General features: G+C 59.1%; 71 protein-coding genes and 3 pseudogenes (2 of these 74 cut by a window edge). 29 read left to right on the top strand and 45 right to left on the bottom strand.

Features of this window, described 5'->3' with window-relative positions; genetic code table 11:
- A protein-coding gene (locus G1C97_RS07195) for an ABC-2 transporter permease (protein ID WP_169241192.1) crosses the window boundary here: on the top strand, positions 1–1,428 show its 3' portion. Its footprint begins 6 nt before the window's first position; only the last 1,428 of its 1,434 coding nucleotides appear in the window; its start codon lies off the left edge, out of view; the stop codon is at positions 1,426–1,428.
- Between the two features lie 14 nt (positions 1,429–1,442).
- Positions 1,443–3,188: a hypothetical protein gene (locus G1C97_RS07190; RefSeq protein WP_169241191.1), complete on the top strand. Its 1,746-nt coding sequence runs from the start codon at positions 1,443–1,445 to the stop codon at positions 3,186–3,188.
- 224 nt (positions 3,189–3,412) lie between these two features.
- Here G1C97_RS07190 and G1C97_RS07185 read toward each other — a convergent pair whose 3' ends face one another.
- The 4 genes from G1C97_RS07185 to argS all read right to left on the bottom strand — a co-directional run bounded on the left by G1C97_RS07185 (position 3,413) and on the right by argS (position 9,955).
- Entirely contained in the window at positions 3,413–4,504 is a 1,092-nt protein-coding gene (locus G1C97_RS07185; protein ID WP_169241190.1) for a homoserine kinase, read from the bottom strand.
- Between the two features lie 106 nt (positions 4,505–4,610).
- Positions 4,611–5,927: a homoserine dehydrogenase gene (locus G1C97_RS07180; protein WP_100497153.1), complete on the bottom strand. Its 1,317-nt coding sequence runs from the start codon at positions 5,925–5,927 to the stop codon at positions 4,611–4,613.
- A 402-nt stretch (positions 5,928–6,329) separates the two neighbouring features.
- Positions 6,330–7,934 (bottom strand): diaminopimelate decarboxylase family protein, encoded by a 1,605-nt coding sequence (locus G1C97_RS07175; protein WP_100497154.1) that lies wholly within the window; start codon positions 7,932–7,934, stop codon positions 6,330–6,332.
- Positions 7,935–8,116: 182 nt separating this feature from the next.
- Positions 8,117–9,955 (bottom strand): arginine--tRNA ligase, encoded by a 1,839-nt coding sequence (gene argS, locus G1C97_RS07170; protein WP_100497155.1) that lies wholly within the window; start codon positions 9,953–9,955, stop codon positions 8,117–8,119.
- Between the two features lie 187 nt (positions 9,956–10,142).
- Here argS and G1C97_RS07165 point away from each other — a divergent pair, with 187 nt between their 5' ends.
- Both G1C97_RS07165 and G1C97_RS07160 read left to right on the top strand, forming a co-directional pair.
- Positions 10,143–10,814, top strand: a complete 672-nt coding sequence (locus G1C97_RS07165; RefSeq protein WP_100497156.1) for a TetR/AcrR family transcriptional regulator — start codon at positions 10,143–10,145, stop codon at positions 10,812–10,814.
- A 166-nt stretch (positions 10,815–10,980) separates the two neighbouring features.
- Positions 10,981–12,303: an MFS transporter gene (locus G1C97_RS07160; protein ID WP_335341350.1), complete on the top strand. Its 1,323-nt coding sequence runs from the start codon at positions 10,981–10,983 to the stop codon at positions 12,301–12,303.
- A 48-nt stretch (positions 12,304–12,351) separates the two neighbouring features.
- Here the strand turns inward: G1C97_RS07160 and murA are convergent, their stop codons facing one another.
- Complete coding sequence (gene murA, locus G1C97_RS07155; RefSeq protein WP_169241188.1) at positions 12,352–13,677, bottom strand: UDP-N-acetylglucosamine 1-carboxyvinyltransferase; 1,326 nt, start codon at positions 13,675–13,677, stop codon at positions 12,352–12,354.
- 319 nt (positions 13,678–13,996) lie between these two features.
- Between murA and G1C97_RS07150 the strand changes: the two genes are divergently transcribed.
- Positions 13,997–15,349 carry an NAD(P)/FAD-dependent oxidoreductase gene (locus tag G1C97_RS07150; protein ID WP_169241187.1) on the top strand — a complete coding sequence of 451 codons (1,353 nt, stop codon included), beginning with the start codon at positions 13,997–13,999 and terminating at the stop codon, positions 15,347–15,349.
- A 361-nt stretch (positions 15,350–15,710) separates the two neighbouring features.
- Here G1C97_RS07150 and G1C97_RS07145 read toward each other — a convergent pair whose 3' ends face one another.
- Both G1C97_RS07145 and G1C97_RS07140 read right to left on the bottom strand, forming a co-directional pair.
- Complete coding sequence (locus tag G1C97_RS07145; protein ID WP_169241186.1) at positions 15,711–16,844, bottom strand: beta/alpha barrel domain-containing protein; 1,134 nt, start codon at positions 16,842–16,844, stop codon at positions 15,711–15,713.
- Positions 16,845–16,941: 97 nt separating this feature from the next.
- A complete protein-coding gene (locus tag G1C97_RS07140) occupies positions 16,942–18,255 on the bottom strand; it encodes a CPBP family intramembrane glutamic endopeptidase (RefSeq protein WP_335341347.1) in 1,314 nt (437 codons plus the stop codon).
- Between the two features lie 288 nt (positions 18,256–18,543).
- Here G1C97_RS07140 and G1C97_RS07135 point away from each other — a divergent pair, with 288 nt between their 5' ends.
- A complete protein-coding gene (locus tag G1C97_RS07135) occupies positions 18,544–19,269 on the top strand; it encodes a LuxR C-terminal-related transcriptional regulator (protein WP_169241185.1) in 726 nt (241 codons plus the stop codon).
- Positions 19,270–19,625: 356 nt separating this feature from the next.
- On the opposite strand, the gene G1C97_RS07130 is transcribed toward G1C97_RS07135, so the two are convergent.
- Positions 19,626–21,143 (bottom strand): hypothetical protein, encoded by a 1,518-nt coding sequence (locus tag G1C97_RS07130; RefSeq protein WP_169241184.1) that lies wholly within the window; start codon positions 21,141–21,143, stop codon positions 19,626–19,628.
- Positions 21,143–21,889 carry a DUF805 domain-containing protein gene (locus G1C97_RS07125; protein WP_169241183.1) on the bottom strand — a complete coding sequence of 249 codons (747 nt, stop codon included), beginning with the start codon at positions 21,887–21,889 and terminating at the stop codon, positions 21,143–21,145. The genes G1C97_RS07130 and G1C97_RS07125 overlap by 1 nt, the downstream gene beginning before the upstream one ends.
- Before the next feature lie 160 nt (positions 21,890–22,049).
- Between G1C97_RS07125 and G1C97_RS07120 the strand changes: the two genes are divergently transcribed.
- Together G1C97_RS07120 and G1C97_RS07115 are read left to right on the top strand one after the other, a co-directional pair.
- Entirely contained in the window at positions 22,050–22,601 is a 552-nt protein-coding gene (locus G1C97_RS07120; protein ID WP_169241182.1) for a PH domain-containing protein, read from the top strand.
- A complete protein-coding gene (locus G1C97_RS07115) occupies positions 22,601–24,454 on the top strand; it encodes a PH domain-containing protein (RefSeq protein ID WP_169241181.1) in 1,854 nt (617 codons plus the stop codon). Before G1C97_RS07120 ends, G1C97_RS07115 begins: the two co-directional genes overlap by 1 nt.
- A gap of 121 nt (positions 24,455–24,575) precedes the next feature.
- Here the strand turns inward: G1C97_RS07115 and G1C97_RS07110 are convergent, their stop codons facing one another.
- The 3 genes from G1C97_RS07110 to leuC form a co-directional block, all read right to left on the bottom strand.
- The gene (locus G1C97_RS07110) at positions 24,576–27,701 is read right to left on the bottom strand and encodes an Ig-like domain-containing protein (protein ID WP_169241180.1); all 3,126 of its coding nucleotides are present in this window, start codon (positions 27,699–27,701) and stop codon (positions 24,576–24,578) included.
- Between the two features lie 591 nt (positions 27,702–28,292).
- Positions 28,293–28,985, bottom strand: coding sequence for a 3-isopropylmalate dehydratase small subunit (leuD, locus tag G1C97_RS07105; RefSeq protein WP_169241179.1), 693 nt, complete (start codon positions 28,983–28,985; stop codon positions 28,293–28,295).
- A 13-nt stretch (positions 28,986–28,998) separates the two neighbouring features.
- Positions 28,999–30,402, bottom strand: a complete 1,404-nt coding sequence (gene leuC / locus G1C97_RS07100) for a 3-isopropylmalate dehydratase large subunit (protein ID WP_100497168.1) — start codon at positions 30,400–30,402, stop codon at positions 28,999–29,001.
- 316 nt (positions 30,403–30,718) lie between these two features.
- Here leuC and G1C97_RS07095 point away from each other — a divergent pair, with 316 nt between their 5' ends.
- Entirely contained in the window at positions 30,719–31,519 is an 801-nt protein-coding gene (locus G1C97_RS07095; RefSeq protein ID WP_165775925.1) for an IclR family transcriptional regulator, read from the top strand.
- Between the two features lie 331 nt (positions 31,520–31,850).
- On the opposite strand, the gene G1C97_RS07090 is transcribed toward G1C97_RS07095, so the two are convergent.
- Positions 31,851–33,167 (bottom strand): metallophosphoesterase, encoded by a 1,317-nt coding sequence (locus tag G1C97_RS07090; protein ID WP_169241178.1) that lies wholly within the window; start codon positions 33,165–33,167, stop codon positions 31,851–31,853.
- Positions 33,168–34,069: 902 nt separating this feature from the next.
- On the opposite strand from G1C97_RS07090, the gene G1C97_RS07085 reads away from it, so the two are divergent.
- The 4 genes from G1C97_RS07085 to G1C97_RS07070 all read left to right on the top strand — a co-directional run bounded on the left by G1C97_RS07085 (position 34,070) and on the right by G1C97_RS07070 (position 39,255).
- Positions 34,070–34,318, top strand: coding sequence for a hypothetical protein (locus G1C97_RS07085; protein WP_169241177.1), 249 nt, complete (start codon positions 34,070–34,072; stop codon positions 34,316–34,318).
- A 502-nt stretch (positions 34,319–34,820) separates the two neighbouring features.
- Positions 34,821–37,058, top strand: coding sequence for an RNA degradosome polyphosphate kinase (locus G1C97_RS07080; protein ID WP_169241176.1), 2,238 nt, complete (start codon positions 34,821–34,823; stop codon positions 37,056–37,058).
- A 312-nt stretch (positions 37,059–37,370) separates the two neighbouring features.
- Complete coding sequence (locus tag G1C97_RS07075; protein WP_169241216.1) at positions 37,371–38,444, top strand: NUDIX hydrolase; 1,074 nt, start codon at positions 37,371–37,373, stop codon at positions 38,442–38,444.
- A complete protein-coding gene (locus tag G1C97_RS07070) occupies positions 38,434–39,255 on the top strand; it encodes a hypothetical protein (protein WP_205832556.1) in 822 nt (273 codons plus the stop codon). The genes G1C97_RS07075 and G1C97_RS07070 overlap by 11 nt, the downstream gene beginning before the upstream one ends.
- Positions 39,256–39,424: 169 nt before the next feature.
- On the opposite strand, the gene G1C97_RS07065 is transcribed toward G1C97_RS07070, so the two are convergent.
- The 4 genes from G1C97_RS07065 to G1C97_RS07050 all read right to left on the bottom strand — a co-directional run bounded on the left by G1C97_RS07065 (position 39,425) and on the right by G1C97_RS07050 (position 44,955).
- On the bottom strand, positions 39,425–41,431 hold the full coding sequence (locus G1C97_RS07065; RefSeq protein ID WP_169241175.1) for a glycogen debranching N-terminal domain-containing protein: 2,007 nt from the start codon (positions 41,429–41,431) through the stop codon (positions 39,425–39,427).
- A 100-nt stretch (positions 41,432–41,531) separates the two neighbouring features.
- Positions 41,532–42,416 (bottom strand): carbohydrate ABC transporter permease, encoded by an 885-nt coding sequence (locus tag G1C97_RS07060; protein ID WP_169241174.1) that lies wholly within the window; start codon positions 42,414–42,416, stop codon positions 41,532–41,534.
- 21 nt (positions 42,417–42,437) lie between these two features.
- On the bottom strand, positions 42,438–43,613 hold the full coding sequence (locus tag G1C97_RS07055; protein ID WP_169241173.1) for a carbohydrate ABC transporter permease: 1,176 nt from the start codon (positions 43,611–43,613) through the stop codon (positions 42,438–42,440).
- An 88-nt stretch (positions 43,614–43,701) separates the two neighbouring features.
- On the bottom strand, positions 43,702–44,955 hold the full coding sequence (locus G1C97_RS07050; RefSeq protein WP_169241172.1) for a sugar ABC transporter substrate-binding protein: 1,254 nt from the start codon (positions 44,953–44,955) through the stop codon (positions 43,702–43,704).
- Between the two features lie 267 nt (positions 44,956–45,222).
- Here G1C97_RS07050 and G1C97_RS07045 point away from each other — a divergent pair, with 267 nt between their 5' ends.
- The 7 genes from G1C97_RS07045 (at position 45,223) to rlmH (ending at position 54,046) form a co-directional block, all read left to right on the top strand.
- A complete protein-coding gene (locus G1C97_RS07045) occupies positions 45,223–46,218 on the top strand; it encodes a LacI family DNA-binding transcriptional regulator (RefSeq protein WP_205832555.1) in 996 nt (331 codons plus the stop codon).
- A gap of 104 nt (positions 46,219–46,322) precedes the next feature.
- Entirely contained in the window at positions 46,323–48,857 is a 2,535-nt protein-coding gene (locus G1C97_RS07040) for a glycoside hydrolase family 31 protein (protein WP_169241170.1), read from the top strand.
- 436 nt (positions 48,858–49,293) lie between these two features.
- Complete coding sequence (locus G1C97_RS07035) at positions 49,294–49,848, top strand: FMN-binding protein (protein ID WP_169241169.1); 555 nt, start codon at positions 49,294–49,296, stop codon at positions 49,846–49,848.
- A 74-nt stretch (positions 49,849–49,922) separates the two neighbouring features.
- Entirely contained in the window at positions 49,923–50,837 is a 915-nt protein-coding gene (locus G1C97_RS07030; protein WP_169241168.1) for an FAD:protein FMN transferase, read from the top strand.
- A gap of 37 nt (positions 50,838–50,874) precedes the next feature.
- A complete protein-coding gene (locus G1C97_RS07025) occupies positions 50,875–52,329 on the top strand; it encodes a ferric reductase-like transmembrane domain-containing protein (protein ID WP_169241167.1) in 1,455 nt (484 codons plus the stop codon).
- Between the two features lie 141 nt (positions 52,330–52,470).
- Complete coding sequence (gene upp, locus G1C97_RS07020; RefSeq protein ID WP_100497176.1) at positions 52,471–53,112, top strand: uracil phosphoribosyltransferase; 642 nt, start codon at positions 52,471–52,473, stop codon at positions 53,110–53,112.
- 454 nt (positions 53,113–53,566) lie between these two features.
- Entirely contained in the window at positions 53,567–54,046 is a 480-nt protein-coding gene (gene rlmH / locus G1C97_RS07015) for a 23S rRNA (pseudouridine(1915)-N(3))-methyltransferase RlmH (RefSeq protein WP_169241166.1), read from the top strand.
- A 282-nt stretch (positions 54,047–54,328) separates the two neighbouring features.
- Here rlmH and G1C97_RS07010 read toward each other — a convergent pair whose 3' ends face one another.
- From G1C97_RS07010 to clpB, 3 genes are all read right to left on the bottom strand, one after another.
- Positions 54,329–55,435: a glycerophosphodiester phosphodiesterase family protein gene (locus G1C97_RS07010; protein ID WP_169241165.1), complete on the bottom strand. Its 1,107-nt coding sequence runs from the start codon at positions 55,433–55,435 to the stop codon at positions 54,329–54,331.
- 124 nt (positions 55,436–55,559) lie between these two features.
- The gene (locus G1C97_RS07005) at positions 55,560–56,699 is read right to left on the bottom strand and encodes a glutamyl-Q tRNA(Asp) synthetase (RefSeq protein ID WP_169241164.1); all 1,140 of its coding nucleotides are present in this window, start codon (positions 56,697–56,699) and stop codon (positions 55,560–55,562) included.
- A gap of 452 nt (positions 56,700–57,151) precedes the next feature.
- Positions 57,152–59,821, bottom strand: coding sequence for an ATP-dependent chaperone ClpB (clpB, locus tag G1C97_RS07000; protein ID WP_169241163.1), 2,670 nt, complete (start codon positions 59,819–59,821; stop codon positions 57,152–57,154).
- Between the two features lie 539 nt (positions 59,822–60,360).
- Here clpB and G1C97_RS06995 point away from each other — a divergent pair.
- A complete protein-coding gene (locus G1C97_RS06995; protein WP_169241162.1) occupies positions 60,361–61,290 on the top strand; it encodes an AEC family transporter in 930 nt (309 codons plus the stop codon).
- 240 nt (positions 61,291–61,530) lie between these two features.
- Here the strand turns inward: G1C97_RS06995 and G1C97_RS06990 are convergent, their stop codons facing one another.
- The 13 genes from G1C97_RS06990 to G1C97_RS06930 all read right to left on the bottom strand — a co-directional run bounded on the left by G1C97_RS06990 (position 61,531) and on the right by G1C97_RS06930 (position 82,288).
- Positions 61,531–62,352, bottom strand: coding sequence for a fumarylacetoacetate hydrolase family protein (locus tag G1C97_RS06990; RefSeq protein ID WP_169241161.1), 822 nt, complete (start codon positions 62,350–62,352; stop codon positions 61,531–61,533).
- Positions 62,353–62,357: 5 nt separating this feature from the next.
- Positions 62,358–63,047, bottom strand: coding sequence for a DUF4190 domain-containing protein (locus tag G1C97_RS06985; RefSeq protein WP_169241160.1), 690 nt, complete (start codon positions 63,045–63,047; stop codon positions 62,358–62,360).
- Positions 63,048–63,460: 413 nt separating this feature from the next.
- Positions 63,461–64,636: a UDP-galactopyranose mutase gene (glf, locus tag G1C97_RS06980; protein ID WP_169241159.1), complete on the bottom strand. Its 1,176-nt coding sequence runs from the start codon at positions 64,634–64,636 to the stop codon at positions 63,461–63,463.
- 146 nt (positions 64,637–64,782) lie between these two features.
- Complete coding sequence (locus tag G1C97_RS06975) at positions 64,783–66,027, bottom strand: nucleotide sugar dehydrogenase (protein WP_169241158.1); 1,245 nt, start codon at positions 66,025–66,027, stop codon at positions 64,783–64,785.
- A gap of 168 nt (positions 66,028–66,195) precedes the next feature.
- Positions 66,196–68,193 carry a glycosyltransferase gene (locus G1C97_RS06970; RefSeq protein WP_169241157.1) on the bottom strand — a complete coding sequence of 666 codons (1,998 nt, stop codon included), beginning with the start codon at positions 68,191–68,193 and terminating at the stop codon, positions 66,196–66,198.
- A 102-nt stretch (positions 68,194–68,295) separates the two neighbouring features.
- On the bottom strand, positions 68,296–69,672 hold the full coding sequence (locus tag G1C97_RS06965) for an ABC transporter ATP-binding protein (protein WP_169241156.1): 1,377 nt from the start codon (positions 69,670–69,672) through the stop codon (positions 68,296–68,298).
- Positions 69,672–70,463, bottom strand: coding sequence for an ABC transporter permease (locus tag G1C97_RS06960; protein ID WP_100496899.1), 792 nt, complete (start codon positions 70,461–70,463; stop codon positions 69,672–69,674). Before G1C97_RS06960 ends, G1C97_RS06965 begins: the two co-directional genes overlap by 1 nt.
- Positions 70,464–70,706: 243 nt before the next feature.
- Positions 70,707–72,584: a glycosyltransferase family protein gene (locus tag G1C97_RS06955; protein ID WP_169241155.1), complete on the bottom strand. Its 1,878-nt coding sequence runs from the start codon at positions 72,582–72,584 to the stop codon at positions 70,707–70,709.
- Between the two features lie 693 nt (positions 72,585–73,277).
- Positions 73,278–74,528, bottom strand: coding sequence for a DUF6020 family protein (locus G1C97_RS06950; protein WP_277348170.1), 1,251 nt, complete (start codon positions 74,526–74,528; stop codon positions 73,278–73,280).
- Positions 74,529–75,478: 950 nt separating this feature from the next.
- Positions 75,479–76,477, bottom strand: coding sequence for a glycosyltransferase family 2 protein (locus tag G1C97_RS06945; RefSeq protein ID WP_169241153.1), 999 nt, complete (start codon positions 76,475–76,477; stop codon positions 75,479–75,481).
- Positions 76,478–76,640: 163 nt separating this feature from the next.
- A complete protein-coding gene (locus G1C97_RS06940; protein ID WP_169241152.1) occupies positions 76,641–78,101 on the bottom strand; it encodes a lipopolysaccharide biosynthesis protein in 1,461 nt (486 codons plus the stop codon).
- A gap of 40 nt (positions 78,102–78,141) precedes the next feature.
- Positions 78,142–80,067, bottom strand: a complete 1,926-nt coding sequence (locus G1C97_RS06935; protein WP_169241151.1) for a DUF6020 family protein — start codon at positions 80,065–80,067, stop codon at positions 78,142–78,144.
- A gap of 85 nt (positions 80,068–80,152) precedes the next feature.
- Positions 80,153–82,288: a hypothetical protein gene (locus G1C97_RS06930; protein ID WP_169241150.1), complete on the bottom strand. Its 2,136-nt coding sequence runs from the start codon at positions 82,286–82,288 to the stop codon at positions 80,153–80,155.
- 176 nt (positions 82,289–82,464) lie between these two features.
- Here G1C97_RS06930 and G1C97_RS06925 point away from each other — a divergent pair, with 176 nt between their 5' ends.
- Entirely contained in the window at positions 82,465–83,409 is a 945-nt protein-coding gene (locus G1C97_RS06925; protein WP_169241149.1) for a glycosyltransferase family 2 protein, read from the top strand.
- 110 nt (positions 83,410–83,519) lie between these two features.
- Here the strand turns inward: G1C97_RS06925 and G1C97_RS06920 are convergent, their stop codons facing one another.
- Both G1C97_RS06920 and G1C97_RS06915 read right to left on the bottom strand, forming a co-directional pair.
- Complete coding sequence (locus tag G1C97_RS06920) at positions 83,520–86,075, bottom strand: GH25 family lysozyme (RefSeq protein ID WP_169241148.1); 2,556 nt, start codon at positions 86,073–86,075, stop codon at positions 83,520–83,522.
- A gap of 259 nt (positions 86,076–86,334) precedes the next feature.
- Entirely contained in the window at positions 86,335–88,653 is a 2,319-nt protein-coding gene (locus G1C97_RS06915; protein WP_169241147.1) for a DUF4012 domain-containing protein, read from the bottom strand.
- Between the two features lie 276 nt (positions 88,654–88,929).
- Between G1C97_RS06915 and G1C97_RS06910 the strand changes: the two genes are divergently transcribed.
- The 4 genes and pseudogenes from G1C97_RS06910 to G1C97_RS12515 all read left to right on the top strand — a co-directional run.
- A complete protein-coding gene (locus tag G1C97_RS06910; protein WP_169241146.1) occupies positions 88,930–90,393 on the top strand; it encodes an ABC transporter permease in 1,464 nt (487 codons plus the stop codon).
- Complete coding sequence (locus G1C97_RS06905) at positions 90,390–91,619, top strand: ATP-binding cassette domain-containing protein (protein WP_169241145.1); 1,230 nt, start codon at positions 90,390–90,392, stop codon at positions 91,617–91,619. The genes G1C97_RS06910 and G1C97_RS06905 overlap by 4 nt, the downstream gene beginning before the upstream one ends.
- Before the next feature lie 388 nt (positions 91,620–92,007).
- Positions 92,008–92,190 (top strand): annotated as a pseudogene (locus G1C97_RS12520) (HD domain-containing protein); the annotation flags it as partial.
- Between the two features lie 126 nt (positions 92,191–92,316).
- Positions 92,317–92,838, top strand: a pseudogene (locus G1C97_RS12515) (HD domain-containing protein); the annotation flags it as partial.
- Positions 92,839–93,133: 295 nt separating this feature from the next.
- On the opposite strand, the gene G1C97_RS06895 reads toward G1C97_RS12515, so the two are convergent.
- The 8 genes from G1C97_RS06895 to G1C97_RS06860 all read right to left on the bottom strand — a co-directional run bounded on the left by G1C97_RS06895 (position 93,134) and on the right by G1C97_RS06860 (position 107,303).
- Positions 93,134–93,994, bottom strand: a complete 861-nt coding sequence (locus tag G1C97_RS06895; protein WP_169241143.1) for a class II glutamine amidotransferase — start codon at positions 93,992–93,994, stop codon at positions 93,134–93,136.
- Positions 93,995–94,172: 178 nt separating this feature from the next.
- A complete protein-coding gene (locus tag G1C97_RS06890; RefSeq protein ID WP_169241142.1) occupies positions 94,173–96,692 on the bottom strand; it encodes a KUP/HAK/KT family potassium transporter in 2,520 nt (839 codons plus the stop codon).
- Positions 96,693–96,963: 271 nt separating this feature from the next.
- Complete coding sequence (locus G1C97_RS06885; RefSeq protein ID WP_169241141.1) at positions 96,964–97,920, bottom strand: TatD family hydrolase; 957 nt, start codon at positions 97,918–97,920, stop codon at positions 96,964–96,966.
- A gap of 329 nt (positions 97,921–98,249) precedes the next feature.
- A complete protein-coding gene (locus G1C97_RS06880) occupies positions 98,250–99,803 on the bottom strand; it encodes an MFS transporter (protein WP_169241140.1) in 1,554 nt (517 codons plus the stop codon).
- 151 nt (positions 99,804–99,954) lie between these two features.
- On the bottom strand, positions 99,955–100,122 hold the full coding sequence (locus G1C97_RS06875) for a hypothetical protein (RefSeq protein WP_169241139.1): 168 nt from the start codon (positions 100,120–100,122) through the stop codon (positions 99,955–99,957).
- Between the two features lie 105 nt (positions 100,123–100,227).
- Positions 100,228–101,493, bottom strand: a complete 1,266-nt coding sequence (locus G1C97_RS06870) for a LacI family DNA-binding transcriptional regulator (protein WP_169241138.1) — start codon at positions 101,491–101,493, stop codon at positions 100,228–100,230.
- 183 nt (positions 101,494–101,676) lie between these two features.
- Positions 101,677–103,077: an MFS transporter gene (locus G1C97_RS06865; protein ID WP_169241137.1), complete on the bottom strand. Its 1,401-nt coding sequence runs from the start codon at positions 103,075–103,077 to the stop codon at positions 101,677–101,679.
- A 164-nt stretch (positions 103,078–103,241) separates the two neighbouring features.
- Entirely contained in the window at positions 103,242–107,303 is a 4,062-nt protein-coding gene (locus tag G1C97_RS06860) for a fibronectin type III domain-containing protein (RefSeq protein WP_169241136.1), read from the bottom strand.
- Between the two features lie 402 nt (positions 107,304–107,705).
- On the opposite strand from G1C97_RS06860, the gene G1C97_RS06855 reads away from it, so the two are divergent.
- The gene (locus G1C97_RS06855) at positions 107,706–109,028 is read left to right on the top strand and encodes an ABC transporter substrate-binding protein (RefSeq protein WP_169241135.1); all 1,323 of its coding nucleotides are present in this window, start codon (positions 107,706–107,708) and stop codon (positions 109,026–109,028) included.
- Between the two features lie 187 nt (positions 109,029–109,215).
- Here the strand turns inward: G1C97_RS06855 and budC are convergent, their stop codons facing one another.
- On the bottom strand, positions 109,216–110,013 hold the full coding sequence (gene budC / locus G1C97_RS06850; protein ID WP_169241134.1) for a meso-2,3-butanediol dehydrogenase: 798 nt from the start codon (positions 110,011–110,013) through the stop codon (positions 109,216–109,218).
- A 264-nt stretch (positions 110,014–110,277) separates the two neighbouring features.
- Here budC and G1C97_RS06845 point away from each other — a divergent pair, with 264 nt between their 5' ends.
- Positions 110,278–111,348: a hypothetical protein gene (locus G1C97_RS06845; RefSeq protein ID WP_169241133.1), complete on the top strand. Its 1,071-nt coding sequence runs from the start codon at positions 110,278–110,280 to the stop codon at positions 111,346–111,348.
- Between the two features lie 1,551 nt (positions 111,349–112,899).
- Here the strand turns inward: G1C97_RS06845 and metG are convergent.
- Positions 112,900–114,774, bottom strand: a complete 1,875-nt coding sequence (metG, locus tag G1C97_RS06840; protein ID WP_169241132.1) for a methionine--tRNA ligase — start codon at positions 114,772–114,774, stop codon at positions 112,900–112,902.
- A gap of 280 nt (positions 114,775–115,054) precedes the next feature.
- Between metG and G1C97_RS06835 the strand changes: the two are divergent.
- Positions 115,055–115,343: pseudogene (locus tag G1C97_RS06835) on the top strand (hypothetical protein); its annotated part runs 293 nt beyond the window's last position; the annotation flags it as partial.

Raw genomic sequence — 115,343 nt, 5'->3', positions numbered from 1 at the left:
GCATTGCCATTACAACCTGAGGCGCGTTGGGCACGGCAGCGTCACACCGACGACCCCGACAATGATTCCCGTAAGTCCATTGCCGAGGTCAGCCCGCGGAACAGCAGCGGCACCGCGCACCTGCATCCCCTGCGGTTCACCGGCACCGAACTGGTCAAGATCGCGCGACTGCCGCTGGTGTGGGCGTTCATCGCCGTGTTCGCGATGGTCAACCTTATGTTGGCCGCGACCGTGCCGGCGAACACCGTCGCGCTGCACAACTACGCGAGCGCCGTCGCCGTAACCATCGGAGGCAAGGTCGGCCCCGACTTCAGCCGAAAACTGGCGCGAGTCAACACTACTGATATCAGCAAGTCCGGTAATGCCGACGTCACCGGCGATACCGGTGCCGGTGACGGCAGTACGGCAGCCGACGCGCTCGGTACGTCGTCGGCTCAGTCAGTCGTCGGTCACGCCACAATCGTTATCAATGCGCAGATTCCCACAGACTCAACGTTGACCACAGACGAACTGCACCGGCAACTTACGGCCGTGACCAAAGGCACGACGAACACGCTCGCCTCCTACGATCCGTCCAACTTGCGGGAGGCGATACTCACGCAGGTTGACGGCGACCCGGTAGCCACTTGGCTGATGCGACACAAGTATGACGCTTACGCCGCGCGCGTGACGCACCTGGCCGCAACCGGAGCGGCGATGGACCTTGCGGCCGGTACGGTCACCGATGACACGTTGCTGCACTGGTTTCGCATGACCGGCTACCTGTTCTTTGAGACCTGCGCTTTGGCGGTACTGCTGATGGCGCTGGCGCTCGGTTCCGAACGCACGTCCGGCACCGAGCAACTGCTGATGGCCACCCGCACGGGCCGGCGACTCGCGGCACCGAAAATCGCGGCCGGGCTCATCGCCTCGGCGGTAGCGTATCTGCTGCTCGTGGCGGCGATTGTAGGGCCGTATCTCATGGTGTTCGACGTGCGCGGCGTATGGAGCGCGAGCGTGTCCAGCCAGTTCAACACGGTGTTCGGGCAGCAGCCGTTCATTACGTGGTGGGATCTGACCATCGGACAGTATTTGTTCGTGCGGCTGGCGCTGGGATTGGTGATTACCTTGTGCTTTGCGCTGTTCACGGCGGTGTTGGGATTGCTTATCCGCAATACGTTCGCGGTGGCGGGTTGTGCGGGAGTGGCGGTACTGCTGGCGATCGGGCTCGTGAGCGCGGCACATTCGCTGGGATTGCCGTGGCTCGCGTGGGTTGGCGGATTCAATCCGGTGGGTGTGCTGCTGTTGCGTGAACAGTGGTTCACCGAACTCGGACTCGACGCGCCGACCGCGTTCTGGGAGACCGGCGTAACCGTGTGCTCGCTGGTGTATCTTTCGGCGTTCGTGCGGCTGGCGCGACGTTCATTCAATCGTAAAGACCTGAAATAAGCAAAGGAGCCATCATGACATTGTTTGCAGCGGAGATGCGCAAGATCTGGCGTCCACTTCCCGTACTGATTCTCATCGCGATGGGCGCATTGTGGACACTCGTCGGCATTCTGCCGGCCTTCAACGCCTACACCGACACCGACCGCGCGGGCTGGACGGCACTCAACCTGGACAGTGAGCGACGGCTTATCGACCGTTATGGCCCGCTTACCAATAAGGACACCATCGACAAGATGAAGGCTGACATTCCCCGTCTCGAAAAGCAGGCGACGCTCGATATCCAGTCGCATCCGACCGAGGCCAAAACGCTCGGAATCAACGATTTCGCCGGTTATGAACGCTGGTACGACTCGATTGCCAGCGGAACGTTCTACCCCACCGGCGCGCCCAATACAATCACCGACGGCAGGACTGCGACCGGCGCGAGTACAGCCGAAAGCGCCGCCATCGACGCCGCCAAGCGGGCGAAGGACCCGACCGAGCACATGACCGAGGAACAGCAGCGTGCGATAGGCGAGGCCGACCGCGTCATCACCGAGGATTCCGAGGCGTTGCAGGATTTGTACAACATCAGCTATCTGATGGAGCACTTCCCCATCATCCAGGCCGATGCGCAACACAACCTGACCAATTCGGTGGAAATGCTGCGGTCCACCGCCAGTACCGATCATCCGATCACGGCATTACAGAAGCAGTTCGAGCATGATTACCGGGCGGAGGTGGAAAACGGTTGGTCAGTCGCGTCCTTCGGCGGCTGCGCGACTACGAGCATCACCGGTAAAACGGTGACGAACGGGTCGGGCGGCGAGGCCGGCGGCAGTGTCGGCGACGGCAAGGGCGAGGCCGGCGATGGCGGCGCTGCGGACGCCAATGGTTCCGACTTATCCAATACGGACACCGCAAACGATAGCGGCAATAACGGCTCCGACGCCGCAGACGACGCTCAGCTTGGCACCGGATGCGACCCGAATGACGCTTCGCTCGGTTCGCAGTCGTACCGCGTGCCCGGCACGATGCCCAAGGCTGTGACCGAGCGGCTGGCTCATTATGCCGCGAATCCCGGCCAATCCAGCTACATCCAGTACAACATGGTGGAAAAGACGTGGACGTATGCCTTTGTGATTGCCGCGTTCTCGGTAATCGCCTCCGCCGCGATGACCGTGCCGGTGATGGTACGCGACCGCGGCCGGCGCATGACGCAACTGCAATGGGCCTCGCGTTCCGGCCGTGCCGGGCAGCATGCACGCGTGACAGCGATGGCGGTCAGCTCGCTGATTATCGGATTGGTTTCACTGGCCGTGTTCGGCATTCCGCTGGCGGTGATGCTGCGCGACTTCCTTGCCGTGCCGGTATTGAATCTCAATTCGAACGTTTCTGTTGCCGGAATCTCGTTCGAATATATGTTTGGCGTGCCGATCGTACCGTGGGCCTACTGGACGTTCGGGCAGTATCTGGCGCTTATCGGTGCGACGGTGCTGGTGCTGACGCCGGCCGTGACGATGCTGGGCGCGTGGCTGTGCCGTTCGATGCGGTCGATCATCCGTATGTTGCTGGTGATGGTGCCGCTGCTGTCGCTCGTGCTGCTGCCCGCGCAGCTCATCTACTTCCCGAATATGTTCCTGATGGGCAACTGGTTCACCAACCGGCTGACCGTACCCGGTTTGGAGGCATGGATGCCGTTGGGCGTGCTGACGTTGGCTGTGATGGTGTGGGCGTTCTCGACGTTCCGGCTCAGTCGCCGTGAGCTGGTGCGAGACTGACCGGCCGCATCGGCTCTGCAACCGGCGCGGACCAATGCCGGCTAGCGCGAAACGTCACTAAGTATGCGGCCCGACCATGGCCCCGCATACTTAGTGACGTTTTTCATAGCGAAACAGACACTATCTATGCGGACGCTTCGTTCAGCCGCATACATAGTGTCTGTTTCGCGAATCTGCAGCGATGAGGAGGCCGATCAGGAGTCACACCGACCGATTCCTCTGCCCTAGCGCCGTTCGACCTCGACGCCCTTGGTGTTGATGGGCAGGTGCAGCACACGCCAGTGGCCGGATGCCAGCTGGGTGGCGGCCACCTGATCGATGGTCTCGCGCGCATTGCCGTAATGCAGCACAAGCACGCATGGGCCGGCACCGGAGACTGCGGCAGCGTAGCCCTTGGCGCGGAACAGCTCGATCAGTTCGGCGGACGGCGGCATGAGCGGCGCACGATACGGCTGGTGCAGTTTGTCCTGTGTGGCGGTGAAGAGGAGCGCATTGGCCTGTGCGGCCGCCGTGGCAAACGCGGCGGGAGTCACCTGCGCGGCACCAGCTGAACCTGCGGCGCTCTCGCCCAACGCATCAGTGCCTCCCTGAGCCTCGGCCTGTGCAAGCACCACCGGATTCATGGCCGCGGGCAGCAGACCCACGCGGGAGACGTTGTACACGGCATCCTTGTACGGCAGTTCCTTCGGCAACGCGCGGCGGGCCTTTTCGGTGGACAGCTCGTAATCCGGCACGAACACGGCCGCAGTGATGGCCGGATCGACCGGATAGTTGACGGTGTGGAAACCACCGTGCAGCGGTTCGCCACCGGGAATGGCCACCGAGCCGACGCCTTCGGCCGTAGCGAAGTCCCAGGAGACGGTCAGGCCGCCGAACACAGCCGGGGCCACGTTGTCCGGATGGCCTTCGATCTGCGCGGCCATGTCGAAGATGGCCGGACGGTTGAGATCGCCGGGCTGGGCGAAGGCCGCCGCCGCCGCGATGCCGGCCACGATGGCCTCGGCGGAGGAGCCCATGCCGCGGGCCTGCGGAATGTTGTTCGTGGCGTCCAGTGTGAAACCGAGTCGTCCCAAACCAAACGTGGCGCAGGCGCGGCGGAAGGTGGAAACCACCAAATGGGTTTCGTCGCGCGGCAACGTATCCTCACCCTCACCGTGGATGAACACGTGGGCCACACCATCCGTGGGATCGGCGTTCAACGTGAACGTGAGCTCGTCATGGTAGTCAAGCGCCAAGCCCACGGTGTCGAAGCCGGAACCCAAATTGGCGGATGTGGCGGGCACGCGCACGCGCACCTGTGAACAGATTGGATTCATGTAAGTCTCTCCTTCAAATGGGCTCCGGCCAGTCGCACAGCACAAATTGAATCGCACTATGTGCGATTGCTATCGCTGTTCGCTGCTACTGAAAGCCACCGGGCTTTCAGTCCAGCACGCGCAGGATGGACGGTTCGCCGGTCACAAAGTCGAGCTGCTGCACGGCTTCCACGGTCTGACGCAAGGTCACTTCATCGGTCAGGTGGGTGACAAGACGCAGCTGCTGGATTTCGCCGTCGTAACCGGGATCGGTCATCGTGGGCTTCAAATCCTGGTTCACACCGTTGATGGACACGCCGTTCTTGGCGAACTCGGCGGCGATGGCAGCCAGCACGCCCGGCTTGTCGTGAATCAGGAATCGCACGGCAAAGGCGGCGCGAGAAGCCTCGATCGGGGCCTTCTTCAGGTTCTTGTACAGCGGGATGGACGGGCCCGTGCAGCCGGCGGCGATATGACGGGCCTCGGTGACCACGTCGCCCACCACGGCGGAGGCGGTCGGAGCGCCGCCGGCGCCACGGCCGTAGAACATGAGGTCGTCGGCCGCCTCGGCCTTGACGAACACGGCGTTGAACGAGCCGTGCACGGAAGCCAGCGGATGCGATTCCGGAATCAGCGCCGGGTAAACGCGGGCGGAGACGCCGGCCTCGCTGTTCTCGACCACGGCGAGCAGTTTGATGACCTTGCCCTCGGCGGTAGCGGCGGCGATATCGTCGGCGGTGATCTTGGTGATGCCTTCGACGGACACGTCGTCAATGGTCACGGAGGTGTGGAAACCGAGCGTGGCCATGATGGCGGCCTTGTTGGCGGCGTCGTAGCCTTCGATGTCACCGGTCGGGTCGGCTTCGGCGTAGCCCTTGGCCTGAGCGTCCTTCAACACGTCGTCGAACTGGAGGCCCTTGGTGGTCATTTCGTCGAGAATATAGTTGGTGGTGCCGTTGACGATGCCCAGCATGCTGGTCACCTTGTCGCCCACGAGGGACTCACGCAGCGGACGCAGGAACGGGATCGCACCGCCTACGGCGGCTTCGAAGTAGATGTCAACGCCCTTGGCTTCGGCGGCGGCGTAGATTTCCGGGCCGTACTTGGCCAGCAGCGCCTTATTCGCGGTGACCACGGAAGCGCCGGATTCGATGGCGGCGAGCACGAACTTGCGGGCCACGGTGGTGCCGCCGATCAGCTCGATCACGATATCCGAGTTGGTGGCCACGCTCATCGTGTCGGTGGTGACGATGGACTGGTCGATCCACGGGAACTTCTCGGTTTCCTTCGGATCGAGGCAAGCCACACCGGTCAGTTCGATCGGGCGGCCGATACGAGCGGAAAGCTCGTCCTTCTGCTCGACGATCAGGCGGGCGGTCTGAGAACCGACCGTGCCGGCACCCAACAGACCTACGCGAATCGGGGTTTCGTTCAGTTCTGCCACTGCAAATCCTTCCAAAAAGCTGTACTATCCACGGCTATTGTACGGATGGATTCCTACAGCGTTCCAAACGTGCCCGGAAAATTGCGGATTTCGTAGTATTCCGACCTCAAAGCACCCATTCCAATGGGTATCTCGTTTACAAGGGGCCGATTCCCGCTTTTCAGGAGACCTATCTGCCTTACAAGGGGCACCGAATATGAAATATCCCGAGTACATTCGCCGCCATTGCAACGTTTATACTCGGGATTTCGCGTTTTAGGAGCCCCTTGTAAAGCAGATAGGTCTCCGGAAAAGGCTTTAACCGCCCCTTGTAAACGAGATATGCCGATATGTCTCACACACACCGAGATATATCTCGTTTACGAAGTTGCGGGGGCGGGAGGCAAACTACCGCCGCTCAAATCACTCGCTCACGTCGAGGGCGAGCAAGTCGTCGATGGTCTGGCGGCGCAACATCACGTGCGCGCCGCCTTCGCTCACAGCCACAACGGCCGGGATCAGCGCTTGATTGTAGTTGGAGGCCATCGTGCGGCCATACGCACCAGTGACCGGTACGGCCAGGATATCGCCGCGGCGAAGATCGGCGGGAAGCCGCACCTCATGCACCACGATATCTCCGGATTCGCAGTGCATGCCGCATACGCGAGCCAACATCGTTTCGTCGGAGCCCTTGCGATTCGCCAAGCGCGCGGTGTAGTCGGCGCCATACAGGGCCGGTCGGATGTTGTCGGACATGCCGCCGTCCACGGACACATACACGCGTTCGCTGATCGGGTTGCCGGCGGAATCCTTGGGCGCATGATCGCCTTCACCGCTCAGATGCACATGCTTGATGGTGCCCACACGGTACAGCGTCACGCCGGCCGGAGCCACAATATAGCGGCCCGGCTCGAAGCTGATGGCGGGTGCCGGCATGCCAAGTGCGCGGTTGGTGGCAGCCACGGCCTCGGCCAGACGGGTGAGCTCCACGTCGATGTCCATCGAGTCCTCGCCGTCCGTGTAGGCCACGGAGTAGCCGCCGCCAAGGTCGATTTCCGGCAGCGTGAATGCGTCCGTGGCATACAGGGTCTTGCGCAGCAGCATCATGCGCTTGGCAGCCTGAATGAAGGCGTCCGCGTCGTGGATGTTGGAGCCAATGTGCGAGTGCGCGCCGACCAGTTCAAGTACGTCCTGGTTGGCCAGAATGGTCTTCAACACGGCGATGGACGGGCCGTCGGCAATGGCCGTCATAGCTTGGGCCAATGCCTTGTCCTTGTCGGAAACCTCTTCGTGAGAGAGGTCGTACGGGTATTTGACGTCGTATTGCAGCTTGCGTTCGCGATGCTCAGCCGGAGCCGTAGGGTCGACGACCGGGGCGATGCGCGCATTGGTGGCTGCCGGCGTCACGTCGGCGAGGTTGTTCAGTACCGTATCCAGCACCGAAGCATCCGCTCCAGCCGACAGCAGCGGCACGCCGAACTTCTGGTCCTCGTGCGCGGTGGAGATGTACTCATGGCCGCCCGCATGGACGCCCACGGTAACGCGCAGCATCACACGGGCGCGCTTGCCGAGCTTACGGGCGATGGCGGCGATGCGCTCCGGCTCATTCGGCTCGTCCACCACGATTTTGGCGAAACCTTGTTCGATGGCGAGCGCGATTTCCTCGTCGGACTTGTTGTTGCCGTGCAGCACCAGACGGCGCCCGGGCACGCCTGCCGCGAGGGCGATCTTCATCTCGCCCATCGTGCAGGTGTCCACCAGCATGCCTGCGGCGGTCACCAAACGCACGATTTCCTTGGAAAGGAACGCCTTGCCGGCGAAGCTCACATGCGTGGTGGAGTTGTTGAATGCGTTGGCTGCGGCGCGCACGAAATGATGCGCGCGCTCGTTCACCTCATCGGCGTCGATGAGGTACAGCGGTGAGCCGAATTCATCCAACAGCGATTCAGCGGTACGGCCATGGAACGTAATGGCACCGGTTGCCGGGTCGATGGCAGTCGCAGCCGGCCAAATTGGAGTAATAGGCATAATTCATCACATCTTTTCAGGACGGACAGTCCAGCTGAGCCGTCAAACGGACAGTCCAGTGGACTGTCCGTAGGCGAAGGGAGCGGCTATGCCGCGAGGGGAATCCGAAGGATTTCTGTCCGTAGCAGCGAACAGCGATAGCGTCGTGAGCGTCGCGGAATACTACGATGGCCGCTAGGCCATCACATCTTCTCGGGAGCGGAGACACCGAGCAGGTCGAGGCCGGCGGCGATCACGTCACGTACGGCATCATTGAGCTTCAGGCGGGCTGCGGCGCGATCCGGCTCCGGGGCCTTGGCGATGCGCACGGACTCAGCATCATCACCGCGGGCCTCCGGATCGGTCAGCTCCATCGGCACCACGCGCTCCACGTTGTACCACTTGTGGTAGGCGGCGGCCAGATCCTCAAGATAGTGGGCCACGCGGTGCGGGGCGCGAGCGTCGCCGGCCAGGGTGAGCAGAGCCGGCCACTGGGCAAGCGCGGCGAGCACTTCGCCGTCAGCCTCGGTATCAAGCAACGAAAGATCAGCACCGTCATACGAAATACCGGCGGCCTCGGCGTTGCGGTCCACATTGCAGGAGCGGGCGTGCGCATACTGCACGTAGTAGACCGGGTTGTCGTTGGAGTGAGAGGCGAGCAGGTTGAGGTCGATGTCCACCGGGGAGTTGTAATCGGTGCGAGCCAGCGAATAGCGGGATGCGTCCACGCCGATGGCTTCGACCAGATCGTCGATGGTCACGACGTTGCCGGCGCGCTTGGACATGCGCACAGCCTTGCCGTCCTTCAGCACGTTGACCAGCTGGCCGATCAGGATCTGCATGTTCTCGCCGGGCTTGTCGCCGAAGGCGGCGCACATGGCCATCATGCGGCCAATGTATCCGTGGTGGTCGGCACCAAGCATGTAGATGGCCACGTCGGCCGGGTCGGTGGCACGGTGGCGCTTGTTCCAGTAGTACGCGATGTCTGCGGCGAAGTAGGCGAACTCGCCGTTGGACTTGATAATCACACGGTCCTTGTCGTCGCCGTGCTTGGTGGACTCGAACCAAGTGGCGCCATCCTTCTCGTAGATGTCGCCGCGTTCGCGCAGCACTTCGATGGCACGCTTGACTTCACCGTCGGAGTACAGGCTGTTCTCATGGAACCACACGTCGAAGTTCACACGGAAGTCCTTCATGGACTTGCGGATCTCGTCGAACATCATCGGCACAGCGCGCTTGCGGAATTCTTCGCGCACTTCGGAATCGGATTCGCCGATCGGCTCGCCGTCGGCGTTCAGTCCCTGATCCTCGTGCTGCAGAGCGGTCAGATCCACACCGTCGGCCTTGGCTTCGGCCTCGACGCGGCGTGCGATCTCATCGATGTAGGCGCCCTTGTAGCCGTCGAACGGGGTTTCGGTCTGGTAACCGGCCTCGCCGAGGTTGTTGTCGTGCGCCCAGGCGGCGACCAGCGACTTGGCGAAGCGGTTGATCTGCTCGCCGTGATCGTTGAAGTAGTATTCGCGCACTACCTTGGCACCATTGGCCTCAAGCACGCGGGCCATAGCGTCGCCGGTGGCGGCCCAGCGGGTGCCGCCAATGTGGATCGGACCGGTCGGGTTCGCGGAGACGAACTCAAGGTTCAGGGTCTTGCCGGACAGGTGATCGTTGCGGCCGTACGTGGAGATGCCATGCTCATCAGCCGGCGCGTTCAGCACCTGATCGACCACGGCGGCGGCGGATGCGGAGTCAAGAGTGATGTTGATGAAGCCGGGGCCGGCCACCTCGACGGACTTGATGCCGTCGGCCTCGACGAGTGCGGCGGCGAACGGCTCGGCCAGATCGTGCGGCCTCATGCCGGCCTTCTTGGCCAGCTGCATGGCAATGTTGGAGGCCCAGTCGCCGTGGGCGCGGTCCTTCGGGCGCATCACGGTCAGCTTTTCGACGGGCGGAATCAGCTCGTCAGTCAAATCGCCGGCTTGACCGGCTGCGACGAGGTCGTGGGCAATCTTGGAAATCAGTTCACTTAACGCTTCAGGGCTCATTCTTCTAAGAATACCGAGAACACAGACAGTGCCTGCTGATCGCAGCGAATATACATACCGCCGCATCGACGCTTTCCTCAAGCCATTGCACCATATATAGGCTCGCCGCACATCTATACATACCGACCGACGGTATGTATAGTGTGAGACCGAACATCACAGACAATCCACCGGAAAGGAGCCGAGCATGGCGCGCAATGCACATCCGGAAGTCACCGAGCGGCGCATTCTCGAAGCCGCGCGCGAACTGTTCACGGAAAAAGGCTACGAGAAAACTTCCATCCAAAACATCGTGGACCGACTCGGCAATCTCTCCAAAGGCGCGATCTACCATCACTTCACATCCAAAGAGGCCATCCTCGACAAACTCAACGACACGGATTGGGACTACAGCCAAGCCGCGCGCGACCGCATCATGGCCCGCACCGATCTCAACGGCTTGGAGAAAATGCGCGAGCTGTTCAAAGTCACCATAGATAATAAGGACCACCGGAAGCTCAACGAGGTAACGATCCCCCTCCTCGACGACCCCACCACCCTCGCCTCCAGCCTCAATTTCTGGGCCGCCGAGCTGCCCAAGCACTGGCTACCCATCATCGAGGAAGGCATGCGCGACGGCTCAATCCCCACCGAATACCCGCAGGAAGCCGCCGAACTCATCTCACTGCTGGCCAACTATTGGCTGCTTACCCGTTTCTGCCCGCCAACGCGAGCCGAGCTCAGACATCGCATCCAATGCCTCGCCACCATGCTCAATGCCATCAACGTACCGGTTTTCGACGACGAGCTCATCCGCCAAACCTGCGACTTCTACGCCCAACTCAACGCACAGAATCCCGAGCAGACCCCACATGACTGACCTCCGCGCTTCCCACACTCCCCTCCCTTCCCACACTCCCCGTACTTTTCGCGCGAAAAGTACGTCCCAAGCCCTCAAAACCTCTCCGAAACAGCCAAATCGTGCGAAAAGTACGCTTACCGCCCCGAAAACGCCCGTTTCGCACGAAAATCGCGTTTCAGCCCCCATAAACCCGCCCAACGCGCACGAATCGCGCGAAAAGTACGCATCGCCGCTCCTCAGCCGCGATTTCATTCTGCTCGTCGCCGGCCAGGGCATCTCGCTGTTCGGCAACCTCATGCTGCGCTTCGCCATGGCGATGTGGGTGCTGGACCAAACCGGCTCGGCCACCGTGTTCGCATCGATTCTGGCCATCTCCGTCGTGCCGACCATCATTTTCTCCCCGTTTGGCGGCGTATTGGCCGACCGCATGAACCGCCGCACCATCATGGTCGCGCTCGATGCCATCTCAGCCATACTCGTCCTCGCAAGCGCACTCACGTTCGCCGCCATCGGCTTCAATCTTGTGGCCATCGGTACCATGCAGGTACTGCTCGCGGTGCTCGGCGCATTCGAAACTCCAACCGTGCAGGCCGCGCTCCCCCAAATGTTCCGCGAACACGGGCAGGGCACCTTGCGCAAAGCCATGGCCGTGGTCAATCAGGTGCAGCAGCTCGGCTCGCTGCTGCCCAGCTTCCTCGGCGGCGTGCTCTATTCGCTGACCGGCATCCGTCCAATGATGATCATCGCCGTCGCAAGCTTCGCCTCGGCCGCGGCCCTCGAACGCTTCATTCGGTTGGCGGCACCCGACCGCGGCAACGAGAAACTGCCCACGCCGGTCGAGGATCTCAAAACCGGGATCCGCTTCCTCGTCAAAGACCGCCCGAATGTGTTCGCACTGTTGCTGTACGCGGCCGGACTCAACTTTGTGATCATCGGCAATGCCGCAGTCGGTTTCCCCTACGTGATTCGCACGGTGCTCGGCTTCGATGCCACGGTCTACGGCATCGCGGACGGTCTGGTCGGCGTTTCAGGGGTGATTGGAGCGTTCGTCGCCGGCTTCTTTGCCGCACGACTTACGATGCGCAAGTTTCCGGCCGCGATGGTCGCGCTGGCAGTGTCGTTGCTGCCGCAGGGCTTGGTATTTCTGTTGCCGGCATCCGCTTGGGTCAAGTTGATTGTGCTGGTTGGCTTTACGTTCGGCACGATGATCGCCAGCTGTTTCTCAAATCTGATCGCGTTGCCCACCATTCAGCTCAATACGCCGGATGCGATAACGGGCAAGGTGATGGCGATGGTCGCGGCCATCAGCATGTGTGCGCAACCGTTGGGCCAGATGGCGTACGGGTGGGCATTCGATCACATGCCGGTCGCCGCCGTGCTGCTGATTTCGGCGGCGCTGCTTGGTGCTGGTGCAGTTGTTTCGGTGCCGCTTTCCAAACGATTTGAGGATGAGCAGGGGATCGCAAGAAACAATGGCCCCTTCCGGAAGAAGGGAGCCATCACGTAATCAATCCGTCGGATCCGACAGATCCGACGGATTAGTCACCCCGACAGATTAGTCGAAATCGGCGCCGAGCGCTTCAAGCTTGCCGCGGAAGTCGGCATAACCGCGATCAATCAGCGAGATGCCCTGCACGTTGGACGGGCCCTTGGCCGCCAGCGCCGCGATCAGGTGGGAGAAGCCGCCGCGCAGATCCGGCACGTCGATGTCGCGGCCGGTCAGCGGAGTCGGTCCGAAGATCACGGCGGAATGCTTGTAGTTACGCTGCTGGAAGCGGCACGGCAGCGAGCCGAGGCACTCGCGATACAACTGAATCGTGGCGCCCATCTGCACGAGCGGCTTGGTGAAGCCGAAACGGTTCTCGTACACGGTCTCGTGCACGATCGACAGGCCGTTCGCCTGAGTCAGAGCCACGACGAGCGGCTGCTGCCAGTCGGTCATGAAACCGGGGTGTACGTCGGTTTCGATGGCCACCGGCTTGAGGTCTCCGCCCGGATGCCAGAAGCGGATGCCCTTGTCGGTCACGTCGAATTCGCCGCCGACCTTGCGGAATACGTTAAGGAAGGTCATCATCTCCGGCTGGGTGGCACCCTTGACGAAGATGTCGCCGTGGGTGGCGAGCGCGGCGGAGGCCCACGAGGCGGCCTCGATGCGATCGGTCAGCGAGGTGTGCGTAAAGCCCTTGAGCTCCTTGACGCCTTCGATGCGGAACGTGCGGTCCACGTCCACGGAGATGATCGCGCCCATCTTCTGCAGCACAGCCACCAGATCCATGATCTCCGGCTCGATCGCCGCGCCGGACAGCTCGGTCTTGCCCTCGGCGAGCACGGCAGCCAGCAGCGTCTGCTCAGTGGCGCCTACGGACGGGTACGGCAGGTGAATCTTCGCGCCGTGCAGACCGTCGGGAGCGGTGATGTGAATGCCGTCCTCGTGCTCCTTGTCCACTGTGGCGCCGAGTTTGCGCAGCGTCTCCAAATGGAAGTCAATCGGTCGACCGCCAATCGCACAACCGCCCAATGCGGGGATGAACGCCTCGCCCAGACGGTGTACCAGCGGGCCTGAGAACAGAATCGGAATGCGGGAGGAGCCGGAAAGCGTATCCACGTCCGCCACATCCGCCAGCTGCACGTGGGAAGCGTCGATGGTCACAACACCGTTCGCGCCGTCCACATCCACGTCCACGCCATGCAGACGCAGCAGATCCGACACCACGTGTACGTCACGGATTTCCGGCACGTTCTTCAGCACCGACTTGCCCGGTGCCAGCAGCGCGGCCACCATGGCCTTGCTCACGAAGTTCTTCGCGCCACGCACCTTGATGGTGCCGTTCAACGGCTTGCCACCCTCAACATGCAGCACATCATTCGTATCCACAGCCACGCCACTCTCCTATATACGGCTTGCTCTTACTGAGATTGCGGTTCAAAAACGCTAGTGTCTAGTTTGCCATAACCCATGTGCGCACTCGGTGAAATGCGCCGGGAGCCAAACTCGGGAATTTTGGCGAGCCTACGAGACATCGCGAAGACATCGCGAAGACATCGCGAACGTCACCGTCGCGGGCATCACCTTTGCTTCTCCATAGCCACCATATTCATTGTTATCTACGTCACATATTCTGCCGAGACTTTCTCCATACCTCTACGCTACGATGCAAGGCAGGGCAATTGACGCCTAGGCCACAAGCAAAGGAGCATTTATGACCACCGTCGCCGTCATCGGCTGCACGCACGCCGGCACGTTCGCCGCCACCTCGATTCTTGCCGAACATCCGGATTGGACCGTCCACGTTTTCGAACGCAACGGCACCCTGTCCTTCCTCTCCTGCGGTATCGCATTGTGGGTGGGCGACCACGTCTCCGACCCGAAGAAGATGTTCTATTCCTCCCCCGAAGCGCTGGCGCAGGCCGGTGCAACCATGCATATGCGCACCGATGTGACGGCCGTGGATCTTGAGGCCAAGACCCTCACCTATCGCGCTCTGGAGTCGGATGGCAGCGATTCGTCTAGCGAAGAGACGCTCGCATTCGATAAGCTCGTGGTGACCACCGGCTCTCGCCCGGTGATTCCGCCGATTCCGGGCATCGACAGCCCGCATGTGCTGCTGTGCAAGAACTGGGACCACGCCATCGCCATCAAGGAGAAGGCGAAAACCGCCAAGTCCGCGGTCGTGATCGGCTCGGGCTACATCGGTGCCGAAATCGCCGAGCAGTTCAGCCTGACCGGCGTGACGACCACGCTGGTGGACGGTTTGGACCGCCCGCTGGCCAACAACTTCGATAAGGCCATCACCGATCAGGTGGCCGCCGCATTCGAGGAACACGGCGTGACGCTTGCGCTCGGCCAGAAAGTGGTGGAATTCCGCGACAATCCGGACAATACCGTCACCGTGGTCACCGAAAAGGGCGAGTACACGGCCGAGATGGCAATTCTCGCAGTCGGCTTCCTGCCGAACACCGACTTGCTCAAGGGCAAGGTGGATATGCTGCCGAACGGCGCGATCATTGTGGACGACTACATGCAGGCCTCCGTGCCGGACGTGTACGCCGCCGGCGACTCGGCCACCGTGTTCTACAACCCGACCGGCAAGCACGACTACATACCGCTGGCCACCAACGCCGTGCGTCAGGGTCTGCTTGTCGGACGCAACATCGAAACGCCGACCGTGAAGTATATGGGAACGCAGGCCACTTCGGCCGTACAGCTGTATGATCTGTCTCTGGCCGCATCGGGTCTGACGAAGGCCGGTGCCGAGCGCCGCGGGCTCACGGTACGCGAAACCGAGCTGGTGGATGACTACCGCCCGGACTTCATGCTCACCACCACGCCAGTCACCTCGATCCTGACGTGGGATCCGGAAACCCGTCAGGTCAAGGGTGGCCAGTTCTGCTCGAAGGCGGACATCTCCGGTGCCGCGAACGTGATCTCCATGGCGATTCAGGCCGGGTTCACTGTCGATCAGCTGGCCAACGTGGACTTCCTGTTCCAGCCCAACTTCGATAAGCCGGTTTATTACGTGGGTGCCGTGGCCATGAAGGCCGCAGCCGAGTAGATCGCAGCGTTTCACCGCTCTGCTTGAGCTGTTCCTGCCGTTTCGGACGCCCCGACCGTCCTGCCGTTTCGACGTTCCGGCGTTCCGGCACGGCCTCTTTGCGAAAAAGGCGCGCTGACCATCACTCAGCGCGCCTTTTTCGCGAGAAGACCCGAACGGTGAGTCTATGGAGTCTATGGAGTCTCAGAGGCCTCAGAGACTCCATAGACTCCATAGTCACAGCCCCATTCCTCGCCCTTTCGCGAATATGTACCACTCACTGTTCGTCAGTGGTACATATTCGCGGGGGATGAGGACGGGGACGGGGACGGGGACGGGGACGAGGACGAGGACGAGGACGACGAAGACGTCCGTAACGGTGTCAGAGAGCCGCCTTGATCTTGTGGGCCAATTCGGCGTCCCACATGGCTCCGGTGGCGGACATCACCGAATCCGCGCCAGCCTGCTTGTACGCCTCGTAATCGGCGGGCGAAACCACACCGCCCACGCCATTGATGGCGAAATCAAGCCCAAGACGCTCACGCAACGCAGCCAAGCGACGCACCATTTCCAGGCCGGCACCCCGAATCGCGCTGCCGCACACGCCGGAACGATCGCGACCGGCACCCGGAAGCGCCTGATTGCCGTCCTTATCCACCAACTTCGCGGAAATCGTGTTGATCGTGCTGAAGCCCTGCACGGTGCCACGGCCCACGGTGGAACGCACCATCAGCTCCAAATCATCATCGCTGGGAATAAACGCCAGCTTGATCATCAGCGGCGTATCGCCGATTTCCTGTTTCACGGCCTCCGTAATGCGACCCACAAGCAACGGGTTATGGCACAGCAAACGGTTATGTCCCTCATTCGGGCAACTGGTGTTCATCACCATCAGCTTCGCGCCGGTTTCCTTGACCAATCGGGCCGTAGTGGCATGGTCGGCGATATAGTCCTCCTCGCTCATGCCTTCCACACGAGAACCTTGGAAACTCGGCACCAGCACCTGCCCCGGGCCGGCCGCGGCAATGGCGGCCCTCATATCCGGCTGCCAGACGTCCGGATCCTGCGAGGGCACACCGAAGCTGTTGGAGATGGAAATCGGCAGCTCATAGTTCGTATCCGCCAGCACGCCTTCGTCCAGCTCAGCGCTGCCGGGGGTCAGCTGGCCGTCCGCCGACTTCGGGTGCACGGCCAGCACATTCGGGAACGGGTTGCAGCCCCACGCACGCGAACGCACGGTTTTGTACGTGGCCAAATCGAATCCCATACGGAAAGCCGCTGTGGTGTAACGACTGTTGAGCAACGGACCCGCGGGAATACCGAACGCCAAATTCACCGGCTGCCCCAGGAATGTGGAGGCCGTTGTCGAGGAGGCATTGGAGCCGGAGCTGCTGCCATCGGCTACAGGCAAAACGCCCTTCCCCTCCAGCGCAGCGGCGAATGCTCCGAACGGGCCACATGCATAGTTGTCTTCATAGGTGCGGTTCACATCGTAGAACGGCTCGAAATCACTCATGAATCAACCATAAGCCACCGCCGGCCAGCCCACGCCCGATATCTTCGTTGTCGGAATCACCTCAGGCGAAATCGATGCCTGACCAGCCTCAAAATCCTCATCCGATCATCGCCGCAGCGAACGAAAGCACCGCCATCACAGCGTTGATCACCACGAAAATGATGAACGTCGGGCACGCCCACGCCGCGTAAGTGCCCGATACGCTGCGATTATCGCGACGATATTGCCGCAGGCCCCGCCCCCAGAACGCAAATACGATCAACGCCCCAATGACACCGATCAGGGCGAGCGCGATCGAATATATAGCGTACCCGGTGCTGTCAAGGTAGCCTGCCAGCCACGTATCGATCACGCCGGAAAGAATCGCATTGTTGAACACGTGCAGCGCGATCGACCAGATCAGCGAGTATTCCATGGCCACAAAGCCTAGAATCAGGCCGAACAGGAAGGCGAAGGTCCCCTGCACCACGTCATCATGGAACAGGCCGAACGCCAGCGCGGACGTTATGATCGCAAAGTTGCGGCCGAGCGGCTTCAGCTCTTTCATCAGCACGCCGCGGAACAGCACTTCCTCACAGATCGGTCCAACTAAGCCGATATACAGCCACATGCTTACGGTCACCGCGGATTCATTGATGCTTTCGGAGGTGGGCGAGGCCAGATCGGCACCGACCATCGCGAAAGCGAGCTGCACCAATGTCACCACGCCTTGCACGCCGAGCCCCAGCGCAATGAACGCCAGGAACCATAAAGGACGCATGCGACCGCCGCCGTACTGGCTGATGCGCCCACGCTGATTCGGTTCGCCATACGTGTCCACATGACTGCCACCGAGCCAGAATTCGCGGGTGATGATGTCGCGGTGGCGCATCAACAGCAGGAAACCGAATGCCGTAATCACGGATACCAAGCTGATAATGCCATCCCAGCTGGTGCCGAGGTCCTGTTTGCCGGTCACCGAAGCGGCGATAAGCGCCACGATGGACGCGGCGATGGCGCCGACGTACATCATGCCTTGATACGCCAGGGTCAAGCCCATCGCGCGATTGGTGACTTTGCGCCGCCACGTCCGCCACGCTTTGCGCAGGTCGATCGGCTGAACCGGCACTGCAGCCCAGTATGGAATGTACGTTTGCGGTTGCGCTTGGGATTGCAGCTGCGGCTGAGGTTGATAGGACCGCGCCGGACCGTAGGAATACGCCGGGACCGATGGACCGACCGGAGCAGACGAGCCGTATGGATTCGGATAGTAAGGCTGACCATAGCCGTACTGCGGCGCGGCAGCATACTGTCCACCACCATATTGACCGCTATCGTAAGGCCCGGCACCATACGTACCGGCGTTGTACTGTGGGTTGCCGTATTGCGGCGAGGGCACAGGCTGCCCGTACCGCTGTTGGTCTGGCTGCACAATAAAGTCGAGCCCCTGAGAGCGCGATGGCTGAGGCCGGCCAATACGTTGGTTGTGAGCCGATGTTTCTCGCGACATGTTTGGTAGAGGCGACTGTTGATCTTGGTTGCGCTGCGCGCGTTGATTCTCCTGCGAATCCCACTGCGAAGGCTGTGCCGGAGCCGGTATCTGCGGTTGCCCGGATTGCTGCTCGTTCATGCTCATGCGTTCCAACCTATCCACTCTTCCTGAGCGAATCGTGATGATGTCCGCAGATGTCCACGAGAGACTCCTACTAGGATGGTGCGCATGAGCGTTGAGCAGGGGAAGGACACAACCTCGCCGGTTTTGGTGGCGGCTGTGGATAACGATCGTATGGCGCTGTTGGCATTGCAGGGGATTTTGCCGCAGCTGATGTCTACCGCGCGATGGATGTGGGGCGTAGGCACGGCCGATGAAGCGGTGCGAATGGCACTGGATCCGCAGACTCGTCCACGAGTGCTGATGGTGGATATGTCACTTGGCGATGCGACTGGCGTCAGCGTGTGCCGTACGATTCGTTCGCGCACGGATCGGGTGCTGTTGCTCGGCATCACCGCGTTCACCGTGGAAACATACGCTGAGCGCATTGCTGCAGCCGGGGCGCAAGGCATCGCATCCAAGGCCGATATTCCGCAGTTGGCGCAAGCGTTGCGTACGGTCGCGGCCGGCGGCACGTTTGTTCCGCCGTCTATGCGCGCTGCGGCATCCGCGCCATTGCAATTTCATACGGCGAGCGACGCACACCGTATGCTGGTGGACGGCACGACGGCCAACCATGGCAACGGAATGGATAACGACGGCCGCCCAGCACCTAAACTCGGTGCCAAAGAAGCCGAGACACTGCATCTGCTCTCCCGCGGACTGACCTACGATCAGATCGCCGCCCAGTGGGGAGTCACCGCCTCCACCGTCCGAACCCACGCCCACCGAGCCGTAGACAAACTAGGCGCCCACTCCCTAGCCCATGCCATAGCGTTATGGCTGAGCCGTTAAGCAAACAGTCCAGTGGACTGTTTGTAGGCTCAGCCTGAGCGAGGCGATAGCCGAGCGAGGGTAGGTCTGAGTCTGGCCGAAGGCCAGTCCCTAATTGCTGGACCGAAGGGGAGCCGTTAGGCAAACAGTCCAGTGGACTGTTTGTAGGCTCAGCCCGAGTGAGGCGATAGCCGAGCGAGGGTAGGTCTGAGTCTGGCCGAAGGCCAGTCCCTAATTGCTGGACCGAAGGGGAGCCGTTAGGCAAACAGTCCAGTGGACTGTTTGTAGGCTCAGCCTGAGCGAGGCGACAGCCGAGCGAAGGTGGGATTGAGCCTGGCCGAAGGCCAGTCCTTAATTGCTGGGCCAAAGGAGAGCCGTTAAGCAAGCGGAATCTCCGCGCCGAGTGTCCATGTACCGTCTTGGGCACTGGTATTGAGCGTGCCGCCAAGAGCCTCGATGGTCGCGCGCTGCATGGTCAGACCGCGACCTTGACGATGCTGATGCACCAACGTCTGCGATTCGTCGGCGATCATATTGATTTCATTGATTCGGATGCCTTCTTGCGTGATGTCGATGAACAGGCTATAGGCCGGTTCGTCATCATTCAAGGTACGACCGGCACCGTCATCCGATTGGTCCTCCAATGCGCAATGCCGCACGATATTGGCGTATATCTCTTCCAGCAGCCCCATCGTCGCCCGTTGCACGGCAGCAGATACCATCACCCCCGGTACCGCGTGCAACCGACTCACGCCATGCAGCCCCAACATGCTCATCGCGCGATCCTGATCCTCTACGTATTTTTCGACGTGCGCATCGATTGGAGTCCGATCGGCTGCGGATGCCACAGATTCGGCCTCAGTCATATCAGCCATATCAGCCATATCCGAAACCCCGGCCTCATGATCGGCCCCGAATGCCTCTCCTGAAACGCCCGCTCCCGCGACACCCGCGCGCAGCTCCTCCAGCTCCCGCTTGCCGTTGAGCACATCGATTACTTCATGCACACGGTCCAATGCATGATGCGAGCGCGCGTAGATCGCGTCCAGCAATTCGGCGTCGTCATCCATGGCTTTCGCACGCCATGCCAACATCGCGATGGTGGACATGTCGTTGGCCACCGAATCGTGAATCACATGGGCTAATTCCTGCTCACGGGTGATGCGCCCGAGCAACAATTCGGTGCGTTCGGCGCGCGCGTCGGCTTCGGCAGTGCGCCGGAATGCGGTGCCGAATACGCGCAGAAAGCCCAACACCATCAGGTCCAACGCCAGTGTTGCCACAAACACCACCAGCGAATACTGCGGCAACGCCGCTTCGGCATGCGATGCAATCGTCATGCCGTCTTCGGCCATCGTTTGCCGATTGAGATCGTTCAGCGCCTCGATAACACCGCGGATGAGCCCGCCGCCCAGCGAGGGGAAAGCGAACCAGGCGGCACCGATGCCGTCCAGCACCGCATAGCCCACCTGCATACCGATCGCCGGCCAGCGCGGCAACGTATATCCGATGCACAGGAACGACGCAATCAATAGGAAATCACCGGCCGTCCACCACCCCGGATGAGGCATTGCGGAGGCGATCAGGCACAGCACCGGGCCGATGATGCACAACGTACGTGGTGCGAACGGCAGCATAGCCACCAATACCAGCCATCCAAGCGCAAACAACATCTGCAACGGAGAATCCGGCGGCATGATGATCAGCGTTACCACCATCGCCACGCCGGTACACAGGCTTGTTTTCTCCAGAAAATGCGGCTCGCGGAACCATACCATCCAGCGACGCCACATGGCTCGTGCGGCGTCAAGTCCGGCACGTGCCTCACTCACCGATTGCGCCGACTGCGCGGATTGCGCGGACTGCGTCAATCGCCCCGATCGTCTACCTACCATCAGCGCCGCCCCAATCCCCAGCCTGCGCCGGGCCGGTCGAATCGCGTACCCAGCGGATTGCTGGGGCCAATCATCAGTGTGATCGAGATGATGACCGACATCAGCAGCGCGCCGAAGCACAACAGCATCGCCACGACCATGGTCTGCGCGAAAGCCGACGACGATCCATCACCGGACACATTTCCCACCACGACGGAAACAACCACTGCAATCAAACCGACAAACTGCAGTAGCGTGGGCAACACCACCCACCAGCCACGTCGATTCTCGTCGTGCAGACGACGTACAGACAACGACAGATTCGATACAAACAGCAACGCCTGGGGTACCAGCTGCGCGTTGTTGGCGAAATCGTCGAGCGGCGAACCGAAGACGCCGTCACTGCCGGCATTGCTGATGCCCATCAACATGCCTATGCCATACGCAGCATAGGCAAAGCCCATATTCAGCAGGATGAAGAGCAGCTGGGCCCACCAGTATTCGCCACGGGACGCCCGACCGTGAAAATAGAACGTCTTGCGGAAGAATCGCACGATGGCTTTGCCGAACCCGATGCCATACCACGGCGCCCACAGCGGCGGGGTGTCCGCGTTGCCTTGCCCGGGCACCGGACCTGTCACATAAGGATTAGGAAAGGATCGGCCCGCCACGTACGGATTGCCGTTCGGTCGTACTGCGCCATGATGAGAACTGTGCGGCCCCTGTGGAATCCGCGGGTCCTGCGGAGCGTGATCACCATCGTTCATCGTCAATCCCTTTCTCGTTACGCTCCACTCAACCGCAAATACCCGTTCCCGTCCAGCGGAGAGGCGCTTCGGTCAACATCTGTGGACCGATCGCGCCGGAACACCTGCCGGACTGGATATGGTTGGGTACAGCACAGACCAGAACGAGAGGAGTACGGCAATGGAGCCTGAAGAGCCCAAAGGCAGCGCGCACACCGCGGGCAGTGCCGCCAACTTCACAGCACCGATCGACGCCGGCTGGCGACCGTTGCCACCGCGAATACGCACGGTGTGGCTGATCAACGAAGCGATTGAAACCGGCATATGGCTGGCGGTCTGCGCCGTAGTCGCCATCGTATGCGTTGCAAACGGCTGGTGGGGAGTCTGGCAGCGGCTTATCGTCGCATTGGCGGCAACCTATGCGGTGTTGGATCTTGCGTTTCAGCCGCTGCAAACCAAGTACCTCTACGCCTTCACGCGATTCCGTATCGGCGAGCGCGATCTCGCCACTCGCAAAGGTTGGTTGTTCCGGCGCTCCATCACCACGCCATACACACGTGTGCAGCATGTGGACACCAAGCAGAATCCGGTGCAACGGCATTTCGGTCTGACCACCGTGGTGGTGCACACGGCGGCCGACGAGCATGAAATCGCCGCGCTGGACACCGCCGAAGCCGAACGCATGGTGGCGCTGATCACCGAACGTGTGGCCATGGCAAAGGACGATCTGTGATGGCAGACGGTCAGTACAGCACATCCGTGGGCAGCAGCAGCCCGGCCGGCGACCGGCCCAACAGCCAATCCAACAGCCGGCCCAACAGCCAATCCAACGGCCAGCCCGTCACCGTTTGGCGCATGCTGCACCCGGCCGGGCTCATCGTGGCGATGGTTTCCTCAGTGCGCGGCATCATCGGTCTGTTCATCACGTTTCTGGTCATTCTGCGCCGGGAGTTAAGCGGTACGATCATCGTGCTGGCTTTGGCGTTGGCCATCGTCGCCGCGCTGATCCCTCCCATCGTCGAATGGTCGACCACCCGTTACCAGCTTGGTTCGGACAATCTCTCGTTCACATCCGGGCTGCTGTTTCGCAAGCATCGCACCATCAGCTACGGCTCGATCCATGCCATCAACAGTTCGTCACCGGCGTATCTGCAGCCATTCGGCGTCGTACAGCTCACCGTTTCGGCGGCAGGTGCGGCAGATGCGGATATCCGATTGACTGCCGTGCCTGCAGTACTGCAACTGGAGCTGGAGCAGTTACGCACGCGGGCACGCACAGTGCAGACCAGCGCAGCGCAGACCCACACAGCGCAGACCCACACGACTGTCACGTCACCCAACCGCAACGCGACCTATGATCCCGCCTACACAGCCGGGCCCATTGCGTGCGTCGGCAAGTCCGCACCGTCCGCGGACTCGCGTGGCCGGACTCCGGTGTTTCGCGCCTCGGTGAAGGATATCCTGCTGTCCGCCATCACCGATCTCGGATTCTTGGCAGCCGCATTCGTGGTATACGGATTCATACAGCAGATACAGGAGATTGTGCCGAAAAGTCTGGTACGTCGGGCCGAACAGTCGGTGGGCGACGCATTGACAGGCGGCGTACTGTCCGTCGTGATGCTGGTGTTGGTCTGTGTGATGACGCTGATGGTGGTGAGCATCGTCACCTCGCTGCTGCGATTCTATGGTTTCGAAGTGTGGCGTCGCGGCGACGATCTAGTGGTGGTACGGGGGCTGTTCACACGCCGTACATCCACGATTCCGATCAGTCGAATTCAGACGGTGATTATCCGGCAGTCGCTGCTGCGCCGGCCGTTCGGCCTGTGTTCGGTGGGTTTGGGATTAAGCTCCTCAACCGGTGAGGGAAACGAAGAAAACGCCATTTCCGCAGCCCGTATTCTACCGGTGATTGGCACGCGCCGGGTCTATACGGTGCTGCACGATATGCTGCCGGAATGGGACGTGCGGGAACCGGATTCCGCACATGGCCTGACAATCCGACATACCGGCCGCGGTCTGCTGCGGTATTACCTCACGATGCCAGTGATATCGACGTTGGCTGCGATGGCATTGGTCTGGCTTGGATCAAATGCCGCCGCGGCAACCGCATGGCGTACATCGCTTGCTTTGCCGGGGCTCGGATGGCCCTGGTGGCTGTTATTCGTACCTTTGGCATGCGGATTATGGCTGGTTGCCTGTCGTTGGCTCAAGTGCCGGGAAGAGGGGTATGCAATTGCCGACGAACACTTGCGCAAAGTCGGGCAGGAATCCCCGTCCGCGCCCGTCCAACAGACCCTCGACGCCTCCTCCTCGCCTGAGACTGCACCAGCACCGGTCCGTGACATTGCCGTGCTGCCGAATCGCATAGTGGTTTCGGGCGCAAGCACATTGAATACATTCATGATGGTGACCCGTCGCTCGCGCGTGCAGTCGTTCAAGCGATCGACCACATTGTGGCGTGAGCCGCGCGGCATCTTCAGTGTGCGGATGCTGTTGTTCGTCATGAACGGCATCAGCGAGCTGCGTTTCCTGTTCCTCGATCGCAAGGATGCCGAGACCCTCGCCCGCTGGTTCGACGGACAGTGAGCGGTCGAGCGAAACCAAACTTACGACAAAGGGCCTTCCGGTGGACCCGGAAGACCCTTCAGTCGATGCCGATAATCGGCCGATGATCAGTGCCGATTACTCAGCCGATATCGTACTGGCATCAGTGACGCTGACGCTTGGCGACGGTCAGCACCACCACGGCGATGGCAGCGAGAATCACCACGGCAGCGGCGATAATGGCCACATTCGTACCAGTATTGCTCAGCTTGTTCTTGGCGGTATTGGTAGTCGTGTTGTTGGCAGTGTCGCCCTTGGCAGTGGTATCGCCCTTCGGTGTGGTCGGCTGCGGCTTAGCCTCGGCCTTCTTCACAGTCACGGTAGCGGTGACGGGGAATTCCTCGCTGCCGACCTTGCCCTGCACCTCGAACGTACCGGCCTTGTTGATCAGCGCGGCATCATATGCTTCCCACTCAACTGCGGCGGGAACCTTATCGCCGTTGGACCACACCACGTTGATCTGTGCGGGCAGCTCCGGCTTGGTGCCGACCGTGGTGGTCAGCTCGAACTGGCTCTGCTCCACGTTGGACGGGGTGGCAGGCTCCACAGTCACCTTCAGGGTGACGGTCTGGCCTTCCACCGTGCCCTTCACGTCGAAGGTGCCGCCTTCGCGCTTGGTGTAGTCGGTGAACGTGTTCCACACGATGGCTTCGGTGGTGTCCGAGCCGCCGTCGCTCCAAGAGACCTTGGCGTTCTTCGGGAACTCGGCGGACGGATCGGTGCCGGAAGGCGTGGTCAGCGTGGTTTCGCCGTCAACCACCGCACCGGTGACCGTGGCGCTGTGCACGGTGACATCAGCCTCAACCGTGCCGTTCCAGCCTTCAACGGAGCCGAGCACCTTGACGGTCTTGTCCGCGCCGGAACGGTTGGAGAAGTCCACACCGTTGGTGTTCCACGTCACGGCGACCTGCGTATCAGCAGCGCCGTTCGACCAGTGTGCGTTCACGGTTGCGGGCAGCGTCGGCACCTTTCCGGCTGCGGTTTCGGCAGTCGCGTTGTCAACGCCGGTGATGGTGGCCTTCACCACGGTCACCTTCCACGTAACGGCCTTGCCTGCGGCGGTACCGGTGAAGGTCTGATCGCCGGCCGTCTCGAAGGAGGCCGCGTTCGGATCGGCGTCGGCATTCCAGACGATGGTCTCGTCGGACTTGTCGCCGTTGGACCAGGTCGCCTTGACGGTGGCCGGAATGGCCGGCTTGACGCCTTCGCCAACGGTGACCTCCTGAGGCTGGGCGATACCGGTCACGGTGGCCGCGTTCACGGTCACATGTGCGGTGAGCTTGAAGCCTTCCGCGGTACCGGTCAGATCGTACTGGCCACCCGCACGGTTCTTGTAGTCATCCTTGGATTCCCAAGTGATGGTTGCGTTGGTGGTGTCGCCGTTGGACCATGCCAGCTTGGCGGTCTTCGGCAGCTTGGAAGCCGGGTTCGTACCGGAGTCGGTGGTCACTGCGGTTTCCGTGGTGCCGTCGGTGAACGTGGCGCCTGTAGCCTTGGCGGGGTTGACGGTCACCTTGATGGTCACGGTCTGATCGGACTGGCCGTTGGCCACGCCCTTGACCTCGAAGGAACCACCGTTGCGGTCCTTCCACGTGTTCGGCACGGCGGCCCAAGTCACCGGCACATCCTGACCCTTCTTGCCGTTGTCCAGATCGGCCTTCACGGTCGCGGGCAACTGCGGTTCGGTGCCGGATTCCACGGTGATGGCGGCCGGGTTGTAGACCTTGGTCACCTTGGCATCCACCACGGTGACCTTCCACGTGACGGGCAGACCCTGAGCCTTGCCGGTGAAGGTCTGATCACCCAGTTCGTCGAAGTTGGCGGCAGACGGGTTCTTGCCGGCGTCCCAGACGATGTTCTCATCGGTGACGTCGCCATTGGACCAAGTCACCTTGGAGGTCGGGATGGAGCCGAGTGCGCCGCCCTTGACCACGGTGGTCGTGGCCGGGCTGGCGGCCTTGGTGGCGGTGGCCGGGGTGACGGTGACCTGTGCGGTGACCGTCTTGCCGGTATCGCCGACCTTGCCGTTCAGCGAGTAGGTGGCACCCTCGCGCTTCTTGTAGGAATCGTTGGCATCCCATGTGATAGCAACATTGTTGTCGAAGCTGCCGTTCGACCAAGCGACGGTAGCGGTGGACGGCAAGCTCGGCGCAGTGCCGGAAGCGGTGGTGACCTTGGTGTCGCTGTTCGCGGTGACGCCGGTGATGCTGGCGGCCTTGACGGTGAGCTTCAACGAAGCGGTCTTGCTGGTACCGGCGACGGTGCCCGTCACGGTCAGCGTGCGCTGCTTGCGATCGGCGTTCCAGTTATCCGGCACATTCCACGTCACGGCAGCCTGGCCGGCGGTGCCGTCATCGTACGTCACGGATACCGTAGCCGGCAGGTTCGTCGGCTTGGCGGTGCCGGATTCCACGGTGATGGCGGCCGGGTTGGTGACCGACTGGATGCTGCGCAGTCCTGCGAGAGCCTCTTCAGGAGTCTGCGTGGTGCCGGTGGTATTGCCGTTGCTCTGAGCGATTTCCAGCACGGTGACAATCGCACCTTTCCAACGACCGCTCGGAACCACGGACACGCCAATGCCGGCGATATCAGCATAGGGGAACACTTCGGTCAGGTAATGGCCATAGCCCTGACGGTAATAGGCCAAGTCATCGGCGGAAGCGTTCGGATGTTCGATTTCGTAGTTCAGCTCGCTGTACCACGAATCAACCGGGTTGTACGAGTTATAGCCGAGGAAGCCGATAGCCAAGGCCTCCGGGCCGAAATAATACGTTCCCATAGGATTGCTGTAGTTGCCGAACCAAGACGGGCGACCATTCGTCATATTGTCATGGGACAACGGTGTTTGGGGGTTGCTTACCGCGCGTTGTGCCATCTCCTCGGCACGCGTTTGCGCCCACTTCATTACATCGCTGTTGACCTTCAGCGCCGACACGGCAGAGCCGTCGGCAACGCCATCCGGAATCTGACTAGCGGTCATCGAGGAATTGTTATCGGCCTTCTGAGCCGCGGCAATCTGTTCCTTGGTCAGTGCGCGGCGATCAGTACGAGCGCGCAAGGCATTCAGGTCCTGCACGTATTTCAACGCCTGCACTACATTGGCATTGGCGCCGGCGTCCGTGCTCAGGCTTGCATCCGCCGCCTGCGCGGGCAGCACGCAGAACAGCATGGCAAGGCTCGCCACGGCAGCAGCGATTCCGGCCAATCGTCGTGTGATGTTCTTCGACATCGTCTCTCCAAACTTATGTCATGATTTTCCCGGCCTAAACCACATCCGAGAGCATCGTTGCATACAGGGAAAAGTATAGGTCTTCCCAACGATAGGCAGAAGGGCCGTTCCCCCGAGCTTCAGTCCAGCCCAAGCAAACCCACAAACCCAGCTCAAACAACAAAGGTGATGATGGTCAGCAACCATCATCACCTCAATGCAAAAACCAAACGATCGCAAGCTAAATAATGCCGCGATCAGCCAACAATCAAAGACTTGCCTTACGGCAAGACTCAATCCTTACCCTCGCTCGGCTACCGCCTCACTCAGGCCTCACCTACGGACAGTCCACAGGACTGTCCGCTTCACGGTTCCCCTTCGGTCCAGCAACTAAAGACTTGCCTCACGGCAAGACTCAATCCTTACCCTCGCTCGGCTACCGCCTCACTCAGGCCTCACCTACGGACAGTCCACAGGACTGTCCGCTTCACGGTTCGGCCATCAATTACGGACTCGCTCTGCGAGCGAGGCTCAATGTTGGCCTCGCTGCTGCCGTAGCTCGGCGCAGGCCCTGCGGAAAGCACACCGTGCTTTCCTGCGGCCTGATCGCGGCTAAATAATGCCGCGATCGGCCAACGGGCCTGCCCAATCAGAAGTTTCCGGTTCGCGGGCGGACTGGATTTGCTCTTCCGGCCAGTGCTTGGCGGGAATGGTCTTGGGCTTGAACGGGAACTTTTCGGCGCGCATCTTCTCGTAGGCGGCGATATCGTCCTCATGCTGCAGCGTCAGATCAATGTCGTCGTAGCCGTTCATCAGACGCCAACGCACGTAATCGTTCACCTCAAACGGCAAAGTCACATCGCCGCAAGTGACGGTGCGGGTCTCCAGCGAGACGGTCATCTCACGGCCCGGCTCCTCTTCGAGCAGCTTCCACAGCAGCTCGACGGATTCCTGCGGCATGATGGCGGCCAGCACACCATTCTTGGCGGTGTTGCCGTAGAAAATGTCGGCGAAACTCGGCGCGATCACCACGCGGAAACCGTAATCATGCAGGGCCCACACGGCGTGCTCACGAGAAGAGCCGATGCCGAACTCAGGGCCGGCCACCAGAATCTGGCCTTTGCCGGCATATTCCGGCTGGTTCAGCACAAAGTTCGGGTCGCGGCGCCAGGCGTAGAACAGGGCATCATCGAATCCGGACTTGGTCACGCGCTTCAGGAACACGGCCGGAATGATCTGGTCGGTATCCACATTGGAGCGACGCAGCGGCACGCCCACACCGGTCAAAGTAGTGAGTTTTTCCATAATCAACAGTCCTTTACAGATCGGCGGGAGACGAAATCGTACCGCGAATGGCGGTGGCGGCGGCCACAGCCGGCGAAGCCAGATGCGTGCGCGAGCCCTTGCCCTGACGGCCTTCGAAGTTACGGTTCGAGGTCGAAATCGAGCGTTCGTTCGGCACCAGCTTGTCCGGGTTCATGCCGAGGCACATCGAGCAACCGGCGTTACGCCACTCGGCGCCGAAGTCCTTGAATACCTTGTCAAGGCCTTCCTTCTCCGCTTCCAGACGCACGCGGGAGGATGCCGGCACGACCAGCACGCGGTGAATCGAATCGGCCTTGTGATGGCCCTTCATAATCGCGGCGGCCTGACGCAGATCGTCGATGCGGCCGTTGGTGCAGGAGCCGATGAACACGGTGTCCACCGCGATGTCCTTGATCGGCATGCCGGGCTTCAGGCCCATGTACTTGATCGCGCGCTCGGCGGCGGAACGCTCGGTGGCGTCGGCGATCGTGGCGGGATCCGGCACGTCGGCGGTAATCGGCAGACCCTGACCGGGGTTGGTGCCCCACGTCACATAGGGTCCGAGCTTGGTGGCGTCGATATCCACCACCTTGTCGAATACGGCGTCGTCGTCGGTCTTGAGCGTCTTCCAGTACGCCACGGCCTTGTCCCACAGCTCGCCTTCCGGCGCGTGCGGGCGGCCCTTCAGGTATTCGAACGTGGTCTCATCAGGCGCGATCATGCCAGCGCGGGCACCGGCCTCAATGGACATGTTGCACACGGTCATGCGCTCGTCCATCGTGAGGTTGCGAATGGCCTCGCCGCGGTACTCAATCACGTAGCCCTGGCCGCCGCCGGTGCCGATCTTGGCGATAATCGCCAAAATGATGTCCTTGGCCGTGGCGTCCGCCGGCAACTTGCCATTGACGTTGATGGCCATGGTTTTGAACGGCTTGAGAGACAGCGTCTGCGTGGCCATCACATGCTCCACCTCGGAGGTGCCGATGCCGAACGCCAGCGCGCCGAACGCACCATGGGTGGAAGTATGCGAGTCGCCGCACACGATGGTCATGCCCGGCTGGGTCAGACCCAGAATCGGGGCGAAGGCGTGCACGATGCCCTGATCGGCGTCGCCCAGCGGGTGCAGTCGCACGCCGAATTCCTTGCAGTTCTTTTCCAGCGTGGTCAGCTGCAGTGCGCTGGTTTCATCCGGATTCGGACGATCGATATCCACAGTAGGGGTGTTGTGATCCTCGGTGGCAATGAGCTGATCGACATGACGCGGCTTGCGGCCGGCCAGACGCAGACCCTCGAATGCCTGCGGGCTGGTGACCTCGTGCATCAGCATCAAGTCGATGTACAGCAGATCGGGCGCACCGTCGCTGCCCTTGCGCACCAGATGATCGGCCCAGACCTTCTCGGCCAGTGTCGTTCCCATAGCGTTTCCTCCAAAAAATTCCGCGCGAGGTATTGTGTTCGCGCCTTGTTCGTGGTAATAGCCTAAGTGGTCCCGATAGGGGCGGCCATGCACAGGCCGGATATTGAGATACCTATAAAGCAGGGGTAAAAATACGTTGCTTTGTCGTCGCGCTGCCGACGCTCTATCGACAGACTGCCGACGGATTATCGACGGATCATCGATGTCAATCGTACCGAGATCGTCCTATCGCAACCCGCGCACGCGCATGATCACCTCGTGAGACACTTCCTCGATTTGGTATTTCACTATGTGAGATGGCATAATCGCCTCTATTATGACTGATTCCGAAGAAGAACCGCTTGACAACAATTTGACCGCCCCCGAACAGGGCGATACGACAGCCTCGAAGGACGACGGAGAGATTCATTCCGGCGTCGGCGTACTTGACAAGACCGTGAAGATTCTTGATGCGCTGGAGTCCGGCCCTTCCACCCTGGGCCAGCTGGTCGCCGCCACCGGCCTCGCCCGCCCCACCGCACATCGTCTGGCAATCGCACTTGAGCGCCATCGTTTCGTGCTGCGCGATCAGCACGGTCGTTTCGTACTGGGCTCCCGTTTCGCCGAGCTCGCCGCAGCCGCCGGCGAGGACCGTCTGCTGACCGCCGCCGGCCCGATTCTGCAGACCTTGCTGGACCGCACCGGCGAATCCGCACAGATTTACCGCCGTCAGGGCGATCAGCGTGTGTGCATTGCCGCCGTAGAGCGCGCCTCCGGTCTGCGCGATTCCATTCCCGTGGGTGCCATGCTGTCCATGGAGGCCGGCTCCGCTGCACAGATTCTGCTGGCCTGGGAGGATTCCGACCGTCTTCATCAGGGACTGCGTCACGCCAAGTTCACCGCGACCAAGCTGGCCGCAGTCCGCAAGCGTGGCTGGGCCGAATCGGTCAACGAGCGTGAAGATGGCGTGTGCTCGATTTCCGCGCCGATCCGCAATGCGTCTGGACAGGTCATTGCGGCGATCTCGATTTCCGGCCCGACCGGGCGTATGGGCGCCGCCCCCGGACGCCGTTACGCACCGCTGGTGATGGCCGCTGGCAAATACCTGACCGAGGCGTTGGTCAAGGCGGTTCGCTGAACGGCTGATTCGGTTGATCCGCCCGGTTCGGCGGCTCTGCGGATTCTACTGATCCGCCCGGTTTTGCTGATTCGCCGAGCCAGCACGGAATACCGTTTCGGACATACATTCAGATATGGAATAGCGAAGGGAGCGTGCCAGTTTTTGGCATGCTCCCTTTGTCAATGGCATCGGAAATGAAGCAGTTCTGCCAGCTGGTGGCTGCGAGGCTTCAATAATCTTGCTTATGAGCGGCGGCCTGCCAGCGTTTGGCATAACAGCTTCGCCCACACCATCGCCAGCGAGGTTTTCCTGCCAGTTTTGACAGCCGACCACCGCAATGGCTATGCAGTTACTTGAATAATCCGGTCAGCTGGCTCCACAATGATGGTCTGCGCAACAGATCGTCGCCTTCACCTTCACCGGGAGTAGCCTGATTCACGGCGTAGGTATATGCGCGACGCGAGCTGGGCTTGCCCACAAGCTCACCGAATTCCAGAAGTTGCGTGCGCGGCTCATACGGATGGCGAATGTCGAATTCGATCAACCTCACGGCGCGCTTGGCCGGGGCCGGGCCATAGGTGTTGAACCCGCACGTGGGCGTGGCGGCCAAAAGCAACCCCTCATACTCGCCCACGAATCCATTGCGATGGTCATGACCGGCAGCCACACCTACGTAGCCTTCACTGTCGTGCAATACCGCAAACTCCTCTGAACGGTCCGGGCAGGAAATGCCTTCGCCGAGGTAGCCGCCGGGCTGCACACGCTCATCATCCAAGGTGTAATAGGTATCCGCATGATCACGATAGCCTTGCATGGCAAAGGCCGCAGTGGCCGCCACCGGCTTGAGCACCTGGTAGTACTCCGGCAGCGGCATATGTTGGAACACCACAGATTTGGCACCGACCAATCCCGGCACCTTGCGCAGGAATTCCATGGCCGCCGTCGAAGGCGTACCGAAACCGCCGCCATGCACATAGTCGCCGGAATCCAGCACAACCAGTCCAAGAGCGACCTTCGAGCCACCCATATCCATCACAGGCAATGCGAACGTGCCCGGCTCCTGTGGGTTGGAGGTATATATGGTCTGCTGGGGCAGCACCGGCTCCCGGGCATTGGCAACTTCCGGCGTTTCTGGCGTTCCCGCCGCGATCGATGGAGTCGACGGGTTCACGCACCCGGGCAGTTCACGGTAGATGGCGTCCAATTGCGCATTGCTCAGGCCGCACTGAAAATCATGATTGCCGTAGGTTATGGCCCACGGAATGCCGCGAACGGCAAGCGGTGCCGTCAACTGTTCGGCAGCTTGACGCACCAAAGCGCGAGTTTGTTCCAGCGCCGATTCAGCGATCGGCTCTTCGCTCCAACGGCGTTTGCGGAAGGATCCTGCGAACGCCGGATCATAACCGGCGATCTGATTGCCGGAGAAGATCACCACATCAGGGCGAGCGGCATCCAAACTGGCTTCAAGAAGGGTAATCGTGTCTTTGGCGATTTTCGGCCCATCCTGCACATCCGCAACTTGCAGCACACGGAATTTGCCGGAATGGTGGAACTGCAAACGTCCCAAACGCGCGGAAATAGAGACCGGTCGGTCGTCATCCGCATCGGCGGGCCTGATGCGGGGTTTGGTCGACATTCCTTCTGGAGCACGCTGCATTTCCGTCATGCTCACCACTGTAGCTGTTTCGACTTGCTTCCGCCGCATCGTTCGCGGACGCCTCAACACGATTGACGCATCAGTGCCACAGCGCTGCCGATTCCACAGTGTTCCCATGGATGGTTGATCGGAGCGTCTTGCGCTATCCGCCCACCGGGTGTTCCACTGAACGGCGGAGCGTTCGCAACTGCTCATTCACCGGAAAGCACCGATTTCCGCAGTGTCTTCAAAACCCGATCAGACCGCGCTACTCACCCTTCTGAGGCCCCTTATTCCGAGGCACGTCTGGCCGATCAGACCGTTCACACCACCTCATTCACAGCAAAGCACCGATTTCACCGCTGCATGCCGGTTTGCCATGAAGCCCCAGTTCCACGGCATCCGCCACGACCGATCGGGTCATCCGCATCGCCCATCCGCCGCGCAACGCCGAGCCCCACCATGCCTCATGACCGGCTCATCAAGCTTTTGGCCCTTTCCCGCTTACAAGGGGCGGATTCCCGCCATCCGAAACACCCATCTGCGTTACAAGGGGCCGCCACCCGAGTATCCCGAACCGCCAAATGCCGCAAAACGGCATAACGGCGGTGACGCATAGAGCCAACAGGAGGCGTTCTCGTCCCGACACAGCCCCTCGTAACGCAGATAGGCCTTCCTCGTAACGCAAATCAGCCCCTCGTAACCGAGTCTGCCCCCACAGTTACTCCGCGTTCTCTCGCTAAGCCCCGTTAACTCCCCAAATCCGAGGATAACGAACACGAATACGGGACCAGCACCGATTAGGATGAGCTTCACACCCACATTCCCTGGGGGACGGGTGAAGCACTTCATGCCGCTCGCCCACACGGCGTGTTCGGCGGAATGGAGCCATCCACGAGACGTTTCCCGCATGCGTGACGCATGCCCTATGCATGAAACAATATTTCACACTCGCCGTGGAGCTGGCCCGCGCGGCCGTTCTGATCACCCTCACCGTTACGGATGCGCTCCGTGGAAACCCGTCTTTGATTCCCGACGCCTTCGACGCTCGCGCCGCCTCCGCCAAGGCCATCCATAATCTCGGCGATGCGGCCTCAGCACGACCGAGACCCACACGATCGACGGGCAACAACTTCACCACACGAAGTCGCGGCCGTGCTGACCGGTCTAAAACACCATAAAAACCTATAGCCCTATAACCCCAGATTTTCACCTCGCCCATCGGCGCACAAACGAAAAGGCCCGCCGGAGCGGGCCTTTTCTTCTCAAGAACAACTACTGGAGCAGAATCTCTGCACAACATCATCGTTGTAACGGTAAGTCTTTCCAATGCCCGTCCAACGTAACAGTCCTCGTGACCATACACTACTTGTGGGCTCTGCTCTGTTCAGTTGTTCTTGTACCTCATAATCTATTCACCACAGCAGATTCCCGCAACCCGCACACCGGCAATGTTCGGTTTTTATCGCAACTGTTCAATCGCACTTCGCCGCCCGCCGCAAACGAGCAGAAGCGTTCAATTCGAACCCGTATGATGTTCACTCATGTGCGATTCCGCGAATCCAACGGCGTGTCGCACATACAACGCCCTTCACGCCCCACCAAGGCAATCCAATATGAACGGCTCCTGAATTTTGAGCGTTCACTAGGTTTCCGGCCACAGCAAAGCTTACGATATAGGCTATGGCACAGATATTTGACGCACCCTCAAAGGCAATTCTGCGAAGCCAAATCGCAGAGCATATTGCCGAAACCGACAAGAACGACCGCCGCGTCGATAAGGAAGGCGAGGCACCGCTGCCTCCGGACCGCTTCTTCGACCGCGAACTGAGCTGGCTCAAGTTCAACCAGCGCGTGCTTGAATGCGCGGAGAATGAAGACCTGCCCCTGCTCGAACGCACCAATTTCGCCGCGATTTTCGCCTCGAACCTCGATGAGTTCTTCATGGTCCGCGTGGCAGGCCTGAAGCGCCGCATCGACTCGGGCATCGCCGTGCCGTCCGCCGCGGGCCTGAGCCCACGCCAGCAGCTGCGCGCCATCAGCGAAACCGCACACCGTCTTCAGGATGAGCACGCGCACTACGCCATCGATGTGCTGCTGCCCGCACTGGAGAAGGAACATATCGTTCTGCTGACGTGGGATAAGCTCACCTCCTCCGAGCAGGAGCGCCTCTCGCGCTACTACCGCCAGCAGGTGTTCCCCGTACTCACCCCGCTCGCCGTGGACCCGGCCCACCCGTTCCCCTACATTTCCGGCGGCTCCATCAACCTTGCCGTGATCGTGGAAAACCCGTCCTCCGGCAAGTCCCACTTCGCCCGCGTCAAGATCCCGGGCAACCTGCCGCGCCTCGTGCCGGTGGACGATATGACGGACGAGGAGTCCAAGGACGAGCGTTACGGCTTCATCACGATGGAGAAGCTCATCGCCGCCCACCTCGAATCCCTGTTCCCGGGCATGATCATCAAGGAAGCCCGTTCCTTCCGCGTGACCCGTAACGAGGACATCGACGTGGAAGAGGACGACGCCGAGAACCTGCTCAACGCCATGGAGAAGGAACTGCTGCGTCGCCGCTTCGGACCGCCGATCCGTCTGGAGATCACCGATTCCACCAGCCCGTTCCTCTCCCAGCTGCTCGCCGACCAGCTCGGCGTGAGCCAGGACGAGGTCTACCGCCTGCCGAGCCCGCTGGATATGACCGTGCTCTTCGAGCTCGGCGGCGTGGATCGTCCGGACCTGAAGTTCCGCCCGTTTGTGCCGACCACGAACCGTCAGATCGCCGAGGTCGAGTCGAGCCGTGCGCAGGACATCTTCGCAGCCATCCGCGAGCGCGACATCCTGCTGCACCACCCCTACGACTCCTTCTCCACGTCCGTCCAGGCCTTTCTGGCACAAGCTGCTGCGGATCCTAAGGTTCTGGCCATCAAGCAGACGCTCTACCGCACCAGCTCCAACTCGCCGATCATCGACGCGCTGATCGACGCAGCCCACGCCGGCAAGCAGGTGCTGGCACTGGTGGAGATCAAGGCACGCTTCGACGAGGACGCCAACATCGCCTGGGCCCGCAAGCTCGAACGCGCCGGCGTACACGTGGTGTATGGCATCGTGGGTCTGAAAACCCACTGCAAGCTCATCGAGGTGGTGCGTCAGGAGGCGGACGGCCTGCGTCGTTACTGCCACGTGGGCACCGGTAACTACAACCCGAAGACCGCGCGTCTGTACACCGATCTGGGCTTGCTGACCTGCGACCCGGTAGTCGGCCAGGACCTCACCCGACTGTTCAACCAGCTCTCCGGCTACGCACCGAAGTCCAGCTTCCACCGTCTGCTGGTGGCCCCGCGTACCGTACGCACCGGCCTTATCCAGCGCATCCGCCGCGAAGAGGACGCCGCCCGCGCCGGCAAGGAAGCCTGGATCAAGATCAAGTGCAACGCGATCGTGGACGAGAAGACCATTGACGCGCTGTACCGCGCCTCTCAGGCTGGCGTCAAGATCGACATCGTCGAGCGTGGCATCTGCGCGCTGAAGCCGGGCGTTCCGGGCCTGTCGGAGAACATCCGCGTCCGTTCGGTGCTCGGCCGATTCCTGGAGCACTCCCGCATCTATGCCTTCTGCAACGCAGACGGCCCGCAGATCGGCGAGGGTCCGGCGTCCGGCCCCGAGGTGTACATCGGTTCCGCCGATCTGATGCACCGCAACCTTGACCGTCGCGTGGAGGCTCTGGTGCGCATAACTGCTCCGGAGCAGATCGACGAACTGATCAAGTACGTGGATCTGCAGATGGCCGATTCCACCGTGAGCTGGCATATGCAGCCCGATGGCACTTACGTGCTGCACACCAAGGACGACGAAGGCCGTCCGCTGGTGGACAGCCAGGAGTACCTGATCCGCAAGCACACGCGTCGTCGCCGTTCGCATAACTGACGCCGTTCGCATCCGCCACGATCGGCTAGGCACGGAAAATCGCATTTCGTTACGCCAATTCTTCTCTCACCAAAGAGGGATCGGCGTAACGAAATGCGATTCGAATCGTCACGTTAGCGTCCGCACAGAAGCGCACCCGCCCTCAGTGTGAACGTTAACGCAAAACGCTGCTACACTGTTTCACGGACAGATAGCGATTGATGCCCGGTTTTCCGTATTCATACGGGGGCCGGGCATCGTCGTTTGGTAAGCACAAACTACGTAGCGGCAGTTGGTTTTGCCCTACAATGACCAGTGATGGGTACCAACACAATGAGACATATCGTAGAGGCTGCCGGCGGTATCTTGTACCGTTGGAAACCCGGCTATGCGCCTGCGGCCAGCAACGTTGCATCGACTTCCGCACCATCAAATAACGTATTGCACTACATCGAGCTGTGCATCGTGCACCGACCGAAATACGACGATTGGAGTTGGCCGAAAGGCAAACTCGATCCGAACGAGTCCGCCCTGCACGCCGCGGTTCGCGAAATCGGCGAGGAAAGCGGACTGCCGGTCGCGCTCGGCCCGTATCTGGGCGACGTCTCCTACCCGATGTCCGAAGAAGGCAGCAAACATCGTCACACGAAAGATCTCGCCAGCGACAGCAAACACGTACGATTCTGGATGGCCACGCCTATCAGCGCCGCCGACGACGCCAAGCGCACGAAGGCGTTCGGCCCGGTGCACCGCGCGGACGTAGGCGAGATCGACCAGATCGTATGGCTCACCCCCGCCGAGGCACGCAAAAAACTCACCCATTCCACCGACCGCGACATTCTGGCGACGTTCGTGGACCGTGTCGAAGAGGGAGCGCTCAACGCCGTACCGCTGCTTATCGTGCGCCACGGCAAGGCCGAGGCACGCAAGATGTGGAAAGGTACGGACGCGAACCGGCCGATTACGCCTCGCGGCGCCGCCGCCGCATATGCGCTGAATCACGAGCTCGCCTGCTTCAATCCCACCCGTCTCACGACATCGCCGTGGATACGTTGCATGGAAACGCTGCAAACGTACTCGTGGCAGACCGAACGCGAAATGGTTACGCTGGATGCGCTCACCGAAGATGCGTACGCCGATAATCCGGAAGGCGCGTGGGATTGTTTGACTCACGAAATCGACCTGATGCTCGCCCGCCGCGAACCTACGGCAATCTGTATGCATCGGCCGGTGATCGGCGGCATGTTTGAGCAACTGCGCGGATTGTGCGTCTCTAATTCGCTGGCCAAACGATTGATCGTCAAAACGCCGTTCATGCCGACCGGTTCCGCTGTGGTACTGTTCATCACTCCGGGCACCACGCCTTCCATCATCGATATTCAGAAAGTGCAACCGCTTGTCTACTAGACCCGCTTCACCTGACTCCTCCAATTCGTCGGCGGCCGCCGCTGCGGCGCATGCTTCGCGCGCCTCAACGGTCGGCGGATTCGGCCCGGGCTTCGGCTCGCTGCGTGCAGCCGGAGGCTCGTTCGGCCCGGCGCGCCTGGGATCATCACGTCCGTCACGCCCGGCACAGCTTGACCCCGGTGTGGCCGACGGATTGGCCGGCGGCATGGATCCGCAGGCCATGAGCGAAATGAGTCACCTTTCCGCCGCCGCGTTGCTTGACCGCGTGCGTCACAGCGAGGATCCGGAAGTGGTGCAACGCGTGTTGACGCTGGTGGAAACGGTTGGCGTGGACGAAATCGCCGAGCTATGGAGCGACGCCGAACCGGATTCGTTGCCCGGCGTGCTGTGGCGACTGTACATGTTGCGCACGTGGATGCGCTCGAACCGTGACGCAATCGCCCGACTGTGGCGACTGGGCGAGCCGGTGGCCACCACTGCTTCCGCCATCGCCGGAGTAGATCAGGCACCTACGGAAGACGACATCGTGCGACTGGCCGATTCGATTCTGTCCGGTGCGTTTGTGGGCGATTTCGCCGTGGCGCTAGAGCGGGCGGCCGCCTTTACTGATGTCGTGGCGTTGGGATTGCGCGTGGAGGCACGGCGCATGGTCTCTCGGGCCGACGCCAATGGCGGTTTCGCCTCATCTTCCGACGAAAAAATAGTGCGGACCAAAGCCGCTCGCCTGATGCATACCAGCGCCAACCTCATGACCACCGCGAAGGCTTTCCAGCACGGTGCCAATCTCTGGCGTCGCGGACGGCTGGAGTAGGCCGGAGCGCTTGGAGGCATCAGGACGCGGGTCGGCGTGCCAATATCAGTGCGCACGCTATACTAGGGATTCGCGTCGGGCCGTGCTTAAGCCCCGGGCTCCATTTTTTGCCGCCGCGAGCGGCCCTTGCGCCGACAGGCGCTTTCGCGGTCCGACGCTTTCTTTTTTATCATCCTGCGTCTCGCACCATGCGCAGGTCCCGAGCCAACGGCGGGTCAATCAATGGCGACGAGGAACCGTCAGGCTTCAAATCGAGCAGCAACGCAAGTACCGATATAGAAGACGCAGCGGACCACGCCTGAGGATGACATGCAGCTGGGTATGGTGCAGGTCTTCGTTCGTCACCGCCGCACCAAGCATCCCCTGAATAGAGTTCGGGAATCTGGTAATCAAATGCGGCTGCGGCGCGTACCAATCCTTCAGCTACTTGCACCGCTTCGTCATGATAGCCTTCCGCACGTAGTCCATTCATGATGATGGCACTGTCATGGGCCCACACGGAACCGCAATGATAGCTTTCTGGCCAGTAGCCGCCAGCCGACACACTCATCGTACGCACGCCATATCCCGAAAGCATGTCATCGCCGGTCAGTCGGGCAACGACATCCTTTACGCCATCGTCGTCCAGAATGCCAGTGCCGAGCAGATGGCCAATATTGCTGGTAAGCGAATCGACCGGACGCTTGTCTTTATCCAAAGCAATCGCCGGATAACGGCCACGACCATCATCCACCCAGAATTGCTCATTGAACCGCATCTTCAGCTGCGCAGCCCACGACCGCCATTCTTCGGCTCCAGGAAGCCCGAACGTTTCCAACAACTCGGCTCCTTCCAAGGCTGCCTGATAGGCATATCCTTGAACTTCGCACAAGGCTATAGGGCCATCCGCGATGCGACCGTCGTTCCAACGCACGGAATCCCCAGAATCTTTCCATCCTTGGTTGCTCAAGCCGTGACCGGTCCGGTCGACGTACTCAAGGAATCCGTCGCCGTCGCAATCACCCCAATCCCGCAGCCATGCAAGCGCCGCCTGAAGATTGGGAAGCAGCTCACGCACTTCCTCCGTTGGCGCGCCCCAGCGCAGAGCTTCACCGAGCACGATAATCCAAAGCGGCGTGGCATCGATAGTGCCGTAATACAGCGGCGGAAGACTGAGAGTACCCGCGAACGTGCCTTGAGACACAAGTCGCTCACCACGCAGTTCATGCATGATTTTTCCCGGTTCAGCATTGCTCTGTACATCATGTTCCGTGGCTTGGAACCGAGCCAATACACGCAGAGTGTCCATCGCTACCGTGATATCCAACGGCAACATGAAGCGCGCCGACCACAATGAGTCTCGCCCGAACAACGTGAAGTACCACGGTGCTCCTGCGGCAAGAAACACATGATCGGGATCGTCCGCAATAGTCATGCGAAGGGCCGCCAGATCCTGTAACGACGTATTAATCCACTGGCAGACGCGCCAATCCGCTCCCGTAACACGCATGTTCGCCCAAGGACATGGCGTTATGGCTGCGGCAACGGGAGCGACACGATTGGGTTGCGCCACAAGGTCCCATGAGAGCCGCACTTCACCGTTCGCCGGAACCTTACAATGCCAAGTCAAGGTGACCGCGTGAGCATGCCATGACACATCGTCAACATGATCAGCACGCACGGTATATGCATTGCCCTGATCATCAGCAACATCAATACCGTTACCGGGATCGATGTTTATCTTGATGGCGTTGCGCTCCAAAGCGGAAGACCGCGCACCGCCTTTAATCTCTTGCATCGTTGACATATCAGGGACAACAGTGACACGAACCGGTAGTTGGACATCATCATCTCTTCCGGATTCAATAACGATCTGCTGCGTCATCCCCCACGTCTGCACATGCTGGGAGACCGTCACGCGAAAACGCGGGTCGGCCGTCGGTCCTTCCAGCGATCGGGGTACTGAGACAATCAATGCCGTATCCGCACTGTCACGGGATACAGAAATCGGCGTCGGCACCTCGCCATTGACGTCCAAGACGATGGCTGAAATCAGTCGCACATCACCCATATAGAATCCGGTTGCCGACGCACCGTCAACAACACCGTCTTTGCCCATCCACAATTGGCATGGAGCCTGCAGCAGAGCCAATTTATCATGCAACCAAGGCTGCAGCGTCTTTGCTGTATCGCACATAATTGTTCCTTACTTTGTTATTCCCAAGTCCAGCAACGCGATTGAGCTACTGAACTTGTCCCCGCACTGATAACACAAGCAGTATCTCTGACGCCACCGCTCAGCCTTTAACTGCACCATCCGTAACGTTCATGATGCGTTTTTGGAAAATGAAGAACAGAATCGCCACCGGGACAGTCATTATGGCGGCAGCCGCCAGTTTGAGCGGATACTGATTGCCCTGTCCCAACTGCCCACTGGCCAACGTAGCTACGCCTCGTGTCAGCGTTGCCATGGAAGCCGACTGCGTAGAGATGATGAAATGTGAAAGCTCATTCCAAGAGCCTTGGAACGACAAGATGGAAATCGTAACGATTGAAGGTCTTGCCATCGGCAGCACGATAGACCAGAAGATTCTGAACGTACCGGCACGATCCACCATGGCTTGTTCCTCGACACTGCGCGGAATCGACTCGAAGAAGTTCTTCATGATGAACACGCCGCCAGCATCCACTAGCAGAGGGAAAATCATGCCGGCATAAGTGTCATAGATACCGAGACTTTTGATGACCAAAAACTTGGGAATCATCAACGCCACACCCGGCACACTCATCACAGCGACCAGAGTTAAGTAGATCAGGTTCCGCCCAGGAAAACGCAGACGAGCCAATGCATATCCAGCCAATGAATCGAAAAACACACGGCCGACCGTCACGCACAGGGTGACAATCAGTGAATTCTTGAACCATAGCGGAAAATCAGAATGGAGAAACAGCTTGCTGTACGCAGCTGTGGTCCATACCTGAGGTACCAATGACACCGGATTCATGGAGGCGTCGGCGTCAGTTTTAAAAGAGGTGCTCACCTGAATAACGAATGGCATGATATAGATCAGCGCAATCACGATCAGCACCACGTATAGCAACATGCCTGAATCACGCAAACGTTTCCACCATTGCTGAACGCCATTGCATATCCGCGCATCAGACAAACTGTATTTGCTCATTTGCCTACTCCTTAACTCCGCTCAAATCGTTTCTCTATCAGTGACCGTCGCATGTTCGCGGATGGAAGCCGGCAACGCCTTGGTTTTCGTCATGGCTCGTGCTTCTTCCTTCATCTTGTCGTAGTAGGCACGCTGGCGTTTAGACATCGTACGTTCGCGCAACACGAACCGCACCACTGCAGACATCACGATGATGACCACGAACAGAATGAACGATATTGCCGCGCCCTGCCCCCATTTCTGGTTTTGGAATGCAGCGGAATACGAAAGAAACGCAGGGGTTATGGTAGTTTTCGCCGGATCGCCTTTGGTGCCGGTATAGATTTGGTCAAATACCTGCCACGTACTCACCACACCAAGAATGATGACCGCGAATATCGTAGGCTTGAGCTGCGGCAACGTGATTTTCCAGAATCGTTGCCACGCGTTAGCACCATCCATGATGGCGGATTCTTCAGTATCGTTGCCGATGGCCTGCAACGCGGTGATAAACATCAGCATGAAAGTACCCGATGTGGTAAAGATGGCCATGAGGATAATGGCGAACATAGCTATGGAAGGGCCGGCCAGCCAATCCCACCATGTGATGCCGAGAAAGCCATGCTGCGTGAGCGTGGCCGGCCCTTGTTTCACACCGAACCAACCGAGTATTACCTGAATGATGCCACGCGGATCATTGAACCAATTTGGACCTTTGACACCGAACCAAGACAGTACCGCATTGACAGATCCAGTGGAGCTGAAAAGAAACATCCATAGCACGGTAATCGCCACGGAGCTGGTGACCGAAGGAAAATAGAACGCTGTCCTGAAGAAGCCACGAGCTTTGAGAATCTTACGATTCAACATTACCGCCAGCGCCAAGGACAGCATGGTCTGTAGTGGGATGACCAGCAATGTGTACCAGAGGTTATTGCGCATCGCAGTGCCGAAATCACTTTGCGAAAGTCCCGGGGAAACCAACACTTGCTTGTAGTTGTCCAATCCCACGAAATGTACGTTGCCGAAGAATGGGTTGCCACGTCCGCTCCAGTCGGAGAAGCTCACCCATAGCGCCATCACGATGGGCACGAAAAGAAACAACCCAAGAATGATGATGATCGGTAGGCAGAAAAGCCAGCCAGAAACCGTCTCGGATGTTCTGCGGATACTAGTGTTCGGCCTCTCGCGAGAGGAACGACGTGTCACCTTAGCCATGAAACTTCCTTCGTCTCCATGCTGCGAACGAGGCTTCAGATGATCTTGCTATGAGGGTGCATCCGAAGCACCTACGTTCGCAGCTGTATTACTTGACGATTGCTTCGAGATTCTTTTGCGTCTTGTCGAGGATGGCTTTAACGTCTCCATCCTTCAAACTGCCGACCTGAGAGTTGAAATCGCTAATTACCGTGGAAATATCTTTGTTGTTGGGCACACCTACCGCATAATCCAAAGCGTCAGCGAATGGCGTAAGGTCGGGATACCGCTGTTTCCATTCATCTGTCAAGCTCTTCTTGGCGGGCATCACGCCGAACGCTTCAGAGAAGCTCATCACTGTGTCTTTGCTGGTCAGGTATTCGACCAGATTCAGAGAATCCTTCTGGTTCGGACTGTCCGCGGCAATGCCCCAAGCATTGGTGAACAGCAGGGTCTTCTTACCGGATGGGCCTTCGGGCAGCGGCACAAACTTGTAATTGATGTTCGGGTAGTCTTTCTTCATGCTACCGGTCAGCCAGTTGCCCTCAATGGACATGGCGGCCTTACCGAGACCGAACGCCTCACCTCCCCACCCGGCATTGAGATCATCAGCGAATTTGGCACTGCCATTGTTCAGCATCTTCTTGACCTCCGCCAGTCCGGCAATGCTACCTTCGGAATTGGCAATGGCCTTGGTGCCGTCATCGCTGACCAAACCGCCGCCAGCCTGCTCCATGAATACGCCGATACGCGCGAATTCACCGCTCATGGTCAGACCTACATGATCGGACGTAGTGAGCTTTTGCGCTACGCGTTCCAGATCATCCCAGCTTGTCGGATAATCAGCGTCGGTCAAACCAGCTTCCTGCCACATGTCCGTGTTGATGACCAACTGCAGTGTGGAAACGTCTTTCGGAGCTCCGTACAACTTGCCGTTGTAGGTGAACGATTGCAAGATGTTGGAGTAGTAATCATCCTTATCCTTGAGCAAATCGCCATAAGCGAGCAGCGAACCATTCGAAGCGTAACCGGCAACTAGCTCCGGAGAGAGGTAGAACACATCCGCCGGCGAGCCTGAAGCGAAGCCTTGGGAGAGTTGCTGCCCGATATCGCTGGAAACCACAACACTAGTTTTATGTCCGCTCTTCTTGGCCCAAGCGGCTACCGCATCCTTCACCGCATTATCTTCGGCATCGCTTGACGACCAGATCATCACGGTCATCGGCTTCGACGCATCCGATGTGAGGTCATCAGCGTCGTTGACCTCAGCATTGCCTTCCGAAAAACCACCGCCACCGCATGCGCTCAACATCGCCAATGCCGCGATGCTTGCCACACATGCAGCCAATCGTCCTTGTTTCATTGTTCGCTCCTTAACCTTTCACTGCTTTGTGATACGGATTCGCTACATGCCGGCTTCGCAGTGACATTCGGTGTCGAGGAAGTCCGCACGTATTTTTAACGTTATAATTTTTTTTCACGACACAATGCCTACTTGCTTTTGGTTTAGTTAGGTTATTGGCGTGTCAATTATTTTAACGTTCGAATTCGTGGTTATAATGTAACGCACCATCGAAAACCTGTCAACATACGCGTGGCGCACCGATGCGCCGCAACGAGAGGAGCAGATTTGCCCGATTCACTCCTAGTAACCATCAAAGACGTGGCAAGAGACGCCGGCGTCTCCGCGCAAACCGTATCCAACGTCATCAATACCCCTGAGAAGGTGCGACCAGCCACACGCCAACTCGTGCTCGCTTCCATACAAAAGCTGGGATATAAGCCCAACGCCTCTGCACGCCGGCTGCGCACCAGCCGCAGCAACACCGTGGCGTTAGGCATCCATGCCGGAGATTCGCCAATCTTCGACCGTTTCTTACATGCTTTGGCTGCCGAGACCGATACACGCGATCTGCGCATATTGCTCTATAAAACCGATACTCCAGCGGATGAAATCACCCACTGCGAGTCCCTGCTCGCCACTGCCGACGTAGACGCTTTTATTCTTACCGATGTGATATTCAACGACCCACGACCGAACTGGTTGCGCGATCATCATCAGAACTTTGCGCTGTTCGGCAGACCTTGGGGCACCGACGTCAACGACCCCACAGTGGCATGGGTCGATGTAGACGGACGTGACGGCATCCGCCGTATGACCCAACACCTCATCCTTCACGGGCACCGCAACATCGCATTTATCGGCTGGCGCGAGGATTCCAGCACAGGACAGGACCGACTGGCCGGCTGGCGCGATGCCATGACCGCCGCGCGAATCCGCACACCCGAGCAACTCGAAACACTGTTCGTGCTCACCGATGATGACATGGCATCCGGGCAGCAGGCTTACCAAGTCCTGCAGCGATCTAACCCAGACATCGACGCCGTGGTATGCGTCAGTGACACAATCGCCGCAGGCGTGTATATGGAGACACATGGAGACATCACTATCACCGGGTTCGACGACACTCCAATCTCACGTTCCCTGAACTTCTCCAGCGTTGCGCAGCCATTGCGCGATATCGCTAAAGCCATCCTCGACTCCATCCAAAACCAAAGCACTAGTCGCAGTATCGATACCATATCGACGCATATGCTGCTGCCGCCACAGCTCATCATCCGCTGATTGCAACCAAATATTGCACAGTTCACCGTCCAAGCACTCCAATCTACTAATCAATACCCCTGAATCAATTGACCAACACAACACAATCCAGCACAGGAGCACGCATGAATTCCTTTCCCCGTCTCTCCACCAACCCCAAAATGAATCCGGAGTCCACCATCCAAGCAGACCATTGGCGTATCGGCATCCTCACGGAATCGCTGATACGACTGGAATGGCAAGACGACGGTCATTTCGAAGATCACGCCACACAGATGGTCATAAACCGACGCTGGACTGACACCACTCCCCGCTTTACCCAAACCATCCGCGATGGTCTGCTCGTCATCGAAACCCCCGCCTTGCGCTTGACCTATGACATGCAGCCGTTCAGCAAGGAAGGCCTCAGCATCGTAGTCAAAGGAATATCCAACTCGCAGATGAACACATGGCACTACGGCGATGACCAACATGGGAATCTACATGGTACCGCACGCACACTGGATGCCGTCAACGGACCAACCGCCTTGGATCTCGGCGTAATTTCTCGCGATGGATGGGCAGTACTGGATGATTCTGCCTCTAACATCATCACAGAAGGCTCTGAAGCCGAAACCGTCGACGGAGAAGCCAACCCATTCGGTACATGGGTTGTTTCGCGTCACTACAACGGCACCGACCTTTATTTCTTCGGCTACGGACATCGTTACATCGAAGCCATTCAAGATTTCTACCGACTGACCGGACCAGTCCCTCTGCTCCCGCGATTCGCGTTAGGCAACTGGTGGAGCCGCTATCATCGGTACACCGAACAGGAATACCTAGAGCTTATCAACCGCTTCGAGCAGGAAGGACTTCCCTTCACCACCGCCGTAATCGATATGGATTGGCATCTCGTGGACGAAGTGGACCCGAAATACGGCTCCGGATGGACCGGTTACACATGGAATCGATCGCTGTTTCCCGATCCGGAGCGATTCCAACGCACCCTACATGAGCATGGGCTCAAGACCACGCTCAACGTACATCCGCGCGATGGCATCCGGTCATTTGAAGAAGGCTACGAAGAGGCGGCCAGACATACAGGTCTCGACCCCGCACAAGGTGAACCTGTAGAGTTCGATCTGACCAGCCCACGGTTCATGAACGCATATTTTCAGTTGCATCATCGGCTTGAAAACATGGGGACCGACTTCTGGTGGATCGACTGGCAACAGGGCGGTGTGACCAGACAGAAAGGTCTCGACCCCTTGTGGATGCTCAATCATCTGCATTATCTGGATTCTGGACGAGACGCGCGCTGGCCTCTGACTTTCTCACGGTATGCCGGCCCCGGCTCACATCGATACCCGGTCGGATTCTCAGGGGATACGGTGGTTACGTGGGAGTCTTTGCAATTCCAGCCATATTTCACCGCTACAGCTTCAAACATAGGCTACGGCTGGTGGAGCCACGATATCGGCGGTCATATGTTCGGCTACCGCGATGAGGAGCTGGAAGCCAGATGGTACCAGTTGGGCACGTTTAGCCCCATCAACCGACTGCATTCCACTAACTCACCATTCAACGGTAAGGAACCTTGGAACTTCCGCACCGAAGTAGAGGCGGTAATGGTCGAAAGCCTTCGGCTTCGCCACATGCTGCTGCCTTATCTGTACACGATGAACTGGCGCGCCGCTGCCGAGGGAAGGCCGCTGGTCGAACCGATGTACTGGCAAGCACCCGAAATTCCACAAGCATACGAGGTCGGCCAAGAGTTCCGCTTTGGCACCGAATTGATTGTGGCACCAATCGTCACCCCGGCCGATCGAGACGTGCAGATGGCCAAAGCCAATGTATGGCTGCCGCAAGGCACATGGTTCGACTTCTTCACCGGACGACGATACGAATCGCTGACGGCTTCCGGCCGAAGATTCGAGGCATGGCGTCCGCTGGATGGCATGCCGGTGTTTGCCAAGGCCGGTGGCATCATACCTCTGCAACCGTTGGATGAGCTCAATGGCACACTAAACTCAGTGCAGAATCCCGCACACATTGAGCTATTGGTATTCCCAGGAGCAGACGGCACATTTGACCTCAAAGAAGACGATGGCACCAATCAAGCAAAACCGGAGGAAGCCGCCCTGGCGTCTACCTCGATGACTCTGGAATGGAATGATGTCATTCATGAGGAAACGGGATCGTCCCATGTCGTACCGCGTTTCACCATCAATCCGATCGCGGGCAACTGCCAGGCAGTGCCTCAATGCCGAACATGGACCATTACCTTCCGAGGCGTGAGCGACAGCACGCTGAAGGCATCAGTGGATGGCATACCTGTACAAGTACGGACCATCTACGATTCTGATACGTTCAGTTTGTCTCTGCGCATTGCCAATGTACCGATTTCCGCAATGCTCACCATCAGTGCACCCGGCGGAATGTCCCTCGCTGAAAATCCGGTCATCGAGGATGCCTTCCAAGTACTCTATCGAGCGCAGATTGATTATCTTGCGAAAGAACAGGCTTACGCACTTATCCGTGATCACGGCGTCAAAGCATTGAACGCTCTGCATACACTGGAACGCACCAATGATGATTATCCGCGACATGACTTCGATAACGCGCACATGCCTGAAGCAGTAATCCAGGCCATTGCCGAACCTCTACTTCGCGAGTAATACCGCTTACCACTAAGGCGAGGCCGCTCGCAAAACGTACACCAATCCAGACTTGGTATACGTTTTGCGAACAGGGTTTTGCTGCGGGCCCCTCCGTTCAGCAATATCTGACTCGCCTACGGCGAGACCCAGCATCACCTTCGCTCGGCTACCGCCTCACTCAGGCCGTCACTACGGACAGCACACCGTGCTGTCCGCTTAACGCTCCGGCCCACGCCGACAGGCGCTTTCGCGGTCCGACGCTTTCCTTTTTCCTCTTCATATCGGCGTGAGATAGTTCACAGAAACGGGCGTTTTCAGCGGGCTTTCAGAAAGTGTTGACCACGTCTTAAGTCCCAACCTATTACCCTCGTTGGTATATCAGGGGTTTTCGCAGCGTCTTGCCCGTTTCCACGGCGACGCAGATATACGCACGTTTTCATGAGGGGGCACATCTATGAAGACTCTCACCCGCACGGCCATCGCCTTGGTGGCCGGATTAGCCATCATTGGCGACGCATTCCTGCTGTTCGTCAAACCACATCTGGCTCAGCAATCCACGTCCGCCGGCTTGGCGGCAGCTGGCACCGAGTCTGGCGCAGGGTCCACGAATTCCAGTGACGCAGGTGCCGCTGACGGCAATTCCGCCGGCTCTCCGGACGGCACCGCCTCGGACTCGTCATCGGACTCATCGGACTCATCGGACTCATCAGACTCATCCTCGGCCCTCACGGACGGCACTTACACCAGTGTCTCCACGCCGAACGAATACGGCGAAATCCAACTTCAGGTCAAGGTTTCTGGAGGCAAAATCACCACCATCACCACGGTCAAGGTTCCCACACACGGCCGTTCGCAATCCGTCAACGCCCAAGCGATACCCGAGCTCACCGAACGCGCCATCAGTGCGCAAAGCGCGGACATCCAGTTCGTCTCAGGAGCTACCGAAACCTCCACCGCCTTCGTCAACTCGTTGCAAGACGCCATCAACCAAGCACTCAACGCCGACTGACGCCAGTTTACGATCATGCAAATCCGCGGCCTACGCCGCCTACACAGCTCAACTCCGATTCAGCAGATCCACTCATGACAGTCATTCAAGCCCGGGTCATCCATGCGATGACCATTCCTTTCACGATCCAACTGGCAAGCGACACCGCGAGCGCCGCACAGCTTGCCACTCTCATCGACACGGTGACGCCCCGCATCGCCGACTTTCTGAGGCAGGTCGATGCCACCTTCTCTCCCTTCCGCAGTGACTCACAGGTCACGGCGGCCCGCCACGGCGACTGGTCGCCCCTGCTCGCCGATGCGTCGGACCGTCATCTGCCGCAATCCGCCGCTCAAGGCCAACTGCCGTCACGGCGCACTGGGATCACCCTCGCGCCCGATGGCACCCGACGCACACAGTCGGCGTTTGCTGAAGTCTATGCCCTTACGGAACAGGCCAAGCAGCTCACTCATGGTCATTTCGATCCGATGCACGTCGGCGCATACGATCCGACCGGCATCGTCAAAGGCTGGGCTGTCGAACGTGCGCACGAACAGTTCCTGATGCCTCTCATCAAGTCGGGCCAATGCGATGCAGCGGCACTGGGCGGCGGCGGAGACATCCAGACCGCTGTGGCCGATACCAGTGATTTCACGTGGAACATCGGCGTGCAGGATCCCAGCAACCCGCACGGCACCGTACGCACAGTCACCATGCGCAATGGCGGCATCGCCACCTCCGGCACCAGTCAACGCGGCGAACACATCACTCGCAGCACATATGACCTCACCCAAGCCACGGTTATCGGCGATCATCTCACGTTCGCGGATATGTGGGCCACCACCGCCATCAGCGCTGGAGAGCGGACGTTCCGCGAACTCGTGGCCGCGAACCCTGCCGCTCAGGCCGATCTCATGGCCGTGTTCGTCCGTGCCGATGGCACGGTCAGCGAACTGAAGCCGGGGCGCTCGACGTCCCCATCGACCCATCGACAGCCCGATCGCTCATAAGAATCATCAAGAATCATCAGGAATTCAGGAATCACTTATGAAACGTTTCACATCCAATATCACCCTGGCTTGGGCAGTAGCGCTGTTCGTCATCCCCCTGCCGTTCCTGGTCGCATTGTCGACCGGATTCCCCGCACTGTACTCCTACACATTGTTCGGCGCCGAGCTAGGTGTTGTGGCTTACACCTGGATGCTGGCCGCCGTGTATTTGGCTTGCCGGCCGCGCTGGGTGGACCGCACGGTGGGTCTGCCCCACATGTACATGATTCACGGCGTCCTGGCCATACTGGCCATCGCACTTGCGTTCTTCCACCAAGCCCTGTTGCCCGGCGCTGGCGCGCTGATCGGTCTGACCGGACACGCCGGCCTCTACCTGTTCACTGCGGTTGCAGTGTGGTCATTGGTGTTCATGGCCGGATGGCTCACCGCTCGCGTACCCGTGTTGGCCACGATCAAGCGCGCACTGGAGCGAGTGTTCCGCCATGAAATGAGCGTATGGCTGCATCGGCTCAACATCGTGGCAATCGTGTTGATTGTGGTTCATGTGCATGTCATCGACTACATCGCATCCATCAAGCCGTTCATCCTCTTGTTTGACGCTGCCACAATCGCCGTTTTCGCCTACTACCTGTGGAGCTCGGTGAACCGTCGAGCCTTCGCATGGCGCGGCCGCGTGGTTTCAGTGCGTCCTCTCGCCGATCGTGTGATCGAGCTGCGCGTAACGCTCGACGGACGCGACAACGCTCAGATTCGCTGGAATCCCGGCGATTTCGCGTTTATCGCATTCCCTGACAAGCATGGCATGCACGAGTTCCACCCGTTCTCGCTGACGAATTCCTACCCCGCGTCCGGCAGCGTTGCATTCGCCGGCACTTCGGCCGGCATCAACACTTCGGTACATACCATCTCCACAGCGGACACCACCGTCACCCTGCCGCATCCTGACTCACCCACCATGGCGTTCGCCATTCGTGCGGACGGCGACTTCACCTCACGTATCGCTTCGCTCAAACCCGGCGACGTCGTGCGCATCGTGCCGCCGTACGGCCGTTATGCCGAATTCATCCGGGAACACGACAGTCATACGGCCGGCATCAGCCGAACGTCAGTTCAACAGGGCCACGGCTCCGGCACCCCCGAATCACGTACGCCTTTGGTACTGATCGGCGGCGGCATCGGCATCACACCGTTGCTCGGCGCGCTCTCCGCCTATGCGGACGGCAATCGCCCGGTCGATTTCCTGTATACCGTTCGTTCCGACCGCGACTTTATCTATCGCAACGAACTGGAGCAGTTCGGACGCACCACACCAGCCACACGCGTTCGCCTGCAAACTGGACGAGCCGATGCGGCTGCAATCACATCGATGATTCGTCCGGGTGCCGCTTACCTCATTGCCGGCCCCCAGCCGATGATGGAAGCCGTGCGCGACATCCTGCGCGGGCATGGCGTGGCCGCGGATGACATCTATTACGAACCGTTCTCGATGTAACGGATAACAAGATCGTTTCGTACGAATATGGCGTGCGCTTTTCGCACGAACCCAATGGCATACGACCCTTGCCCTACCGTCGAGCGATAAGACGCTATGCTGATTCGGCGGGTCGGCAATCATGGACTACGCTTAGGAAGCATGGAACTTCACGTATTGAATCACCCGCTGGTCGAGCACAAGCTCACCGTGCTGCGCGACAAGAACACCTCCTCCGCCACCTTCCGTGAGCTCGTCTCCGAACTGGTCATGCTGGAGGCCTACGAAGCCACCCGCAATCTCGACGTGGTGGACAAGCCCATCGAAACCCCGGTCGCACCGATGATCGGCAAGCACATCGCCGAGCCTCGTCCAATCATCGTGCCGGTGCTGCGTGCCGGACTGGGCATGCTTGACGGTATGACCAAGATGATCCCCTCCGCCGAAGTCGGCTTCCTCGGCATGAAGCGCGACGAGGAGCACCCGACCCAGCAGATCACCTATGCGAATCGTCTGCCGGACGACCTCACCGGCCGCCAGTGCTTCCTCATCGACCCGATGCTCGCCACCGGCGGCACTCTGGTCGCCGCCACCCATTACCTTGCCGAGCGCGGAGCCAAGGACGTTACGGCCGTGTGCATCATCGCCGCCCCGGAAGGCATCAAGTTTGTCGAGGAGCATATCGACCCGTCCATCGACTTCAAGGTCGTGGTGTGCGCGGTCGATGAGAAGCTCAACGACAAGTGCTACATCGTGCCGGGATTGGGCGACGCCGGCGACCGCCTCTACGGCGTCATCGACTGATGGAGCGTATACCGACTTTCCTCAGCACTCGACGCACCTTAGTGCGTCTTCGGCTTCGAACGTCGGTCTCCGCACACATCAGTCGATTCCGCAGAGGAATAGGTTGAATACGTGCCACACGCGTTAATCAATTCCTCAGTTACTGGAACTGGCGTGTATGAGAACTGACGTGCGCCTTCGGCTTCGAACGTCGGCCTTCCGCACACATCAGTCAATTCCGCTACATAATTGATTGATGTAGCGTATCAGCTCCGTATAGAAACGCCCCAATCGTCAGCGTACGTTTTTCCAGATGTATTTCTGCTTTATCTGGAGGAACGTACGCTGACTGTGTCTCAGCGTACGTTCCTCCAGACGACAGTGTTTTTAGTCTGGAAAAACGTACGCTACGGCAACAGATACGGCATCTCCCTTACCCCTGATCATCTTTTTGATAACGATGAACTGATTCACCATGCAAATTGACATTATTGCGCCGGGGCGCGTGAAAGAACGGTACCTGCGCGACGCCATCGACGAGTATTCCAAACGACTGTCCCGCTACTGCAAACTCAACATCATCGAAGTGGCCGACGAAAAGACTCCGGACCGCGCTTCCGAGGGCGTGGAGCGGCAGATCAAAACCAAGGAAGGCGAGCGCATCGCCAAACATCTGCGCGACAACGCCTATGTGATTGCGCTGGCGATCGATGGCAAGCAACTTTCCAGCGAGGAACTGGCCGCGAAAATCGACGATCTGGGGTTGCGCGGCACCAGCCATATCCAGCTGGTGATCGGCGGATCGATCGGCCTTGACGATGCGATTCTGCGACGGGCCGACTTCAAGTTGAGCTTCTCGAAAATGACCTTCCCGCATCAGCTTATGCGCGTGATTCTGTTGGAACAGATCTACCGTGCCTACAAAATCAACGCCGGCGAGCCGTATCACAAGTGAGCCGCAAAGAGGCGGCAAGCGGCACAACCCATCACTATCCCCGCCGCATCGATGCACCCGCGGTGCGGTAATTACCGCACGGTATGGTAAATCCCCCACGGTGTGGCATTGCACATCGCATTGCACATCCGCGGCACATCCGCGATATGCCGCCATTGTGGTGGCCATACCGCCATTTTCCATTACTGCGTGGTGGGAGATTTACCACACCGTGGAGTCTCCCCGCCCACCCCGGCATGACGGTTGGGTGGGCGGGGAACAGGGAACCGCACCGCAGCTCAGTTACTGCGCGTCGGGCACGAACGCCTCAAAAATATGACGGTCGAAATAGCGGTCGCAGCGGGCAAGCTCATCGGAGCTGCGCACCGTCCAGGAAACCGCGGTGGCACCCATCGAACGAGCCAAACGAACCTGCGGCAACGAGCCGCCCGTCCAGTCGTACGCCACAAAATCCGGGCGCGACAGCCAGTCGAAGGTCAGCAGACCGGCACCCCATTCCGCCGGACCGTTCTGCGCCAGCTTCGCCGGCCAGCCCAGCTGGCCACGGCACACTTCAGGATGGTGATCCTTGTACCAGTTCACCGCACCCGGATGGAACGATTCGATAACGTATGCGCCGTCGTACTCGGCCAACAGCGCATGCCCCTTCTCCATCAGCTCCTGCTCGCGCGCGCCCCAAATGTGATTGTTGCTGAATTTGTATTCCACGATCAGCGGCGCGCGGCCTGCCACCACCGCAAGCACATCGGAGAACAGCGGCACATGCTGGTAGTACCCTTCAGGAGCAGCGGACGGCGTGACGACCAGCGGCGGCTGCGCTTCGGCACCCGGCAGCGGCTTGGCCCTGAGATCGCCGGATTTGCCGCCCGGGAACAGCGGGATACGGGTCAACTCGTCATAGGTCAAATCCTCGACGCGACGCGGATCGCCGGCAACGCGCAGCAAATCGGCATCATGCACGACCACGACCTGCCCGTCAAGAGTCAGTTGCAAATCAAGTTCGATACCATAGCCGGCCTCACAGGCGGCGGCGAACGCGGCCAGCGAGTTCTCCGGGGCCAGCGGACCATCCACATCAGCCGAACCATAGCCGGCCTTCAGTGCCATCTGCCGCGCGAGCGCCACATATTCCTTGCTTTCAGACATCGACTCATACGTCATGTCCGCCTGTGCGCTGACCGGATTATCTCCCTCGTAATCCGCTACGTCATCGACTCCTACCAAACCCGAGCCGGCGTCATGCAAACCACGGTGGGCATACCAGACGTCGGAGATGGAGGGCACAAAATTACGACGCTTATCGTTGAACGTACGCGGGGCGACGGCCCATACGGCAGCACCTGCGGCAACTACGCCGGCGAGCGCCGCATTCCTCAAGAATTTCGACATTACGATCCTTCCGTTGCGGTGGTATCAGATTACCGCCGCTCGACTGTTCACGGGGAGTGTCGTCCCATGAATGTTCAGTGAATTCGCCTGGCCGATTGTCTTCGCCGCTCACGGCTTACCGCGCTCACAGCGCTTCAGCGAGCCACTGTGGGGTGAGCGGATCAGACGGGTCGAGTATGCGGTCGTTATGGTTGGCGGCAAGTGGTTCCCAACTGAAGTCGGCAACAAGGTCGGCGGCGCGGCACGGTTCGGGAGTCGTCCGGAGACGCAGCAGCCATGCGCAGTATCCGATGATTTGCTCCGGGCAGACGCCCCGCGCGCGCAACGCTCCCATGTCCAGCGAGCGCTCACGCTTGGCCAAGCGTCGTCCGGCCGCGTTGTCGATAAGCGGCAGATGCGCATAGGCGGGGTGAGCTGGCGATTGCTGATGGGCGGCCGTGCCTCCGTATTCTGGCTGAAAACCGCCGGCGAGGAGGCAGTGACGAATCCACATTTGCAAAGCAGTGGAGCGCAACAGGTCTCGGCCGCGTACGATGTCGTCCACTCCCATATCCAGATCGTCCACAACAACGACCAGCTGGTAGCCGAACAACCCATCGGCCCGGCGAATTACTGAATCTCCCACCTCGCGCGGCAAATCGTAGCGTTGTGGCCCATAGATGCGGTCGTTGAAATAAGCGACGGTTCCAGCAATTCCTTCATCAAGCGGACTCCCGGCTTGTTCATCAGGTTTTCCCGCGGCTTGTGCGGCGCCAGGCGTTTCAACGGTGCCCTGATCAAACGCCACACGCCCATTCGGCAGCTCTCCGCTTTCGGGCATGGCTATACGGATGGAATGCCGATCGCCGCGAGCCAGTCGCGCACGGACCTCATCGGGATGGTTGCGCAGCAGTCGGCGGCATGTGCCGGGGTACACCATGAAACCGTCGCCCTCGTTCGGTGCCGACGCGGCGCGGAGATCCGCCCGCGAGCAGAAGCAGGGATACAGCACGCCACGCAAGCAGTCCATGGCGTATTCATAGCGCTCGGTACGCCGAGATTGGTACATCGGCGAAGATTCGTTATCCCAATCGAGCCCCAGCCAACGCAGGTCGTCCATCATGAGCTGGTCGGCACCGGCAATAACGCGCGGCTTGTCCACGTCTTCGATGCGCAACAGCATACGTTCTCCGCGAGCGCGCGCGGACAGCCACGCCCCCAGCATGGCGTAGACATTGCCGATATGCATACGTCCTGACGGCGTAGGCGCGAATCGTCCGGTCATGGCTTTCCCTTCGTGTATGCAATATTCGCAGCTTCCTGACACAGTATTCACCGACATGTACCCGACCTGTATTGCCGTCCGCGTCCCTCGGCCGCAAACGTTTTGTCGGCTATCTCGCTTACAAGGGGCTGATTTGGGGGCTTGCGGAACATCTATCTGCGTTACAGGGGGCTGCCGCGGAACGATAACACCCATATTCGGCCCTATATGCCAACGCCGTTACGCCGTTTTATGGGCCTATGTACTTGACTAGCAGCCCCCTGTAAGGCAGATAGATCTCCCACTGTCCGGAAATCAGCCCCTTGTAAGCGAGATACCGTATCGAGATAGCATATCCGGCAACAAAAATGGTGGCTGCGGGAATCCGCAACCACCATTTGCAACAATCCGGATGACGTGGGGCAGGGGCAATCATGCCACTACCAGCATCAATCGGACCGGTGCCATCACCGTCACTTGTCGGCCGTAACGTCGTCCACGTTCACATCCGGGTCGTCGCCGATGATCTGGTCGCTCGCCCAAGCGGAGAGCTCCAGATGCTCGCCACCCGTGTGATCCACCAGCACGGTGTCGCCGTCGTGGACCTTGCCGGCAAGCAGCATACGCGCCAGCTGGTCGCCAACCTCGGTCTGAACCAAGCGGCGCAGCGGACGAGCACCGTAGGCCGGATCGTAGCCGGTGTTGGCCAGCCACTCGCGAGCCGAATCGGTCACGTCGAGCGTGATGCGGCGATCCGTCAGACGCTGGGCCACACCCTTGACTTGAATGTCCACGATACCGCCCAGCTCCTCGCGCGTAAGCGGGTGGAACATGACGATATCGTCCAGACGGTTCAGGAACTCGGGCTTGAAGTTCATGTGGACCGCGTCCATCACGGCCTTCTTCTTGGCGTCCGCGTCCATGTCTTCATTCACCAAGAACTGCGAGCCAAGGTTGGAGGTCATGATCAGGATCGTGTTCTTGAAGTCCACGGTTCTGCCTTGACCGTCGGTCAGACGACCGTCATCAAGCACCTGCAGCAGCACGTCGAAGATTTCCGGGTTGGCCTTCTCGACCTCGTCGAACAGCACCACGGAATACGGACGACGGCGCACGGCCTCGGTCAGCTGACCGCCCTGCTCGTAGCCCACATAGCCCGGAGCCGCGCCGATCAGACGAGATACGGACGCCTTCTCCATGTACTCGGACATGTCGATACGCACCATGGCCTTCTCATCGTCGAACAGGAAGTCCGCAAGCGCCTTGGCCAGCTCGGTCTTGCCCACGCCGGTGGGGCCGAGGAACAGGAACGAACCGGTCGGGCGGTTCGGATCGGAGATGCCGGCACGCGAACGACGCACCGCATCGGACACAGCGGCAATGGCTTCCTTCTGCCCGATCACGCGCTTGCCGAGGTAGTCCTCCATATGCAGGAGCTTCTCGTTTTCGCCCTGCATCAGACGGCCCACAGGGATGCCAGTCCAGTCGGACACGATCTCAGCCACGGAGTCGGCGTCCACGCGGTCCGGAACCATCGGTTCCTGAGCCGGATCAGACGACCCCGCGTCCTTGGACTCGGCGTCCGCGTTCTCGGCGGCGGCGAGCTCCTTCTGGATTGAAGGAATCTCACCATAGAGAATCTTGGAGGCTTCGGCCAAGTTGCCCTCACGGGTGAACTTATCCGCCTGCACACGCAGGTCGTCGAGCTTGGCACGCAGATCACCGACCTTGTTATGACCGGCCTGTTCCGCATCCCAACGCGCCTTGAGGCCGCTGAGCTTCTCACGGGTATCCGCGAGTTCGGCCTGCAGCTTGCCCAAGCGTTCCTTGGATGCCGGATCCTCAGCCTTCTTGAGCTGCATTTCCTCCATCTCAAGGCGGGTCACCTTGCGCTGAAGCTCATCAATCTCCTCCGGGGAGGAATCAAGCTCCATGCGAAGGTGCGCTGCGGCCTCATCCACCAGATCGATGGCCTTATCAGGCAGCTGGCGTCCGGAAATGTACCGGTTGGACAGCGTTGCGGCGGCGACCAGCGCGTCATCACCGATCGTGACCTTATGGTGCGCCTCGTAACGCTGCTTCAGACCACGCAGAATGGCGATCGTATCCTCCACGGACGGCTCACCCACGTACACCTGCTGGAAACGACGCTCCAGCGCCGGATCCTTCTCGATGTTCTCGCGGTACTCGTCCAGCGTGGTCGCGCCGATCAGGCGCAGTTCGCCGCGGGCCAGCATAGGCTTGAGCATGTTGCCGGCATCCATCGAACCCTCGGCGGCACCCGCGCCCACGATGGTGTGAATCTCATCGATGAACGTGATGATCTGTCCGTTGGCGTTCTTGATTTCGTTGAGCACGGCCTTCAAGCGCTCCTCGAATTCGCCACGGTACTTGGAGCCGGCCACCATCGAACCCAAGTCAAGCGAAATCAGTTTCTTGCCCTGCAACGTAGTCGGCACATCGCCGGCCACGATACGCTGGGCCAGACCTTCGACGACTGCGGTCTTGCCGACGCCAGGCTCGCCGATCAGCACCGGGTTGTTCTTGGTACGACGGGAGAGAATCTGAATCACACGACGAATCTCCTGATCACGGCCGATCACCGGGTCAAGCTTGCCTTCCTTGGCGGCGGCGGTCAGGTCGGTGGAGTACTTCTCCAGAGCCTTGTACGATCCTTCCGCATCCGGGCTGGTGACTTTCGCGCCACCGCGCACGCCGGGGACTGCCTTGCGCAGGGACGCTGCGGTAACGCCGTTCTTCTCCAGGATTTCAGCCGACTGGTTCGGCTTGCTGGCCGCGATGCCGATGAGCAGGTGCTCGGTGGAGACGTATTCGTCGCCCATCTGTTGCATTTCCTTCTCGGCCTGGGCGATGGCGGCGGTCAGCTGGCGGCTGGCCTGCGGCTGCGAGGTCGTGGAGCCGGATGCGCTCGGCAGCCCAACCAGCGCGTTGCGCACGGCGGCACCGATGGCTTGCGCATTGCCACCTGCGGCTTCAATCAGCGAGCGCACCACGCCGTTTTCCTGACGCAGCAGCGCATCCATCACATGCAGGGTCTCGACCTGAGCGTTTCCAGCGGCGGACGCACTCTGAATCGCGTCGCCGACGGCCTCTTGGGCCATGGTGGTGAACTTCTGTTCCATGATGTGTTCCTCCAAAGTCTTCTTGTATGTCTGCCGACGAGCGGCTGCTGCGCACGCGGCTCGCGGAAATCGGTCGCACAACTCATGAGTTTGCGCAACCCAAACCCGCGTTCCCGCATGTCACGCCGTACCCGCAAGCAGGCATTCGTGTCATGTTCTGATTCGTTCAACCGACCTAAAGACCATTCTATTCCCAAAACTTGAGTGAAGGTGACTCAAGTTTCACACCCCCTGTCGCACGCATCTCCGCCCCTCTCCCCTCCCCACACACTTTTCGCGCGAAAAGTACGCAAATCGCGCCACACGAAGCCCATTTGCGCACGAATCGCGCGAAAAGTGCTCAAAGCGCATCCCACAACCACACGACGCGCACGAATCGCACGAAAAGTACGTAAAGCGCGCCACATTGCGCACCGTTACGCGCAACCATGAACTAGTGCCCCTATCCTATACTTTCGCATGGTTTGCTTCTCGCGCTTTCCGCCCCATCACACTGCGGAGTGCGCGACTGTGAGAATTGGTGGAATTAAGAGAAGAACATGATTTTCCAATCCGGCGCACTGCTGCTCGCCATTATCGCGCCCTACGCGCTCAAACACCTGCACATCTTCGGCGAGCGTGATTACAAGGTCGCTCAAGGACTGGTGTTCAATCTGACGCTCCCCTGCGCCATCATCCTTTCGTTCGCCACCAACAAGCACGACATGCGCATGCTGTGGATCGTGCTGTTCGGCTTCTTCGCCTGTGCAATTCCACTGTTTATCGTATATTTCGGTTCGCGCGGCGACGAGCGCAACTACCGCGCCTTCCAGATGCTCAACGCTTCAGGCCTCAACCTCGGTGCATTCTGCTTGCCGGTGGTGCAAACCTTCATGGGCGCATCGGCCGGACTGCCCATCATCATGCTGGACATCGGCAACGCCACTGTGGCCACAGCCGGATCACTCACCATTACGCGCACGTTGCTCAAAATGGATGACAACTTCAAGTCACTGCCGCTGAGCTTGCGTCTGAGGAACATCGCCCATGATTTTCTGGGGTCGATTTCGTTCGACATTTACATGCTGATGCTGGTATTCATGTTCCTGCACATCACGATTCCGCAGCCCATCGTGACGCTGATCACCCCGTTCGCCAATGCAAACGCCTTCTGCGCCATGGCCATGATCGGCCTGATGATGGAGATTCCAGACAATCGCAAGGACCGCTTGGAGCTGTTGAAGGTGATTGGCTGGCGCGCGGTGTTTGGCGTGATTATTGCAGTGGCGGCGTGGTTCCTGCTGCCGTTCGATATGCGCATCAGGGAGATCATCGTGCTGGGCGCTTTCGCCCCGATCACGATTTTCTCCACCAAGTTCACCGACTCGCTCACCGGCAATGCCAAGCTCGCCGGATTCTCCCTGACCGTGACGGCGATCATCTCGCTGGTGGTGATGACCGTGCTGCATGCCCTGCTGCCGGGTGCGTGAGCGCGGTTTCACAACCACCGGAGCCATTGGAATCACCGGAGAACAGCGTCCCTTCATTGTTTCCACTCGAATCCTCACTATGTCTGCGACGTGTTCGTCGAGCCGCGTACTTAGTGAGGGCCAATAATGAAGGCCAGAAACGCAAAATCGTCATTATGCATGCGCGCACTCCGTCGAGCCGCATACATAATGACGATTCATGACGAGTCACCGTATAAACGATGACTCCCGATCAGACCGCTAGGCGCGCACGATCACGTTGCGCAGGTCGCCGATGCCCTCCACATGCACGATGGTCTCATCGCCCGGATCGAGGTGGCCGGAGGCGTTCGGCGTGCCGGTCATGATCACATCGCCCGGCAGCAGGGTGGAGAACGAGGAGATCGCGGCGATCTGCTCCGGAATGCCGTGAATGAGGTTCGCGGTGGTGCCGGACGCCATCGGCACATCCTCACCGTTCAGCGTGAAGGAGATCTTCGCGTCGCGCCAGTCCAAGTCGTCGCGCATCACAATCCACGGGCCAAGCGGGCAGGAGGTGTCGAAGCCCTTGGCACGGGTCCACGTGGGGTCGAGTCCCTGCAGATCGCGCAGCGTCACATCGTTCACGCAGGTGAAGCCGAGCACATAGTCCATGGCCTTCTCCACCGGCACGTTCTTGGCGATGCGACCCATCACCACGGCCACTTCCGGCTCGAAGTTCATGTCTTTGGAGCAGGCCGGGTACACGATCGGATCGTCCGGACCGATCACCGAGGTGGACGGCTTGGTGAAGATCACCATGTTCTCCGGCGCATGCGCGATCTCGGAGTGGCCGGCCTCGTGCATGAACTGAGCATGGGCCTCATAGTTCTTGGCCAGACCGTAGACCTTGGAGGGAATGACCGGGGCGAGCAGACGAATGCCGTCGCCATCAACCGGATATCGATTGCCGGTGGGCTCGACCTGATCGCCGGCCAGCGGGTGACCGTTGAGTTCGATGAGATAGTCTTTGCCGTCGGACGGGTCCTTCTGCACGAAGGCGTAGCGCGGCGCATCATTCATAGAAAAACGTGCAAGTCTCATAGCTCTCAGCCTACTACGACATGCTCCGGCAGGGCATCCAAACCATTCGTCAGGTTGGTGTACATGTCGTCCGTATCGTCATCCCAACTGTAGGAATAGTCGTACTGCCCGCCGCGATCCATTTCGTTAACCATTTCGTTGACGGCGTACATCGATCCGCCGATGATCGCAATGGTAATGATGATGCCCAGCACCGTATTGATGATGCTGATTACGATGCCGGCAATGGCCAAACCTCGCCCTTTGCCGCCCTGCTTTTTGATCTGGTTCAGGCCGATGATGCTCAGCACCAGACCCACGATCGAGAACAGGAACGAACATACGAAACCGGCAATGGCCAGTCCGTTGTACTGATTGGCGTTGCTGTAGGCGCCGTACGCCGGGCTGTAAGGCGGCGCTCCTGCACCGTACGCCGGACCGTAGCCGGATGCGCCGTACGGTTGCTGACCTGCATACCCGGGGTATGGCTGGCCGTACGCCGTCTGGCCGTACGCTGGCGCTCCGGCCGCATTGTATTGCGGCTGGCCATACGGCGTCTGCGGCGGCACGGCACCCCCGCCTGGGTACGTGGGAGGTTCTGGAGCCGGCGGCACGGCACCCTCACCGACATTGAGGGACGTATTCGGCTCTTCATTCGCAGTAGAGCCCGGGACAGGGTTCGGATTGATATTCGGAGTGGTTGGCGAGTCGGACATTATCGCTCCTTTGATTGTGTCGCGTCTTACACGCGCCTGCACGCGCCTTGCATGCCTCTGATGAGAAGACGCGCCCCTTCTACGCACGCGCTACACTGTGCGCTACCTCCATGGTACCCGCGCCACCCCGCACACGCCCGACTTCTGCGGCAACCTATCGCGCAAGCACCGCACACAGCAGACCGCAACACACGCACACAGCAGACCGCAACACAATAGGCCCATCAAACCCCGCATAATCAAAGAAGGCTTGATGACGCATCGACCGCTTCGGCGCCTTGTTCCAGCGCCAGTGCGATCATCGCGTCCTCAAGCCTTCTTTCACCAGCCGTCAGCCCTTAATTCCCGGCAGGATTCCCGGCAAGGGAGTGCGGCATGCGACGGTAATCAGCATGCGTCGGCTGACTCACCGGTCACTTGGCGAGCAGGGGCGCGACCTGCTCCTCGTACGCGGTCAGAGCCGTATCGATCACGTTATGCATGTCGTAATACTTGTACGTACCCAGACGACCACCGAACACGACCTTCGGCTCGGCCGCAGCCTTCTCCGCATACCTCGCGTACAACGCCTTGTCCGCATCCGTGTTGATCGGATAATACGGCTCGTCGCCACGCTCCGCGAACCGCGAGTACTCCTCCCACACCACGGTCTTCCCATGGTTCTGCGAATCGTAGCGCTCCGGGTTGAAGTTCTTGAACTCGATCGCGCGCGTGTACGGCACGTCCGCGTCCGAATAGTTCATCACCGGGCAGCCGAAGTGGTCGTCCTCGTCGTAGCGCACCTCCTTGAAGTCCACCGTGCGCCACTTCAGGTCGCCCAGCTCGTAGTCGAAGTAGCGGTCCACCGGGCCCGTGTACACGACCGGCACGCCCGCGGCCAGCAGCGCCTTCCTGTTGTACGGCTGCGACTCGTCGAAGAAGTCGGTCTTCAGCGACACCGTGATGCGCGGGTCGTCGATCATGCGCTCCATCCACGCGGTGTAGCCGTCCTTCGGCAGACCCTCCCACGTGTCCTTGAAATAGCGGTTGTCGTAGTTGAAGCGCACCGGCAGGCGCTTGATGATGTCCGCCGGCAGGTCCGCCGGATCCGTCTGCCACTGCTTGCCCGTGTAGTTCTTGATGAACGCCTCGTACAGCGGGCGGCCGATCAGCTGGATGCCCTTGTCGTTCAGGTTGGCCGGATCCGTGCCGGCCAGCTCGCCCGCCTGCCCGGCGATGAGCCTCCTCGCCTCGTCCGGCGTGTAGGACGCGCCGAAGAACTGGTTGATCGTGCCCAGGTTGATCGGCAGCGGGTAGACCACGCCGTCATGCGTCGCGTACACGCGGTGCACGTAGCCCGTGAACTCCGTGAAACGGTTCACGTACTCCCACACACGCCTGTTGGACGTGTGGAACAGGTGAGCGCCGTACTTGTGGATCTCCGCGCCCGTCTCCTCGTCGAAATACGAGTACGCGTTGCCGCCGATATGATCACGGACATCGATGATATGCACGCGCGCGCCCGCATGCTCCACCGCCTGCTGCGCCACCGTCAAACCAAACAGACCCGCACCAACAACCACCAAATCGGGGTACGTGTTTTCCGCCATGTTATATACCTTCCTTGTAAGAACAAGTATTGCGCGATGATGGAGCGACATGGCCGCCCACACACATCATGTTCGCCCTATTTTACCGAACAAGACCGATGTGCGTTTTCAGCCTAGGCAACGCAACCGAATCCTGTGAACGAGCCCTAATCCCGCTTGAACAAGTCGCGAGTGAACACCTTCTCGGGTACATCGGCCAAATCATCATTCCAACGATTGGCCACAATCACATCGGCAGCGTCTTTAAACGCAACCAAATCATGCGTTACCGCGTTGCCGAGGAATTCCGGCTGGTTCCATGTGGGCTCATAAATCAACACATTGAGGCCCTCTCCACGCAGTCGCTTCATCACGTCCTGAATGGCGGACTGGCGGAAGTTGTCGGATCCGGACTTCATCGTCAGACGATAAACGCCCACCGTCGGCTCTTCGACGCCGCACACGCGTTCGATAATCTCATCGGCCACGAAATCCTTACGGGTCCGGTTGGCGTCCACGATCGCCTCGATAAGGTTCTGCGGCACGGAGGCGTAGTTGGCAAGCAGCTGCTTGGTGTCCTTCGGCAGGCAATATCCGCCGTATCCGAACGACGGGTTGTTGTATCCCGGTCCGATGCGCGGGTCCAGGCATACGCCGTTGATGATGGCGCGGGCGTCAAGACCGCGAGCTTCGGCATACGTATCCAATTCGTTGAAATACGCGACGCGCAACGCCAGATACGTGTTGGCGAACAGCTTGATGGCCTCGGCCTCCGTGGTTCCCACCACCAATTCCGGAATGCCGCGGGTACCATCCGCATTCTCACGGTCTTTCTCCCGCGGATCGGCACCGTCGGCGAGCAGGCTCACGAACTTGCGGGCCGCCTGTACGGCTTCCTCATCATCCTGCGGAGCGCCCGCCACGATACGGCTCGGATGCAGATTGTCCCACAGCGCTCGTCCTTCACGCAGGAACTCAGGGCTGAAGAGAATACGATGATCATGCAAACGTTGACGCAACTGGCTGGTGTACCCCACCGGAATCGTCGATTTGATGACGATCCACGCTTCCGGTGCATGCTCACGCACCGCTGCGATGGCAGCCTCCACGCTGGAGGTGTCGAAGTAGTTGCGCCGCTCGTCATAGTTGGTGGGCGTTGCGACAATCGCAAAGTCAGCACCCGTGTATGCCTGCGCCGGATCCAGCGTGGCATGGAAATTCAGCGGGCGCTCCCCGGACGCATTACCCTCAAGGAATGCGGTGATCTCCTTATCCACAATCGGGCTTTTGCCCTGGCTGAGCATCGCTACTTTTTCCGGCACAATATCCAACGCATGCACTTCATTATGCTGGCTGAGCAACAGTGCAACGGATAGGCCGACATAACTTGTTCCGGCAACTGCAATCTTCATCGACGCATTCCCTTCATCAAGAATTCAATTAACCTGTATCAATATAGTCACGTTACCAAACCAACGATGACTCGTTCAACGGCTTGACCCCGACATGCGGGCCGAATATCAAACGCACATCAGCCGCATATCGGGGTCACGGAAAGCACCGAACCGGAATCATCCGAATCATCCGCGGAAATACCGCTCCCACCACGAAGGTGAGACGAGCGTGGCGAATTCCTTGCGATACGCCGACTGGTACTTACGCCAGTTGAAGGCGAGACGAGCGTACAACACGCTGACTTTGGCCAGTCGCGTGAACGCGGTAAGCGGCCGACGCCACAACAGTATGCCGGTGTTGGCTTCTTTATTGACGAACACCGCGGAATCCATACGCGCCATAACCTGCCAATGTTCGCTGGCGTTCTTGGCGACCATGTCCAGCCCGTCGAGCGCGTGCTCGACATCGGGAGCATGTCGCGAAATCACATGCCCTGCTTCGGCATCATCGGCATACCAATATGCATGCTGGGGTTCAACGTAACCATCGATCACGGTGTGCATATTGCGGCGCGGCGGACGCAATTGATTGAGCAGCGCCTTGACACCGCTCGACGCCGCGCTTTCCGCTTCAGCACGGCTCTTGACCAGAAGCTCGTCCGGAAGTTCATCGAACGGCACCGTATGCGTGTCGTCTTCAGCGGCACGCGCCGCGCGAATCTCCGGCAGTCTGGTTTCGAGGATATCGCCGATGTGCTCAGCCCCCTGCAACACATCGCTGACCGCCATTTGATGCAAGGTGACTGCCGAGTAACGCATCTTCACGGCGGCCGACATGGAGGCGCGCATCATTTCACGGAACAGATCGCCGCCCCACGGCAGTCGGGAATACAACAGGCCCATGATGAGTTTGTTGCGTACGTGGAAGTACGCTTGCCAGTCAAGAATGTCGTCCTTGTCTACAAAGGACTGATGCCACAGGCACACGCCAGGCACGGTGACGGTTCGGTAGCCGGCCTGTTGCGCACGTACGCCGTATTCGACGTCATCATTCTTGATGAAGAACGGATAAGACAGTCCGACCTTGCGAATCGTCTCGACCGGGATCAGGCACATCCACCATGCGTTGTAGTCGGCGTCCGTACGCTTGTGCAGGTACCGCGTTTCCAAGAACGGACGGGCGGCCAGATCATCGAACTTCGGCGTACCTTCGGCCGTGGTCCAGAACACGCGTTTGCGGTTGAACACCTCGGCCAAAGCGCACAGGCGCGTCGGCTCGCTCAAGAACAGCATATTGCCGCCGACCAGCGTGGGCTTGGCACAATGGTTGGCGAATGCGATGGCACGCGAGATAGATTCCGGTTCCAGCACCGTGTCGTCGTCCAACAGCAAAGCGTAACCGCTTTCGTTGTGCTGTTCGACCTCATACATACCTCGTGCGAAACCGCCGGAACCGCCGATGTTGCCTTGACGGATGACACGCAGCTTGTCGCCGAGCCGCGACTGGACCTCAGCGTATCCGTCCTGCTCGGTAACCAGCTTGGTGCCTTGATCCACAACGTAGATGGCATCGATCAGGTTCATATCCGCCATGTTGGCAAGCAGGTTGAACTGGCGAACGCACCATTCGGGCTTGTTCATCGTGGTGATTGCCAGCGATGCAGTGAGATTGCGGTTCGCCGGCACGTCGGCGAGCCACACGGCGTCGGACAGTACGACCGGGGTCGAGCCGACTGCCGCAACCTCGAACCACAGCCATCCGCCTTCATGCATACCGCTGATCGGTACAGCGACTTCAACGGTGTCCGGCGACGATTCCGGCGTCACCGCCACTGTCGAAACGACGTGATCCTGCGCGCGGCTGTCCGAACGATGCACGGTGATCACGGCTTCTCCGCTGACCTGCATCCGCAACGTCACGTTTTGCACGTTCGTCCATTGCGCCCAATACGCGGCCGGGAACGCATTGTAATAGCTGCCGGTCGAGTAGACATGACCCGCCGGGACCTCCAGAGCAGTGCGATCCTTCACCCACGAGTGGAGAATCTCGTTGGCGACTGAGGAACCACCGGCACGCCCGCTCCCGTAGATGGGAGCGGCGGCTATGCGGAACGATTCGTCTAATCCGACATCTCCCGAGGGAAACACCACTCGCCAGATCGTCTCTTGCTGTGACTTAGACATGAGAACACCTTACGGTCAATACTTACCAACTACCATGAGCGAATTCGTTCAGCACTCGTGCCGGCAATTGCGGCTCAGGTACCATACGCGGCAACCCCAAACCTACTCTTTGTGGAACTTGTCGCTGAACGGGTCGGAGAAGGTCTGCATCTCCACATTTTGCTCGCCGTCGGCAGGCGTGATGCGGATATAGTCATGGTTGAGCAGCGCGTATGGATCGCCCTTGTCGTTGCGAATCACGAAACTGCAGGCATTGTCGCCCGTGGCCACGGCCACCATGTCCGTGAAATCGGGATTGGTGGGGCTCGGCGTACGCAATGAGGTGAACAGCTTGAATTCGCCACTGTTGAACAGTGTGAGCGGCACTTGGAACCGCACCGTGTGGTGCCCATGCTGCTTCATCTTGAACACCTTGGCTCCGGTGTCGTACGTGATGCCGCCTCGACGGATGTCGTTCATCGAGATGGCGAGGTAGAAATCACCCGGCTCGTCATACTGATATTCCACGGCGAATTCGAATACGTCATCGCTGGTGAGTATCGGCTTGGAGACGGCGTAGGTGCGCAGCAACGGGCAACGCTCGTTGAGGCCTTCAGGATATTCGCCTTTGGCTACGGCTTCCTTGGCTTTGCGTTCGTTGTCCTTCTTCTCCGCTTCAAGGTTCACCAAGGTGTACTGGTCGGCCACGGACTCCTTATCGCCGATCACCGCCACTTCGCCGTCCTTGATCATCATGGCGCGAGTGCAGTATTTCTTCACCGATCCCATATCATGCGTGACCAGAATAACGGTCTTGGTGGGGTCTTTGCTCACCTCACGGAAGAAGTTGTCACACTTGCGCTGGAACGCTTCATCACCCACGGCAAGCACCTCGTCGAGCACGAGGATGTCGCCCTGTGCCTTGATGGCCACCGAGAACGCAAGACGCACCTGCATGCCGGAAGAGTAGTTCTTGAGCTTCTGATCCATGAACTCTTCAAGCTCAGCGAACGAAACGATGTCGTCGTACATCGCGTCGATTTCGTCATGGGTGAAGCCGAGCAGACAGCCGTTGAGATACACGTTCTCACGGCCGGTCAACTCCGGGTTGAAGCCGACGCCGAGCTCGATGAACGGCACCAGCTTGCCGGTGACGGATACGCTGCCCTTGTTCGGGTAGTAGATCTTGGAGATGATTTTGAGCAGGGTGGATTTGCCGCCGCCGTTACGCCCCACAATGCCGAAGAATTCGCCCTGATGCACCTCGAAGGAGATGTCCTTGAGCACTTCCTGCTTCTTATAGCCCTTGATGCCCTTGGTCCAGTTGATGAACGCCTGCTTGAGGCCGGTGGCCTGCTCAGTGGGCAGCTTGAAGTACTTGTTCACATGATCGACTTTGAGCACCACGGGCGTATCCGTATACGCCAGTTCGCCCGACTCATGCTTGGCGAGGCGCGGATCCACGATGGATGCAGCCGTCTGGTTCGTCTGTTCGCTCATCACATGACCTCCGCGAATTTCCTGCTGTTCTGGCGGAATACGTGCACGCCTATCCAGATGAGCGCCACGGTCAGTCCCAACGGAATCAACGGCACCCACCAGGAGCCGAACTGATTCCACACGGTAGGTTGCGTCTCCGGGGCGATGAAGTTGTGACGGATGTCCTGAATGGACTGTGCAATCGGGTTCAGCAGCTCAAGTCGTGCCAGCTTGGCGTAGATGCCGCCCTTGTCAGTCACATAGCTGAGCGGGTAGATAATCGGCATGCCGTAGAAAATCATCTGCTGGAGCACTTCCCAGATGTGGGCTATGTCGCGGAAGTAGGCGTACATGGTGCTGAAGATGAGGGCGAGCGCCAATGCGAGAATCCACAACTGCAGCACACTGAACGGCACGAGAATCACACGCCAGGTGAAGTGTACACGGTTGAAGAGAGCGAAGATGAGCACCACCACGTAATTGATGCCCAAACTGATCATTGACCCCATAGTGGCGGAGACGACGACAATATAGTTGGGGAAGTGAATCTTGCGCAAAAGGTCGCCACGATCGACGATGGATCGCAATCCAATCGAGGTGGCCTCAGCCACGAAGTTCCATGAGCAGATACCAAGCAGCAGCACCACCGGATAAGTGGGCGTGCCATCGGACATACGCAGGAACTTGGCAAACACCACGTACATGACAGCGAATAGCATCAATGGCTTGAGCACCGACCATGCGACACCGAGGAACGAGCCTTGGTAACGGAGTTTGAAGTCGGTCTTTACCAGTCCCCGTAGGACGACCATCGCATAACGATATCTGTCCTGTATTCGTCTCTTCACTGTATTCACGGCGCTACATCCTATCAGTCGGTCGATATCATGCTTGCACCGCCTACGCACATGGGCGACATCGCCACCTCACGAAACGGCGCGTATCCGTTCTTTAGTCTTTAAATATACCGGTTGTCAGTTGGCCATAGAAAAACAAAAGAAGACGGAAGCCTTGTCTCAAATGCGGCCTCCGTCTCCTTATGCCGGGACTGGACGTCAGTCCATGTCCAGATAACGCTTCCAGTACTCGATCGAGGTCAGCTCGGCGCGAGCGGCGGAATATTCCTTGCGCAGACGTTCGATGTTCTTCTTGTAGTACTTGAGGTCACGCTCGTAGCGCTTCGTAATGGCGGCGTAGCGCTTTGCATCCTTGACGCGGATGGCACCCTTCTTGTTGTACCAGTCGATAACAATCAGGTACTTCTTGCCATGGATGGCACCGGCGGGGTATGTCCAGCCAAGCACGGGAATGACCGCGTAGCCCTTGCCCTCGTTCTTGAGGAAGCGCTGGCCGTTATTCGTAGCGTAGTCTTCCAGACGCTGCACCAGAGTTCGCGGCTTGTCGCCGTCCACCAGTTGACGATCGATATCGCGCAGGTCGAAGCCGTCGAGACCCAAATCCTTGGCCTGCTGCTGCACTTCGGCGAACGAGAACATCTTCTCCTTGTTCTTGTTCGCCTGCATGAAGGCCTTTTCCGCAGCGCCTTTCTGGGCAATGAACTTCGGACCCTTCAGGAAGTCCTCAAAGGCATCCAAGCACAACTCGGCGTTCGAGTAACCGAATTTCTTGAGCTCAAGACGGATGTTGTTATGCAGCTCGTACATGAAATCGGAGTGCAGCGCGAAACCGGTAGTGCACTGGGCGATCATCGTGTTACGAGTGGTCTGGTAGCGCTCCACGGCAGCGTTGTAACGCACGTGGAACGACATATGCCAGATGCACAGGCCGTTCATGGTGATGAGTTCCTTGCCGCAACGCACGCCATATTCGGCGTCATCGCAACGTACGAACACCGGCAGCGGTAGGCCGTTCTCCTTGATCACCTGGATCGGGATGCAGCAATACCACCATGCGGCATAGCGCTGGTCGGGATCGATTGTCTTAGGCAGACGGAAGGTCTCGTTGTAGACGATGTCATCGAACTTGGTCAGACGCAGCGGAGGCTTGGCCGGGGCGAATGCACCCTTCGGGGTCATATAGCCGGTGTCTTCCCACTGGTCCTCGCCGATCTCATAGTTGAGCATGGCGCCGCTGATCATTGCGTCCTTGTATTCAGGCTTGAGCAGACGCAACAAGTTGTAGGTACGCTTGATGCTCTCCGGGGAGACGGCCACATCGTCGTCCATCAGCAGGATGTTGGTCGCTTCCGGCGTCTGCTCCATGGCTTCGATCATGCCACGGGTGAAGCCGCCGGCACCGCCCACATTCTGATTAGGACGAACATGCACGTGTTCGTCGCTCAGCTTGTCAACATCCAGCGTACGGCCGTTGTCGATCACATACATATTGAAGTGATCAGCGATCTCTTCACCGGAGCCAAGAATCTGATCCTTGACCAGACGAATGTTGTTCTCGATGAAGCTTTCCTTCTTGAACGTGGTGGTGGAGAGCACGAACTCGACCGGGTTGAGGTCGCCGTTGTATTCCACCGAGTAGTAGCTGTTGCGGATGGCGACGCAACCCTCGGTAGTGATAGTGAAGCCCACCAACACAGTCTCATCATCCACAGCAAGTTCGAGGTCTACATTCTGCCAGTCATCGGAGGCCGGCAGATCGGCGGTCACGGACTTGACCGGCTCCGGGTGTGCCGAAAACACACCGCCCTTGGTCTGCAGCACGTGAGCAGCAGCCCCCTTGAGCTCCAAATGCAGGTAGAACTTTGTGGCAGTCGTGTATTTCAGCAGCTTCTGCACAGACAGGGAATTGAAATACGTCGAGAAATCGTATTCGCCCTTGGTGCTGAGTAGCCAAGAACCATCCGCCGCAGCTTCATTCTCGATAACCGGCCCCTCTGCCTTGCAATACAGGGAAGGATAGCTCAGCGAGCGCGGGTTTCGTTCCAAGAGAATATTCGCAAATTTCAACGTGGACATGTATTACCTAACGGTTCGAACGTACAGCAATCGCAACTATGATACCCTCTGCCGACGATATGGCCGTCTGCCAAACGACGGCGAACGTCCCTCCCAACAAGAAACCCTCGGAAGTTGCCATTCATGATGAGTCTCGTCATGCACCCCATCATGAGGCTCTCGCACACCTTCATCCAACTCCGAGTTATAGGCAATAGATATGGCATCTTTCTCTGATGTCTCAGCCGATCAAGTTCCATTCGACCTAGGTGTGGGGCTTGTTCCAGCTGATGCGGGTGTTGGTTCGGGTTCGGTGTCCTCAGATCAGGGGGAGCTGACGGGTCTTGGCGTGGTTCATGGGGCAACCATGGGTCAAACTCGGTTACAAGGGGCAGATACACCGGTCGCGCAAAAGTCTATCTGCTCTACGAGGGGCTGAGCCGAAACGAAAACACCCATATTCGGATCTATGCGTCAACGCCATTCCGCCATTCTGCCGTCAAAACTACTTGGACATCAGCCCCTTGTAACGCAGATTGACCTTCCTCATAACAACAATCCACCCCTCATAAGCAAGAAAGAAAACCGAAAAGCATGCAAACACCACAAAAGATCCCATTAGGTCATCATTTGAGATAACACTCGAAAAACCGCGACCGGAAAAGGGTGCCGCGAGCCTTCTCATGGCAGGAACGCAACAGAGATCAGACCATTTCATTCACCATGAGTCTCATCATGGGACTCATCCGAACGATGCTCCGTCGTATCCGTTGTAATAAACGGCACCACCAGCCACAACAGCGAGCAGAACAGCAGTACGTACGAGTATCGTGCATTATGCCGAGGCGTGACAAAAACAGTAGCCAATGAAATCAGCAACGGGGACGAATAGATTAGGTTCTTCGTTCGGCGCAGCACCACGCATAGTCCGATACTGAGCAACGGAATGCACACCGTATATGTGGCCTCGCTCATCAGCAATCCCAGCACCGGAGTCTTCGACGCAGCCGTATACAACGACTTCGCTATTCCTTGGCCCTGATTCGGTTCTGTGCCATCGACATACTCTGGAAGAATGGTCTGAGCCGTACCGAACTCTTCCCAACCCCGACGCACGTAGAAACCTTCATCATATACAGGACCGAGCTTGAAATAATCACCGAGCCAGCTCACCGAATTGAGGTAATCCGCGGGATGGGCAAGCCCTTCCTTGACCCAGACCACCATGAAGTCAGCTAATTCTTTGCTGGTGGCGTCTTTGTTGAAGCAATCTCGGTCCTTGACCGGATTTGCATTTGTCCAATCGTAACCGGCATCAATGATCTGCTGTGGATCGCACACGATAATGGTCTCAATAGCCTTCTTATGCTGCGCGTCCATGGAATCGCCATATTTATCCAGCACAGTGAAAGCCTGCTGCAACGGAATGGCAAGCATTTCTTGTCTACCACCTTTGGCGATATGGAGAGCAGAAAACGCATAGGAGTTAATGCCCATCACAGATCCGAGCGTCGCCACGATAATCAGTATGGTAAGCAATCGTTTCCGGAAGAACACCAGTACCAGCATCATGACGGCCAAAATCACATACACATTGATTTTTCTGGTTTCCGCGCATAGTACTGCGAACACAATCATCAGCGCGACCAAACCAACACCGATCTTTCGATTGGAACGTATACGCCGCACGTACTCAACGAACAGCACCATCCAAACGATGATGAACGGCATCGCCGTAATATCCTTGACAACAGAGGCGGGCAGACGGCCAAACACAGGATTCAAGCTAAGGAACAACAATGCCGCCAAGCAGAATTTCCAGCTCATCCCCAGACGTCCGCCAAAATAACCCAGCATAACGCTGAAAGCCATCGCCAACATCACAGCCTGCAGCAATGCCAATAGGCTCAGTCCCAAGCCCTCATTGCCGATAGATACACCGAACTCATCAAAAAAGCCATACAGGAGAGTCTCCAGTCAAGGATGGTGGTCGCTCATAGCATACCCTGGCAGCATCACTCTTCTGGCAGGGTCCCACGCCTCGCCAGTGCGATACCACATAATCTGAGCCACCGTATCCGCAGCTATATTCGACGGTGCCATCAGCCATAGCCAAACGGACCACGGGACAAGCATCACCACGGTCATAATCGCACAGCGCGCAAGAGAGAGACGCGAAAACAGCCATCTGCCAAATCGTGCGACATGCCGGAAACCATCTCCCGCACTGCGAATACGATTCATAAATGCATCGGAAAACACTCGTTCCGAAGTTTCCACATCTAAGCTCATCGCTGTAGTGTCGCCGGCGAATCGCAAACCGAGCCACAGCACAAGAGCCGCGGACAACACACATATGGGCGCTATGCCAATCCAACGCAACAGGAGATACCCGTAGTACTGGCCAGTGGCATCGGCGGGAGCTACCGCAGCAGGTGTGTATCCTATATCGCTCACCAGCACCGGTATGGAATTATCTGCGGTGTAAGTACCAGCCGGCCCGACACCGTATGGAGGCCATACGACACTTAACGCCACCAAAGCGCCAATAATAGACGCCGCGATTTGCCCAGTTCTCCCCAACATTCCGAACCGAGATATCGATACCAGAGCCCATCCAATCAAGGCTATGCAAGCCACTGCAGGACCAGCCGCCCCTTGAGCCCCGATATTGCCGAATACGTCAGCAAATACATCTTGCCAACTGCGGGAGAATACAGTGGGATCACTGTACGTGGCAGGAAATGCCGCAGCCGCGACAACGCCTACTACGACCGCGATCGGAATCTGAAAGCGCTCCCAACCATGCCGAGTGCTATCGGTACTTGTCATCGTATGAATTCTCCGTCGCTATTCGTATTCAGCATTGCCGTATTGCAAGGATCTTGATAGGAATTAACAGCTATCGCACGCCATCATGCCTGGCGAGAAGGCAGCTCTTCCTGTTCAGGATCAGCCCACAGCTTGCGCGCAGCAGGACTGTATTCAATTTCTTTGGTGCGCTCCAATTGGTCCTCAACCAGACGACGATGGATACGTAGCAGTTCGGAAATGATGAGCAGCGACAACGACAGCACCATCCAGATAAACAGCATGGCACCGACCAACAGCGACTGAATATGCCCATGGCCCTGGCCAGCGAAGAAGAACATCAGATAGCGCACGAAAATCGCGAGCGCTAGAATCGCTGAGATGGCGGACGACCACTTGAACACCGAATGTGCACGGAACATGAGGAAGCAGCGGATAATCGCCCCGGCAGACTTACCCATGTGCTCGAAGATATTGTGGAACAGGCGTGATTCACGCGTCTTCTTGTTCGTGGTAATCGGCACGGAGGTGATGGCGATGCGCTTATTGCCCGCCTGGATAATGGTCTCCATGCAGTAGCTGAATTCCGTGACGATATTGAGCTGGAGCAGCGCCTTCTTTGAATAGGCACGGAAACCACTGGCCGCATCTGGGATATGAGTGCCGGCCGCCTTGTTAACCACCCAGGAGCCGAAGTGCTGCATCATCTTCTTAAATGCGCTGAATTCGGCAATCTTGGAGGTCTGGCGATCTCCTACTACGATATCGGCTTTGCCGGCGAGAATAGGTTGCACCAGATCGCCGATCTTGTCGCTCGGGTACTGGTTGTCGCCATCGGTGTTGACCACGATATCGGCACCATGCTTCAACGCATAGTCCACACCATCGCGGAAGGCACGGGCAAGCCCCATCGTGCCGGTATGCGTAACCACATGTTTGATGCCAAGGCTCTTTGCCACTTCAACCGTACGGTCGGTGCACCCATCATCGATGATCATGACTTCAATCTCGTCGATGCCGGGAATCGACTTGGGCATCTTTTCCATGACCAGAGGAAGGGTCTTCTCTTCATTGAGACAGGGAATCTGGATGAACAACCGCATGAAATAATGTCTTTCTTGTTCGCTTTTCTTGCCGCTAACTTTCTATTATGTATGTAGACGATGGACATAGCCGTGACAGGTACCCAGTGCATATATCGTCCAAAATCGCACATTTCTTATATATGCCAAAGCACTGTGCACCTGCTCATGCCCGATTCCACGCTCAGTGTGCTACAGCCTGATCTTTCGGCTTCTTCAGCGATTTCAGCAGGTCAATATCTACCACTTTGGCTGCGAACAGCAGACCGACATACACCGCGTAAATCACTACATACAGCGCGGCAAGAATCAGGAAATTATCTACCGACATCACATGCGATATGGCAAACAGCGCTATCCAAATCACCACATTGATGCCGATGACCTTCCATGTACGGATGGTCATCAGATTCATCATGCGACGGCGCACCTCCAGATATGAGAGCGTCATAACTACAAACGTGCTCACCATGCTGGCCGCGGCGATGGCGGTGATGCCGCCGAATTTTGCACTCACCACAAAAATAGGAATGACCAATACCAGCGAAACGATGGATAAAACATCCGAAAAACGGGTGTCCTTTTCCGCGTTGAGCACCATATTGAAGATTACGGTCATTCCCATAAAGAAGCTCGACAGCGCAAGGCAGGAAAGCGCCGGAGCCGCAACGGTGAAGGCGGGCTTATAGAATGTGGAGAGCAGATCGCGGCTGGTCGCGGAAATCACCACGGCCATCGGGAAGATGAATCCGAACGCCACCAGTACCAGCGACTGAGCTTTACGACTGGCCTCTTCCGCTTTGCCATTCGTGATCAGACCAGAGACGACCGGCAGGATGATCACGGCGAACGCCTGCAACAGATAATACGTGGTCTTACCAAAATTCATGGCACCGGTGTAATAGCCGGCCATCGAATCCGGCTCGACCACGGATTTGACCACGAGCGTATCGGCACTGAGCACCAGTGAAGCCATGATGAAGAAGAACGAGAACGACAGCACGCCGTGTGACACTTCACCGAATCCAATGCGATCGGTACCGCTCGCGCGCAGTTTCGGCCAGATCGGCACCAGCAGCGCCAATCCCAGCACGATGGTGATCATCATGGCCGAGAAGTAACCGACCTCCACGCCCATGACCGGGTCATGCGGGAACACGAATATGATCAGCGGGATAACGCCAAGTTTGACAATGGGATAGAACGTGGCGAGGAACGCACTGTATTGGAAGCGCTGCAGACCGTCGTTGATACCGAGCATCATCACATACAATCCATTGGAGATCGGCAGGAATGCGGCAAGCTTAAAGTAGAAATCAAGCGATGAATCGCTGAAGATCATACCGAAAACAGGCGCGCCAAAGAAATTGATGGCAAAGAACACCGCCACAATAATCGCTTGAAAAGCGAATGTTTTGACGATGACATCAACCACATTGAACTTGCCGGAGGAAATGTTGCGGGCCAACGACTGACGAGCGCCATTGCTGGTGAACATGTACTCGAAATCCAGCACGGTGATGATGGTGCCAACCACGCCATATGCCGCTGCGGATGTATGACCACCGAGATAGTAATGAATCAGATATCCGCTGATGAAGAACATCAGGTTGCTGATCAGGTTCAGAACTAGGCCTTTACGCATGCCTACTTTCTCCATCCATATTCAACAGAGCGCAACGGTGTTACTCCCGATGCTCGATAGCACGGGAACGAACGCCATCGGCACGAAGCAAAGCGATATACAACGGCACAACATACAACGACCATACGATGTATCGAGATGCGGTGGGCTTCAGCGGTATGGAAATCGCATTGGGAAGCAACGACAGCAACGACCAAATCAGCGGCGCTCCGAGCATCAGGCGCGCTCTGATGTCTCTTCCCCTTCCGCGAATCGCACAGAACAGCAGGAACAAAGGCATGATGAACGACCAGACAGCCGTGTAGGTGAACAGTCTCAGCACACGCGTCGATGACATATACCGCCAGATGCGCCTCACAGTTACCTGCCCCGATTCATTCCCCTGGTACTGGGACATCTGGGCAAACGAAGGACTGATCGCATTATCGCCCTGAATCAACATTTGATTGGGGATGCTACGGGAGTCAGCGCGGAGCACATCTAATGGCAGCGGTCCTGTTTCTTTATGCGCCGTGCGCCGGAGTGAGAACCACCCTGATTCCAAGGAAACGAAAGCATTGATATAACTATCCGGATGGCGCACGCCTTGCTTCAGCCATACCGACGCATATCGGCCGATATAAGACGGATCCTTGAGCGAAAGATGCATGACCGGATCGGCAAGGTATGGATTCTGTACTTCCTTCATCCGGTCCACAGACACATTGTTGAGAGCATCGATGATATGGCGTTCCTCATCCGTCACATCGTCCGGATGGTCAAGCGCATAACGCGCGGTCATCTGCATAGGAACCACAAGAATCTGATTCTGATCTTCGCGATGAATGTTCCATATTTTGCCGGTAACGGCGGGGAATACCGTATGCACCAGCAGAATAACGACTACAGCCACCGTGGCCGCAACTCCACGCAATGCCGTCATCGCCACCGGTTGCCGCTGCGCCGATGGTCCGGCATTCTCATCCCCACGTGCCACGAACACCAATCCCAGCAATGACAATGCGGTGATGTAGAAACCGGTCATAGTGGTGAGGGCGGAAAGTACAGACAATATCACAAAGCCGACGGTGAACCATATCGAGCGCAGAGAGCGTAGCCGCTGACGGCAGGTTTCGATATACATCAGCAGCCATGGCATAAAGAACACAGCATGCAAACTGTCTTTGACCAACGACATGAAGAAAATGGGCAGGAACGGAAAGATCGCATAGAACACAAACAATGCCATTGCGCTACCAAGCGGAGCCCCGGCATGCCGCGCATACACCACGCTGGCAGACAACACAACGCACATGGCTACCATCTGCAACAGTACCAGTATCGTAAGTCCTGCTTGATAGCCACCGAACCATAGTTCACCAGCTTTAGCAAATCCGCCGAATACAATGGTGTCGAAAACCGGATGATGTGCCGAAATCACGCCGGAAGGTTGGCCCAGTGCCGCAATGCCGTAGAACTGTGCGATTTCGTCGCCGGTGTCATACCACATCAGACCGGGATACAGCCACTTGATATAAGGCGACCAGCATAACAGCATCAGTCCGGTGAGACATACGGTAAGGCAACAACCACGAAAACCCGCACTACGGCGGGCCCACCATGACGGCGTGCGATGGGACAACGAACGCGAGTCCGACGAGACGCCAGCGTCTTTGGAGTTCAGCCTGACCGAATCATTCGCGCGCAATTGTCCACGTGCAATCAACAGTTCACCGATCAGGCAGAAGAGCAACAGCATCACGAATAACTTGCCGGCACGAAGCCATAGCGCAGCGTCCAATGGCCCGATGGACGCATACACCGCCGCCCGATCGGCGATCGCGATCACACCTGCGCCCAGCGCGCATAACAGTGTCTGCGCTACCGTCGGCGGACGCAGTATAAGACCAGATCCACCACCCAATGTGAGCTGCATCGGGCAGGGCCCGCCTACGATCCAAGCCGGATTCGCCGGATTATCAGACATATGACGCGCACTCATTGACGATCAACTCTCGAATTGATGGCGGTCGACTCATCGGTCACCACAGAACAGACCCTGGGTACAGCCATTATGCGAAAACGGAGAACGCGACTCTCGCCATCGTGAACATCTCAGGATTGGTATCCATAAGCTGGGAATAACGCCCCGTCATGAATACCGAACCGATGGCCAGCAACAGCGTAAGCAGACATAGAAATGCCCCGACCCGGTACGCAACGCGGTTATCGAACTGCTCTTCACTTCGCCCCCAAGCAATCAGCGACAACGTACCGCCGATAACGAACAAATAGCCGAAGTCGCTGAGATAACGCGTGGTAAGCGTGGCCACGAGCACGTCTATGAACAGCACCGCGACACCCATCACCAATGATGCGACCGCCAAAACCACTACATCACGGTCCACTGCCTTGCGGACACGTTTCACCAGCAGCGCCAGCGCGACGAATCCCAGAGGAGCCCAGAACAACAGACCACCGGCGCGAGGCTCAACACCATAGAAGCCTTGATAGTCGCCCGCGAAATACGGTGTATTGGACACGACGGTCAGGAACGGGAAAGATTCGCGGACGCTCGCCGGAGAGAGCAACCCTTGCCAGATCGCATACGGGAAACGCGCGATTCCTCCCACGGTCGCACGCATGTCATGTCCGGTCAGCTGATAGGCCGCTCCGAACTCCGTGTAGCTACCGAATCGAACCTTGTTCCACCATAGGAACGGTAACGCAGCCAACAGTGAAGGCAACGCCACGGCGAACGCGTTGATCAGCCATATACGGACTGTTCGTCCTATGCTCCGCTTCCTGGACCTACGATCTTGTCCATCAATCGCCCGGAACAGAATAATCGGCGCAAGGAACACAGCAATGCACATAGGCGGACGGCACCCCACGTTGAGCCCAATGAGTACGCCGCCGAGAGCAATAAGCACCCAATACAGCTTGCCTCGTTCAAGCAACGAAGCCTTCATCCACAGGCAAATAGCTCCGACAATGAGCGACAGTCCCGACACAATAGGAACGGCGTAGATTGTCGACATGAAGGACAAGTACATGGTGGGCTGAACCGCGCACACCGCCGCGAGACCGGCCAATGCTTGCAATGGCATTGGCACATTGGCACCCCAACGTTTGAACAGCAAACGCACCAGAGTGATGCTCAGCAGTGCCAACACAATTCCCAGCAGCAATACGACTTTCCATGGTGCCAGATCATTACCGGTCAAGAGCAGGTACGGGATGAAGAACAGCACGCACGGCAACACACCGAAATAGGAATAATAATGGCCGTTGAAATATACGAAATCAATAAGATAGGTTTCGCCGCTTTGCTGATGGGCGGCAATACGCGCATCATTGTCATACGGGTTGGCCATCGCTTGCAACGTATCGGAAACAGGGTAATCCAACCACGTATGGCCGGACACTATCGAACGGGCGATCCACTGGTACTCAAAATCCGGTGGCCATGTGCTTGTTCGCAGCGACTCCCAAGGACGGGTGATAAAGGTCACTGCACCCACCAAGAGAACGCCCAACACTGAGGTGCCGATCCAATAGAGTGCACGTTCTCGATCGGTGGTAGCAACCCAATGCCTCCGCAGTCGTGGTGCGCTAGCAGCGAAGAATATGATGATCAGATACACGGCTATGCGAATGGGGTTGACCATGAATGGTCTGGGCACATTCAGCTGCGGTTCTCCGCTCAACTGGAACACCGTTCCCACCGGAGAAGTCACGTGAATGACGAATGCCGTGGATTGGCCTGCCAAGCGCATGCGGATCCACTGCGATTGCGGCACCTTGCCGTTCAAGCTCGTTTCAGGCAGCAACTTGGCAGCCGAATGCCCGGCATCGTTGGTCTCGATGCGAATTTTGAGCAGTCCGTTGCCGCTGGCCGTCCCTACGGTTTTCGTACCCGGGTGCGACGGATCTTCCATACGCGCACGCGGGGCATCGGCATTGACAAGCGGTATATGCACATTATCGACGTGGATATCGTCACGCTGGAAATCGAGGGTGGCAGTATCGGCGTCGGTGACTCGATACGTGAAATCACCTATCTGCTCAAGACCTTCGCCTACGCTGACCGTGGTCTGAACTGGTTCGTAATTGCGCGAAGTCCAAAACGCGAGGTTGAACACAAACACCTCGCAGAACAGACACAATATCAATGCGATTGCGCACCGCTTAATCGTCGAATTCACATTCTTCTCCCACTCATCTTCACAGCCATGACGTAGAACGGCATGCCGAACACAGTCGATGCCGTACATGATCGGCCTCTATGCTAATCGATAATAGCCGTTCCCTCAGGCCGTAAACAGTGACACGTTCCAAGGAGACCAAACACAAGACCAGCATCTCGTTTATTGTGGTGTGCATGTCTGAACAGATCGAGACTCCAACCATCGCCGTACTTCTTCCTTGCTATAACGAAGAAGTGACCATCGGCAAGGTCGTGCGCGACTTCAAAGCCGTCCTGCCGGACGCCGCCATCTATGTGTACGACAACAACTCCACCGACCGTACCGCCGAAATCGCTACGGCTGAAGGCGCGATCGTACGTAAGGAGCCTCGTCAAGGCAAAGGCAACGTGGTGCGCGCCATGTTCGAGGATATCGATGCAGACGTATACGTGATGGCGGATGGCGACGACACGTATCCCGCGGACGCGGCTTCGGCCATGGTCGCCAAGGTGCTTGAAGGCTACGACATGGTTATCGGCGACCGTTTGAGCTCCACGTACTTCCAGGAGAACAAGCGTCCGTTCCACAACTTCGGCAACCGTTTGGTGCGAGATTCGATCAACGGACTATTCCATGCGCACGTCACCGACATCATGACCGGCTACCGCGCCTTCAGTTTCACGTTCGCCAAAACGTATCCCGTGCTCTCCCGCGGTTTCGAGATCGAGACCGAAATGACGATTCATTCGCTGAACAACAACCTGCGTCTGTTCGAAATGCCGATCCAGTATCGAGACCGGCCGGCCGGTTCAGTCTCCAAACTGGACACTGTGGGCGACGGCATCAAGGTGATGAGCACCATTTTCCGCATGATACGCGAATACAAGCCTCTGCCGTTCTTTGGCGGCATCGGCTTGGTAATCGGCATCATCGGTGCCGTGCTGTGCGGCATGGTCACGATGGAATTCATGCACACCGGCGTGGTGCTGCGCTTTCCTACTCTTATTGGTGCCACCATGCTAGTTATCGCCGGACTACTGCTCATTGCCACCGGCATCATCCTTGACGTCATCGCCAAGAACAATCGCAAGGCATTTGTTGTGGACGCCAACCGCTTCGCTTATATGAAGCGCCACTGACACAGGCAATTCCTGCATATTTTTCTCCCACATATTGATTGGCGGCTCTGCGCTCTTTCTTCAACGAAGAAACTGAACGCAGGGCCGCCAATCAATTCATCATGCCGGAATCACGGCACTTGCAGCAGATGCCGCTGGCAGCGCTGATACCACAGACCGCTGTGCCATTCGTCCGATGTCGGTCCACCATTCTTGGAGAATCCGCCAAGGCGATAGTATTCGTCGCGCAACGCCAATAGCATCACGTACTTCTTAGCCGCACCGTTACGTGTCCACACATCACCACGAACGCAACGCTGACGCCAATAACCATCAGACAAACGCTCCTCATCATGCGTAGGACCACCCAAACGGCCAAAACCACCATGCGCATTATACGAATCACGCAAATTCAACAACATCACATACTTCTCAGCCGCACCGTTACGCGTCCACACATCACCACGAACGCAACGCTGACGCCAATAACCATCAGACAAACGCTCCTCATCATGCGTAGGACCACCCAAACGGCCAAAACCACCATGCGCATTATACGAATCACGCAAATTCAACAACATCACATACTTCTCAGCCGCACCGTTACGCGTCCACACATCACCACGAGCACAACGCTGACGCCAATAACCGTTGCTCAATCGCTCCTCATTACCGGTAGGGGCACCTAACCGGGCATAGCCTCCATGCGCGTTATACGAATCACGCAGATTCAGAAGCATCACATATTTAGTAGTGGTGCCTTTCACCCAGATATCCCCGTGCTGGAAATGCTGTCGCCACCAGCCGTCGGACAAGCGTTCCTCATCTGCTGTGGGGTAGCCGAGCACGCCATGTTCATAATGACGGTTCGCCCATTCCTTGCGCAGTTCGCCGGACGTGTAATGGGCACCGGTGGACGGTGTCCAGGAAATCGCACCCCGCTCGAAGTTCTGGTAGCAGTTCTGTTTGCCCGCAGACCAGTTGCACACCTCGTTGGCGATTGGATTTCCAATAACGCTTTTCGATCCGCCGATACGTGCCCATTCCTCGCCCATGGCTCCCTTGACGGGATAGGTAGGTTGGCTGTTGGAGTTGCCGCTGTTGGAGTTACTGTTATTCGAATTATTGGAGTTGGCCACTGTCTTGTAGCCGAACGCATTCAAATCCACGGTGCCGGAGATGCCGTTGATGTGGCCGTCGCTGGTGTACTGCCAGAAACGGTCGTTGGCCGAGACCTCGAAGCCGGTACGGGCGCCGTAGCTGGCCACCCAGCGGGTCTTGGACCAGATGTTGTTGTTCTTCAGCGCGGACTTCAGGTACGACGTGTACGAGTACACGGACAGGTTGTTGTAGCCGGCGGCCTTGAGCTTCGCGTACCAGTTGTTCACCGCGCCGTTCCACGTGTTCGGATTGGTTGGGGCAGTGTGGCCGTTCCAGCTGCCGGTCCAGTCCTCCAGATCGTAGAACACCGGGAAGCTCAGATCGCTCGGCCGCACGCCGGCCGCACGCAGCTTGGCTACGGTGTCTTCACCTTCCCAGTTACCCGCGTTCGCGGACTCCGCATAGGAGAACCAGTACACGCCGAAGGGAATGCCCAAACGCTTGCATTCACTGATATTACGCTTGGCTTGACCGTCAATCGCGTTGCCCGAGCCAAATCCCAATCGAATGATGGCACCCTGCACGCCATCGGCCTTGGCCTTCGCCCAGTCGATAGTGCCCTGCCACTTGGAAACATCGATGACGCCCTTGGCCTGCTGTGCGAACAGCGCATTGTCTACATCAAAGAAAGCGGACGTGCCGTTGTAAGTACCCCAATGAGCACCGTACTGGTTGCCGGTGAAGTTGGCCGCATAGACGTGAGGCTGGGCCTGAGCGGAGCTGGATGAGCGGAAGGCGGACGGGTTGGCAGTGGCGTCAGGAGTTGTGCCGGCATCAGAGCCGTCACTGCTCGCGCTGTCTTCAGCATTGTCGGTCGTATCGGGCGTGCTGTTGTCCGCGGAGTCATTCGCATCCGCATTGCTGGAGTCAGTGCCGTTTGTTCCGGCCGAATCATTGTTGTTTCCGGTATCCTGCCCTGCAGCAGCATCCGGAGTTGCGGTAGCATCGTCGTTGCTTTCCGCACCGGCATTACTGTCCGCAGCAGCGCCACTGTCCCCGCTGGTCGCGTTCGCATCCCCGCCGTTCGCGGCCACCGCGTCCTTAACTGCACTGGCGTCCACCGGAATAAACGACTTGCCATCGGTTTTGGCCAACGGATCGGCAGGCGTATCCGCAGTGCCGACGATGGCGGGATCAGTGACCGTCGTGCCGGTTTCGATATCCTTGACTTCGCCCTCGGCAGTCACGGCCAGTTCTTCGGAAACTACCGTCGCATCATCGGGAATATCGGCACTCACCTGAGCGGGCAGTTCAGCACCGGGGTTCTCCGGCATGGCATTCGCGGCTGGCGTTTCCTGATCGGCGAGATGTATGGTGCCGTCGGACGACGTACGGGAGCTATCCGCAGCATCAACCGTATGGTCGGCGACTGTTTCACCAGCATATGCCGAGTCGACCGGCAACGCCATGGTCAAGCCAACCGCAAGACCGACGGCGGCGATCCTCGTTATAGCGGTTTTCAACGATGCAGTGCTATGCGATGGTCGTAATGACGCATCGCACGCGTCGGCATTATGGCGTCGCATCAATAATCCTTCGTCTCTCAAGCCATCATTCACCCAGCATCACGCTGAGCTATCCCGACAGTGATTTTAGTAAGGAGTAAGGATGCAGACGCCCCTCCTGCAACGCTTTGCGCAACAATCGTTGCAAGGGCTTCAACGCCAGATTATCCGCGATCAACGCAAGCGGCAGCGACGCCGACAGCGCACCGGCACACCGGCGCACCGTCACATCAGTCGCAGCAGCACCGACGTCGCGGCCGTCGCACCGCCGCACCGATCATCACACCGAGCTGGCGATGGACTTGATGTCTACCGGGCAGGTGACCTGGCTCTTGAGTTCGTTCAGCGAGTCGAGGCCGGCGGACGGGTCGGAGGTGCCGGACTTATCCGTGCCGTTCGAAGTACCGGATGACTCACCGGTGGTGCCGGACTCGCCGTTGGCCTGCGACCTGCTCTCCGCCGGGCATTCGTCGGTGACCTTGCCTTGCGAACCGGTTTCGATGCCGTCGGCGTTCACAATCGGCGTGGTTACGACGTCCAGCGGCTGCGCGGCAGTGCTGCTCACGCGCACGGTGTAGGCAATCGTCAGTTCCTCGCCGGGCGCAATCCACTGCTGGTCAAACGTCACGTACTGGCGGTCGTACAGGGTCGCGGTATTCGCATGCCACGTATCCGCATCGGCCTGCACGGCGGTGATTTCGCCGCCATAAGGTGCCGTGAGCACCACGCGGTACTTCATGCCGCCCGGAACCGGGTTGTTTTCGTCACCGATCACGAATTCCGGCAACGACGCCACCTTCGTTTCGGTAAGCGTGTTCTTCATGGTGAAGGTCACCGTGTATTCGTCGCCCAGCTGATCTTCGGTGTACTGTCCCAGCGCCGTGTTGTTCACCGCGGACGAGATACGGTCGTCGATAGCGCCCGTGTAGAGCGCATTCTGGCTGGCCAGCACGTCGCCGCACGTCTTGGTGACCGTGGTGGCAGTGCGCAGATACCAATCCTGCTTGCCCATCTGCAACTCAGACAGGTAGATGCCGGCCTGCGGCACGGTATCGTCAGCAGACAGCTCACCGCTCGACTTGTCATCGATGATGCCGGTGCTGATCAAAGCATCCTGTTCGGCTTCGTCGGCCATCCAGAGCTTGAAATGGCCGTTGGCGCTGGTGTCTCGCACGGCTTTCAGCAGGCCCGAAGCGGTGGAGGCGTTCGCGTGGCCCAGCACGTGGTTCATAATGGACTGGGCCGCTTCAGAAACGTAGTTGTTCTGGTCGGTGAAGTCCGGGTGATCGATGTACAGGTCCGATAGCAGGAACGGTACCGTGGTCGTACCGTCCAGCACACGACCGTCCGAAAGGGTCACGCTGCCGGTGGCACCCAGCAACGACTGCAGGAAGACCGGGTCCAATGCGAGGACGCCGGCGACGTTCTTGTCTGCATTGCCCTTCTGGTTCAGCCACATGTACTTGTTCAGCTGCGCCACACGCTGGAACTCAGGGTCAATGGTGGTGGTGGCAGGGTACTGGTCGAAGGTTTTGCCGAATACGTCACGCTCCTGGTACACGGTATCGTCCAACGGCTCGTCAGGAATGTCCCAGTTGATGGTGCTGGCGAAATCGCCGATCGTCACCTTGCCTTTGTCGGCCGTCACGGCGGCGATCGTACCCACCATGCCGCCAGCGGAACGCAACTCGGCCGGGTTCTGCACCAAGATCAGATACGTACGTTCGCCGTCTTCGCCGAGCAGTTGCGGCAGCAAATTGATCAAAGCATCGTATTCGCTCAGCATCGAATCCACGGTCTGCAGCATGGCCTTTTCGGCGTTGAGCATCGCGGCCACCTTGGCCACGCTCGGCGTCTCGACCTTATTCAGCTTGGCGATCTGTTCTTTCAGATCCGTATGGGTCTGCGCCACGATATCCGGCATGTCCATCAACGCGCTGACGTCCACCGAACCGTTCTTCATCGAGAAGCCCTGCAGACGTTTCGACAGATTCAGCAAATCGGTGAACGGGCCGTTGACCAGCGTATCCACGGAAGCCAGCATCTCGCGCGCGGCGGTAATGTCTCCACTGAATCGCGTATGGTCGCGGAAGAAGTCCCACTGCGGACCGCTCAGCTCCTCATTGAGGGCGTTCGTGGCGGTGACCAGATTATGGGCGGCGTCACCCAGACTGACGTCGCTGCCACAGCCAAGCGCCGAATTCGCCAGACTTTCTGCGGACGAAAGCACCTTCTGACCATCGGTGTACATGCGCGAAATCGAAGCCGCGTACAACGTACCCACACAGGTGAAGGCGGCCAGCAGCGTAAGCAACGTGACGACAATCGCTCTGGCCCACACCGGCGTGCGGCTGACCAGCGAGCGCGCGCCGCGGCCTACATGCTGGGGGGATTTCAGGTTCTTCGGGGCGGGGCTTTGCGCGGTGCCGAAGCTGCGTCCGCCGTTGCCAGCGCTGGACGCACCGGACGTGCCAGACGATGCGCGGCGAGGACGGGCATTCGACATCACCGATTCCAGCCCCTTCAGCCCATTGGACCAGCCGTCGCGCTTTTTGTGACTTGCGCCCTTGTGCTCCGAATGTCCTGAAGTGGATCGCATATACCTACCTGCCTGAAATCTGCTCAGATTACACCATATATAGCGTCATCAGACGCATATCACTGTTGCCAGTGTACCGAGAACACCGAAAATAGTGGAAACAATCGGCTCAGAAAGCCGAAAATGCACGCATGACCACCACATCATTCCCAGCATGCTCTCAGACTCCATTGAGGGGTATAACAGTATTGCGCAAGAAAACAGTCACGAAGCGCGACAATAGTGAAGTCGTATTGATTCGAATATTCGGCTTAGGAGAACGGGAGAGGTACACACATGTTCGTCCTCAGCAACGCCTGGCGGGCCATGACACGTTCCAAGGGACGCACGGCTCTGACCGCGTTCATCACGCTGGCAGTCACGTTCGGCACGGTTGCCGGACTGGCCATCGTTCAGGAACACACCACCGCGCATACCACTGCATATGAGGCGCAGGCGGCTACACTGGCCGTTCGACCATCCGCCGCCACGTGGAAAAAGGTCTCCGCCACGGATTCCTCCACGACCAAGTACTACATGACGTGGAACACGTACACCCCGTACGCCACCATGATGCAGACCGCAGGCATGACGCTTGACTCCACGAGCCTCACGGTGACCGAGACGGTGCCGGCACGCACTACCGGCAAACTCAAGGCGCTTGACGGCGACTCGCTGGGTTCCGCTTCCGACGACGCAACCGGCGGCAAGCTGCTGTGGCGTTCGTTCGGATCCGAAAACGCCGTCAAAGCCAATGATCTCGGATCGCTCAACATCACGGACGGCAAAAGCCTGAGCTTCGATACGCAGTCCTCCAGCCCGGATACGACCGGCGCGCTGATCTCCGCCGCATTCGCCAAGGCCAATGATCTTGCGGTGGGCGACACGTTCAAGGTGGCCGCCGCCTCCAGCGCCTCCACCACTATCGAGCTCAAGGTGCGCGGCATCTACCAGTACACGTCCGAATCCACTACGGAAAATCCGGTGAACGCCGCCCGCAACCGCGAGAACGTGATCTACACCAACTATGCAACGTTCTCCGCCGCCGATCTCGACCCGCAGGCCTACGACTCATCCGCAGCCGGCTGGAAGCTGCCGGATCTTGACGTGGTCTTCTCCGTCACCGACGCCTCGACATACAAGACGCTGGTTTCCACGTTCAAGAAGTCCAAGCTGCCGGAATCCGGATATGTGGTCTCCTCCCCTTCGCTGGAGAAGTACACCAAGTCACTGGAACCGTTGGACGCGCTGGCTTCACAAGCCAAAAACGGCGTGATCGTGCTGCTTGTTGTGGGTGGCGTGCTGCTGCTCGCACTGGTGATGCTGGGAGTGTGGACCCCGAAGCGCAATGACGAGATCGGCATGGCGCTGATCTCCGGTGTGAGCCGCGGCCGCTTGGGATGGCAGTTCATGCTGGAAGTTATTTTCACCACGTTGCCGTTCTACGTAATCGGACTCGTCGCCGGTGCATTCGCCGCCAAGCCTATCGGCGTGGCTCTGGCATCCGGTCACGCCACCGCCGTGACCAGCGGATTGATCTGGCAGATGGTCTGGTGCGGTTTGGGCACCATCGTGGTGCTGGCCATCCTAGCGGCGCTCCGTCCCGTGTTCTTCGGCGCGAATGCCGTGTTCGCATCCGAAGGCGATTGGGGCACGGTGAGCGAGGCCGACGCAATCAACGCTGCCAACGAGACCGAAACCGGCAGCAACACGACCACTACAACCGACGAAACCGACGACGACGCGGAGGCGAAGGCATGAGCGAGAAGCAGCACGATCAGGAATCTGAAGTCATTGAGAACACGGCCGCAGAAGCCGCCGCCGACTCCGCCAACGATTCCTCCGACATCGCAGCGGTTCCGGCCGATTCCGTACAGTTCAGCGTCACCTTCGACGATGACGATAACGATGATGCGGATCTCGATGGCATCGGCGGTAGCGACGCCGGCAACAGCATTTACAGCGCTTTGGCCGCCGCGGAATCAGACGATAACGATGGCGACGCCGCAAACGACGTGGCCGCGACTGACGCATCGGACGACGCTACGGATGAATCCGCAGCAGAGCAGCCCAGTGAAGCGGAAGCCGATGCTCTTGCTTCAGCCACCGCTTCCGCCGAAGTCACCGAGCGCAACGCCCAGCGCGTGAACGAAACCCTTGCCTTGGCGAAGCAGGACACCGCCGACGAACTGGATGCGCACGCCGATCAATCGGCCGCCGGCTCTGTCACGAAAGCGGCACCGGCCATGACGCTCGCCTCGCGCATCGATCGCGTGCTGGTGGGCGGCGGCGCGGACGACGTCTTGCTGAAAACCTACCCGACCTTTGCTCTGAACAAGGTGACCGTGTCCGGTGCCAAGGGCAAGGTCAACGTGCTCGACAGCGTGGACTTCGCCTGCTATGCCGGGCATGCGTATGCGGTGCTGGTCACCGGCGATCCGGATTCCGGGCTTACGGCGGACGCCAAGCGTCGCGCGCTTATGGGCGTTATGACCGGCCTGACCCCGGTGGCTTCCGGCGCGGTGATGAACAAAAGCGCGAATATCGCCGAGCTGGAACCGGTCGAGTTGCGCGGACACCGACTGGGCATCGTGCCGCAACGGTATGCCGTGCAGCCGGCATTGGACGCCGAGCAGAACGTGCTGTACGCCATGGAAGCCTCGAACCGCAACTTCCTCAAGCCCAAGCCGGTGATCGCACGCGAGCTGCTGGCCAAGGTGGGCTTCAGCGAGGCCACCAGCGGCATCCCGGTAGGCAAGCTGCCGTTGGTGCAGCAGCGCCTGGCCGCCATTGCACGTGCCATCAGCACCGAGGCGGAAGTACTGATTCTCGACGAACCGACTCTCGGCTTGGAAGGCGACGATGAGGTGACCGTGTTCGCCACGCTTGCCAAGCTGGCCCACAGTGGGGATCCGAAACACTGCGTGATTGTGCTCACCGAATCGCGTGAAGTGGCCGAGGCCGCGGATACGCTTTTCGAGATCTGACATGATCTGAATCTGACATATCGAGCGCGCGGGCATTCGCCGGCACATGTAGTTAGGGCGGGGACACCGGAATTCATCGGTGTTCCCGCCCTATCTGCGTTACAAGGGGCACATTCCCGCCTCCAGAAACATCTATCTGCGTTACGAGGGGCTCCTCCTCAAGTAGAGGACACCAGAAAATGGCGAAATCACGTTCCCAAAGGGCATTTATACCTCGTGTTTCATCATTTGAGAGCCCCTTGTAGAGCAGATAGATGTTTCTGGAGGCGGGAATGTGCCCCTTGTAACGCAGATACACCCAGATATGTTCTTGTGCATGCCCGCTGAGCACCCATCTCGCGCTAACCTAGCGTTGGGAACGTTAGCACGGTTATGGAAGCGGGCAATAATGAGCGGATATATCCCTACAGTCCAGCAGATCGACGAGCTGCATCACCAGCTCGCACCGTCCGAGGAAGCATATGAGCTGGTACATACGCATTGCGTGATCGTAGCCACGATAGCCCAGCAGATCGCGCGTCGGCAGAATGCGCTGTTCACCCGCCGATGCACGCTGCCGAAGGACGCACCCGAGTGGGGCGTTCCGGCTGCCGCTACCGTCGCCGAAGACCAAGCAGCGCGATCCGGTGATAGCGAGGTGGCACCGGCCGCAACCCCACATAACGCTGCAACCTCCTCACCCAGACCGAACTATCTGGTACCGCCCACCGCAGGAGTCACCGGAGGCCAGGTACCGCCTCGCTTGCTGGACGAGCATCTGGTGCTGATCGGCGGTCTGTTGCACGACATCGGCACCTATAAGGTGTTCAAGCATGACGGCACCGACGGCGAACCGTTGAAATTCAGCGGCAAGAAGTACATCCTGCACGGTCTCAAAGGCTACAAGTGGCTGCTCAAGCAGGGCGTGGATGAGTCGATCGCGCAATTCTGCCGCAATCATACCGGCGTGGGTCTGACGCGCGAAGACGTACTGCGGCAGGATCTGCCATTGCCGCCGGACGACTATGTGCCGATGAACCTGGAGCAGGAAGTGGTGATGTATGCCGACAAGTTCCACAGCAAATCGGTGCCGCCGAAGTTCCTGACCGTAGACGCCTACACGGCACGAGCCCAACGATTCGGCGAGGAAAACGAGCAGCGATGGCTGGAACTGGTGGCCAAATACGGTGTGCCCGACATTCCGGCGCTGGCCGAAAAATATCAGATGAGGATGATCTGAGGATCTGAGGAAATTCCTCCAGTCAAAAGTGCGGCACGCCCCGGTACATTGGTATATTCGGGCATCGGGTATCTGGCAACGGCCATACACACTTCACGGGGTATCCGAAATGCCCCTGCCGACCGTCGCATTATTCGAAGGATCGATTGACCAACCGTCAAGTTTCCTGTTGTGCATGCTGCAGCAGACCTCGCCCGGCATCACACACCGGGCATTCACGCACCGGACGTCCACCCGGCGGTCCGACGCTCAACAATCGCAATCAACGCAATCAACGCAATCAGATCGAACGTAATCAGATCGAACGCAGACGGAAGGTGCCGTTACGGTTGGAGGCCACGATCATCTGGTCGTTCTCCAAATCGATCCAGTCGCCCTGATCATAGCCGGACGAGGACACCACTACGCCAGCGGGAGCGCCATTCTCGTCTTCCAGCGCGCGGTAGCGCATCACACGGTAGTCGGCTGCTTGTGCACCGCGGCCATACTCGTCATAGATCTCCACAACGCGCGGGCTGGTCACCTCGCGCCCGGAAGCGCGCAGGGCCACCAACTGGTCTTCGGACTGGATCATGCAGTTGTAGCTGGACTTGGGATATGCCTGACGCAGCTCACGCACTGCCTGTGCCACGGCTTCGTCCAGCGGAAAGCCGAAGCCGATGTACTCCAGAATCACCGCGAAGAAGATGGCGGTGTCCGAACGGCCTCCGGTGGAAAGCAGTACGCTGTGGTCCACCGGGTAGGAGCGATTGGTGACGATGTTGCGGCCGTTGGCATCCGAGATATCGCCGTTGTGAATGAAGCTCAGACCGTTGGCATAGAACGGGTGCTGGTTTTCCATAATGAGCGGCAGGTTGGAGCTGGCCAAGCGCAGATGCCACAGCGCGCCGCGCGCCGGCTCGTTGGCCAGAGCCTCGAACGTGGAATCGTAGCGGGCGGCAATGGTGGACTTGTAGATTTTCGTGCCGGTCTCCGGAGTGGGGGCGCCACCGTCACGAATGTACGGCGTTTCAGCAGGATCAGAAAGTTGGGCTACTCCCCAGCCGTCATTGTGGATCTCGGACAGCTCGCGGAAGGCCGCAACGTTCTCCGATCCCAAAATGGCGTTCAGGCTCAGGTTGAACCCTGCCGTGGCGTATCCCAATAATCTGCACATGGTATGTCAACTTACCGGAGCCATAATTCGACGTGCGGCAAGCGCTATAGGCGTTGCTTATAGACCGCTTATCAGCGGCGTGACCATGCCGAAAGCGCGAAAGCAAAACCGGCGCGACGATGATTTCGGAAACGGGAGTCGCTGGCTGCCCGACCGTTGCGGACCACGCCGCCCACGCTCACTGACGACGGGATGCGCCGTTCGGCACACGTTTTGGAACGCTCTTCACATCCTTGACTTTCACGGCTTTCACGCCCCGCGGATCTTGCGCAGACTTCGCGTCCTGCTCGCTCATAGCCGCATCGAGCTCCTGAACCAACCGGCTCAGACCGGCTGTGGTGTCCATCGGATCGGGAATCGCCGCCGGGTCCGCATGCGAGACGCCTATACCGCCAGCGCGAAGCCCGGAGGCAACGCCCGCAGCCCCAGCCACACCGCCGGCAAAACCGGCACGGACGGCCACCGGCTCGTCAACACGCTTCAAGCGCGGAGGCCGCCTGGTGGACACGAACAGCGGCTGCACCTCGACGAGCGGATTGTATGGCGCCAAACCGAACCACTTGACTGGAGAACCGGCCATACGGCGAATCGCATACTTGGCCTGCAACGAAAGCGCGCCGCGCGAAGACACCTTGGATTCCGGCATCAACGCCTTATGGATCAGCACATACCGGATCGTGCCGATGTCCGGATCCGCGTCCACCTTCGGATAAATCGACTTCTGCTTGGGAAGCTCGCCGGTTTTCGACAGGTCATGCATGATCTGGTGAATATACGCCGGCAGCGACTGGGATACCTTGAAGCCCAGCCTCATACGCACACGGTAGATGAAATTCGTACCGAAGCTTTCCACCGTGTACTCGCGGGTGAATGGCTCGTCGGTGGTCTCCACACTGACCGCCCACCATGCGCGGGCACGTTTGGGATGGTCGGCGAAAATGGAGAAAAAGATATCCGTATCGAGCCGCTTGGTCTCCGCATCGGACGTCAGATAGACGATGTTGTCGGCAAAATAGGGGATGCGGAAGTCACCGTGCAGCTTGTCGAGCGCAGGCAGGAAATCGTCCGGCCGCATATGGCGTCGTTGCGCCCGTTCGAGGCGCGTGCCCTGATCCCACGTGTACATGACGAACAGAATCGCGCAGGTCAGCAGCAATGTGAACCAGCCGCCGTGCAGGAACTTGGCCATGGATGCGAGGAAGAACATGATCTGGATGGCCAGAAACACCACGGTGAACGTCACGGCCACAAATCGCCGGCCCGCATACCAGATATAGACGGCGAGCAGCACGGTGGTAGTGATCATCGTGATGGTCAAAGCCAGTCCGTAGGCGGCGGAGATATGCTCGGAATCCTTGAAGATGGCCAACACGGCAAGCGTGGCCGCGCACAGCACGCCGTTGATCACCGGAATGTAGAGCTGGCCGCGCGTACGAGCCGGGTAACGCACCTGCAGATGCGGCATCCAGTTGAGGCGAGTCGCCTCGGACACCATGGTGAACGCACCGGTGATCAAGGCTTGCGAAGCAATCACGCCGGCGGCGACGGACAGCGCCACGGCCACGTATCGCACGTTCGGATGCATCATCTGGAAGAACGGATTGAGCGTGGCCATCTTGGTGTATGCGGCATCGTCACGATGCGCCAGCATCCATGCGCCCTGGCCGAAATAGTTGCAGACCAGCGCGATTTTGATGAACGGCCACGTGAAGTAGATATTGCCGCGTCCCACATGGCCCATATCGGAGTACAGCGCCTCGGCACCGGTGGTGGCCAGGAACACCGTGCCCATCACCGCAATGCCGGCCGCATTGTGCGGGCTGAACAGGAAACGCACCCCGTACACCGGATTCAGCGCCGCGAACACGGACCAGTCATTGTTGAGGTTGCCCAATCCCACGACGGCCAGGAACGTGAACCAGATCAGGACTATGGATCCGAAAACACGCCCGATGGATTCGGTGCCGCGCGACTGCACGGAGAACAAGATCACGATGATCACCACCGTGATCATCAACGTCAGGCTTGGGTTGTCGTCAAAAACCTGCTCCAACGGCGGCAAGGTCTGCAAGCCTTCCACTGCGGAGCTGATGGAGACAGCCGGAGTCAGCACCGAATCGGCCAGAAACGCGGCACCGCCGAGCATGGCCGGAATCGCCAGCCATGCACCATGACGGCGAATCAGGGAGTACAACGCGAAAATGCCGCCTTCGCCGTTGTTATCGATGCGCATCGCGATCAGCACGTACTTGACCGTGGTGATCAAGGTAATCGACCAGAACACCAGCGAAAGCATACCGAGCACGGCCTCGCGGTCCACGTTGTTGATGCCACCCTGACCGGTCAGGAACGTCTGCATGGTGTACAGCGGCGAGGTGCCGATGTCGCCGTACACCACGCCAAGCGCCACGATGGCCATGGTCCAAGTGATCTTGTCCGGGCCGGACTGCAGTTTCGCCCACCACCGTCCGAGACCTCCCTTGGACCATGCGGAAGCGATTTTCCGCGCTTCTTTGTATTCCTCTTCGCGCTGCTTGGCGAGTGCCGCACGCTCCTCCTTGGTCAGGGTACGACGAGATACCTTGGGAGCGTTGGTAAAAGTATCCGCCCTGAGCAGGGCCTCTTCTTCTTGTTTGGCTGTGGTTGCCTTGGTCGCCTCTTTCGGGGCGCGCGAAGTCCGTTTGTTCGACTCGGCCATACGTTCAGTCCTTTGCGCGGGACCAACCCCACCCGCGACTTCCCTTCGTTGCTTACCTCAACACATCCTGTCACGCTTGTTGCCGAATGCCATCGTAGACCCGTAACGAAATCGTCACAACTTACAGCACTACGGACGGCTGTCGAGTTCGCTGGAAAGGCCGTGCATAAGGTCACGTAGGGCAACGCTCGATAGGCCACAAAACAAGTCGCGCACACGCACACAGTCACACGCACAGTCGCGCACGCACGGCAGCCGACGTCAGACGCCGTCAGATGCCGTACACCGTGCGGGTGGTGTTGCGTGTGCCACGCGCGACCGCGGCCACCGGCAGGTCAAGCGTATCGGCCATGGCACGCAGCGTGTAGGGAATCATATAGGGCGCGTTGGTGCGACCACGGTACGGCATCGGCGTCAAGTACGGTGCGTCCGTCTCCACCATCGCATGATCGAGACCGACGATGCGTAGGGATTCCCGGATTCCCTCGTTGCCTTTGTAACTGACCGTACCGGAGAAGCTCAGGTACCAGCCCTGTTCGCGCGCGATCTGCGCCATTTCGGCGTCGCCGGAGTATGAATGGAACACCGTGCGTTCGGGCGCGCCATCCGCCAGCAGGGTCTCGATGACTTCGCGATGCGAATCACGGTCGTGGATCTGCATCGGCAGGTTCAGCTCCTTGGCGAGCGCGATATGGGCGCGGAACGCCTCGCGCTGCAGCTCCTTGGCTCCCTCGCCGGTGCGGAACAGGTCCATGCCCGTCTCTCCGATGGCCACCACTTGTTCGGGGTACTGCGTTGCCAGACGATGCACTTCGGCGAGCGCATCTTCGAACGAGGTGTCATGCCAAGGCTTGTATTTGAGTTCGAGACCGTCCGGACCAGGCACGCCGCGGTGACCGTGCAGCACGGATTCGTTGGGATGTATTGCGAGCGCCGCGTGCACATTACCTGGATGATCGAGGGCCATCTGGACGGCGGTCATCAGGTGCGGCAGCTCGCAACCGCAGTCGATGATACCCCTAACACCGACTTCTTGTGCTTGGGCGAGCAGTTGGTTCACGTCGTAGACGGGTACTGGCGCTTGGCCTTTGGCCTGTGCTTCATGGTCCATGGCACGCGCGAATGGTACGACGGATGCCACATGGGTGTGGTCGTCGATCACGTACGCGTCTTGCGGCAATGGTTCCGGAGCCGGTGCCCAGCTGCGGTCACGATGATGTTTGCTCATGACTCCCCAGTGTAAACATCCCCACCCCTCCCCCATTCCTTTTCCCTTCTTCTCTCATCCTCACTCACCCCCACGCTCCCCTCGCGAATATGTACCACTCACCACCGCTCAGCGGTACATATTCGGGAAAAACGACGGCATCGTCCCGATAGACCCCTATTCGGGAGACTATAGACACCTATTCGGGAGACTTGAGACCCCACCTCGCGAAACCCACCTCGCGAAAATGTACCGATGACTCTGACTCAGTGGTACATATTCGGGAAAAGAGACGCTACATATTCGGGAAAAGGGACGCTACGAAGGAAACAACACAAAACACCGGCAACTTACCGCCAGCAGCGCTCATACGGCAGGCCGGTGAGATGCTCGACTACCGCTTTGGTTTCGGGGGTCACGGCCGCTTTGGAGCCGCCGTTGCGCAGTCGCGTGATCTCGGCCAACACTATCGAATCGGTGTGCTTGTTGATCACCAGATGGGCGGAGATGATCCAGCAAATGATCATCGCACAAGCGAACCACCCGAGCAGCACCGCCCCCAAACCGATGCGTGCACCCGACGACTGTGCCGGCAGCGTGGCGTCAAAGCCCACGGCACCCAGAATCACACCTACCGCGATGGTGCCCACTCCCGAGCCCAATTGGCGGAACGACGCCTGAATACCGGAGAATGTGGCGGAACGATACCGTCGCGTGACGATCTGGTCGATGTCCGCGATGTACGGGAATACCGCCCATGGCAGGTATCCGCACAGGGATTTGAACGCGAAGAACCACAACGCGCCGGTCACCGCGAACACGGTCCATGCCGTCGCAGACCACACATCCACCAGCATCCATGCGGCGAACAGCCAGCCCACGCCCGCCAAGCATCCGAAGAAGTTGATGGCATAGAGGCGTTTGGGGCCGATTTTCGTCATGGCCCAGCCGAACACCGGCATCAGCGGCAGGGAGACCACCGCGCAGCCGAGCAACAGCGAGGCGAACGCGGCCGTGTGGTTCCAGTTGTAGATCACGAAGAACACGAAGGTCTGGCCGAACACGTCCATCGAGACCTGCACCAGCAAGTAGATGGACAGATGTTTGCGAAATTCCTTGATGCGCAACGTGCTGGCGTATTCGCGCAGCACCTTGCCGGCACGCCTCATCCAGCCGGCCGCGCCGATATGCCCTTCACGCACCTCGCCGCGCGCGTAGGCACCGAATCCGGCGGCCTCGGGACTCATCTCCCACGTGCTGCGCCAGCAGGCGAATACGGCAAGCGCAAACAGCACGGTAGTGGTGATCGTAAACGTCATGTACCCCACGGGTGTGGACTCGCCGAACGCCGCGAGCACCGCACTGCCGACCACGGGGATGGCCGTGCCCGCGCATGTGGAGATGAACAGTCGCACGGTGGACAGTTTGGTACGACTGTTGAAATCCGGCGTCATTTCGCCGGGCAACGGGTTATAGGCGGTCTGAAACGCCTGTGCAAGCACCACCCAGAACACGTAGGCGGCCGCGTACCCGACCACCGGCAGTCCCGGAGTCCACAGGAAAATGCCCAGCAGAATCAGCGGGCCGATAATCATGAGCAGAAAACGACGACGGCCGAACCGGCGGCCGATGTCGTAACGATAGAGGTTGTCGTCCAGCACGCCGAACAACAGCGCGGCCACGGCGCTGATCAGTGCGCTCAGGCCGATCACCGTCTGAGCGGTGGCGATGGACATGCCGCAGAATCGTGTCCAGAACAAGGACAGGTAGGTGGCGACGATGGTGAGCTGGCCGCCACCGTAAAAGTCGCCGACACCAAAACCGATGGCTTGGCGCAAGGTGACTTTGCGCGGCTGATCACCGGCCAACGCCTCACGCAACGCCCTGCTGGTGTCGTCTGACATGATCGCCTCCCGACTCTGCGTACGAACTGGGTAACGCTGGCAACGCTCGCTTTCGAGTCTTCAATGGTGCGAGACTTCAGTGTAGTGAGTCAATGTGTCCGATCTGTACGACGTACGCCTGTGCGACGTTCGCCTGTACGGCACCCACGACCTACATACGTTTGCTGATGAACTTGGCCACGGTGTCGATAAGGAAGCCGCCGATCGCGACGACGATCATCACGATCACCGCCTTGCCGAACGCACCGCCGAACGACTGAAGCATGTCCGCCCAATCGACCGCGAGCGTTGCGGCGGAAGCCAATACGATGTGCTGCATGAGAGATGCTCCTTAGATTCCTGAGATGATTTGAGGGTGACTTACGACGATGCTTTTGCCCGAGCGATTCGAGCGCGCACGTGCGGTCGGCGATGGGCGGTCCGGCTAGTCGGCAACGTCTCGCCGCTCCCCTACCGAACGCCGCACGATGATCGACGTGTCCACCAGCGTGACCGTGTCCGACTGCTCGTCTTCGTTTCGTACGCCGAGTTCCGTCAGCTTCTCCATCAGCTGGGCGTCCGACGGATTGCGGAACGCGCCCGGATCACGGCCGAGCAGCAGACGGACCGCCGTCTGGCCGAGCTGTGCGCGCGGAATACGGATGGAGGTGATCGGCGGGGTGACCACCGGGGCGATCAGCGTGTTGTCGAAACCGATGACGGAGACGTCTTCCGGCACGCGCACGCCGTCCGCGGTCAGTCGCAGCACGATGCCGGCCGCGATGAGATCGTTGTAGGTGATCACGGCGGTCGGCTTGGAGCCTTCCAGCGCCAGGGCCGCCTGATAGCCGCCTTCTACGGTGGCATGCACCGGACCGATCTGGTTCACGCGAAAGCCCATGCGCTGGCCTATGTCATGCAGGCACGACCAACGTGACTGGTTGGCCCAGGATGCGCCCGGTCCCGCCACATAGGTCACGGCCGTGTGATGATAGCGTCGCAGCAGACCCAACGCACGCACCACGCCGATACGCGGGTCCGGCACCACGCTGGGCACGCCATCCACGGGTCGGTTGAGCACCACCAGCGGCATCTGCTTGGCATAGTTGCGGATGAAGTCGATGCTGGGCGCGTCCGAGGCAAGAATAACGCCGTTTACCTTGCCGCTCAGATGGGTGAGCATCTGTTGGGTGCGCGGCTGAGATTGGCCGGTTTCGATGATGCTGACGGCACTGTCCGACTCCATGGCCGTCACCTGCGCGCCTTTGAGGATCTGCGAGGAGATGCCGTCGGCCGTGTCCTTGACCACCATCGTGATGATGCCGCCGCCGACTGCCGTGCGTATGCCGTTGGCTTGCGTGCGCGGCTGAGTCACGCCGCGCAGCTGCGGGGATTGAAGGGTGGCGGAATCGCCCGGGCCAGCGTGGCCGGCTTGGCCGTTATCGGCGACGGCACCGGCCTCGCCAGTTGCGGCAGTTGCGGCGGAATCGCCACCGAAGCCAGTTGCGGCAGACGCACCATCGGCATGCCGACGTCGTGGATTAGGACGATAGCCGAGTTCAGCGGCCACGGCCCGCACATGTTCCACGGTCTGGAAGTTCACGCGGCCGGGATTGCTGAACACACGGGAGACGGTGGAGATGGCCACGCCGGCCGCATCCGCCACGTCGCTCAAACGTACGCGGTCGGTCGCCTTGCGCTGTACCATCATCACCCCTTTCCCCTCACATGTGCTTGATCTTCAACTATAGCGAGATATAGCGAGGCTCCCCCTGCCCGAGGAAAAGCTGTCGCCATAGACGACTGAGAGCAGCGACCTTGCGGTCAACGCTCCTCTCAGTCTCACTTGGTTCGGCAGCTCCACTCAGCCAAGGGGAGCCGGTAGTCAGAACAATCAGGCCTGCTGATGACGCTCGGCGAGCTCGGCCTTGATCTGCTTGAACTTCTCCTCGGTGACCGGGTAGAAGAACATGATGGCGGCGGAGATCACGAAGCCGATCAGCGGCACGAGGCCGGCGGCGAGACGCAGGTTCTCGGCAACGGTCGGATCCTGGGCCACGTTCATGCCGGACTTGTAACCGGTGAAGGCGAGGATGGCCGGGCCGAGCCAAGAGGTCAGGGCGCCGAACATCTGACGGAAGAAGCTCAGGCCAGCCATGGCGGCACCGTCGGTGCGCTTGCCGGTCTTCCACTCGTAGTACTCAACGGTGTCGCCTTCCATGCCCCAGACGTAGTTGCCGCAGAACTGGGCACCGATGGCGTTGAGGGCGAGGCCCACGAGGGACAGCCACACGTTGGTGACGAAGATGAACATCACACCGCCGAGGATGCCGAGTGCGCAGCCAAGGTACCAGCCGCCCTTCTTGCCGAGGTGACGGGCGATCACCGGGCCGAACGGGGAGGCGATCACGCCGATGGAAGCGTTGATCAGGGTGACGAGGGTGGTGATGAGGGCCAGAGTGCCGGCGTCGGCACCGTTGGCGAGCACTTCCTTGGCAATGATCGGTCCGATGGAGCCCACGCAGGTGGCGATCAGGTAGAAGCCGGTGGCGAAGCACAGGATGAGCAGAGCCGGGTTCGTGAAGATGGCCTTCAGGGTGTCAACGAAGGAGACCTTCGGCTGGGTCGGCACATCGATCTGCTCGATGGTGGTCTTGTACAGGAAGACGTAGATCAGAGCGCCGACGAGGCAGAAGATGCACACGATCGGGAGCATCAGCTTGGCGAGAGCAGCCTGATCCTTGACGTTGTTGATGGCCGGAGCCAGAGTGAAGGTGACGATGAGGCCGAACAGGGCGCCGCCGACCATACGGGCGGAGGAGAGGCGCTGACGCTCGTTCTGATCCTGGGTCATGGCACCGAGCAGTGCGCCGTAGGGCACGCCGCCCAGAGCGCCGAGCAGTTGGTACAGCAGGTAGGTGACGATGGCCCATGCCACCTTGACGCCCATCTCAGCATTGGCTGGGATGGTGTACATCAGGCAGATGGCGACCATCATCGGCACACCGAAGGCGACGACCAGACGGCGGAACTTGCCGTTCTTGTTCGGCTTGACGCGGTCGGCGTAGTTGCCGGCGAGCAGGTACACAACAGCCTGGAAGAAGCGGGCGAACAGGAAGATGTTGGCGGTGGTCACCGGGTCGATGCCCATGTAGATGTAGTAGGTGGCCAGGAACATCGACATCATACGCCAGCCGATGTTGTTGGCAAGATCGCCGGAACCGTAACCGACGATGTTCAGCCAAGTCAGCTTCTTCGGCGTCTTCTTGACTGACTGCGCTGTTGCAGTGCTCATATTCGAGAACTCCTTAGTTCTTTTTCCTTGTTTTCCGTTCTCAAGGGAACGGCTCGCTCCCCAAGGAGCGATGTCGCCGCCGAAACGACGACAAATCTTGTTGCTAGCGCATCGAATCGGAGGGTGAGCACGAATCACCCTCCGATTGCGTGCGCTGCTGTCCCTTACTTGATGAGGCAGGGCAGAGACGGGCTGGACTCGGCGGACATGCCAATCGCGTTCACCGCGATCACCGAAGCCGTGTAGTTGCCGGCCGTGAGCCCGGAGACGCTCTTGGCTTCCTCGGAACCTTCCGCCTTGACCACCTTGACGGTGTTCTCGGTGAGGTTGCGCAGGGTAAGCACGTAGGAGGTGATCGGAGTGCCGCCGTCGGCCGGAGCCTTCCAGGTGACGTTCATCGTGTCGGCGGTGGAGGTGACGCCAGGCTTGTTCGGCTTGGCGGGCACGGCAGCCACGATGATCGGATCGCTCGGCGCGCTCGACGGGGAGACCTTGTCTTCACCGGTGGTGGCTTCGATGGTCACCTGATAGGTGCCACGGGCCACGTTCGCGAACGTGTAGGCGGTGGTGCCGGTCGGCGTCCAAGCGGTGCGCTTGGGCAGGTCGGAGGCCGGATCGACCGGGGTCAGGTGGATGTTGGCGCCGCCCTTGCCGAAGCCGGAGCGGGTGTCCACTTCATCCCAGGAGACGGCCACGGAGCCGGATTCCACGAGCAGCTCGGCCACCGGAGCCTTCGGGGCGGGCAGCAAGTCGTCCACCTCATTGGCGTCGGCGCGGCCCACCTTGAAGGCGGCGGACGTGGCGCTTTCGCCCTCGCCGATCTCGTTGCGGCCCTGAACGGTCACGGTCCACTCGCCGGCCGGCACATCCGCGATCAGCGCGTGGGTGTCGGTGCCGTCCACTGTGGCCGGGATGACCTCGCCGTCGGCGTTGGTCAGGGTGAGCGTGGTGCCCAGAATCGGCGAGCGGCCGTCGGAGGCGAACGCCCAACCGACCTGCACGTCGTGGGCCTGCACGGATACGGTCACGTCCGTAGGCTCGGACGGGATGGCCGGCATGTGGTGATCGGCGTACACGGCGATCTCCACGAGCTGCAGGGCGTACTCGTCATGCTCGTTCGGGTTGGAGCGCAGCTTGGAGGCTTCCAGCTTGACGAAGCGCACGTTGCCCACCGGAGCGAAGTCGAAAGCACGTGGCTTGCCGTTGGCAGGCAGCGCATAATCATGCTTGTCAACGACCTTGGTCCAGGCGTTGCCATCAGCGGAAACGGAGATGGTGAAGTCGACCGGGAAGCCTTGGCCTTGGTTCGGGTCGAAGGCGCGGTGGCCTGCGGCGAATTCCTGCACACCGCCGACGCCTTCGCCTTCGCCGTGGAAGGCTTCGGCAACGGTACCGCCAGGGTTCTCGCCACGTGGGGCAAGTACAACCTGCGCCACGGCGGTCGGCTCGGCGAGCTTCAGGGAAACCCATTCGCTGTGGTTCTCCTTGGTCGGCTCGCTGGACCAGCCGAAGTGGTTGTAGTCGGCGTTGAATTCGCCGTCCACCAGGGAGGCGGCGGTCCAACCGTTGCGCTCGGAGGAGGAGCTTACGCGCACAGTGGCACCCAGCGCCTTGTTGGCGGCCTGGCACTTGCACGGCATCTTGCCGGCCGTGAACTTCACGGTGATGGTTACCGTGTCGCCGTTTTCGCCGGTGTATTCGATCTGGCCGGTGTAGTCCTTGCCGGATTCGAGGCCGGCCACATTCACCGTGTAGAACAGTTCCTGCTCGTGGCGCAGGTTGCCGGAGAGACGCTCGAAGCTGATGGAGCCGTTGGCGTCGTCCACCACGCGGGCGGTCCACTTCTCGCTCAGGGCGCCACCCTCCTGCTTCAGGTGCAGGCAGTGCTTGACGTTGCGGGAGACCCAATCCACGGTGCCGAGGTCGATGTTCGGCCTGCTGGAGCCGATCTTGGCGGGAGCCGGACGGCCGATCCAGCCGAGGAAGTTGTCTTCGGAGAACTTGAGCTTGCCGTTCTTCACCACGCTCAGCGTCTCGATGAGCTTGGATTCGTAAGTCTCCACCTCACCGGGCACGTGGATGGTGATCGGCAGTTCGGTGAACTCGCCGTGGTCCACGGTGATGGTCTTGGAGTCGGATTCGACTTCACGAACCGTGCCGTCCTGGGTGTTCTGGGCGGTTACCGTCCAGCGGACTTCAAGTTCGGTGCCGTCGATCTCCTCGTCGTTGTAGACGAGCAGCGTGCGCTGGGAGGCGGTGCCGAGCTGGTAGATGCGGTGCGGCAGGCCAAGGCGCGGCTCCTTGTCGAACTCCTTGTCGAATGCCGCAACATCCGCGTAGGAGTTGGCGAAGTAGCGGTAACCGTCACCCTCGATCCAACGCGCGTCGCCTTCTGCGGTCGGGTCGAACTGCGGGCGCAGCAGCGCCTTCGGGTTCAGGCCGTGCTTGGTGTGCTCCTGATCCAGCTCAATAACCTTCTCGATGTTGTCGTAGATGAACATCGAGAGGCAGAACGGCTTCCAGTTGGCCATGCGCGTGGTGCGCACGCCACGGGTCACGCGGCCCACTTCGCGTCCGAAATCGGCGCGGGAGATGGTGTCCGGATTGCCGTTGAGACGGCCGTGATAGATGTCCTTGATCGTGCCGTCTTCGGCGTACTGCGGGATGCCTGCGGTGGAGACGGAGAACTCCTCGCCGGCGCCGAGCGGCAGGTCACCGTCGATCTGGTACAGATCGTAGATGTCGGGCGCGGAGGTCATGCCGGAGGGGTAGCCGCCGAAGTAGTGGCGGGAATCCTCGTTGGTGATCGGCTTGTTGAAGCCGTCGTTCATCACCAGACGGGTCGGATCCTCACGGTTGGCCGCAGCTTCCAGCGGCGGGATGAGGATTTCGGCATCGTTCGGGTTCCAGGCCTCGTTGGTGGTGGACCACAGCACGATGGACGGGTGGTTGCGGTATTCACGCACCCAACGCTCAACCCATTCGGTGTAGTAGCCGATGGCCTCATCGGAGTAGTTCAGGTAGTACGGCGGGTCGAGGGACACATTGGAGGTGGAGCCCGGGTTCCAGAAGGCGGTCTCTTCCTCCAGCAGCATGCCGGTCTCATCCGCGTGGTCCATCAGCACGTGCGACGGCACGGAACGGATGTGGTTGCGGATGATGTTGCAGTTGGCGTGACGGTAGGCGTCCAGCCAAGCCTTGGCCATCTCGTCCATCGCATGGTTGTCGTCGAGGATCACGCCGTAGGAATCGCCGATCTCGTTGATCAGATCGCGGTCGCCCTGGTTGAGCAGGCACAGGGAGTCGCCGCGCAGACGGATCTTGACGCCGTTGATGATGTACTTGTCGCCTTCGCGCCAGAACTGGCGGAAGCCGAAACGATCGGAAAGTTCGTGAATCGGGGCGGCGTCTGCCGGAGCGGAAGCGGCGGCGATGGCGGCGTCCACGGTGTACAGGAACGGATCGGTGCGGGACCAGTAATGCGCGGTCGGCCAGCCCTTGACCAGCTTGACCACGGTGCTCTTACCGGCTGCGACGTGCACGTCGGCAGGGTCAAAGGTGAGCGCTGCGGTTTCGACGTCACCCTTAAACGGATGGACGGCGGCGGTCAGCGTCAAGTCGGCATCCTCACCGGTGTGGTTGACGATGGTGACGTTGACGGCGAGCTCGTCGTCGGACGGATCGGCGTTCTTCTTGAGGTCAGGCATGATCTGCAGGTCGTCGATGCGAAGCTTCGGCTTGGTGACGATCTCCACGTCCTCGCCGATACCCACACGGCCCACGATGTTCTCCACACCGAATGGGAAAAGCAGACGGTCCGGGCCGCCCTCGGTGGCCAGCGCATCTTCCGGCAGGGCCTTGACGGACCATACTTCGATACGGATTTCGTTGGCACCGGGCTTGACCACGTCATTGATGTCGAGGTCGTACGGCAGCAGGGTCATCAGGTAGCCCTTGGTGGTGAGCGGGCCGACGGACTGGCCGTTGACGAACACCTTGCCGAGCGTGGCGAGGGCGCCCACATGCAGGAACACATCTTCGTCAGTGATGTTTTCCGGCAGATCCACGGTCTTGACGTACACGCCGCGGTGCAGGCCCTTCTCCCATTCAGCCGGGTAACCGGTGGTGCGGCTCAGCGAATCCCACCAAGTCGGCACGACGATGTCATAGCGCTGTTCCCCGCCGTTCGGGTAGAAGTCCCACACGCCATTGAGGTTGAGCCTCATTGCAGTCCCTTTCTTGCAACACCTTGCATATCCGGGCCGAAACCTTCTTCGGTCCGCCGGGTCATCCCGGATCACGAATCACAAGATAGGACCTTTGGCGCGTTTGCCGTTTTTTGCCACACTTGTTTTGCTTTTGTTTGCCATTATTTGCCATTTCTTGCCACAGCGGACGGCAACGATTCAACGCAACGTTGCCACTCTTTGCCAATTCAGCGGAATCTGCTTATTTGTATGATTTGGACGGCCGCACGCAGGTAAACTCTGCTTTCGGAAATGGCAAGTCGGTGATATGCGTTTTTGGCCGATCCGCCCCTACCCGCGACGCGGAGGGCACAAATCACGCGCATAGCAGCACCGGTTCGCCATCAGGTATCGTTCAGTTCAACATCGGAGTGTCTGCACATGTCTCGTTTATCTCGCGCGCTGAAGATTCGCACGATTACGGCAGCGGCCGTCGCCACCTGTCTGGTCGGCGTCGCCGCCGGGTGCGGCAATACTTCCGGGACCGCCGGCGCGGACGGCACCACTGAAATCACGCTGTGGACCTGGCAGTCCACCATCAACGACTTCGTCACCGCCTTCGAGAAAACCCATCCGAACATCAAGGTGAAAGTGACCAACGCGGGCGCCAACGAAGACGAATACATGCAGCTGACCAACGCGCTGAACGCGGGCAACGGCATCCCCGATCTCGTCTATCTCGACTTCAACGCCGTACACCAGTTCGCCATCTCCGACCAGTTGCGCAACGTAAACGATTACGGCTTCGACAAGATCAGCGGCGACTTCACCGAAGCCGCGCAGAACAACGTGACGGTGAACGGACAGCCATACGGACTGCCGATCTCCTCGGGGCCGATGGTGATGTTCTACAACCAGGACGTGTTCGACAAGGCGGGCGTGGAATCCGTGCCCACCACATGGGATGAGTACCGCGCCGCCGCGGAAAAGATCGCCTCGCTGCCCGGCGACGCGCACATCACCAACGACACCGGCGACGGCGGCTTCATCACCTCCATGCTCTGGCAGGCCGGCGCTCAGCCGTTCAGTGTGGACGGCACCACCGTAAGCGTGAATTTCAACGACAAGAACGTGAAGAAATTCACCGGCATGTGGCAGCCGATGCTGGACAGCAAACTCATCGACACCTCCACCACCGGATGGACCGACGACTGGTGGCGCAAGCTGGATGACGGCTCCATCGCCACGATGCTGACCGGCGCATGGATGGTTTCCTCCATGCAGAAGAACCTTTCGCAGACCAAAGGTTCGTGGCGCGTGGCACCCATGCCGCAGTACGCGGCCGGCGAACATGTGAACGGCGAAAACGGCGGAGGCGCGCTGGCCATGCCGAAGGGATCGAACGACGCCAAAACGCGCGCGGCGTACGAGTTCGCTCAATGGTTCGCGCATGGCGACGGCGTGCAGGTGAATCTTCAGCAGGGTGGTCTGCCGCCGCTCAATTCCGTATTGTCCGATGCCGATTGGCTGGACGAGAAGGATGCGTTCTTCGGCGGTCAGGCCACGCATCAGGTGATTGCTTCGGCGTCGAAAGACGTGACCACAGACTTTGAATACCTGCCGTACATGGCCTACGCGAATTCCATCGCCGTCAATTCGATCGGCCAGGTCTACCACGGTAAAACCACGCTGCAGAAAGCTTTGGTGCAATGGGGCGATGCGCTGAAAACCTACGGCCAGCAGGAAGGCTTCACGGTCAAGTAGGGGCATCATCTGACAGATACGAAAACGGCCGGTGACGGTTCGGGAGTTCCCCGGATCATCACCGGCCGAATCATATCGGCACATCGTACGGCTTATACCGCACGGCTCACATCGCACGGCTCACATCGCACGGCGGCGTCGGAAAGACGCTCCCCCGACGCTACCCACGGAATTACACAAGCAACTGCTACAGCACCGAACGGGTGTCGTTTTCGTACGAGTTGCGCCCCTGGCCGGTGGCCGCAGTGGTACCACCATCGACCGGAATCACAACGCCCGTCAAATACGCCGCATCATCAGAAGCGAGGAACAGCGCCACTCCGGCGCAATCTTCGGCGCGGCCGGTACGCCCCAGCGCCACACGGTCAAGATAGGGCTTCACGCGCTTCGGGTCACTCCAGACCTCCTTGTTGATATCGGTCTCGATGAATCCGGGAGCGAACGCGTTCACTCTCACACCCTTGGCACCGTAGTCGAGCGCCACGCAACGCACGAAGCCGTTCATCGCGTGCTTGGTGGAGTTGTACGCCGTCTGGCCCCAATCACCGCGTAGACCAGACACCGAGGTATCCACCACGATGTTGCCATGCGATTCGATCAGATACGGCAACGCCTCCTTGGTCAGGTAGAACAGTCCATCCAGATTCACGGAAAACAACTTGTGCCAGACCTCATCGGGCACATGCTCCACTTCGCCGCCCTCGAAAATACCGGCATTGGAGACCACAACATCCAGATGACCGAACTCCTGCACCACGGACCGTACCAGCTCCGCCACCTGTTCATGGCTGGAGACATCGGTGATGTGCGTGTGGCCGTTTTCGTATCCATGAACCGTTTCATCAAGCGGCTTCTGACGCCGGCCGACGGCGACCACGATCGCACCGTTATCGAGGAATGCTCGGGTGATGGCACGTCCGATGCCGGTGCCACCGCCCGTGACAATAACGACTTTGCCTTCGAAATGATAGGCATTGCTGGTCATGACGCCCCCTCACATGCCGCTGATCCGACTGCGGCAACAGTATCCATACATACGGGCCCAATGTATCTCCATACCCGCTTGCCGAAATTTGCCGTCACATCGCCGAGCCTGCCTTGCCGTCATTTGCCAACTTCGGCCCGGAACCCGGGTGAACGCGTTATCTGTGCCGTCCGTGTTATCCACAATTCGAGTTATCCACAGAAGCTCGAACCACATAGGTCGATTCCGGTGGCGCACACATCCGACGCCCGTTAGTGTGGCACCATGAACGCGGTGCCAGCAAGCAATACTTCTACGAACGTATTCGGGCGGTCTTTCCCTACGCCGCCGCCCGGCGTATTCGGCGATGAGCCGCCATACGAACGCCAAGCCGAAAACATCTATGCCACAACGCCCGATCAGGCGACCAATGGCTCACGATGCAATGCGTCATCGTCCATGGCCGACAATCTCGCGCAGCAAAAACGCGATATCACCAGACGTTGCACCGAAGCCGCGCAGCAGCACAAGAAGCCTCTTCTATTCGGCATGACCACATCATTGATGCTTCAATCCGTGCCGATCCCCAGTGATTGCAGCATCAGCGCAACTGCATTGCATACCGTGTCGAGTTCTCATCGCAAAAGGGTAAGAACAGTCTCCTCACCAACAACACCTCATGTCTGGAAGCCGCTGGGAATGGCCCGGAATGTGCATATCAACAGATACGTATACGCACTCGATGTCATACATACGTGGGCGCAGCTGGCGGCATATTGTTCGTTGGAATCTCTCATTGCACTCGGAGATGCAATTATTACCGCAATAGCAAGAAAACCGAGCCTGGCACAGGGGCGAAGCCCGGAAACCATTTTGAGCGATATGGCGGAGTGCATCACAGCAATGCCGAAGTTCAATGCGAAATCATCCTGTCTGCTCGCACTGCAGTTCATGGCACCACGCGTGGATTCTCCGAAAGAATCGGAAATCCGAATTACGACCACCAAATACGGTCTGCCGCAGTCTGTCACCAATTACGTGGTTCCAGGAGTCACCTTCAAGAGCGGCACACCCATAACAGTGGATCTGGCATGGCCTGACTTCCGTGTCGGAATCGAATACGACGGCGACCAACATCGCACGGACCGAGCACAATGGCGCCGCGATCAAGAGAAACGAGAGAAACTGCGGCACCACAACTGGGTGATTATTATCGCGACGGCCGCGAGTCTGGCGGACGAGCCATCCCGAGCTGAACTGTCCTACCACGTCGCCAGGCAACTCGCACTACGAGGAGCCGCCTTCGACTTCAATTTGACCGAAACACCTCTTTCCCGGCATAGGCGACGGCGATAAGTCTTTCATCGTCGTTCGGGCGGACGATCGATACAGTCGTCCGTCCGCTCATCCTTCCGATCATCCGCCCGTACGCCTATCCATCCCTCCGTCCCTTCTCCATTTTCTCCACTCAGCCACCCGCACGCCTGTCCCTTCTTCCCTCCCATTCCTCCGCTCATCCAACCCTTTCTCCGCTCATTCACCCCTTCATCCGCTCATCCGCCACTTCATCCATCCATCAAGCTATCTACCTATCCTTCACCCATCCACCAACCCAGATATCCGCTCATCCTTCCGGACATCCGTCCGCACGACTGTCCCTCTCTCTCCGCTCATTCACTCCCCTTCTCCATTTTCTCCACTCAGCCACCTGCACGCCTGTCCCTTCTTCCCTCCCATTCCTCCGCTCATCCAACCCTTCCTCCATTCATCCGCCACTTCATCCATCCATCAAGCTATCTACCTATCCTTCACCCATCCACCAACCCAGATATCCGCTCATCCTTCCGGATATCCGCCCGCACGCCTATCCACCCCTCCGCTCATCCACTCCCCTTCTCCATTTTCTCCACTCAGAGCCACCTGTCCCCTCACCTCTCCATTCCTCCGTCCATTCATCCCTCCGCTCATCCTTCCGGACATCCGTCCGCACGACTGTTCCCCCATCCCTCCCCGCCCCTTTCTTCCATCCCTCCCCGCCCAGCGGGCATCTATTTGTCTCGGTACGTTAGGCAATCGTTTGACGGCGCTACGGGGACATTTTTTCGCTGTCCCGGTTCGAGATTTTGCCTTGTTATTCGGAACCGGGACAGCTCAACCTCCCATAGACGACTATCGGCGCGGCACTGCATTCCCGAAAACGTTGAAATTCCAAGCTTCGCGGTCGGAGCTCATCCGCGTTTGCCTCTTTGCATTCGTCCCGGTTCCGTCAAAAGAGCCAAATCGGGCTACCGAGACAGCCGAATCTGGCACGGTTCGCGCATAAACCGGTTGAATCAGCAACCGAGACAACAATCACGCATCCGGACAGCTTTCCTATGCTTGCAACGTATCAATCTCCCAAGCACAGAACGAGGCACTATGCACCGACCTACCCGCAAAAAGAAACCCGGCGGGGGGAGCCGCCGGGTGAGAGAGAAGAGAGAAGAAGGGTTCAGTTATGGGGTGTCATCGGATCAACCGTTGACATGATCTAGTTAACCGCCGCTTCCTTGGCAATTTGATGTGCTTTTCTGGGAAATATCTTGGCAAAATGTGACGGGTTTGTGACATCACCCAACATTGACTGCCTCATTGTCCATCTGTGCCGCACAACCTTCATTCGCCGCACCGCCCCCGTTTTTGCGAAAAAGGTACGCTGAGCATCAGTCAGCGTACCTTTTTCGCAGAACGGGAAGACGCAACAACCGGGAACACAGAACCCAAAAGCGGGTCAAGAAACCCAAAAGCGGCACAGAAAACACAAAAGCGGCTCAAAGAACACAAAAAATGGGGATACGGAACCAAACGTTACATGGAACCGCATCCCCGGGAATCCTCGGGACACCCCAGGCATCCCTAGACTATTCGCTACTTGGCCTCCTCGGCGGCAAGCTTGGCCTTCTCGGCGGCCAGACGCTCAGCTTCGGCGGCACGGCGGGCAGCCAGCGCTTCATCGAAACGAGCCAGCTCCTCCTCGACGGCCTCGGCAGGAATCTTGGCGAAGATCGGCGTGGGCTTGGCCACAGGAGCGCCCACTTCGATCGGCTCGCTCTTCCACGGGTGTACCGTGGCACCCAGCTCGTAATGACCGGTGATAATCGGATACGTGAAGCCGGACTTGTCCAGATCCTCGACCTCCTGCAACTCGGGCAGCGGCGAGAACATGCCAGTGCCGCCGAGCGCCTCCCACACCTTCTGCGAGGAGTGCGGCAGGAACGGAGCGAGCAGGTGGTTCGCATCGGAAACGGCCTGTGCAGCCACGTGCAACACGGTGCCGAGGCGAGCCGGATCGTCCTTAATCTTCCACGGCTCAGTGGCGGAGATGTACTTGTTGATATCGCCGACCACGCGCATCGCTTCGGCAAGAGCGTGCTTCTGATGATGAGTCTCGATCGCAGAGCCGACCACGTCGAACGCGGCGGCGGTCTCCTCCAGCAGACCACGGTCCTCATCGGTCATCGAATCCTCATCCAGAGCCGGAATCTGGCCGAAGTTCTTGGCGATCAGGTTGGCCACACGGTTCACCAGATTGCCCCAAGAGGAAGCAAGCTCTTCGTTGTTGTGGCGCACGAACTCAGCCCAGGTGAAGTCGGAATCGGAGGATTCCGGACCGGCCACGGAAATGTAGTAGCGCACGGCGTCCACCGGGTAGCGTGACAGAATATCCTTGACGTAGATCACGATGCCACGGGAAGAGCTGAACTTCTTGCCTTCCATGGTCATGAACTCGGAGGCCACCACCTGCTCAGGCATGTTGAGCGGACCCATCGGGCCGGTTTCGCCACCCTTGGAACCCTGGCCGTTGTACGCCAGCATCTCGGAAGGCCAGATCTGGGAATGGAAGGTGATGTTGTCCTTGCCCATGAAGTAGTAAGCCGGGCAGGACGGGTCATTCCACCACTCGCGCCACTTCTCCGGATCACCCTGACGGCGGGCCCATTCGATGGAGGCCGACAAATAGCCGATCACGGCATCGAACCAGACGTACAGCTTCTTGTTCGGGTTATCGATCCAGCCCTTCACCGGCACCGGAATACCCCAGTCGATATCGCGGGTGATGGCACGCGGCTTGACTTCCTTGAACAGGCCGAGGGAGAAGTTGATGACGTTGGTACGCCAGCCTTCACGGGTCTCCAGCCAAGCTTTGTTGGCTTCGGCGAGCGCCGGCAGATCGAGGAAGTAATGCTCGGTCTGCTCGAAGCGCGGGGTCTCGCCGTTGATCTTGGAGACGGGGTTGATCAGCTCGTCCGGGTCGAGCTCGTTGCCGCAGGCATCGCACTGGTCGCCGCGAGCGCCGTCCGCACCACAGATCGGGCAGGTGCCTTCAATGTAACGGTCGGGCAGGGTACGGCCGGTGGACGGGGAGATGGCCACCTGCTGGGTGCCCTTGTAGATGTAGCCGTTCTTCAGGCACTGCTTGAACATCTCCTGCACCACATGCTCGTGATTGCCAGTGGTGGTGCGGGTGAACAGGTCGTAGCTCAGGCCGAGATCGCACAGATCCTTGGCGATGACGCGATTGTATCGGTTGGCCAGTTCCTGAGCGGTCAGGCCTTCCTTCTCGGCTTCCACGAGAATCGGGGTGCCGTGCTCGTCGGTGCCGGACACCATAAGCACGTCATTGCCCTTCATGCGCTCGTAGCGCGCGTAAACGTCGGAGGGCACACCAAAGCCGGCGACGTGACCGATATGACGGGGGCCGTTCGCATACGGCCAAGCAACATTCACCAAAACATGACTCATAAACCCTGATTATCCGGCGCGGCGGCGACAGCGGAACCTTACGCTTTCCACCATCCTCAGCCACAGTTATCCACCGTTCCAACGCGGAGCCTATCAGCCCGGCCAAAGTTATCCACTTATCCACCGTTTTCACTGATGCAGTGGCGGCAGACGCCGGCATATGCGTATGGTCACAGACATGACTTACACAATCCGTTCAACGAGGAACCGGACCACAACAACGGCAAAGCCGACGCGATCAACAAGGCCAGCGCAATCAGCGCCGCCCGCCTACCCACGGTTGCGTTCACATCCGGCGAGCCCAACGATTCCGCCAATTTTGTTGACCAAGGACTTGCCCGGTCCGCTCAGTCTGAATCGGCTTGCCGAAATCGGGACCGTGCACAAGCTCGACGAATCTGCCGGATACTGGGCCGAACATGCCGACACGTTATACGGACGCGCACGCATCGTGGCGAAAGTGGTGCCATTCGGCACGGTACCCTGCATGATGACAGCCGCATGGGTGTGGCTGAACGGCATCGACTTCCCGGAAACCCTCGATGTGATCTCCACCTCGCATTTTCGCA

The sequence above is a fragment of the Bifidobacterium olomucense genome, assembly GCF_012932375.1.
In the GTDB taxonomy this organism is placed as follows: domain Bacteria; phylum Actinomycetota; class Actinomycetes; order Actinomycetales; family Bifidobacteriaceae; genus Bifidobacterium; species Bifidobacterium olomucense.
The sequence above is the reverse complement of the archived record's forward strand: the minus strand, read 5'-3'. Positions and strand labels throughout refer to the sequence as shown.

Bases quoted from the DNA above. Each gene is read 5' to 3' on its own strand.
- G1C97_RS06940 (WP_169241152.1), bottom strand. From the start codon at position 78,101: ATGCGTAAAGGCCTAGTTCTGAACCTGATCAGCAACCTGATGTTCTTC.
- rlmH (WP_169241166.1), top strand. From the start codon at position 53,567: ATGCAAATTGACATTATTGCGCCGGGGCGCGTGAAAGAACGGTACCTG.
- G1C97_RS06935 (WP_169241151.1), bottom strand. From the start codon at position 80,067: ATGTCTGATAATCCGGCGAATCCGGCTTGGATCGTAGGCGGGCCCTGC.
- G1C97_RS06990 (WP_169241161.1), bottom strand. From the start codon at position 62,352: ATGAGACTTGCACGTTTTTCTATGAATGATGCGCCGCGCTACGCCTTC.
- G1C97_RS07135 (WP_169241185.1), top strand. From the start codon at position 18,544: ATGAGCGTTGAGCAGGGGAAGGACACAACCTCGCCGGTTTTGGTGGCG.
- G1C97_RS07085 (WP_169241177.1), top strand. From the start codon at position 34,070: ATGAAACAATATTTCACACTCGCCGTGGAGCTGGCCCGCGCGGCCGTT.
- upp (WP_100497176.1), top strand. From the start codon at position 52,471: ATGGAACTTCACGTATTGAATCACCCGCTGGTCGAGCACAAGCTCACC.
- G1C97_RS06965 (WP_169241156.1), bottom strand. From the start codon at position 69,672: ATGAGCGAACAGACGAACCAGACGGCTGCATCCATCGTGGATCCGCGC.
- G1C97_RS07050 (WP_169241172.1), bottom strand. From the start codon at position 44,955: ATGAAACAAGGACGATTGGCTGCATGTGTGGCAAGCATCGCGGCATTG.
- G1C97_RS06875 (WP_169241139.1), bottom strand. From the start codon at position 100,122: ATGCAGCACATCGTATTGGCTTCCGCCGCAACGCTCGCGGTCGATTGG.
- G1C97_RS06925 (WP_169241149.1), top strand. From the start codon at position 82,465: ATGTCTGAACAGATCGAGACTCCAACCATCGCCGTACTTCTTCCTTGC.
- leuD (WP_169241179.1), bottom strand. From the start codon at position 28,985: ATGGAAAAACTCACTACTTTGACCGGTGTGGGCGTGCCGCTGCGTCGC.
- G1C97_RS06915 (WP_169241147.1), bottom strand. From the start codon at position 88,653: ATGCGATCCACTTCAGGACATTCGGAGCACAAGGGCGCAAGTCACAAA.
- G1C97_RS07130 (WP_169241184.1), bottom strand. From the start codon at position 21,143: ATGGTAGGTAGACGATCGGGGCGATTGACGCAGTCCGCGCAATCCGCG.
- metG (WP_169241132.1), bottom strand. From the start codon at position 114,774: ATGAGTCATGTTTTGGTGAATGTTGCTTGGCCGTATGCGAACGGCCCC.
- G1C97_RS06955 (WP_169241155.1), bottom strand. From the start codon at position 72,584: ATGTCCACGTTGAAATTTGCGAATATTCTCTTGGAACGAAACCCGCGC.
- G1C97_RS07115 (WP_169241181.1), top strand. From the start codon at position 22,601: ATGGCAGACGGTCAGTACAGCACATCCGTGGGCAGCAGCAGCCCGGCC.
- G1C97_RS06905 (WP_169241145.1), top strand. From the start codon at position 90,390: ATGAGCGAGAAGCAGCACGATCAGGAATCTGAAGTCATTGAGAACACG.
- G1C97_RS06885 (WP_169241141.1), bottom strand. From the start codon at position 97,920: ATGAGCAAACATCATCGTGACCGCAGCTGGGCACCGGCTCCGGAACCA.
- G1C97_RS06860 (WP_169241136.1), bottom strand. From the start codon at position 107,303: ATGAGGCTCAACCTCAATGGCGTGTGGGACTTCTACCCGAACGGCGGG.
- G1C97_RS07185 (WP_169241190.1), bottom strand. From the start codon at position 4,504: ATGAATCCAATCTGTTCACAGGTGCGCGTGCGCGTGCCCGCCACATCC.
- G1C97_RS07005 (WP_169241164.1), bottom strand. From the start codon at position 56,699: ATGACCGGACGATTCGCGCCTACGCCGTCAGGACGTATGCATATCGGC.
- G1C97_RS06985 (WP_169241160.1), bottom strand. From the start codon at position 63,047: ATGTCCGACTCGCCAACCACTCCGAATATCAATCCGAACCCTGTCCCG.
- clpB (WP_169241163.1), bottom strand. From the start codon at position 59,821: ATGGAACAGAAGTTCACCACCATGGCCCAAGAGGCCGTCGGCGACGCG.
- G1C97_RS06865 (WP_169241137.1), bottom strand. From the start codon at position 103,077: ATGAGCACTGCAACAGCGCAGTCAGTCAAGAAGACGCCGAAGAAGCTG.
- G1C97_RS06975 (WP_169241158.1), bottom strand. From the start codon at position 66,027: ATGAAGATTGCAGTTGCCGGAACAAGTTATGTCGGCCTATCCGTTGCA.
- argS (WP_100497155.1), bottom strand. From the start codon at position 9,955: ATGAGCCCTGAAGCGTTAAGTGAACTGATTTCCAAGATTGCCCACGAC.
- G1C97_RS07165 (WP_100497156.1), top strand. From the start codon at position 10,143: ATGGCGCGCAATGCACATCCGGAAGTCACCGAGCGGCGCATTCTCGAA.
- G1C97_RS06855 (WP_169241135.1), top strand. From the start codon at position 107,706: ATGTCTCGTTTATCTCGCGCGCTGAAGATTCGCACGATTACGGCAGCG.
- leuC (WP_100497168.1), bottom strand. From the start codon at position 30,402: ATGGGAACGACACTGGCCGAGAAGGTCTGGGCCGATCATCTGGTGCGC.
- G1C97_RS06845 (WP_169241133.1), top strand. From the start codon at position 110,278: ATGAACGCGGTGCCAGCAAGCAATACTTCTACGAACGTATTCGGGCGG.
- G1C97_RS07075 (WP_169241216.1), top strand. From the start codon at position 37,371: ATGAGACATATCGTAGAGGCTGCCGGCGGTATCTTGTACCGTTGGAAA.
- G1C97_RS07060 (WP_169241174.1), bottom strand. From the start codon at position 42,416: ATGAGCAAATACAGTTTGTCTGATGCGCGGATATGCAATGGCGTTCAG.
- G1C97_RS06945 (WP_169241153.1), bottom strand. From the start codon at position 76,477: ATGCGGTTGTTCATCCAGATTCCCTGTCTCAATGAAGAGAAGACCCTT.
- G1C97_RS06895 (WP_169241143.1), bottom strand. From the start codon at position 93,994: ATGTGCAGATTATTGGGATACGCCACGGCAGGGTTCAACCTGAGCCTG.
- G1C97_RS07040 (WP_169241170.1), top strand. From the start codon at position 46,323: ATGAATTCCTTTCCCCGTCTCTCCACCAACCCCAAAATGAATCCGGAG.
- G1C97_RS07125 (WP_169241183.1), bottom strand. From the start codon at position 21,889: ATGAACGATGGTGATCACGCTCCGCAGGACCCGCGGATTCCACAGGGG.
- glf (WP_169241159.1), bottom strand. From the start codon at position 64,636: ATGGCGGAAAACACGTACCCCGATTTGGTGGTTGTTGGTGCGGGTCTG.
- G1C97_RS07190 (WP_169241191.1), top strand. From the start codon at position 1,443: ATGACATTGTTTGCAGCGGAGATGCGCAAGATCTGGCGTCCACTTCCC.
- G1C97_RS07080 (WP_169241176.1), top strand. From the start codon at position 34,821: ATGGCACAGATATTTGACGCACCCTCAAAGGCAATTCTGCGAAGCCAA.
- G1C97_RS06890 (WP_169241142.1), bottom strand. From the start codon at position 96,692: ATGGCCGAGTCGAACAAACGGACTTCGCGCGCCCCGAAAGAGGCGACC.
- G1C97_RS07090 (WP_169241178.1), bottom strand. From the start codon at position 33,167: ATGACGGAAATGCAGCGTGCTCCAGAAGGAATGTCGACCAAACCCCGC.
- G1C97_RS06910 (WP_169241146.1), top strand. From the start codon at position 88,930: ATGTTCGTCCTCAGCAACGCCTGGCGGGCCATGACACGTTCCAAGGGA.
- G1C97_RS06870 (WP_169241138.1), bottom strand. From the start codon at position 101,493: ATGATGGTACAGCGCAAGGCGACCGACCGCGTACGTTTGAGCGACGTG.
- G1C97_RS07055 (WP_169241173.1), bottom strand. From the start codon at position 43,613: ATGGCTAAGGTGACACGTCGTTCCTCTCGCGAGAGGCCGAACACTAGT.
- G1C97_RS06995 (WP_169241162.1), top strand. From the start codon at position 60,361: ATGATTTTCCAATCCGGCGCACTGCTGCTCGCCATTATCGCGCCCTAC.
- G1C97_RS07095 (WP_165775925.1), top strand. From the start codon at position 30,719: ATGACTGATTCCGAAGAAGAACCGCTTGACAACAATTTGACCGCCCCC.
- G1C97_RS07145 (WP_169241186.1), bottom strand. From the start codon at position 16,844: ATGAGTGATTTCGAGCCGTTCTACGATGTGAACCGCACCTATGAAGAC.
- G1C97_RS07110 (WP_169241180.1), bottom strand. From the start codon at position 27,701: ATGTCGAAGAACATCACACGACGATTGGCCGGAATCGCTGCTGCCGTG.
- G1C97_RS07065 (WP_169241175.1), bottom strand. From the start codon at position 41,431: ATGTGCGATACAGCAAAGACGCTGCAGCCTTGGTTGCATGATAAATTG.
- G1C97_RS07150 (WP_169241187.1), top strand. From the start codon at position 13,997: ATGACCACCGTCGCCGTCATCGGCTGCACGCACGCCGGCACGTTCGCC.
- budC (WP_169241134.1), bottom strand. From the start codon at position 110,013: ATGACCAGCAATGCCTATCATTTCGAAGGCAAAGTCGTTATTGTCACG.
- G1C97_RS07025 (WP_169241167.1), top strand. From the start codon at position 50,875: ATGAAACGTTTCACATCCAATATCACCCTGGCTTGGGCAGTAGCGCTG.
- G1C97_RS06960 (WP_100496899.1), bottom strand. From the start codon at position 70,463: ATGGTCGTCCTACGGGGACTGGTAAAGACCGACTTCAAACTCCGTTAC.
- G1C97_RS07120 (WP_169241182.1), top strand. From the start codon at position 22,050: ATGGAGCCTGAAGAGCCCAAAGGCAGCGCGCACACCGCGGGCAGTGCC.
- G1C97_RS06970 (WP_169241157.1), bottom strand. From the start codon at position 68,193: ATGTCTAAGTCACAGCAAGAGACGATCTGGCGAGTGGTGTTTCCCTCG.
- G1C97_RS07175 (WP_100497154.1), bottom strand. From the start codon at position 7,934: ATGCCTATTACTCCAATTTGGCCGGCTGCGACTGCCATCGACCCGGCA.
- G1C97_RS07030 (WP_169241168.1), top strand. From the start codon at position 49,923: ATGACAGTCATTCAAGCCCGGGTCATCCATGCGATGACCATTCCTTTC.
- G1C97_RS07035 (WP_169241169.1), top strand. From the start codon at position 49,294: ATGAAGACTCTCACCCGCACGGCCATCGCCTTGGTGGCCGGATTAGCC.
- G1C97_RS06880 (WP_169241140.1), bottom strand. From the start codon at position 99,803: ATGTCAGACGACACCAGCAGGGCGTTGCGTGAGGCGTTGGCCGGTGAT.
- G1C97_RS07010 (WP_169241165.1), bottom strand. From the start codon at position 55,435: ATGTCGAAATTCTTGAGGAATGCGGCGCTCGCCGGCGTAGTTGCCGCA.
- G1C97_RS06920 (WP_169241148.1), bottom strand. From the start codon at position 86,075: ATGCGACGCCATAATGCCGACGCGTGCGATGCGTCATTACGACCATCG.